Source organism: Enterococcus sp. 9E7_DIV0242, assembly GCF_002140975.2.
Lineage (GTDB): Bacteria > Bacillota > Bacilli > Lactobacillales > Enterococcaceae > Enterococcus_L > Enterococcus_L clewellii.
The window spans coordinates 2,893,358-3,008,700 of record NZ_CP147247.1; the positions used below are offsets into that span (position 1 = coordinate 2,893,358).

The following is a 115,343-nucleotide window of genomic DNA, read 5'->3' on the forward strand; positions in this document are numbered from 1 at the left end:
GACGATCAGTGGGTATTGCATATTCGGTGGCATGGGTGTACTTGATCCGGCTGTGATTCGAACAATGAAAATCGATTTTGTTTTCATCGAAGAATGGATGGCAACGAGAGAGAACTTAATGGAGTTCCGCAGAGCTTGGCTGCCTGTCTATGTTTGGACGGTCAATCAACAGGAAAGCATGAGACAGCTGCTTGATTTAGGTGTTCTGGGGCTGGTCACGGATTATCCGCAGTGGGGAACGGAGGCTGTGACAGACTTTCAAAAGGAAACGAATCGGGTATATATGGAAGAGGGCGAGTGGCAAAGGAATTAAGTACAGAAGGGCTGTTACTTGTCGGCAAAAGATGAGAAAAAAATGCAGAGAATTTATTGATTTGCTATAGCTTTTTTAGATGCTGCTGGAGTGTATTCAGCGCACCATTTATTTTCTAATCAAGGTAAGGGAGACTGAAATGATTCCTTTGTATCTTGATTTTTTATTGTAACGATCGACCCGTGTGGTAAACTGAAAAAGACGTAGTTGAGTATGAGACAAAGGAGAAACAACGAATGAAGAAAATATTTATTGTAGAGGATGACAGCCGAATCGTCGAAACAGTAGCGGCTTTTTTAGAAAAATGGAATTTTGAAGTACAGGCCGCTACTGACTTTCAGCATGTATTAGCAGCTTTTGATGCATTTCAGCCAGATTTGGTGATTTTAGATATTTCGCTGCCATTTTACAACGGCTATCACTGGTGTAATGAAATCCGCAAGCAATCAGAGGTTCCGATTGTGTTTCTTTCTTCTGCCAGTGACAACATGAATATCGTGATGGCAATGAACATGGGAGGGGATGATTTTATTCCGAAACCCTTTGACCTAGAAGTACTTGTCGCAAAAATTCAAGCGATTTTGAGAAGAAACCCAGGATTCACGGATAAGCGGACATTGAGCTATGGAGATTATCTCTTGGATTTGGAAGCCTTCGAGGTGTGTCGACTAGACCAGTGTATTCCAGTGACGATGAATGAAACAAAAATATTGGGATTGCTTTTTCAACAGCCGGAAAAGGTCGTTGCTAAGGAGCTGATTATGGAGAAGCTCTGGGAAAATGAAGCGTTTGTAGATGGCAACACATTGTCAGTCAATATGGCACGATTAAGGAAAAAAGTCAGCGAGATTGGTTTAGATGAATACATCCAAACCAAAAAAGGGACAGGGTATCGTTTAGGAAAGGAAGAGTAGGATGCGGCTATTTTTTCGCTATTTGAAGGATAGAAAATACACGGTTATTACTTATATCGGCATGGTTTCGTTGTTCGTCAGTACTTTTTTTCTTTACGATGTACCCGTGGATGTTTATGCAGATGCCCTGCTTTTTTCTGGTTTCTTTCTCTTAATCATGATGAGCATTCAGTACTATCGGTATCGCAGACAGCATTTTTCACTTGAGAATGGTAAAAAAGCCGTTCGGTTATATGTGCAAAGTCGCCAACAAAGACAGCTGTTGATTGAAGAGGACTACGAGGAGCTTTTAGAAATATTGGATCGAGAATGCCGAGAGGACGTCAGCGAATCGAAGCAAGCCAACTACCGTTTGATGGATTACTACAGCATGTGGAGCCATCAAATCAAGACGCCATTAGCTGTGTTGAATTTGAAAATGCAGGAAAATCAGCTGGATCATACAGTGTTGAAGCAAGAATTATTCAAGATCGACCAATATTTGGATATGATGCTGCAATATTTGCGCTTGAATCACACAGAGACAGATTTTGTTTTTGAAGAGGTCGATATTGACCGACTCATCAAAGAAACGGTCAAAAAGTATGCGACATTCTTTATTTATCAGGAACTGTCCTTTTCATTGGAGGAAACGGGACAGACTGTCATTAGTGACAAAAAATGGCTGGGCTTCGTTTTGGAGCAGATTCTTCTGAATGCAATCAAATATACCCGTCAAGGCGGCATCCGAATCTATAGCAATCCTAATCGGCCAAAGGAAATCGTGATCGAGGATACAGGAATCGGTATTTTGCAAGAGGACATCGATCGAGTATTTGAAAAGGGCTACACAGGGTACAACGGCCACAATCATCAAAAAGCGACGGGTCTGGGACTTTATATGAGCCGTGAGATCATGAGGAAGCTGGGACATCAGATCCATTTGACCTCTGAAGTAGGGAGTGGGACAAAGGTTTGGCTGAATGTGAGTCAGCATCGCTATAAAATGGAATGAACCTTACAGCAATGTAAGTGCAGCAGCCGAAGTGTAAGTAGCTATCGACTGCTGTTTTGTTTACTATAAAAGAGAGGAAAGCAGCAGACTGTGAAGCGGCTGATGCAAATCTAATAGTAGTTCTTCAGGCCATTCAATTGAATAAGGCTGTGATGATACATTCCAAGGAGGAATAAAAATGACGATGCTGGAAGTAACACATATACAAAAAGTTTATCAAACCCGTTTTGGTGGCAACCAAGTAACCGCACTAAAGGATATTTCTTTTCTAGTGGAAGAAGGTGAATATATCGCTATTATGGGGGAGTCAGGCTCAGGAAAAAGTACCCTGTTGAATATTTTAGCGACACTGGATATGCCGACACAGGGCTCTGTACTGCTTAAAGGGAAGAACATCACGGAGATACCTGAAGGAAAACTGGCAGCTTTTCGAAGAGAAAATCTCGGTTTTGTTTTTCAGGATTTCAATTTGTTGGATAATTTTTCAGTAAAGGATAATATCTTCCTACCATTGGTGCTGTCAAAAACATCGGTCAGCGAAATGACACAAAGACTGCAGCCGTTGGCAGAAATTCTAGGAATTGGTGAGCTTTTAGAGAAATACCCATATGAGATTTCGGGAGGACAAAAGCAGCGTGTTGCAGTTGCGAGGGCACTGATTACAAATCCTCAGATTGTTTTGGCAGATGAGCCGACAGGCGCATTGGATTCAAAAAGTGCAGAGAATTTACTGACCTTGTTTCAGGAAATCAATCATCAAAATCAGACGATTCTGATGGTGACCCATAGCGCATTAGCTGCGAGTAGAGCCAATCGTATTTTGTTTATCAAGGATGGACAGGTTTTCCACCAGCTATACAGAGGACAACGAAGCAATGAACAGCTCTTTGAAGAAATTTCAAAAACAATGACAACATTGCTGGCGAAGGGGTGAGAGAGCATGCTGTATTCGCGTTTAGCCTATAATAATTTGAAGAAAAATCGTACGGTCTATATTCCTTTTGGTTTGGCAACGATTTTTACGGTCGTGCTGAACATCATCATGCAGGTCATGCTGCATAATGATGGGATGAATTCTCTTCCACAGGCCATGTCTGTCAAGGCAATGTTTAGCTTTGGAAGTATTGTCATCGTGATTTTCTCGGTTGTCTTTACGTTTTATACCCATAGCTTCCTAATCAAACGTAGGAAAAAAGAGCTGGGATTGTATAATATTTTAGGGATGGATAAACGAAACCTGACAATTATGATGTTATTTGAAAATCTATATGTTTTTCTCATCGTGATGGTTGGCGGGATTATCTCGGGTGTAATTTTTTCCAAGCTGATGTTTTTGGTATTGAAAAAGCTGACAGGCTTAGGCAATGATTTTGTTTTTGATTTAACTTTGTCTTCGTTGCTTGGGGTAATAGGGCTATTTGGGGCTATTTTTCTAGTCACTTTCCTGTATGATATGTGGGAAGTTCGTAAGTCTAAGCCTATTGAGCTGTTGGGGCAGTCGAAATCGGGTGAAAAAGAACCAAAAGCGAAATGGCTTTTTGCGGTTGTTGGGATCGGTTGTCTTAGTGTCGGGTACGGGATTTCTTTGACGATCCAATCACCTGTAGAAGCATTGACCTTGTTCTTTGTCGCAGTTGTTTTAGTAATTATCGGCACCTATAGTCTATTTGTTGCAGGTAGTATTACGCTGTTGAAATTTTTGAAAAATAGAGAGCGTTTCTACTATAAACCTTCGAACTTCATTTCCATTTCGAGCATGATTTTCAGAATGAAGCAAAACGGGGCTGGCCTGGCAACAATTTGTATTTTATGTACAATGGCGTTGGTGACAATCTCCACCACTGTTTCTCTGTATGTAGGGCGAGAAGACATGATCAAGAATCGGAATCCATTCCAGACATCAGTCAATGCCAATCTACCGGTGGAAGAGGTAAAAGGGTCAATAGAAGCAGCGGCAAGTAGTCAGGAAATCAAGGTTAATGATTTGCAGTACATCACATCATCTTCGAATGTTGTTACAGTGAAAGAAAAGGCAGGTGTTTATACTCCAAGTGAGGAATCTCTTGGTAATTACAGCACGGTGAACGGTTTTCAATTCATTAAATTAAGTGAGTATAATCGTGTGGAACAGAAAAATGAGGTGCTTGCTGAAAATGAAGTCATCCTTTATCCGGTATATGGTGGGTATGAGGAACCAACGATAACGATCGCTTCACAGCAGTTTGTAGTAAAAGATGTACCGGCTGAGTTCGTTCTATCACCTAAGAAAGAAGATGAAACGCTAAAGGCTTTCTTGGTTTTTGTTCCGGATGCGCAGTTTGAGCATATACTGACAACTGTTGCACAGGATTTCAAAGAAGGGGTCTTTACTTTCAATCCAGAACTTGAAAGTAGCATAATGTTTGAGCTGGATGGCTCAATAGAGAAAAGATTAGCTGTTGTGGAAGCCTTGCGAAGTGAGTTTAACACACGTGCGCAACAGCCTGGAATGGAGGAGCTAGATGTTTCGGTGTCTTCTATTGATGAAGACCGAGAGTCTAACCAAATAATGATGGGCGGGTTCCTGTTTATCGGCGTGATCTTTGGCTTGAGCTTCATTATTGCTACAACTCTGATTATCTTTTATAAGCAGATTTCTGAAGGGAACGATGACCATGACCGCTTTGAAATCATGCAGAAGGTCGGCTTGAGTCATAAAGAGGTACACAAAACAATCCAGCATCAGATTCTATTGGTCTTCTTCCTGCCAATCATTGTGGCAGTGATGCACTTGTCCTTTGCCTTTCCAATCATCAAGAAGCTATTAGTCCTCTTTGGATTAATAAATGGGTCATTGTTGTTATCGACTACCGCGGTTTGCGTGGGCATCTTCGTTCTATGCTACTTCCTTATCTATTGGCGAACATCAAAAGTGTATTACCGTTTAGTAGAGAGATAAAATGTAATTTATGGGTTTCTGAAAATAGCTGTAGAAAGCGATTTTCGGAAACTCTTTTTATTTGGTTGTGAAGAAATAAGTATCATTTTTCTGAAAGGTTCAATAAGCGTTTCTGTGGTTCTTTATTCTTGCTTATTAAATGATTTATTTTATCTTGACATGGGATGGTTCCCACAAATTATAATCAAGAAAAATAACAAATAGAGGAGCGATTGCATGAAAATCATTATTGAAAGCGATTTCGGATCGATGAGTGAAACAGCAAAAAATATTTTATTAGGACACATGACAGAAGCGAAACGAGTGAATCTGTCAATCACTGGAGGAAATACACCAGTAAAGGTTTACGAAAAAATGGTAACCGCAGTCAAGGATAGCCCGAATTATGATAATGTTCATTATTATAATTTTGATGAGATTCCAGTAGAAGGTCAAAAAGAAGGGATCACTATCAGTGATTTAAGAAGATTGTATCTAACACCTGCAGGGATCAGCGAAGAGAATATTCACCCGTTGACTCCTGAGAATTATGCAGAACAAGATGTATCATTAGAAGCAGTTGGCGGATTAGATGCAATGCTGATTGGACTAGGAAAAGACGGACATTTTTGCGGAAATATGCCTGGAACAACGGCGTTTAACAAACTAACTTACAAAGTGACTGTGACAGGGGAAGAATCGTGGTTTGTCCCTGAGATGATGGAAAAAGGGATGTCCTTTGTGACAATGGGGCCGGTCAGTGTGATGCGTGTGAAGCATCTGATATTAATTGTTAACGGATCAGAGAAGGCTGAAATGGTTAGAAGGGTTCTGACTGGACCGGTCAGCGAGGATGTTCCGGCATCTATCTTACAGCTGCATCCCAATTTGACTGTGATTTTGGATAAAGAGGCTGCAGCAGCTTTGGATAAATAGAAGCTGATAATAATAGTAGAATAATGAGAAAAAGCTACCTGTGATGAATCTATCATCACAGGTAGCTTTTTATTAATGAATTGAGTCGGTTTCACTCACTAAAGCTAGTTGAAAAAACCACGCGTACGGCGCGTGGTTAGTTACTTCATAAGTAAACAATTAATTTGTATTAGATATTTTTTATAATAAATATATTGAAAACCAAATGGTCGGTAATTATATTTAATATATTGACGAAATCTTGTTTTTGGTAAAAACAAGAAAGTGATATAATTATTATATAATATATGAATTGTTTTAAAAATGGTGTTTTTCCGAATTAATATTCGATTATTATACGATATATATATCGATGGATTTATTATACACTATTATTTTTCTTTATATTTCTCATATTTTTACAAAAAAACGTAAAAATATGAGAAATATATGATTATTCTTGTATTTGCCGTCATGTCAGCCGTCAAAAAATGTGGAAAAGAGGGAGTTTTTATGGCTCGTAGAGGAGAAAATATCTATAAACGTAAAGATGGTCGCTGGGAGGGGCGCTACATTCAAGGGAGGAAGTTGGATGGAAAAATCTGTTATGGGTATGTTTATGCTCGCTCTTATAAGGAAGTAAGGCAAAAGCTCATAGAACAAAAAATTAGTTTGAAGATGAATGACCCTGCACAAGTAGATTTTGAGGGAACGGTTACGATTTGGATTGATTATTGGCTGGATGAGATCAGTGATACGGTAAAAGTAAGCACATATAGCAGCTATAAAAATAAGCTGGAACGTTATGTAAAACCATATATCGGACATTTACCTCTAAGAAAGCTATCATCGTATCAAATCAATCAAATGATTAAAGAACAATCTAACCTTTTAGCACCCTCATCTATCCGTACGGTGTATCAAATCGTAAAAAGTTGTTTGAAGGAGGCTGAAAAACGACATTTTATTGGAAGCTACCTATTTGAAGATATCCAACTGCCTAAAGTAATAAAGCAAAGGATTCGAACACTTTCTCTGAAAGAGCGTCAACTCGTTACTAAACTAGCAAAGCAGGATATTCATGGGTTTCCAATCATTCTTTCTTTGGAAACGGGTCTTCGTATTGGAGAAATTTCTGGTTTAAAGTGGCAAGATATCGATTTTGAATTAGAGACACTAACTGTATCAAGAACATTGCAACGGCTTCAGACTTTTTCGACAGAAGGAAAAAAAACAACCTTGTTAGAGGGGAGCCCTAAGACACAGATGTCAAGAAGGGAATTACCGTTATCGAAAAAAATGATAGAGAATCTAAAGAAAATGAAGCAGGGATCAACGAGTGAATATGTTATTGCTATTCAAGGCAAACCGATGGAACCTCGAACGATCACGAACCATTTTAAACGAATTGTTGCAGGTACCACATTAGCATCTATCAGCTTTCACTCATTGAGGCATTCATTTGCTACGCGCTGTTTGGAATGCGGAATAAGCGCTGCAACCATTTCGTCCCTTTTAGGGCATACTTCTGTCAAGCTGACATTAGATATTTATACAAATGCAACCTTGAGTGAGGAACGACGAGCGGTGGAAATTCTGGCATACTAAAAAAGAAATGAAGCATGGGGGGGACACCCCTTATGCTTCATTTCTTTTTAGACCGTCATTTAAACCGTCAAGATAATTTTTTTTGTTGCTGTAATGGTTCTTTTATTGGCTTTCTTGTTTTTACCAAAAACAAGAAAGTGTGTAATACGTGTGTTTGAAAGTCCGTATCACAGGAAGTAATTGTCTTTTTCATCTACTAAGAAGTGATTATCTGAATTTTTGTCCTCATCTAATAAATTATAAAGAAGTCCAATGGAAAGGAGAAGTATTATGCATACGATTGGTGTGTTAAACATAGCAGGTAAACTGCGGCAAGAGTACATAGATAGTTTGAAAAAAGAAGAATATCAGGTTGTATCGATTGAACCAGAGCAAAAACTGGATGAAAAAATCCAACAAGTAGATGGGATTATTATTTTTGATGAAAATCAGGAGAATGTTGGTGGTGTTTGTAATCTGATTTTATCGATCAAAAAAGAATCACAGGCGTTGGTCTGGACAGCTTCGAAAGATATCCCCAGTGTGAATCGATTGGTTTATCTACAATTGGGTGTTTCAGGGAATATTGAACAGGAATGCGATCCGGAAGAATTGCGTCTGATTATTCGCAACTCATTAGCAAGTGAGCGTAAAGAGAAAAAAGATACAACAGAGGAAGAAAGAGATATACCGACACTTCAGCTGAATGATGCGAATCAAAGTGTTTCTATCGAAGGTGGAAGAGAAGTGGATTTGACTAGGCTGGAATTCCAAATTCTTAGTGTTCTATATAAGAATTGTGGGAAGGCGATGAGCTATGCAGAGCTTCATGCTGCAATTTGGGGAGAAAAACAAACACCTTCTAAAGCACGTATAGCAAATCTGATTTTTCATCTAAGAAAGAAAATCGAGAAGGATATGATGAATCTTCAGTATATAAAAACGGTTCGATCAAAAGGCTACATGCTGAATGTATCAGTGTAAGACGTGGATAGAAAGAAGACAGTCAGAGCTTCCATATACTATTCAGTGATTGACGACTCAGTCATTTATAAAGTCAGGAGGCAAGAAGATTGACCATAGAGGAACAGAAGTTGGACCGATCAAAAAAGAAGGTCAACAATCAAAAAAAACGATCTGTGGAATCCAATAAACTCAAGAGTAAAAAAAGAAAAAAGCGTGTCTCTGATTTAAAAGCTGGAGATACTGTACCAAATAAAAGAAGAAAACCTTCTAATAATAAGAATGCAAGTAAAAAAAAGAAAACAAAGAAAAATCAACCTTCCAACCAGAAAAATAGAAAGAAAAACACCGATAAGAAGAAGCAACGAAAGTCAAGCAAGGTTGTTACTGCTGTGTTCGATCTATTGTTTTTCCTCTTTATCTTTTTGATGCTTGGTGGAGCAGCCATTTTCACGATTAGTGAAAAAAATGATAAGTCTTTTTATGGGTATCGTTTTTATGAAGTGTACACCAATTCAATGAGAAAAACCCAAGAGGATCAAAAAGGAAATTTTGTTGCCGGAGACATGATCATTGTCAAAATTGAAGATCCGGAAAAAATCAAAGTTGGAGATATTATCACATTTGTGCCGAATCAACAATCACCCGATACTTATCTGACACATAGGGTCATTGCGAAAGAAGAACCGGAGAAAACGGAACAGGAGATTGTTGATGGTGAGGTTCAAATAAGTGAACACTATCCAGTCTTTACTACACAAGGAGATGCTAACAATAAGTCAGATCCACCGGTTCGAGGAGATAGAGTGATTGGGGTCGTCCAATTTTCAATCCCCAAGGCTGGAACGGGACTGAAATTTATTAGAGAAAATACGATTCCTGTGCTTGTGATGGTGGTGTCTTTTTTCTTATTAGTTATTTTACTGCGCCAATATTTTGCACCGGAAAAAGAAGACGCAAGTGAACCAAAGAAACGGTATGATTCTTTGTCTACTTCAAAAAGAAGAAGCAAAGATTTATATAAATAAATTTTTTTAGGAGGAAACACAAGAATGAAGAATCTAAGAAAGAACAAAAAGTTTGTTACAGGTGCGTCGGCTGCCTTAACAGTATTGATGCTGGCTGCAGGAACTTTTGCATGGTATTCTGCCCAACATAGCGTAGAAAACAAATTCAAAACAGACGGTATGCCAGACGGATCAGTAAAGGTTTGGGAAATTTTTGACGAAGAAGGCGGTAAAGAAGCAAAACCAGGAGAAAAAATCCAGAAGGATGTCGGTGTGACAAACTTGGGTGACAATCCTGTATTTGTTCGTGCGTCATTTGAAGAAATGGTTCATAAATATGATGCAGATGGTTTGAACTTGGCTGTAGAAAAATCAACAACGATCAAAGCGGATACAGATTTAGAAGCAAATGGCGGTTCATTCTTACCAGTTCCAGTTATCGACACAACATCATGGAGTGACCCAGCAACATTTGGTTTCACCGTAGATGCTAGCGTTCCAGCAGGTGTTACAGTGAAAATGAAGGAATTGACTACTTCTTCTACAAGCAATTCTTATGAAGTGATTGCTTATTCAACACAAAATGGTCAAGTTGGCGGAGAATGGAAGATCGACAGTGATGCAAAAACAATCTCTGTAACAGACATGACGTACAACTATTACAAACGTACTAGTACTGAAGCAACATTCAATTGGACAGTAGATACATTAACTGCGACTGCACCAGGTCAATTCCAATTAGATGAAAAAATCAATCTGCATTACCATACTGCAAATGTAGACAATACTGCACCAACAGCGAATAAATGGTACTTTAACGCTGCTGATGGCTGGTTCTACTATATTGGTTTAGTTGATTCAGGTAATGTGACACCATTACTATTGAATGCAGTAGAAATCGATGGTTCTGCTGGAAACAACTATATGTACATGGATTACACATTGACTGTAAAAGCTGAAGCTTTGCAAGGATACCAAGAAGCATTGTCTGACTGGTCAGGCGTGACAGGAGCACTTAAAACAGCATTGGAAGCTGTAGCACCTGCTGCACCATAAGCTGAGATAAAGAGTATCATCTCCTCAAAAGCAGATGACTTTAAGGAGGATTAACAATGAATCGAATAAGAAAATTGTTAGCTGTGCTGACAATGATATTCTTTTGTCTGGCTGCTCCTGCACTAGTCGATGCAGAAGAAATCAATATTCCTGACGGCTTTGTTATCGGAGACGATCAGGGACTTAGTGTGACAGAAAACGGTGGTTATTTCTTCAACCTTAGTGGTCTGATGCCTGGAGATATTATAACTCGAAATTTGGTTATCCAAAATAATCGATCGGATGATTATCGATTAAAAATGATTATTGCGCCGAAGTCTCATGAAGGGCCGGTCAATTTGATTGAGAGTATGAGCATGGTGTTTATGCTTAACAACAAGACCATTTATGATGGAAACCTTTCAAGTAATGAGCAAGGTGAAACTGTAGAGTCAAGAGAAATCGATTTTGGCGTTATTTCAGCTGGGTCAAAGCAGACGATGGACATAGAGCTGAAGGTGCTGCGGAATATTCCTTTCGATGAATTTATGTCTGGTCCTAGTGAGGCAATTGTCACATGGACATTCATAGCAGAAAGAGACGAGCCGTTGCCTTCAAATTCAACGGAACCGACAGAATCAACAGAACCCTCAGTGACTCAGCCAACGACACCATCGACCACTCTGCCGTCTACGACCAAGCCTTCAGGGAGTTACCCGAGTACAGGTGAAACGGTTTCCAAGATCCTGCTTACTTTGGGAGGTATCTTTCTGATCGCAACAGTCATCTTAGTATATCTTTTCTATATCAGAAAAGATAAAGATCAGGCGGCTCACTGATTTTCAGTGTGAGAATGAATAATCAAGGATAATACATGAGAGGTCGGGACAGGAGTATCAAGCTCTGGGGATCAAGAAGGACTATCAGAAAAATGTGTGAAGCATTTTTGAGATGGTACCTCTTATTTCGAAAGCTGTGCTTCTGTCCCGACATTTGTTCGGATTTAAGAAGTTATGCAGCCATTTGATGATCGGTTGCGTAGACTCTCGTTACTAAAAAGTGAGGTGTGATTATGCAGAAAAAATTAAAGATGCTGTTTCAAAATAAACCAACTGTAGGAATCATCGCATCTATTTGTACAATCCTCTTCGTTCTTGCGTCCACCTTTGCTTGGTTTTCCGGGACAGCTGCACGGGATAATGAGTTTAAGACTGACTTCGATTTTGATGTTGAATTAGTCGATGAATTCGAGAAACAGGAAACGGTTGTACCCGATCAGCTTGTTCCGAAAAAAGTAGGTGTCTTTAATCCAGAAGAGCTTGCAGCATTTGTTCGAGTTATGGTTTTTCCAGTTGCCTATCAGACAACAGATGATGGTCAGGTACCATTGCCAATTACAGATGGGGTAGAACTTGTTTATGATGATGCCAACACAACAACGACCTTTGAAGAAAACAAATGGCAGTTGGGTGATGACGGGTATTATTATTACCTAAGTAAGTTGGCTCCTGGACAGACAAAGGAACAGATCGATAATGGCGAATTAGACAGTCAACTCCTGTTTAAGGGTGTCACGATCAAATTTAAAGATGATGAAACAAAAGAAACCTATCGAGATGCATCATTCCAAATTGTGGTTAAATCTGAAGCTGTAGATGCTAGAAACAGTGAGTACCGAGTTTCCTGGTGGAATACGGATAAGGATACCGCACAAGTGAATGATCCATTGAAAACAATTGATAGTGTATTGCAGACACTGGCCAATTAGGAAGGAGCTAGACAATGCTGAAAAGAATCAAGAAGCATAAATTGATTGCTTCGATTGTGACAATCGTATCATTACTAGCCCTTTTGGCTGGTGTAGGGTATGCAAGACAAGGAACGAAAATTCAAGCAAATGAAAGCAGTGGAGAAAATCCAACTGTATTACTTGACCCGATTCAAGCTCTTTCCGTTGGAGTGCCGACAGATTATGATAAGACCAATGATGGCTATCAGGGTGTCGGCGCTTGGGATGCACCAACTATTGGGATTTTATCAGCAGTGAAGTTTACCAAAGCAGCTGCAGGTTATCTAGGTGGAGCATCGCTGGATTCAGCAGGTAAAGTTTGGACATGGGGCGATAACCGATTTGGACAATTAGGAAACGGTAAACTATTTGCTACAACAACCGCATCTACAAGCACTCGAGTTGCTTATGCCGGCGGGATCGTCCGTGTTCCCTATTTTGTTGACAACAATATTAACGTTATTGAAATCGCAGCTGGATTTTATAGTTATTATGCGCTGGATGATCAAGGGAATGTCTATGCGTGGGGGGATAACAGAAGCCAGCAGTTAGGTTTTGTTGGCGGAAATATGACTACAGGTGCAGCGATCAATAATTCTCAAAATACACCTGTCAAAGTAGCGGGACTCCCTAAAATCAAGTCGATCTCAGGAACGAATGGGTACGACACTTATATGGCAGCCGCTGCAATTGGGGAAGACGGCTCACTTTGGGTGTGGGGTGCCAATAACTATGGCGCACATGGCCAAGGGAACAATACAAGTACGAACGCTTATCAAGCAACTCCCCATAAAGTAACATTTAGTGAGAATGTTGATATTGTCAAGGTTTCTATTGCTTCTTACGCTTATGGACCATATATCCATGTTATTGATAGTAATGGGGATCGTTGGGCATGGGGAACAAATAATGGCAATGTGTTAGGAATTAGCGGTATGGGTTCCGGCGCACAATATGCATCAACACCTGTAAAAATTGCAGCAGGTACTACTTCCGGTATGGGCAAGCTTGTTGATATTAGTAGCAGCTACCGCTGGAATATTGCTTTAGATGAAAACGGCCGAGTTTGGCAATGGGGTACGATTTACGGTGTGAGTGGTGGAACAGCCACGACAACAAGCTATGCAACGCCTGTTGAAGTCAAATTCAGCGCGGCGGAAATAGCTAAAGTTGGCTATACGCCTATCCCTAAAGCAGTGAGTGCCGGTGAAAGCGTCAGCTATATCATCGATCAATATGGACGATCGTGGGCATTGGGAAGCGGCCGATATTTCGGTTTTGGTCGTGAAGGTGGTTATGAAGATGCCAACGATCAGATGGAGGCTGAAGCGGTTCAATATCCTAAGGTGATTGGTGATGGTGATACACAGATTTATGATACCAGTCCAAAAGATCCGGCAGAAGGACGAACGGCTGGAGCCTACGGCGTATACTCATTTAACCAATTGCATCCAACCATCTATGATAAAAAATATACCGATCCTTCGGAAGATAAATGGAAGAATCTAGCTTTTTCACCAATTCCTAAAATTTCTGCTATCTTTAGTCAACGTTCGTCAACAATGTTTATTGATGAAGATGGAAATCTCTTCCGTTGGGGAAATGATGGTTCAGGTTCAATAGCTTGGGGCTGGGATTACCAAAGTCAATATGATCAAAATGGTGACTTGGTCAATGGATTATATGACCGTTACACCTATGAAGTCATGTGGATGCGGGGATCGCCAAGTATTGACAACATTGGACTAAGCATTAAATCTGATCCGAAAAAGATTTATAAGTCAACAGGAGAAGAAACGCCTGTATCAGTGGAAACGTCATTTCCGGCATCCTTCCATGATGCGAACATGAACTTCGATATGCAAGCTATTTTGAAGGATTTGAAATATGTTTATTTACCATACGATACAACGGATGAAAACTTTAGCAAATCATCTTTGACAAAAGATGAATTTTTAGACTTGTATAATCGTGCAGATGCAGCAGATAAGGGCGATTTGGTCGATACAGCAATAGCATCGGATGATGAAGCGAAAACAGTAGCTTTTGATTTGCCTGCTGCCAAAGATAATGGCAAACTGTGGGTCATGATCGAAGATGAAGCCTATGGCCGTACGACATACACGTTACAAGCCTACACATTTGATAATTTCTACACAGAGCTTGCTTTAGATCATATAGGTGTAGACCATAATGATGTAAGTAAAGAAGTATATGGCTCAAATACCGAAAATATTGTAAAAGTCACACAAGATGGCATTGCTGATCTTGTTGGTTTCCCATTAGACACGAACGGAAACATCATAGGAACAATGACCAAGCAACCAACCTTTGGCTATGACGAAGTAGCAGTAAGCAACCTGTCTGATGATCAACTGGAAGCAATCGACCCCAATTTGACGAAATATTGGATATGGTATAGCCCACAGGCGAGTAGCAAAACGTATACGTTGAATGGTGTGGACGCTTCGAATAGTGCGGATATCACTGCAGTAACAGGTCAACTAGCGGTAACAGATGCGTATACACATGTCTTTCATTATGACGTCAATCCGAATGCGTTAGTTAATCTGCATTATATTGGTGTAGATGCCGCTGGTAATCGGATCAGTGAGTTTTCAATGACGCCAAATCCCGAGAATGAGCTATTCAAGGAGATGGAGTATACTCGAACACCACCGACGCTTTCCGAAGCTAGCGGATACAAGATCAAAGGGTACAGGGTTGTCTATACAACACCTCCTGCAGATCCAGTCAATGTAACTGGTTTGATAGATGTAAATTTAGATGGGGACATGGTTTTCACTATTCCTTGGGATACATCTGTGACAGATGCAACTGTGATAGTGGTCTATGAGCAAGCACCAATGGCTTATTTCATTAGTGCAGATAGAGGGGTTTCTCCATATACAGGTGTTGCTGATTTCGTGGATGAAAATCTACGCACATCCAAAGATACAGTATTTACCCATGAACCGAATGACGCAGCTATCGATACTGAATACGCGATTGTTGGTTATAAGATTTTCAATGGGAAAATCACTGATGTATCTGCGTTGGACTTGACTACTGCTACTCAAAGTCTGAATAGCGACGGGAAATCAGAATATACTCCGCCAAGTGGACAGGATGAATATACGGTTGTCTACATCTATGAAAAAGCGCCGTTGGTCCATTACGTAGCTGCGGATAAAGGTGCAACATCAAGTAACCTGTTGACAGATTTTTCTATGAACTCTGAACGGTTGGCAAAGGATACAACGCATTCGAAAACCCCTATTTATGCTAATGATGATTATGTCATGGTGGGCTACAAGGTAATTAGTGGGAAGCTGGCTGATGGTACAACGAATACGGATATTTCCGGTTATACCGCTACAACTAGTGGTACAGCCTCCTTCAAACCGAGTGATTATGGGTATGAATTAACTGTAATTTTTGTTTATGAGAAAAAGACACTTGTTCATTTTGTAGGAATCAATGGTCAGGACCCGGACAATCTAGTGTTTATGGAGAATTGGGATATTGATTCCAGAAAAGAAGTAAAGGGCAGTACGAATACACAAACACCAAAGGATTATACAAATCCAGATGGTTACAAGGCAATAGGTTATTATGTTGTCAATGGCAAAGTTACTGATCCGACTACTGTTGATTTGAGTCAGGTAGGTACGTTAACTACTTCTGGTGATGCTTCGTATACAGTACCGACAGATCAGGATGAAATAACGATCATTTTTGTGTATGAGATTCCTCCTTCTGTGGCGCAGTTCCATGTTCGTCAGGTTATCGTTGATAGTAATTCAAATGTGAAGGTTCCAACAACAGGCTTTATGACCTTGACCCAAGGGCATCCAGGTAGCAGTTGGACATTTACGGCGAAAGAGCTGAATATTACAACGACTTCCAGAAAAGAAAGTCAAGCAGCCAAATATTCTGATTATGTATTACCGATTTCCAAAGAATATATGGGGTATGGCTTGACATGGATCACACCACAGTATTATGAATACAAGGGATACAAGATTTCTTCAATTGACGGCGATTACGATTCATCAGGTATAAATACCTCAAAAGAAATCCATATTGATTTCACGGATGATAAAGAGTATTGGGTGACAGTTTATCTGACACCAACAACAGAACATCCGGGAAATTATAGTTGGAAAGATGCCCTCAATGATTTTGGGAAGATATTGATTCCTTAGCTTCAAGAAGAGAAGGAGCTTTTTCAGATAGTACAACTGTCTGGAAAAGCTCTTTTTACGTTATATCTACCCATTCTAGGATATGATATCTTGTTATTTTTAGGAAGTTATCTTCATCAAGATAAATTAAGTATATACATTTTTTGAGCTTACTAAATATAACGTTTAAATTACTTTTTAGCGTTGTGTTTAGCTATTTGAAGGACTATAATTATTGTTATAAAACATCATTTAGGAGGCGGAATATGAAGACAAAAAGTATGTTTAGCTATTTGGTTGTTGTGGGTGCTGTGTTTGGTGGAGCTCTTGGTTTTGGTAATGAGCAAGCTGAGGCAAAGATGATCATTGAAGGAAATGAAGAAACGAGGTTGCAATTTATTCCAACAATTCAACAAGATGGAAATCTGTCGATTACACGAACGGCTGAGGGATCTGTTTGGGAGAAATGGTCTCTCGGAATGAAGCGAGACCTTGGTGATTTTTGGGGTGGAGAACCAGGAAGACCGCAAGTAGCATATGTGACTGGCGGAATGGTGACCGAGTTTGACGGATTCAATGAAGTAAATGGCATATTCAGAGTGGATTCATCCTTACTGAAGGAGTTAGATGAAACTGTAGATGATACAGGGTATTACATTTTTGACTCTCAAAACACCAATCAGGTGAATATTGGTTATACACGAACGGAACAGCGTACACAGTATTTTGAAGGCTCAGAAGAAACGTATGAAAATTCAAAATCCGGTGTGCTGTTTTCGGAAGCACATTCTTTGGCTGTAGCAGTTGATTTGCTGAAAAGCAGCTATGTGGAACAAGGAATAATCTCTGTTCATCCGGTGCTAAGATTCGAAGCTGCTTTAGTTCAGGGAGACTCAACAGCGCAATTTGCCGTTGGCAATAATGTTAACTATAACTATTTCAACTATGGGACAACGCCCGTGTACGGTGGAAGTGAGAGTTCTTTCGTCTATTCTTACCATGGAAGTGACTACCAAGAGTTTTATCTTCCTTTCGCTGAGGGCTTCTCTGGCCCAACCAAAATGTTTATTGATGTAGATGCAAAAACCATCGGTCAACAAACTGAATATAGTTTCCGCAATTTCCAAGTCGTGCTGGAGCGCTATGTCCCTATCACGATGGCGAGCTATGAAGAATTATTGCTACTTGATGGCATTGGGACAACCTTGGCGCAAAGAATCATTGATTACAGAGAAACTACAGGATTTAATAGCTTAGATGACCTGCAAAATGTCAAAGGGATCGGGCCTGCAACGATAGCCAAAATTAAGGCGCAAGGCTTGGCAAGAGTGGATAGTTATTTCAATTAATCCGAATAAGAAAAAAGCATTTGACCAACAACAGACTCTCTATGTTGGTTAAATGCTTTTTTTAGCTAGTATTCCAGCTCTTTAAGTGCAATCGTCTGCTTGGTTTCTTCTACCTCTAAGCCAGTCATCGCTTCCCACCATTGTTTCATTTCTTTTTCATAGGTAACAGGGAAATCATTGACAAGGTCGATAACCTTCCGACCGTTGAGTTTTGAGTAAGGATAATTCAAGATCAAGTTATATTTAAGCTCAGTCAGTAGGCTGTAATATTGGAACATCATATAGTAAAGGGGTTCTTCGTTTTCTTCGAGGAGAATTTCCGGCGCACCATCTAACATAAACCCAAAACTACGCATCATAAAGGTTAAGGCGTCACCATGTTCTGCTTCAAACTCTTCAACATCCTTCAATAATCGGATATGCGTTGTCAGCGCTTGTGCCAATTCCCTTTTTAGTACCTCTTGTTCGATCATGTCATTCCCTCCTAATTTTGAGCGTACTTGACGTAGCCAAGTATCATCGAGTTATCCAAGCCCCTTCTAATGAAATAAACTTTTCCAAAAGCTTTCTTTTTCAACAGGCTTTGGTTCGGGCGTAGCCGGATACTTTTTGTCGATATCTACTTCTGATATATCTACCGCGTGATCAGCAGCTAAAACCAAGCCTAATGCATCAGGCTCACTGCTTTGTGCCTCATTGACAACTGTAAAACGACCGCCTTGTGCATTAATCATTTTAATGTAGGCCGATTGTAAGGTCATGTCCATTTTTCCATTCAGTAAAACAGTCCCTTGTGGGTGGGCTGCCAACTCTTTCAAAAAATTCTTTTTATCTCTCTCTGATTTCATCTGTGCGATGGTCATTGTGACATAACAACGTTCTCTAAAGGTCCCCATATATTTTCGTTGTTCATCTGGCTTGAGCTTCGGTGCGCCATAGAGCGAACTATCTAAATGCTTCTGTAATTCATCTTTTGCCATTGTACCCTCCTTTTATTTCTGTGGAAAACTTTTTTTAGTATCTGATTTCTGTTTCCTTTTATTCTAGTGGCCTACTATCTGAACAGTCAAGAAATCATCTCTGATGACGCTATTCTTAAGCATCGGAAAGAGTAGCTCTCTTTCTTGATTTTGTGAAATTGTGTAAATTGATGCTGTGTCGTTTTGACATAGCTACTGCAGGAGTCCAGTGCTTCATTTGTGGCGTACGAAACGCTAAAATACACTGATAGCAAACCTACCCCTCCTTGTTCAGTTACCTTGATTATACCATATTCTACAGAAATATTTTGAATAATGAAAAGTATATCTATCATGGGCTTGAGTATGAATTGGTAAAATATTTCACAAAAAAAGTTGCTTTTGCAACAGCTTTCGCATAAACTATAAATAAGAATGAAAATCATTCTCAATTAGAAAAGGAGCAGCTACATGAAAAAAATAGGCCTATTTTTGTTCTTACTCCTTTTGGCTTTCATATCGATATTCGTTGGAGTAAAAGATATTTCTTTTACCCAGCTTTTTCAATGGAATTCTGAGCAACAGCTAGTTTTGTTGACTACAAGAGTACCAAGGACAGTGAGTTTAATGATTGCCGGCAGCACGATCAGCATTTCCGGTTTGATCATGCAGCATTTGACGCAGAACAAGTTTGTTTCACCGGGGACTGCAGGAACAATGGATAGTGCGCGTTTGGGGATCTTGGTCGTTATGATCTTTTTCCCAACAGCCCCATTGCTATTTCGGTCGTTCATCGCTTTTTTATTTGCATTGGCAGGGACATTGATTTTTCTTTCTTTGACTCGTTTTCTACCGGCAAAAAATCAAGTGATGGTCCCTTTGATCGGTGTGATGTTTGGAAACATCATTGGCTCGATCGCGACGTTTTTTGCGTATCAATTTCAACTAGTACAGAATATGTCTTCCTGGCTGCAGGGGAATTTCTCGACAGTGATGAAGGGCAGCTATGAACTGCTTTACCTAACATTGCCGTTGTTGGCTTTGATTTATTTATTTGCTTATCGTTTTACGATTGCTGGTATGGGCGAAGATTTGGCGACAAATGTTGGGCTAAATTATCGACGCACACAATTTCTCGGCTTGAGCATTGTTGCTTTATCTAGTGCAGTTGTACTGATCATGGTGGGAAGCATCCCGTTTTTAGGTGTGATTGTTCCCAACTTGGTTGCGATGTATTATGGGGATCATATGAAAAACACCTTAAGTGTTACAGCTATTGGCGGCAGTGTTTTTCTGCTGATTTGCGATATTTTAGCACGTGTGGTGATTGCACCTTATGAAATCCCGGTCAGCGTTGTAGTCGGTGTATTAGGAAGTGTGATCTTTATTGCTCTCCTGTTAAGGAGGCGAACGGCATGAAGAATAGAATGAAGCATCCACTGACAAAGATTTTTCTGTTGCTGTGTGGTGTAGTACTGGTCAGCTTTCTCTATTTGACGTACAAAACCTATGGCAATTGGTCCTTTGCTTTAGCACTGAGGGGAAAGAAGCTGGCGGCGTTTGTATTGGTTGGAATCGGTGCGGCCTTTTCTACGATCAGCTTTCAGACAGTGACCCAAAATCATTTTCTAACACCTAATATTCTAGGGTTAGATGCGCTATACGTATTTATTCAAACCGTTTTGTTCTTTTTTATGGGTGGACAGGTGATTTTAGGGCAGGAATCCATTCCACAATTTTTAGGCAATATCGTTCTTATGATGGGTGTCAGCATCTTGCTTTCTAAGTTTTTGTTAGGAAAAGGAAAAAACGATTTATTCTTATTGTTGATGATCGGGATGATACTGGGCACGTTTTTCAATAGTATCAGCACATTTTTGCAAGTGGTCATGGACCCAAATGAATATGATTTGCTGCAAGGAAAATTATTTGCCAGCTTTGGCAATGTCAACAGTCATTATCTCGTACTTGCAGCAATTTTGATGCTGATTTTTACTGCATTTCTTTGGAGTCAAAGCCATTCTTTGGACGTGCTTCATTTGGGGCATGATCAGGCTATGAATTTGGGGATCGAAGTTTCAAGGTTTCAGTTGATGCTTTTAATCGTGATCAGCGGTATCGTTGGACTTTCTACCGCCTTGGTAGGTCCCGTTACGTTTTTAGGCTTTATTGTCGCGAACATGAGCTATCAGCTAATGGGCACCTATCGCCATCGTGAGCTATTTATCGGTGGAAGTCTGTTGGCCATCTTGTTACTTGTTCTCGGGCAGTTTTTAGTTGAGCAGGTATTCGCGTTGAATACGACATTGAGTATTGTGATCGAGTTTGGCGGCGGCATTTATTTTGTTGGAAAAATAATCAGTGAAAGGAAGCAGCAGAAATGATCGAAATCAACAATGTATCCAAGAAATATGGAGACAAGCGGGTTGTATCAGAAGTCCAGTTACCGGTTGCGGAGCAGAAGCTGACCGCTTTTATCGGACCGAATGGCGCTGGAAAAAGTACGCTGCTTTCCATGATGAGCCGACTGATTCCAAAGGACACAGGAGAAATCTATCTTGATCACAATGAAGTAAAAACCTGGAAGCAAAATGAGCTGTCGAAAAAACTGTCGATCCTCAAACAGGCAAACAATATCAGTTTGAAGTTGACAGTCAGAGAACTGGTCAGCTTTGGTCGCTTTCCTTACTCAAAAGGGCGCATGACTAAGACAGATCTTGAAAAAGTAGAGGAAGCATTGGCGCACCTTGGGTTGACTGAACTGGCAGAGACATTGATTGATACGCTATCCGGTGGGCAGTTACAACGGGCATACATTGCGATGGTCATTGCGCAAGACACAGATTATATTTTGTTGGATGAGCCCTTGAATAATTTAGATATGAACTATGCGGTTCAAATGATGCAGATTCTGCGTCGCTTAGTGGACGAACTTGGTAAAACCGTGGTTATTGTTTTGCATGATATTAATTTTGCGGCGAGCTACGCCGATGAAATTGTGGCAATGAAAGACGGAAAATTATTTGCTCATGGTAGTACGGACGAAATTATTCAGTCGAAAACCTTGAATCGTTTATATGATATGAACATTCGCATTTGCGAAATCGAAGGAAAAAGATTCTGTATGTACTTTAGTTAGAGTATATCTATAGTTAGTGAGTTTTACTAAAAACAATCAAATTTTGGAGGGAAACAATGAAGAAGAACGTTTTAGCATTTGTAGCATTTTCAACAGTAGCATTATTGGCATTAGGTGCTTGTGGTAATAGTGGAGACAAAGCAGAATCTGCAGATTCATCCACAGCAAGCAGTGAAGAGGCAACGACGATCACTGTAGAGGATTCTGAAGGATCCGTGGAAGTACCAAAAAATCCGAAGAAGGTCGTTGTATTTGATAATGGTTCATTAGATACATTGGATGCGTTAGGTGTTGGTGATACAGTCATCGGTGCGCCAACAGCTAATCTGCCGGAATACCTGAGTGATTATGCAGATGTTGAATCAGCAGGCGGCATCAAGGAACCTGACTTAGAAAAAATCAATGAGCTGCAACCGGAATTAATCATCATCTCTGGGCGTCAACAAGACTTCAAAGAAGACTTAAGCAATATTGCGCCAACGATTTATTTGTCTGTAGATGCTTCAGATACATGGAATTCTACGAAGAAAAACATTGAAACGCTAGCTGAGATTTTCGACAAGCAAGACGAAGCAGAAGAAAAAATCAGTACGCTGGAAGATGAAATCACAGAGGTGAAGGAAAAAGCAGAGGCTACAGATGAGAAAGCGTTGGTTGTGTTGTTGAACGAAGGACAACTGTCAGCATACGGAGAAGGCTCACGTTTTGGTATCATCCATGATACCTTCGGTTTTAAGCAAGCAGATGAAAACATCGAAGCTTCAACACATGGTCAAAGTGTTTCATTCGAATATGTGTTGGAAAAAAATCCAGATATTTTGTTTGTAGTAGATCGGACACAAGCAATCGGTGGCGATACTACAAATGATAACATTACCGATAACGAACTGATCAAACAGACAAATGCTGGGAAAAATGGTAAAGTGATCACGCTGCAGCCGGATGTATGGTATTTAAGCGGTGGTGGTCTGGAGTCTGTTCATTTAATGATCGAAGATGTAACAAAAGCATTGGATTAAAAAAAGATAATAAAATGAATTGACTATAAAAAAAATATCTGTTAGAATTCTCATTAACATATTATTTATGAAAATGTGAAGAGAAGGAAAGTACTTTTCAGAATAACTCCAAGAGAGTCTCGCGTGGTGGGAAGAGACAGTGACGCTGAAGAAGAAAATGGCCTTTGAACAGATTGGTTGACTAGTTTAAACCAGTACAGGAGCGCCTGTTATAGCGCCACAGTATGTTTGTACTGGTAGAGTGGACTTTATATAGTCAATTAAAGGTGGTACCGCGATAGCTCAAGCTCTCGTCCTTTTTAAGGATGAGGGCTTTTTTTGTGTCTTTGAGATCGATTGAGACACCCGTGCCACACACATTCATGAGTTTGTAGATAGTATATGTAAATGAGGAGGAAAAAAGTATGAAGAAAAAAGTGATCGCAACAGGACTTGTAGTAGTGGGCTTGTTATTGACGGCCTGCGGGGGTGGAGCAGCAGAAACATCCAAGAGCAGTGAGAAGGAGACAGTAGTAGAACAAAAAATAGCAATTAGTTCACCAGCGCCTATCTCAACACTGGATACAACACAAGCGATGGATAAAAATACGTTTACGATGATTCAACACTTATTTGAAGGCTTAAGCCGCTTTGACGATGATAGCAAGCCAATTCCGGGGTTGGCTGAAACGATCGATGTCAGCGAGGATGGCTTGACTTATACATTTACCTTACGTGACGATATTAAATGGAGTAATGGCGAGCCGATCACCGCGAAGGATTTTGAATTTTCATGGAAGCGACTCGTCGAACCTGCAACGATTGGACCAAATGCATATCTATTGGATAATGTTAAAAATAGCAAGGCGATCCGAACAGGAGAAAAACCAGTTGCAGAGCTGGGGATTGAAGCAAAGGATAATCAATTTATCGTGACGTTGGATCAGGCACAACCATCGTTTTTAGCTGTTGTAGCAATCGGTTGGTTGGCACCCCAAAATGAAGCTTATGTGACTGAGCAGGGTGAGGCTTATGGCTCAGATAGTGAGCATTTGATTTATAGTGGCCCGTATACATTGGCGGATTGGAATGCGTCTTCTGATACATGGACATTGAAAAAGAATCCTGAATATTATGCAGCAGACGAAGTGAAGCTGGAAGAGGTTGCTGTCAGCACAGTTAAAGAAGAGAATACAGGGATCAACTTATACCAGTCGGATGAATTGGATTTAACACGTATCAGCGGTCAATATGTACAGCAATACAGCAATGATCCTGGCTATATCACCCATTCAGACGTCGCAAACAATTACCTGGATTTCAATAAAAAAGCAGGAACACCTTTAGCCAATGTCAACCTTCGTAAAGCAATCGCTCAGGCAATCGATAAAGATGCTTTGACTACGAGTGTATTGAATGACGGTTCTAAGCCGTTAAATGGTCTAATTCCTGCAAACCTTTATACGAATCCGGAAACTTCAGAAGACTTCAGAGCCTATAGTGGTGATCGTTTGGTATATGACGTTGAGCTAGCTCAAGCAGAATGGAAAAAGGCGCAAAAGGAATTGGGAGATAAAGTCAAACTGACGTTACTTGCCTCTGATGATGACCAAGGGAAGAAAGTAGCTGAGTATATTCAAAGCCAATTGCAGGATAATCTGGAAGGACTGGAAATCGTGATTTCTGCCCAGCCGAAAAACAATGTGACTCAATCTCGTAAGGATAAAAACTATGAATTGTCTCTATCAGGTTGGATCGCAGGAAGTAGTGATTTGGATTCATACTTTAACTTGTATGTAGGTAATTCTTCTTATAACTATGGCGGTTATGAAAATGCCGCATACGACAAGCTAGTGAATGATGCAAAGACAGTAGATGCCAATACACCGGACAAACAGTTTGAAGACTATAAAAAAGCAGAAGATATTCTGTTGAACGAAGATGCGGCACAAGTACCAATCTACCAAAGTGCATCAAACTATCTGATCAATCCAAAGCTTAAAGGAATCAGTTATCACCTATATGGCGATTATTTTAATCTAAGAACAGCGTATGTGGAAGAATAGGAGCACGTATGACATGAGCAAATTATTGGAACGCTTTATCCGCTATGTAAAAGTGAATACTCGATCTGATGCGACGAGTCAGACTGTACCAACAACAGCGGGGCAAGTAGAGTTAGCGAAAATAATTGAAGCGGAGCTTCATGAGATAGGGTTGTCAGATATTAATTACAATGAGGGAAATGGGTTCTTGTCCGCACGTCTTCCTAAAAATACAGATCGTGAGATTCCGGCAATTGGATTTATCGCACATCTGGACACCGCTGATTTCAATGCAGAGGGAATCGATCCTCAGCTATTTCCAGCCTATGATGGAAAGGATGTTGTGCTGAATCCAGCGCTCGGGATTACTATGGAAGTATCAGAATTTCCTAATTTGAAGGATTATGTCGGGCAGACGCTGATTACGACTGACGGCACAACATTACTTGGAGCAGATGATAAAGCGGGGATCGTAGAAATTCTTGGCGCAGTAGACTATTTGATAGCTTACCCTGAGATCGTTCGCGGCGATATCTGGATTGCGTTTGGACCAGACGAGGAAATCGGTCAAGGGGCAGACCGCTTCGATGTAGCAAGCTTCCCTGCGCAGTTTGCTTATACTGTAGATAGTGGTAGGGTCGGTAGTTTTGAATATGAAACCTTTAATGCTGCACAGGCAGTGATCGAAATCGAAGGTACCAGTGTGCATCCGGGAACAGCCTACGGTATGATGGTCAATGCGATAAAGGTTGGTGAGCAATTAGATGCATTATTGCCTGTCGAGGAAGTCCCAGAGAAGACACAAGGGGATGAAGGTTTTTATCTATTGAATAAGTTTTCAGGAACGATCGATCATGCTGAGCTAGTTTATATTATTCGTGATCATGATAAACAGTTATTTGAGCAACGAAAAGTATTTCTACAGGAATCAGTTCAACGAATGAATGCAGAGCTGGATCGGCCAAGATGCACGATTACTATTCAGGATCAGTATTACAATATGAAAGAGATTATCGAAAAAGACATGCGCCCTGTAGAGTTAGCTGTACAGGCGATGAAAAATCTTGAAATAGAGCCGAAAATTGCGCCATTTCGTGGTGGAACAGATGGGTCAAAAATTTCCTATCTTGGCTTACCGACACCGAACCTCTTTACAGGTGGGGAGAATTTTCATGGACAATATGAGTTTATTACTCTGGAAGCTATGGAACAAGCTCTCCTTACGATTGTTGAAATCATTAAAGAGAATGTGAAAGAATAGATGAGCGACAAATAGAAAGAGATGTGAGCAGCCTGATTTAGGTATACTACCCTTATCTAGGACAGAGAAATAATTAAATCCTAGATAGGGGTATTTGTTATGAGAAAAAGAAGGACGAAGCCCAGTCCGGAATAGTGTATAAGAATTGTCGAAAGTTATCTTAGACATGAAACTAGTTTGATGAGTGCGGCTAAAGAAGTGCAGGTTGGCAAGACTATTATCAAAGGTTGCTAACTCTGAGGAAATGCTCTTAGAAACGGACGTTTTTGAGATAAGAAAAAGGCTCTCTCAAAACTGAGACAGCCAAAAAGGAGTATTACTCTAAAGAGTAATATGAAAAATAAAAAGGTTGTTGTTGGTAAGTAATATAGTAAATTATAATTATTATAATGTCAATATTAATATTATCTAAAGCTTTCACCATCGGTTACCAGAGTTAGGCAGCTGGACCGGTAACATGTCAGTGTGATCCGGGATCAAAAAGGAGCATAACTGCATTTCTGTTTCTATGTAAGTAGTGCGACATTATCCTTTTCGATATATTTCACCTTTCCATATTGGCTGTTGTAAACATCTTGCGCCATATTTCCAGATATTTTCTTAACTCGCATTATCGCCCTGAGCCGCAAAGTCGTATTATGCTTATCATGTATGGATAGAAAAATTTTTACCATCCCATTTAATAGTAATAATATCAACATTTTTGATTTTAGGTTTTTTTCGCAACATTTCTTTTGAGAACAAATACATCAATGTTTTAATAGTAAAAGCATGAGTAACAATCAGGACGTTTGGATTATTCAAGTGAATAAAATTATCACCTGTATCTTTGAGAAAACTTTCCAATCTATCCATAATCATATGAAACGGTTCAACCATACCTGTTATGTCGGATTTATAAATAATCTCATGAACTTCCGGCAGACGGAAATTAAGTTCTGAAAAATCATTTTGTATCTGTAATTCATTCATCATACTAGAAATAAACTTATCATTATTTTCTGCTTCCCAACAGCCCAAACACCACTCACGGAGCCTTTTATCAGTAATAACTGGCAGTTCATTTTGTCCCTGTGCAGTCAATATGGTTTTTCCAGTCTGTAAAGCTCTGGATGTATCACTGGAAAATGCAGACGAAAATTGAATATTTTTCAGTTGTAGTCCTAGTTGTGAGGCTGTTTGGATTCCTCTTTCAGTTAATGGGGAATCTACCCAACCTTGTGCTTTATGTAAATGGTTAAGTAATGTTTCTCCATGTCGAGTAACATAGAAAGTAACTGTTGAATTCATGTTTTATCCTCCGAAATAATCCTATGTAATCGCTTCACCTATCAGCAATAGTCGAACCAAGAAATTACTAACATTGTATCAGAGCCACCCACTCAAAACAACGCTAAAGTAAAAGGGTTCGGTGGATACAGTTGGTTTACTGATTACGATGAGCATGAGGACTCGGACACATTTTTAGTTACACCAGGTGGAGGATTTCTCTATGGTGGTGGATCGATTGTTGAGACTGGAGATAAGATTTGACTAATAAAGAAGTTCAAATATGCTATACTACTAAGTGTAGAAAAGTTTATGGCGGTGGCTACTTCTGGAGGAGGTGGTGCTTATGTATGTAAGTGCTAAATCTATGAAAGGAGAAAGCCGTTTTGTCAGCATTAGAGACAATCCAGTTACTAATCAGCTTTAGCATGTTTGTTATTGCGTTAGTACACTTGGTTGTTGACTTGCTAAAAAAAGACAAAAGAAATAACCGCAGATAAACTTTAGCCAGTTTTGCGGTTATTTCTTTACTGTATTAAACTATGCTACCGTCTTAAGCGGTTCTACATCGAGGGATATGTTGACGCATATCTCTCTTCATTGGCATTATAACATAAAATTGACCAATTTTGCATAAACAACAGACGTAAAGGCTATGTTTTAAAGGGAAACTCTTTATAATAAAAATATTTCTGGCACATCTTTTATGATTTCAAGAAAAACTTGTTGACAAAATGAGAGTTTTCTAATAATATAGTTAACAATATCAAAGCTTTGAGAAAGAGGAGTAGCAATTTCCGTACTTTACAGCGAGCTGATGGCGGTGGAAATCAGTAGGGAAGGAATTGTGAATGGACTTTCGAGCGAAATACTGAATCATAGTAGGTAATTCCGGGAACTCCCGTTATAGAGAAAGGTCGTTGTTAGACGACTGATAAAGAGGAAAGATGTATTCTTTCGATATTGAGGTGGCACCGTGAACTTTCACCCTCAAACCATAGTTTTTTATGGTTTGGGGGTTTTTTGTTTTTTTCGGGTCATCGGATTGATCGAAGCTATATTTTTTCAATGAGGTGGTACCGTGGATAAACTGATTATTCGCCCTCAGAAAACAACTGGTTTGTTTTCTGAGGGCTTTTTGTTTGGCTTTATAGAGCAGAAAAAATGAGATGGAGGGAAAGAATGATGCAGAGAACGAAGGAGCTACAAGCAGATTATTTAACAGCAGTTTCCGCATTTTTGAGAATTAACGGTAAAAATAAATGTCTGTTGGAAAGTATACCCAGAGATAAAGGGCAAGGAAGATACACGATCATTGCGTGGAATCCGGTGAAGGAGATTACTGTAGAAGGGAAACTGTTCAAGATTTCCGGCACGCCGCCGTATCAGGTCGCTGATCCTTTAAAGGAACTAGAAAAGCAGATACTCGTCTCAGAATCACCTGTAGAGGGACTCCCATTTCAAGGCGGTGGAATTGGCTATGTCGGCTATGATGTCATCGCCAGCTATGAACAGCTAGGACAAATACCTACAGACGAGCTTGGGGTACCAGATATTCATTTTTACTTATTCGATTCGTATTTGGTTTTTGACCATATCAAAGAACAGATATTACTAGTGGAATCAGACAGTTACTCGGGACGATCAGAAGAAGAGTTGGAAGCAGCACTAGAACAAACAGCATTAGAGTTGCAACGAGTATCAGAAGCAGAGATGAAAAAAGTAACATTGAAAAAAATGAGCTATACTAGCAATTTTTCTAAAGCAGATTTTCAACACACTGTTCAGAAAATCAAGCAGTATATTACCGCAGGAGACATGTTTCAAATGGTCCCCTCGCAACGATTGACAGCAGAGTGTCTTAATGAGCCATTTGATTATTACCGCCGATTACGTGTAGAAAATCCTTCTTCTTATCTTTATTTTATCGATTTTACAGAGACGTTTATTATCGGTTCTTCGCCGGAGCGTCTCGTCAGTGTAAAGGATGGAATCGTGACAACCAACCCGATTGCGGGCACCAGAAAACGAGGTGAGACGGCTGAGGAGGATCATCGGTTGGAGACGGAGCTGCTACAGGATGAAAAAGAACGAGCAGAGCATTTGATGCTGATCGATTTAGGGCGAAATGACATTGGAAAAATCAGTGTGATTGGGACGGTAGAAGTGCCGACCTATATGATCATTGAGAAATATCGTTTCGTGATGCACATTGTTTCCGTTGTGACAGGGAAATTGAAAAAGGATCACACGGCAATGGATGCCTTGAAAGCTACCTTACCTGCCGGAACAGTTAGTGGAGCGCCGAAAATTCGAGCGATGCAGCGAATCTATGAGCTTGAACCAGTGAAAAGAGGAATCTACGCCGGAGCGGTCGGCTATTTATCTAAAAATGATCAGTCAGATTTTGCTATAGCAATTCGGACGATGGTCATTCATAAAGGAAAAGCGTATGTCCAAGCTGGAGCCGGTATCGTTTATGATTCTGACCCTGAGAAGGAATACGAGGAAACATTACAAAAAGCCAAGGCATTATTGGAGGTGGGAGAATGATTTTGTTGATCGATAATTATGATTCTTTTACGTATAATCTAGCGCAATTGGTCGGAGAGTCTGTCGAACTGATTGTTGTCAGAAACGATGTGTCGGAGCTAATGGATTTAGCAAGCGAAGCGAATGGAATCATCATTTCTCCCGGTCCGGGCACACCACAGGAGGTCGATTCTGTTCTTCAAGTAATCCGTCGTTTTTACAAAGAAAAACCGATTTTAGGTATTTGCTTGGGGCATCAGGCTATCGGACACGCTTTTGGAGAAACAATCCAACAGGCAGAGCAAATCTATCATGGAAAATCATCGATGGTCAGGCAGAAAAAAGGGCGCTTGTTCAATGGGATCGATGAGAGCTTTCCGGTTATTCGTTACCATTCGCTAGTGATCGATAGAGACGCAGAGCTGACGGACTTTCATGTCGTTGCGCAATCAGAAGAAGACCAGGAAATCATGGCTATTGAACATAACAATTACCCGCTATTTGGCATTCAATTTCATCCCGAATCGATTGGGACAGCTGTGGGAGAAAAAATAATCAAGAACTTTATTCAATGTTGTGGAGGGAAAATCAATGAATGAACTATTTGAAAAAATTTATCAAAAAGAGCATCTGTCTAAAGAAGAGACAAAACAGATTGCCGAAGAAATATTTGAAGGTCGTTTGACGGACAGTCAGCTCTCTTCTTTTCTAACAGCGATGAAATGCAAAGGTGAAACGGCGGAGGAAATGGCCGGGATTGCTGAAACGATTCAAAGCAAAGCGATGAAAATCAATTGTCAGAGAGAAAATATCATGGACAATTGCGGCACAGGCGGTGATCGCTCCAATAGCTTCAATATCAGCACAACCGCAGCTTTTGTACTAGCTTCCGGCGAAGTAACAGTGGCCAAGCATGGCAATCGAAGTATTTCTAGCCGTTCAGGTAGTGCAGATATTTTCGAGCATTTAGGTGTTGAAATGACACTTTCAGCAGAAAAGCTGGAAGTACTGTTGAATGAGGTAGGACTGGCTTTCTTGTTTGCACCACATATGCATCCGAATATGCGTCATGTCATGAAGGTGCGCAAAGAGCTGGGAACCCCGACGATTTTGAATTTGATTGGACCTTTAACCAACCCTATCGCGTTAAGCTCGCAGCTGATGGGCACCTATCGCTTGGACTTACTAGAGGAAACAGCTAAGACTTTAGGCGAGCTTGGGCGAGAACGAGCAGTGGTGGTCAATGGTGGTGGTCATTTGGACGAAGCCTCATTAACAGGAACGACCCATTACGCATTATTAGAAAACGGTAAAATTAGTAGGGTCAGTATTGAGCCGGAGGAAGTTGGCTTTGAACGGATTTCCTTAGAGGCAATTCGCGGGGGAAATGCTGAACAAAATACATCGATTTTATATTCAGTATTAAAGAATGAGCAAAGTCCGTATTTGGATACAGTTTTATTTAATGCCGGTCTTGGTTTTTTCAGTAATGGTAGAACCACTTCTGTTGAAGAAGGTATTTTACTTGCTCGTCAATGTGTAAAAGACGGAGCTGCGATGGATAAGCTGCAGGAGTTTCTTACTGTACAAAGGGAGGTCGCTTAGTATGGATTTTTTAGAGAAGATATTGTTGAAGAAGGTATCTGAGGTTGAGGCGATGCCGCTCGAGAATCTACAACCGTTAAGAAAGACTGACTCTTTTTGTGAACGTGTAAAAAATCAGCCAAGTCGCATACATCTCATTGGGGAAATCAAGCGTGCTTCCCCATCAAAAGGAACAATCAATTTAGCTGTAGACAGTGTTAAACAAGCAAAAATATATGAAAAAGCGGGCGTCTCAGCTATCTCAGTGCTGACAGACGAACAATTTTTCAATGGCTCGATTGAAACGCTGAGAGAAGTTGCGGCAGCTGTAGCTATTCCGGTACTGTGCAAGGATTTTATCATTGATGACAAGCAGCTGATCCGAGCAAGAAATGCCGGTGCAACGATGGTGCTTCTGATAGTAGCAGCTTTGTCAAAGCGGCGCTTAAGTATGTTGTATAAGCAGGCCCAAGAGTTGGGCTTGGAAGTTTTGATGGAAGTACACGATCAAAAGGAGCAGGAAATAGCAGAGAAGCTGGGCGCTCCGTTGATTGGTGTAAACAATCGGAACCTGAAAACCTTTGAGGTGTCGCTGGAAACGAGTATTGAGCTAGGGAAGCTGCAAAAAACAGATGCAGTCTATATCAGTGAATCTGGTTTTGAAACCGCAGATCAGGTCGCGCAGGTTTGTACCAACTATCAAGGGATTTTAGTCGGTGAGACCTTGATGCGAGCAGCCTCACCGTTGGAAAAAGTCAAAGAATTGCAGGTGGCACGATGAAGGTCAAAATTTGTGGATTAAAAACGAAGGAAGCTGTAGACACAGCTGTTACGAATGGGGCAGATTTTATCGGTTTTGTGTTTGCGAAGAGTAAACGAAAAATCCTGCCGGAATTGGTGAGAGAAATTACGGCAGATGTTCCATCGGAAGTGAAAAAAGTCGGCGTGTTTGTCTCCCCATCGTTAGAAGAAGTAGAGCGGATTATTGAAATAGCCGGTCTGGATATCGTCCAGATTCATGGAAAGCAATTGGATAAAAAGCCATCTGTTCCACTTATTTCAGCAATTTCAGTTAATGGCGACTTATCGGAAACGATCATTTCTGAGTCTACGGCAGATTATGTACTCTTTGATGCACCGCCACAGCAATATGCAGGTGGAAATGGCGAGACGTTTGATTGGGAGCAGCTGACTAGAGAGAAGCTTGGGGAAAAGAAGGTCTTTATTGCCGGAGGATTGACGATCGAAAATGTGCAACAGGCGAAAGCGGTGTTCGCGCCTTATGCAGTTGATGTATCCAGTGGCGTGGAAACAAATGGAGAAAAGGATCTTGAAAAAATCAGTGCGTTTTTGAAGAAAGCAAAGGGGGATATTTGATGTATAAACAACCAACAAAAGAGGGATTCTACGGGAAATACGGCGGTCAATTTGTTCCCGAAACCTTGATGTATGCAATGAAAGAATTGGAAGAAGTATATGAAGCATCTAAAACGGATGAAGCATTTCAAGAAGAACTAAGTTATTATCTAAAGCAATATGTGGGGCGAGAGAATCCCCTGTATTACGCACAACGCCTGAGTGAGCAAATCGGCGGAGCGAAAATTTATTTGAAACGGGAAGATTTAAACCATACAGGAGCGCATAAAATCAACAACACGATCGGCCAAATTTTATTAGCGAAGAAAATGGGGAAAACCAAGGTAGTTGCAGAAACAGGTGCCGGGCAGCATGGTGTAGCTACGGCGACAGTCGCTGCATTGTTTGGTATGGAATGTACAGTTTTCATGGGGGCGGTCGATGTCGCTCGTCAATCATTGAATGTCTTTCGAATGGAGTTGTTGGGTGCAAAGGTCGAGAGTGTCGAATCTGGCAGTAAGACGTTGAAGGATGCGGTGAATGAGGCGTTACGCTATTGGGTTGCCAATGTAGAAGATACCCATTATGTGATGGGGTCTGTTTTAGGACCGCATCCATTTCCTGAGATCGTTCGTGATTATCAGAGTATCATTGGAACGGAAGCCCGCCGACAGTTTTTAGCAGCGGAAGGTGAGTTGCCGGATGCAGTGGTGGCCTGTGTCGGCGGCGGAAGCAATGCAATGGGTATCTTTTACCCGTTTATCAATGATGACGTTGCATTGATCGGTGTAGAAGCTGCAGGGATGGGATTAGAAACAGGGGCTCATGCGGCTTCAGTCAATAAAGGGCGGACTGGGATTTTACATGGTGCGATGATGAAACTTTTGCAGGATGAAGCTGGGCAAGTACAGGAAGCTTTTTCCATTTCAGCTGGGCTTGATTATCCTGGACTTGGTCCGGAACACTGCCATTTAAATGACACAGGTCGAGCGAGTTACGCGTTTGCGACAGATGATGAGGCATTAGAAGCCTTTCAATTGCTCTGCCGAACAGAAGGAATCATTCCTGCGTTGGAGAGTGCTCATGCAATCAGTCATGCGGTCAAAGTAGCGAAAGAGCTTGGTTCCGATAAAAAGATCATTGTCTGTCTGTCAGGGAGAGGCGATAAAGATGTGCAGCAAATCAAAGAACTTTTGGCGAAGGGGGCAGAGGAATGAAAACATTGGATAAACGGTTAAAAGAAAAACAAGAGCAGGGCCAGACAATCATTGTTCCATATATCATGGCAGGTGCACAGGGATTAGAGCATTTAGCAGACGAAATTCATTTATTGGAAAAAGCTGGTGCAAGTGCTATCGAACTGGGGATTCCTTTTTCAGATCCGGTTGCCGATGGTCCAGTCATTCAAGCGGCCGGACTTGAGGCGTTGAATCGAAAAGTGACTTTAGAGAAAATCATTGCTGTTCTTCAATCCATTGAGACAGAGATACCACTGATTTTTATGAGTTATCTTAACCCGCTATTTTCTTTTGGTCTGGAACGCTTAGTCACAGAATTAGAAAAGACACCTGTGAAAGGACTGATCATTCCAGATATGCCTTATGAGCACAAAGGATACTTGGAACCACTGCTGGAACAGACAGATATTTCGTTGATACCGCTAGTAGCATTGACCACGCCGAGAGAACGAATAAAACAACTAGTAGAAGAAGGAGAGGGGTTCATCTATGCTGTAGCAGTGAATGGTGTGACGGGAACCGGTCGTGATTATCAAGAGGAGCTGGATGAGCACCTGAAATTTATTCAACAAGTAAGCGATAAGCCAGTACTCGCAGGATTCGGCGTAGCTACTATCGATCATGTCAATCGCTTCAGGAAGAGCTGTGCCGGTGTAGTTGTTGGTAGTAAGATTGTTCAGCTGTTGAAGGAAGGCGATGGCGAGGCGGTCGCAAGCTTTGTTGAGCAAGCTTCTTCAGTCTAGAAAAATAGTAGCCACCTGAATAAGACCTATTGTTTACTATCAGCTTGAAAGCTGTTATTTTTACACAGGATAAAATAATTACTGTTCACTGCATAAAAGTCTTTTAATTCTTTCTTTTAGAATGTATAATATAACTAGTTGAACAACTGGATAATGGTTATATGAAACAAGTTAAACCGAATGATGGAGGTTTCTTTTGGAAATCAACATCCTTGGTTTTTCTTTTTTTGTGAAAAGCTGTTAGACATCTGCATTCATTATCCAGTATTTTGACAAATTTTATGAACAGGGGACTAAAAATGAACAGAAAGAAATTAGTGATGGGATTGGTGACAGTATTGCTTTTAGCAGGGTGTACTGGGGGAGCAGACAAAGCAAAAACTGCAGCAGAACGTACGAAAACGGAGAACAATGAGGTAACGATTTATTTTGCCAGACATGGAGAGACGATGATGAACGCAGTCGAACGTGCGCAAGGCTGGACGGATGCCCCTCTGACACCGGAGGGCATCAAAGGTGCGGAAGCGCTGGGGAAAGGCTTGAAAGCCGCGGATATCACGTTTGATAAAGTCTATACCAGCACGAGTGGTCGGACACAAGAGACAGCCGAGCTAATTTTGAAGAATAATGGGCAAAAAGGCATGAATTATACGAAGGATAAACGCCTGCGGGAATACAACTTTGGAACATATGAGGGCATGTTGAACAAGGAGATGTTGACAGCGGTGGCTGAAGTTGATGGCGAGAGCTATGAAACATTTGTAGGTGACTTGCGAAAAAATGGCTATTACCCTAAAGTACTGCATTTGGCAGATGTCCTCTCAGAGCTGGACAAAGAGAAGGTCGAAGAAGGAACGAACTGGGCAGCAGAAGATAGTCAGACGATTTTGGATCGATTGTTTGCAGCACTAGATGCTATCGTTGCAGAGGCAGAGAAAGAAGGTCAGGAGAACGTTCTCGTCGTTTCTCATGGGATGAGCATCATCACGATTTTGGGGGAGCTTGACACCGAAGAAGAGTATGAACTGACCAGTATGAAAAATGCCAGTATTTCTACTATCACATACAAAGCGGGTGACTATCGAGTGACTTCCGCAAATGATGTCAGCTATGTAGAAAATGGCGGACAGGAATAGCAAAGGTATTTCTGTTTTGCTCAAGAATCAATTGTTCTTTTTTATAATACAAAAGTAATAAATATTATAGGAAAGGGTTTTCAATTGTTCTTTTTGCTTGTATACTATAGCTAGTTGAATAGTGGATAGTGATTGCTTCAGGCAAGCTAAACCGAATTATGCGGATTCGTTTTGAGAATCGGCATAGTTGGGTTTTTTCTTTTTTTATGGAGGGGACGACCATTCGAATCACTATCGGCAGTCAACAAATAATATGTAGAGGAGCTTGAAAATGAACATGAAGAAATTAGTGTTAGGGATGGCAGCAGCATTGTTATTGACTGGTTGTGCGAGGGGCGCAAGCAAGACAGAAAATACTGCGGAGAGTAAAACTCAGGAAAATAGTGAGGTAACGATCTATTTTGCTCGTCATGGGAAAACGATGCTGAATACTGTGGATCGTTCACAGGGCTGGATCGATGCGCCATTAACGCCAGCTGGTATCGAGGTAGCAGAGTTTCTAGGAAAAGGATTGAAGAAAGCAGATATCACTTTTGATAAGGTCTATACGAGCAGCAGTGGTCGGACACAAGAGACAGCTGAGCTGATTTTAGAAAATAATGGACAAAAAGAGATGGATTATACAAAAGATAAACGTTTGCGTGAGTACAATTTTGGTACGTACGAAGGAATGATGAATGAAGACATGCAAGCGGCCGTTGCCGAAGCGGATGGAAAAACTTACGAAGAATACATGGAAAACATGCAAAAAGACGGTTTTTACAAATCGATTTTACATTTCGCCGATGTCTTAGCAGAATTGGATAAAGAGAATGTTGAAGAAGGTGTTAACTGGGCAGCGGAAGACAGTCAGACAATCGTTGACCGTTTGACAGCAGCATTAGATGATATTGTCGCAGATGCCGAAAAAGAAGGACATAAAAATGTCTTAGTCGTCTCTCATGGCATGAGCATCATCACGCTATTAGGCGAGCTGGACAGTGAAGCAGAACTACCGCCAACAGGTCTGAAAAATGCCAGCATCTCAACCGTTGTCTATAAGGATGGCAAATACAGCGTAGACGCTGTGAACGACATGACTTACGTGGAGAACGGGGAGAAGGAATAAAGCAATAAGTAAAAAAGTTCCGTTCTATTGAAATGTCAGAACGGAACTTTTTCTATTGAAATCAAGAAGCAATATACTCTTTAATCCCTTCCAATAACGCGTCAGCGACTTGTTGTTGATAATAGTTCGTCACGAAGGTAGCTAAATCATAATCATTGTTCATGTAGCCCAGCTCTAAGAGCAGAGCTGGTCGAGTATTCTGACGCAGCACTTGAAAGTTTCCGACTTCAACGCCACGATTTTCTAAAGGCAATGAATCAGCTAACGATTGATTGATTGTTTCTGCTAATGCTGCATATTTTTCATAATAATAGTAGGTCGTTGTTCCGGAAGCATCATTCATGTACTCTGTCGAATCATAATGCAGACTAAAGAAAAAATCCGCTTGATTGCTCATGCTGTCCTCACAAATATCATCTAGCGTTTCTGTTGTGTCGGTATCTCTGGTAAGAATGACGGTACAGCCAGCCGCTTCGAGTGTGTCTTGAATCACTTGAGCCGTTGCCAGCGTGATATCTTTTTCATAGTAATAATAGTCATTACTGAGCGCACCAGTGTCTTCTCCGCCATGTCCGGGATTCAACATGACAACTGTCTCCTCTAAGGAAACGGGGGTAACAGGCTCATCTACGTCTAAAAGTTCACTATATAAACTGGAAATGTAGCCCTCATATTCTCCGTTGACAACCACATGGTACCAATCGTAGCTTTCATCAATATATTCCACATACTCTCCACGAGTGATCGTTGTTATTTCCGAGCTGTCAGCATCGGGTTGGCTATACAAAGGAATATCTTCCTCGCCAATCTGAACGACTGTTGTTGACATGGTCTCCTTTTCAGACCTGGTATTTGCTTTGGCAACAGCTAGTGTTGTCTGAGTTGCCTCAGATGCATCAGTCTGGTCTGTTCTATTGCTGCCAGAGACTGGTAGGCGCAATTCAAAATAATAGAAGCTCGTCCCTATACCTAAAAATAATATGAAAAAGAACAGTAATCGCTGTCTATTTCGTTTTCTACTCCTCATACTTTTTTCTCCCCGTCATTCGTTATGATGCTCTAAAGATACATAGATAAGCTTAAAAACGACTTAAATAAAAAATAAATCTTGGATTTTGGGTTGAAGTTTGAGTGGTGGTTCGTTAAAGTAAAATAAAAAGCAGGTGAAGTGGATGGAAATGATGATCAATTACAGCTTAATATTGGCAAAAAATCAATACTTAACCACCGAGCGTTTGCGCCTTCGGCCGATAACATTGGCCGATGCTGAGGATATGTTTGATTACGCATCCGATGAGGAAACAGCAACCTATGTATTTCCTGTTCACTATAGAATCGAGGACACAGAAGCAGCGATTGCATCATACTTTGTCAAGGACCCGCTGGGTAAATACGGAATCGAACTAAAAGAAAATGGGAAGATGATCGGCTCGATCGATTTACGTGTGGATGAAGTCAATCGAAGTGCTGAAATCGGTTATACATTGAATAAAGCATACTGGGGTCAAGGAATTGTTGCCGAAGCCGGTCAGGCGTTGCTCCAGTTAGGCTTTGAAAAGCTGAATCTTGTGCGAATATTTGCGAAATACGATAGTGATAACCCGAATTCAGGAAAAGTAATGGATAAGCTAGGGATGAAAGAAGAAGGCGTTCTGCCAAATGCCCGTATCAATAAAGGGAAAATCGTAACGGACGTAATCAAAGGACTGACAATCAGAGATTGGGAAGAGCTGAACGGACGCTAGGAGGTGGAAGAAATGGAATGGAATGACAAATTTTCCAGAGAGAATCAACCGGAAATCGCAGATGTCACCGAGTATATCGGTACCAAAGAATGGGACAAACTTTATCATGAGCTAACAGAAGTGATTGGTGCGAAGCCTAAGCTGGAGCACAGTCGCTGTTCAATTCCCGGGTGGAACATGAAATTTAAGAAAAAGGGAAAGAATTTATGTACGGCTTACCCGCAGGCGGGGCAGGTTCAGGTATTGATCATTGCGAACCAACAGTATCAAACAGAAATCGAAGCGGTGATTGCGACCTCTGATGAGCGTATTCAGAAAGCATATGAAAAATATGATTTTTTCAATGGCGGAAAGTGGTTGATTTTTGATATCAACGATGAAGAGATATTGGCAGATGCCTTGAAGCTGATCCAATTTCGATTACTATAAGAAGGAACTTGGAAACAAACCGGCATTTTTCGGCGTTGTTTTCAAGCTTTTTTGTATGCACTAGTTTTAGGGTAGTTATTCCGTTCTGCAGAGAGAAGAACGGGACCTTGGATGGAGAAAGTTGTCGCCTATTGTCAGCCTCTGGCACGATGCAGTGTTCACCATTTTCCTATAGAATAAGGAGTATAAAAGGTGAGTTGGAGGGATGACAAATGAAACGGTTATCGAAAGCAGCTACAGTTCTGTTGTGGAGTGCAGGAATCATTTGTATCTTGGGCATGGCGGGCGTTGGACTACTGGAAATTAGGAGCACCCTATGTGAAGTGAAGAGCGAGATCGTCACAACAGTTGAAGAGATACATGAAGAAGGACAGGAACTGAAATACACGATTAAAGATGAGATACAAGGATTCAAAAATACGATCGAATCGTTTAGATAAAAGTGAAATCCAAAAGAATCAATGAGACGTCGTCTGGCGGTTCATTGATTTTTTTTCGTGACTTTTCCAATTGATTGCTACTTTAAAAAATTGCGGACTTCCTTCTCTGTCATAAATGACTGAAGGATAGTAGTAAGCTGCTCAACTGGGTCGGTAGTGCAAACAGTTTCTGGTGTATAAGCTTCCCAATTCTCAGCAACAGTATAAACAAAGGTCGACCAATTTGGATTAATGAACCGGCCATTCTGAATAGCAGTGATGTATCGCTCCTTCAATAGAAAATCAAAAGCTTTCTTATACTCACTCTGTTGCATAAAAGAAAAAGCTTTTAACTCACTTGTTTCCATCGTATTATTTTTCAGAAGCTGATGAATCTCTTGGCTTTCTGCACTCATCGGCTTTTGTTTTTTGCATTGCTTCAAAAGATAATAGACCTCTGGGGACAAATAGGTCGTGCGATTTTTATAAGTTTTGCAGTAGAATAGTTCATGATTGTCGATCAAACGGGTAACATCCGACCAGTGAAAACCCAAGTCTGTAATGTTGGGTATCGTGGGTGTGGAGTTGCAAGTCAGTATGCCATAATGGATCAGATATTCTTTAAGCGTTTTGTCCGTCATACCGCAGAACCCCCTTTTGAATTTATTATATCATGAAGGATCGATAGAAAAATTAGGCACTTGCAATAAATGAACTGAAAATAATTTCATGAAAAGTAAAGAAAAAGGCTTGAAAATCATTGACTTTATGCGAGATAGAAGGTATTATGTTAAATGGTATTGTTTGCCCCACAAGAGCCCCGGAAACTCAAGTGTAAGTCAAACATCGAATCGAAAATTGGAGGAAAAAAACGTGCGTACAACATATATGGCCAAAGCTGGCGAAGTAGAACGTAAATGGTACGTAGTAGATGCAACTGATGTTCCTTTGGGACGCCTTTCAACAGTTGTAGCATCTGTACTACGTGGAAAAAATAAACCAACATTCACACCTCATGTGGATACTGGAGATTTTGTAATTGTAATCAATGCTGACAAAGTGAAATTAACTGGTAAAAAAGCGACTGACAAGATTTACTACCGTCACAGCCAATACCCAGGTGGTTTGAAATCTGTTACTGCTGGTGAACTACGTGAGAAAAACTCTCGTCGTCTAATCGAAAATTCTGTAAAGGGTATGCTTCCTAAGAACACTTTAGGCCGTAAACAACTTACTAAATTGAACGTATATGGTGAAGCTGAGCATCCACATACTGCACAACAACCAGAAGTTCTAGATATCACAAACCTAATTTAAGGAGGAAAATTCATTGGCTCAAGTACAATATATCGGCACTGGCCGTCGTAAAAATGCAGTTGCCCGCGTACGTTTAGTACCAGGAACTGGTAAAATTACTGTAAACAAAAAAGATGTTGAAGAATATATCCCTCACGCTGACTTGCGTGAAGTAATCAATCAGCCTTTCGGCGTGACTGAAACAAAAGGCGCTTACGATGTTTTAGTAAACGTTAATGGTGGTGGCTACGCAGGACAATCAGGAGCTATCCGTCACGGAATCGCTCGTGCATTGTTACAAGTAGATCCAGATTTCCGTTCAGCACTAAAACGCGCTGGGTTACTTACTCGTGACGCACGTATGGTTGAACGTAAGAAACCAGGTCTTAAGAAAGCCCGTAAAGCTTCACAGTTTTCAAAACGTTAGAAAGAACGTTGCTATATCAACGTTTATATACGTTTCTTGGTGTCAGTTGGTGTCAACTATCAATCTGACAACGAACTCAATAGATTTAAAGCATCGGCATCTTGCTGATGCTTTTTTTCTGGCATTAATTCAAGGTAATAGTTTTGTGTCGTCAGCACGCTGTTGTGTCCTAAACGCCTCGAAACATAATCAAGACTGATATCTTGAGAAAACAAGAAAGAAGCATGAGTATCGCGTAAGCCATGAAATGTGGTAGTTGAAACACCCGCTTTTTTTAAGACCCTCTTTAGCTTTGCCGATTGACGAAAGTTATCATTATCAAAAATATATCCATTAGACTTAACAGGAATAGCAACAAGCAAATCATACACTTCTTTATTAATCGAGATATCTCGTTTAGAATGCTTTGTTTTAAGAGAAGTATCGTCAGTTGTTGGACTGATAGAACGACATATTTTAACACCGTACTCATATAAATCCACTGGACGCAACCCTAGCAGTTCGCCACGTCGGCAACCTGTTTCAAGAGCAAGAAGAGCCAGTACATTAAACTCAGTGTAGTTATTGAGTAAGTATTTTCTCAGCTTTTTTAGTTCAGTTATTGAAAGAGCGCAATTTCTTTTATCTGCTTCCTTACCTCTCGTTTTAACTAGATTTGCAAAATCTGTAGAGAGTAGCCCCCGCCCATAAGCGTATCTCAAAGACGTTCTAATTTTTAACAAAACCTCAGTCGTTGTCTTTCTTGAATGAGTTTTTCCGTATTCATCAATTTTTGATTGAACAACGATATCATCAAGATTTTTTAACGGAATGTCTTTAAAGAGCCTTTCAACAATCGTGATTGTTCTTGTATAGTTCTGAAAAGTTGCTTCTCTCACATCGTTCTTTTTCACGAGATAAACCCAATTTTTAAAGAAGACAGCGAAAGGAGTAGAACGTTTTGCTAAATCATGACCTTTTCCCTTTTCCAACTCCTTTTCAAGCGCCCACTGCTCCACAATACTCTTGTCTTCATCTGTCTTAGTGATTCGTGTATATTTTCCATTTTTATACAAGGAGACAGTAGCCCTGTACGATTTTCCTCTTTTTTCTATACTTGCCATATCGATTTTCCTTTCAAAAAAATTGATAACTGGCAAATGAATACTATCTAACGATAATTCATTTTATTCCAATTATCAACTTACTAAATGTGTTTCGATGAATTTTATTAATTCTGATTTTAAATAGCGTTCTCGTTTTCCAACCATAAACCTTTTTAAATCGTCGTTGTTTCGAATATATTTATCAAAAGTAGCTGGATCAACACCTAGAAACTTTGAAGCCTGTTCCCTATTAAGAAGCAGCGGCATATTATCAGTTTCATTCATTTTTTTTACCTCCACAAAAAAAGAAACTTCCGAAGAAGTTTCTTGATATTTTATCTCATGTTATAGTCATCTTTGTCTATAAGTTCAATGTTATTTTCCTCATAAACCGTTTGTTCATTGTCATCTAAATAGCTCATGATTTGTGATCTATCAGCAGGCGAAGAACTCCATTTATCATTGGATTTACTGATTTTATACCCATCGCCACGTACTAAATCGCCATATACCGAATCAGACTCATTTTTTCTGAAATAGACATAATAATTATTTTTGTCTTCCCATACCATGATATTACTTTTTTCTTTTTCAAAAAGAGCCTCGCTATCCCAATCGTATTCTTTGACCATTTCAGAATTACCTTTAAGAGCTATGTCAATCACTTTTGAATAATCTTTAGCCTCAGAGCTAGAGCAACCAGTGAAAACCAATAGCAGCAACAGGACAACAACAGCAAACATTTTTTTCATTATTCATTCTCTCCTTGTTTGTTTCTTAATTAGTATTTTATCACAAAGTAAGAAATACAAAAAGAGTATGTAACGCTAGAGCGGCGAACCGCTCAGGCTCATTGTGCTAAGTTCGTTAATACTTGTGTATCAATTTGAAACACTCCACTTGTATTCCTTTCTGCTGTACACTCTATTAGTTGTTCGTAACTATTTGGCGCAAACTCTCCGACGCGCGTTTCTATCTCAATCTTTCCAATCAAGATAGCCGTATCGTCCGTTTGTTCAGCCTTGTATATCTCAATGGATTTGACTTTACTTTGAAACGAGACATCCGTCTCCGCTTCTCCAGCCTTGTCTGTTAAAATTGTATACAAAGGCGCTGTCGTGAGTTCTGACAGAGCCTCATTGTCCTGTTCAAACTCAGCATGAATAAAATCTTGGAACAGACCTTCTAGGTCTTCTGATTCCATTTCAGGATCAGAAGAAGTAGAGGTTTGAGCGGAAGACGTTTCTTTTCTAGCTTGCAACACTGATTCAAGCTGATTCTTTTCATAAGTTAATGTTTCTATTTGTTGTTGCTGCTCTTCAATTGTTTTTTGTTGATCGTTAGATTCAGAAGCACAAGCAGACAAAAGAAGAAGCGCAGCAGCAGACAAGAAAATAAATCTTTTTTTCATCATCTTAACTCCTTGATAGAAAATTTGTCGCCCTCAAGTTTTTTAAGTGTTAGCTCGTAAAACATTTCATGTATCATTTGTGTGTCGTTATCCTTGTACGTAACTGTACAAGTCGCCTCAACGCTATCACTATTTTCGTACATTTGAGGATTATTGATTTCCAAGAATGAAAGATTTTCTTGAATCGGTTGTAAGTCATTGCCATAATACAGCAATTCCTTTTTATCCGCTTTAGGATAGACAGCGAAAAACGTTTCAAGGAAGCCTTCGACATTCTCGCGTGTCGTTGTTTCAATTGCTGACGTTGGCAGCTCTTTAGAACTTATGACAACAGCTTTTTCAGGAAGAGACGAAAGGACAGGCAATTTTACAATTGCGAATTGTTGATCTTTAGCATACACTTCTACAGCATATGCACGATCATATAATTCACTCGAAGATTCAATCGATAATTTAAACGACACACTATAGATATTGTCCCGAACCTTATCGATTTTCCAAATATCTATATTTTGAACTGCTGTTTCTTCTTTCAATTCTTTATAGAGAAGCGAGGACGCATTTAAATCATCCGCCAGATAATTTACTAGCTTTTCCTGTCTGTCTCCTTGATCTTTACTGTTAGGCGAGATAGTAAAGAAAGTTTTGACAAAATCAGTCGTAAAACTTTCTATTCCAGTCGTATCGGTCAATTTCTCTTTGATCGTTTCGACTTCATGAACCGTATGTGTCGATGTAGCAGTGACATTATTATAGACACCAAAACAGATACCACCAATGACTAGCGACCACCCTAGACCCACAATAAAGCGTGGAACACGTCCGCTGTATTGTTTTTTACTTTTCTGTTTGAGTTCTTTAGTATGCTTTGCACGCTGTTTCTTCCTTTTTCCCATAACTTTCTTTCTCTCCTTTACGGTATTTTCTTATTTGCATCATTCAACCTCACTTCTTTTAAAACTGCTATTTCCGAACATTAGTAAAGACCAGCAGCTGCTATTTTAGATCCAAACCCGAACTATTTCTTACGCACAACACTTGAAAACGAAGGAACCCAAGGACGCTCATAGATTGCCGCAATTCGGCCTTTTTCCGCATTTTGCTCATAGGTGGTTATTTTTCCAGTTTCTTTATTTACCGATTTTACCACCCCTGTATGACCATAAATCGTTGGCGCATAAATCGGGTCTTGACTCCAATTAATCACATCGCCCGCATTTATTTGATCGATTTTAGGTCGCAAAATCACTGTCCACCCATAAGACGCCCAATCATAATCAGTTCCTATGGCAGAAGCGCTCATGAAACCAGACCCCATCATGGTTGGACCGCCAAGCTTTTGAACATAGTAAGCGGTCAGCCCATAACATTCGCCGTTATTCACACGTTGACCTAGCACTGAATCAAGAATCGCAATCGTGACGTTAGGATCAGAACCAGAACTCAAAAATTGTTTTACAAGGTTTACATAGAAAAAATTCCCACCATTCCAGTAAAGATAGTTTCCGTAATTATCAGCTACAGGATTTGGATAATGATATTTTTCGCCTGTTGTATTACCAAGCGAAGGCGCAACAACATCACGAGAAAATTTCTCCGCAATTTCAATCGTGTGTTTCTTGCCATTTTTTATAACAAAATCCAGATAACCACCGCCGAAATTGTAACAGGCGATCGCTACATCATCATCACAATCAGCAGCACGAGCAGAACGAAGAAGCGAAGCGTAATACTTCACTCCTTGTTGAATACTCGCTATTGGTTGAAGAGAATTGACAGGTAAACCTAGACTTTCTGACGATTGCATAACGTCATTACCACGTCCACCGCTTTCTACTGCCATAATTGCTAGCAGAACGGGGACTTTATCAGAAATATTGTGCTTCTTTGCTTCGTTTTTAACGATTTCTTCATACTGAAGAACCTCTTCAGGAAGACCAACTGTTACCACGTTTTCTGTTGTGTTATCGTTCGTTTCAGTCTTTCCGCCTCCACCAGTCATAAACATAAACATACTAAGGAAAACAAGAGCAGCGCCAAACAACGAGAACTTTCTTATCATCGTTTACCGCCCCGTTTCATCATCGTTTGTCGATGTTTTACGAATTGCTCGACACGTGGTCGTTCTTTAATACCCAAGTTACCCGCTTGTCGTTTTAATCGTCTTTCTTGTTGATTTTGATTAAAACGCTCAGCCTTTTCTTTACCTACAGGATCATTTTCAAAGTACACAGGAACACGAGGATTTCTATTACTTACTGCCGAATGTCCAGAAACTTTATAAGAAGCTTTCGCGGTGTCTTTATACTCTCGTTGCTCTTTTGCATTCGTATACGGCACTTTTTTAGCAACAGATTTATCAAAACTAGCTTTTGCTACAGGAACAGAAACGCGATGTTTTCCGTCAGATTGACTTCTCGTTGATCTTAATGCGTTTTGCTCTTTTTTAAGTCGTGAAGCATCAACTGATTGAAGTGCAGCGGAAGACATTTGATTTCTAGCAAGATTTTGTTTCCTTTGTTGCGAAGCACGCAACGCATTATTACGTTGTTGTTGTGCGTTCTTACGTGCTGTTTGACGATTTGAACGACTTTCATTATTCTTGATTTCTTGGTTCATTCGTCCATCAGTGTAGTTATCACGAGCTTCTAATGCCTTATGCTTCGCATTTTGAGGCGCGTTCTTCACGCTGTCCTTAATATTGTTTGCTTTCTCAACAACATTGTTCGGCATATCTTGAATATTCGATAATTTTTGACCGATAGATTTTGAGAAAGACTGCTTGGACTGTTGTTTCCTTTGTTGCTTCTGCTGTTGTCTCCGTTCTTCACTTTGTCTGTTTTGCTGTTGGTTAGCGCGTGGATTTGTCGCACGTTTCATTAAGCCACGAGCAGTCCCAGCCATAAGAAGCCCTTTCGCCATACGTCCAAGACGTCCAGCGGGTTTCGTTTCAGCATTGCCTAGTTTCATAAATGACAACAGCTCATTGACTCTATTTTTTACAGTTAGCCATACAGCAATTTGTAAGAAGACAACCCATATATACCCTTTATCTTTTGATAGAGAATAGAACGAGTGACTAAGAGAAAAAGTAACTGCAAGAATCAATGTGATTCCCATTTTCGTTAGTAGATTTTGAACTATTTTTTGCATAGCAGAAAATAGAATCTTATTTGAATTAGGAAATAGAGAGAAGACCATTGCGACCGGAAGCATTGCACAGAAAAGCAAGAACAAGACTTGAGAAAAGATCATTATTATCGTTAATGTAAGAACGCTCATACCAATAACAAGATTGGTTCCAATGACTAAAATCGTCATACCGAAGCGAAGAAATGCACCTTTGACTGACATGTTCATGTTGTCCAATTTGTTCACTTCATTTTCAACGTTCTTATTTCTTTCGCTTTCAGTAAACTGAGACTCATTCAATAATTTATCGATTCGATCCTTTCCAATTTCTTTTTCACTGCTTTCGCCATACTGCAAGAGCATATAAGGCGTATAGACTTGAAGCTCGAAGAGATTTTCACGAATGGCATTTGTTGCTGCTTTCGTTCGTTGCTCTTGTTCTGTTCCAGATGTGGGCGTTGTTTCGATTGTAGTTGTAGAAGCCGACGGGATAATATCTTTCGCAATCGTCAGCATTTCCGTATTGATTTCTTTTTGAGCGTTATTAATCGATGTTAGATAGCTATTTGCATTCATTAGAAACACACCAGAAGCAATAAACGTAAAAGCGAAAACAAGAGTATGTTGTATCGCCCTTGTTGCTTGTTGCTTGATTGCACCGACATATGCAATATAGCAGCCAAAAACAACGATAATCAGAACCCCATAAGAAGGAAACAGCCCCGTTGCACGTAGTCCATTTCCATCGATACCACCGATTTTTTGCATATTGGTTGCAAGGCTAGAGACTAGACTAGTGATAAAATCCAAGTCAAAGGCTTCTTGTACCAAATACCCTAAGAAATAACAGACATAGACATTGAGAATCCAAACGACGTTAGTTATTGCATAAAGACCATAAATAACCGCGTCGCCGATACCTTCGCCCCATTTCCAAGGTAGCCAATTCCAAGACGTATCAACATAAAAATCCAAGGAATAATTATCAAGCGGGTACTTCTCGAAATTGAATACCGCCCCATCTTGACCAACAGCCTCAGTAACCCACCCCGCACCCTCAGCAATCGAAGGAGCAGCAGCGAAGAACAAGAAAAAAAGGAAGACCAACAGCCCCCCTAGGTAATATTTTCTTCTCATATTTACACCTCGATTTCTTCCATCGGAGGTCGTGTATCAAAGGCATTGAATAAATCATCAAACCAATAATAGACGTAGATTACACCAACATTTCCATAAATGTCGGCAAAAAGGCATTCTCCATTTTGAAGCCCCATGATACGAGAAACGTTATCCTCAGTTGCTTCGAGATTGCAGAATGCAAGAGCTTTTTCAATTTCATCGCGATCGTTTGAGCGAAAAATGAATTTCATACCAATATTATTTTTCATTTTTTCATCGCCCAAATCATCAGTATTTTGAGTTGAGAAGTCGATACCCGCATTCATGGAACGACCCGCACGTACGAGCTTATTCCCAAGGATTTTACCTTGTGCTACATTGAGCCACGCCCAACTTTCATCAAGTCCGATGGATTTAAACACCGAACGATTCAGCTTGATAAAATCAAGTGAATAAGTAGCAAGAATCATCATAATAGATACGCTTAGAATTTCGCTTGTGTTGTAATCATCGGGATCGGTGTCAGAATCAGGCAACGTTAAATCTTGTACTAAGGCAATATTTAATGCTGCTGACATATCAAGCCCTTTTTCTCTTTGACCGTCTCCAAACAACAGACCCGCAACTGACAGCTTTTTGAAACTTTCTATATGATTCGCTAACTTATCCGCAACACTATTTTTTTGCTCTCTCAGTTCATCAATAACAAAAAGCAAGCCTTTATGTTCTGTTCGTGCTGCTACATTTTCAACAGCTTGTTGAAGACACGGGAAACGTTCTTCATCACGTACGCTAACACCCGTAATGTATGTGAGTACATCAAGAGCCAAGGCTTCTTGATCCTTTTCACTTTCCATAATTAAGAACGGATCAAGCAAACCGATATTTTCGGAATCATTTGTGATATTAACCACTTTTAAATAATTAGAGAAGTAAGGGAGATTGTCTTTCCAGTTTGTACGTTCGCCTTTAGGATCAATCATAAAGGCCAAAGCTCCAAAAAGAACAGACCAGAACTCAATAAGATTTTCTGTTAATGATTTTCCGCCACCTAAGCTTCCCAGTAAGCTTTTAGCAAGAGCGTTCGTATTACTTCCGTCTACTCCTTGAGCTGCAAGCCAAGGTTGTATATAGACCGTTTTTCCTGTATCAACATTAAAGCCTAACGGAATACCTTCCGTTTCTCCAAGTTGTTGAGTAGCACCAAACCCAATCGAAGCGAGAAAATCAGCTTCTACATATTGAACATAGTCATTTATTGTACGTTTCCCACTTGGGAAACATTCGTAATGTAGTAGCAATTGATCGAACATGGACGACTCAAGTTTCATCTTGTAATCATCATAGAAGCTTTTCACATCGCTTTCCCGCTTCTCAAGTTCATCCTCGCTATCAGCCGACACGCGAACCACAAGAGACATTTTATAAATGTCGTCTTTGGTGTCCTCTAGCTCAGCTTCTAGGTCACTTGCCATTTGTCGAGCTTCAAAAATGTTGCTCGTTACATCATGTCCAGATTCAAGCCCACTTTCATCAATATCTTTTAAATCCATTTTCTTTGCTCGGATTTTCGAAAGAGCAGCTTTATTTTCGAGAACTTCAATATCTATCGACGTGTCAACAGGAAAGTCAAACGTTGATTGTCCATAGTATAGAAATTCAGAACCAAACGGAAAATACGTATCGCCTGTCACATGAGACAAAGCCAGATAGGAGACATATTGCTTTTTGTTATCCTGTTGGATTTCAAGTCGATTTCCAGATTCTTCAATCAACGAAGAAGCAAGCTTCAACGTATCATAGCGAAGAACATAGGTGTCTTTTTCATCTTTAAATGATTGATTAAAGTAATCTGTTTCTTGTATAGATTGATTCTTTTTTCCATTTAAGTGTTCAACGATATACGCGATATCACTTGGTTCTGTCTGCCTTATTCGAAAATGCCGAGCAATTCTATTGTGCAGCAAGCTTTCTAATCGTTGATATCGTTCAATCTCTTTGTTTGGAATTTTTTCATAATCTCCAAACAAAACCGCGCGGGATTGACTCGTAAATTTTTGAACACCCGTTACAATATCATCTAAGAAACGACCTTTCTTTTGTTCATCATCAAGAGACAACTGGAAACCAAGAAAAAAGCGAGTAGACAGTTCATACTCGCCTTTCATTTCTTCTAAAATTTCTTTTACACCGTCGAGGTGCTGAAACGCTAGTTCTTTCAGTCCGTCCTTACTCTTTACAAGCTTTTTCGAGCGTTCTATCGTGCTATCAATTCGATCCTCAGATGAACAGATATACAAGCGGAAATGTTTACTCTTCGCTTGTCTAAACAGCCGTAAGAGGTTATTTCTAATCTGAAAAGCTTTGTCTTGACCCACAAAACCATAGCTATAAGGAGAAAGTTCATAATAAGCATAGACAGTGCCATCATGATTAAATACTAGATTACTTTCTAGATATTTAAGTGGAAATTTAGGCAATGTATCAATGTTCAGCATATTCGATAACCTTCCTTTCTCTAATCAGTACCTCATGTTCAAACGCCTGATAATCATTTCTCGTTTTTTTCCGTCCTAAACGTGTAACTTTAGAACGAAAAAGATAGAGAAGGGCAGAGAGCAAATAATTGTAAGGCTTCTTTCCTTGAAACGTTTTTTTATTCATGATAAAGGCAATCAGAAATGGAATGCCTAAGTGATTAAGGGACGCACTAGAAAATGAAAAAGGGAAGATACCTTTCATTTTGAACGAAAGAAAAAGCCCTATGACAAACCAGATAAGAAAGGTCTGGGACATAGGACGCGGTAGAGATATTTCGTCGGTAATCTTATAGAATACTCGTTCAATTTTCCAAATTTTTGACCAGTTTTTAACCTGATTTTGCATATTAACGCCCCCATGTGGTCATACGATCCAAAAGCCATTGGAACACGCCAGCAGTATCGCCGACGAACCAAACAGCCAAAGCGATCGCACCCACTATAGGTACGGCTTTACTAACTTTCCGCTCATATGCTAAATAAGCAGCAGCAACTAAAATCGCAAGCATGACAAGATATTTTGCATCGCCGACAAAGTCGTTAAATACATTTTGAAACAAGTTCATACGTTTCACTCCTTAAGTAAGTTTTTCCAAAAAGCTATATGACTGGACGCTTTACCGAACGCCGTTGTCACATGTACGTTGTCACAATACACTTTATAACCATAGGACACCCCCGTTTCTTTGTTAAATTTCATAGAGTAAAAACTATACTGATATTCTCCAGATTTTTCGTTGTAGACCCCCTCAATGACTAAAGAGGTTCTAGGGAGGAATATCAGTGACAAACAATTGATATTTGCCATTGGACATAACAACAAAGCCCAATGACTTCATGCGATCAGCAAATGTGATAAACATTTTATTCACTCCTTTTCGATATATTTATCATTGATCCATTCATCGCCAATTGACGTATTATCATATGTTTGACGATCAACGGAAATCCATTTTGTTCCTTGTTCGCCTGTTGTCCGTTCGCCCTCGATCTGTAATTTATATGATTCTGGATGATGATTTGTTTGAGGGTACATAAAATCGCCTATAATCACTATATCCGTCGTCGAATATGCGTCTTTATAGCTCTTATCAACTACAACCCCTGATAACAAGTCCTCACTCATAGAATAAAAGTAACCAAAGAAGCATACCGCGATCAAACCGACAGCAATTAGAAAGTCTCTCATTTTCTATTCCTCCATCTAATTAAATTTAAAATGCGTCTTTACTGTTCCAGTTGGCACAACAAACGTACAACGTCGCTCTTTGGTAGACAGAACAAGGTCAAAAAAAGAAGAACTGGTAAAAACAGACTCAAAACGTTCGTCCTCATAACCATAGACTTCAAGAATCAAACTTGGAGTCGAATCATCATTCTCCTTTAAAAATATTTCATCTTTGGAAAAACTCCATTCGTCAGATAAAGAACGCATTTGATAACCGTAGTCCGTTTTAACAACATATTGATAATCAATAGAATTAGAAGAAGAAACTTGATACAGAAAGAAAGAGCCGGAATGTTCAATATCCTGTTTTCCCTCAGTGTCTAAAGAAACTAGCTGTTCCTTTGATTCCTCTTTCCAGACAAGTGGAACATTTGCTTTATAGTCCCTATAAATAACCCCTTTTTCACTTCTGCTTAACACGAACGAAAAAATGGTAAAAACAATAGCAAAAACAAAAAACAAAGATACAGCATTCTCAAAAAAAGAGTTAAAACTGTACTCTCTTTTACTGCTATACATAAAGATAGCCATAGTAATCAAGCAAACAAAAAGGATAATAACGGTAAGTGACAAATGATCAAAAAAAACAGCCCCAAAAGAAGCCGCGTCCATTTCTGACTGATAATTTTCATAGGTATACATATATTTCCTCCTTAGTAAGTAACAAGACCGCACCCTTTGAAAAGGGCACACCCCAAACGTTCATAAAAGACCATTAAAAACATTAAAAATTCATAGCGATTTTCCCGTTCTTCACGTGTGTTCTGTTCTGTTTAATTTCCCTCGAGGCGCTGTTATACTCAGCGTTTTTGCTTATACATCTAAAATGTTAAACGCAACTGAAAAAGGGGCCACTGGATGATTCAAAAAGGGGCCAAAAATTAGTTTAGCCATTTCTTTGTATCTTCTACACGAAAAGATGGACCACTGAGATCCAACACATGAGCCCGATGGGCCAAACGGTCCACCATTGCTGCTGTAAGCATTGGATCTTTAAAGGTTTCTTCCCAGCGATCGAAGGACAGGTTCGTCGTGATGATCATCGAGCCGGCAGTCGTTCGATTCGAGAGAAGATTAAAGAGAATCTCGCTTCCTATTTGATCAAATGACACATAACCTAATTCATCTAGAATAACTAAGTCGTATTTGCCAAACCGGCGCTTATAAAAATTCAACTGGTTCGCACTCATGGATTCTTTTAGTTCGATGACCAAGTTAGGGATATTCGTAAAGAGGACACTTTTTCCGGAAAGACAGGCTTCCATTCCGAGAACAGTTGCTAAATGGGTTTTCCCAACGCCAGGATTGCCCATTAAAATAAGATTCTCTTTTTGATCGATGAATCGTAATGTTTTCAACTCTTTGATTTGTTTCTTCATTTTCACTTCTAAATGACTGTCCATGTAGTCATCGAACGTCACTTTACTTGGCAATTTTGATTGACGAATCAGTGTTTGAATCCGATTGTTTTGCCGCTGTTCAATCTCTAACGTAAGCAGCTGTGTAAGAAACTCCTCAAAATTTTGATCCAGGTCGATCGCTTGCTGGAGTAAAGTGGAATAGTTTTTCTTCAGATAAGGTAATTTTAATTGCTTGGCATATGCTTCGATCATTTATTGGCCGCCTTTCTCACTTGGTGGATCAGATTATATTCCTGCAGTTGGTTTCTCGCTTCATTTACCGCTCGACTAGGTGGTGTTTTAGAGACCTTATGGTCTTTCAACGCTTCTTCTTCTAACTGGATGATCAATTGATCCAAAGAGATACTTAAATGATTTTCAATAAATTGAAGAAATCTACGCGGGGTCTTTTGATAATACTGAAGAAAACAATGCCGCAACTTAGGTGTCTTCTTCAAAACAAGCGAGTGTTCCAATGACTTAGGCTTCCGTAAAAAAGTCGTTAAATAATGACGAATATCGATCGAGTATTGCTTTTCTCCCTTCTGAATAAGGTGTGTCGCGATAATCTGGCTGGAACCGACAATTTTCAGTTCATTGAGATAACGTTTCACGATGACTTTCTGACCAACCAGATAATCTGGAACGGAATAGTAGTTGCCATTCACATGGACAAAACTATATTTATCTACGGTTTGCTTTGTAGTGATACCGTAGTCATAAAATCCTCGGAGCGGCTGTAATTGTGCCTGTTCCACAGCGATCGTCGAGTCTAAGTTTAATTCAAGTATAGCTTGATCTAAATGTTTTTGGGCATGTCCAATCGATTCAAACTCATACTGTTTTGTGAACGCTTTTCGGCGTAAAACCTGCACACTTTTCTCTACGTGTCCCTTTTCATGGCCGCTGAAGGGATTGGTCACCACTGGCTCAAAGCGATAATAAAGAGCCATTTTCACTAACTCGTCATTGAGTTCCTTCTCATGTCGGCCGACAAAGCGTTTCACTACGTTTCGCATATTGTCATAAACAACCGTAGAGTAAACACCCTGAAGCTGTTCAAAGAAACAAATATGGGCATCCAAGAAAACCTGTTGGTTGGCAGATTCATAGAGCTTTCCCCAGCGGTAACCAGAAGCTGGGCAAGAGAATACCGCGATCGTCAATGTTCTCTTTTGTTGGTTGATCAGACATTTTACTTCACCAAAATCAAACTCGGTTCGATAACCCAATGGGTAAAGCTGCTTGATATACGCCTCTTTTTTTGCTTGAAGTTTTTCTCGAATATATGGACGTAATGTACTCTGTCCAATATCAAACCCTTCTGATACCAACATTTCGTGAATCGCTACAGTGGTCAATCGTTGTTTATGAGGACCAAGCTGTTTGGCTTTTAATTGATCAAATGCGAGAATTTCTTCGACCCGTTGGTCGATTTCAGGTGTATATTTTCTAGGTTGCCTATTCTCTGTTTGATAAGTTGGTGGAGCCGTTAACTGCTCTTTTTTTATCGGATTGGCAGGATCTTGTTCCAATGATCGTTGTGCTGCTTGATACTGCCGCCAGTAACGACCAACAGTTTTTCGATTGAGACCCAGTTCTTTCGCAACAGAACGTTGAGAACGGCCACCTTCCAGCAGACGAATGATTGTTAATTTATCCATAAAAGTTATCACTCCAAGACCTCCAATAAGTAAATTGATTCTTTACTTATTGTGAGTTAGTAGTGGTCCCTTTTTCAACCATCGTTTCTATGAAAAGTGGCCCCTTTTTAAACTAGCATAAACATAAAATGCTGAAAAAGAAAGGGGCGTAAAAAAATATTTATGGGCAATTTTCAATATAAATATTTTTTTACTACAGCATTCCCTTTCTTTTTCATCATTCCAGATGTGAGACATAAGCACGCCGAGGATAACAGCCGAGAGAAATGAAACATAACCAGTTCAAACACAAAGCAAAGAGTAAGAACGTGAAAATTGAATTTTTTTAAAGATTTTCACCGAAAAAAAACGCCATGAAAAATGAATTGGTAAAAACAAAAAATTAAAAAAAGAAAAGGAATGGTAATCATGACAACAAGACTAGAGCAAGCACAAACAAAATTGGAGCGTATCAAAGCAGAACAGACGGAAGTCGGAAAGCAAATCCGCGAAGAAAGTGCAATGATACCGTTGGGACAACCGAACATCATAGGACGACGAGACATTTACAAAGATATCAACCGCAAGCACGCTAAATCGTTCCGTTTACTAGAAGAACAGGAAAAACAAGAACGTCGAATCGAAATGCTTGAAAAGGTCGAAGACTTTAAACAAGAAAACGAGCTGTTAAAAGATGTTCACGTCGTTGGTCGTTCTGGTTATGCAAATGTTGGAGCGAGAACCAGCGTAAATAATTTAGACTATTTCAGAAATAAGCTTGCCGAAATGGAACAGGCAAACGAAGAAGCGAAAGCCTATAATAAGACAAAGCCAGCGTATAAAAAGAAGACGCTAGGCGCTGAGATTACAAAGCTAAAACGGAAGATCGCCAACCTTGAAGAAATGCAAGAGAAAGACGCGACCAAGACCGTAAGCACCAAGACACAAGCCCTAATTGATAACGAAGCCGTCAAGCAATGGAACAAGAAACCTATCTATTATTTTGTAAAAGGATTGAGAAAGGTTGCTTTAGAGATTGACGAAAATGGCGAGTTCTTCATTTCCTCAAGATACCCAGCATGGAGCGAAGAAGATGAAAAATTTGTTGCTGAACTACTAGCCAATTGAATAAACTAAAAAAGCTATATCGCTGTTAACCCTGTACAGTGATATAGCTTTTCAAATCCGAAAACAATGTTATTGTGCTTTTGTTCAAAATCGCAAATATAAATCACTTCAACGATGATAGATTCTCCAGAATATTCTTTTGTTTCCCTGTTATATTCTTCAAGAATCACGATATCGCCTTTGCAAAAATCACGATCATTCGAACGGATTTCAAACTTTTTTACACCTCTTCTTGCATCTTTGAACCATTCAGGATCAGTTTTTAATTGATGAACACGTCTTTCGCCTAATTTTTTAGTCAAGCTCATAACTCTTCATTCTCCATTCCTTTTAAATTCTCGTGCGCGTCCGTCAGGACACTGAATAATAGTTGTGTAACTTCGTAAGCAGGAAAGTCAAAACTCTCTAAAAATGGATAATAGAGGTCTACATGGCTACCAATCAGACAGTCAGCAAGTAAAAAGTATTCCTCTTCAAATTCTCGATACAGGACAAGTCGCGGCGATCCATTAATTTGTAAACATACAAAGCGACCATCTAAAACATTCGAATAGACTTCAATATAACCATTTTCGAATTGATATTGTACAGATACATTCTTTTCAGGATATTTAGTAATGTAAGTCATTACTATGTTTCTCATTGCTATAATATGCGATGAAGACATTTCTTCATCAAATGATTTTTCGAACACTTTTTCAGTCATATCAAACCACCCCGTTATGTTCCCAAACATACCGATCCTCTTTTTGATCTGAAAATATCGGTTTTAATTCAGGATTGATTTTCTTTAAAAAATGAAATTCCTGTACAATAGAGAAGACTGTCATATTTAAATTTAGTCGCTCTTCTCGATCAGGAACAATAAAAAAGTTCCATTTCATTCGTTGACCTCCTTTTATTCGTACGATTCAAGCTTATTTTCTTTTTCTCGTTTCTCACGCCTTCTATAGAAAGCCTTACGCTGCATATCCTCAGTGTAATCAATAACCATCTGTTTATGCTTGTCGGTTATAGCAGCATTATCTATTAATGATTTCAGTTGATCTGTACCACAAATTCGATCAATTTCACGAATAACCCAAAGCGACGGAGCAACAGCTTTAGCAAGCCATACAAGCAGTTTTTCAAGCGTCTTACGCTTAGGTTCGATAGATAGCTTTAGCTTCTTTGTATCTTTCATAAACCACGCCCAAGGCGTCCATAAAGGCCAACGGCGTTTATCCTTATCCTCCTTGTCTTCAAAAGGAACAACGAAGCGTATAGACTCATTCAAAATCGAAAAAGCTACCTCGTCAATTTTTCGAGACGTAATCAGTTCTTTCATAGCAGCAACAGCTTTTTCTTGTCTGAAACGAATTTCGTATCTATTCCACTTCGGTAAAGGTTCCTCAGTATCAAGCCCAAGTTTAGCAGCCTGTTCGTAATTTTTTTCATAAAAAACCATGAAAATCTTTCCAGATCGCGAACCAATATTAAGAGTTTCGCCTTTCGTTTCGCCGTCTTTTAAAGCAAAAGAGCCGTCTTCTCTACCAACACGAAGACGCCCCACCGTATTACCATTTTTAGCCATTTTTTTCAGTGTAGCAATTTTAAAATATGTCTTATAATCATCTATAGCCAAATCAAGACGGGGAACATTAGAGCAATAGATTAAGCAGCGCTCGAAGAAATCGAACCACGTTTCGCCGTTTGCTTCTAAGAACATTTCATAATTCCGACAACCTTGACCCGACATTAACAATTGAATGCCGTTCTCAGCATTCACACCACTAGATTCAAGAATGCGTATATCATCATAGCAATAGGAAGCATGATACCCCTTGATACCCTTACGGTTATCATCGCGAAAAAGATCAAACGGAATATTTAACAATTCATGGCAAATCGTACGAACATCATACTCTTTGATTGTTAATTGACACCAGTCAATCAAAACGTGAAGGTATTCTTCTTTTGCGCACGTAACCCCCCTATTAGTAGAGGGGGTGTTATTCGCTTCGCTCATAACCTGAAACCTCCTGATAAATAACTTCCCTTACTTCGTAATCGCCGCTAGGCGGCTCATGGTCGTCTTTCGCCTGCGAATCGATTTTGCCGCTCCGCTCCAAATCGTCCGCGTCGACGCCGACCAGCTCAGCCATGCTTTTAATGTAGTCATATCCTTCGGGAACAAACGGGCTGTAAAATTCCCTTACTAAAAAATTCCCTGTCATATGAATATACCCACGACCTTTTTCTTCTTTGTTCGTAAGCTCTTGAGAAATTTTACCGAATGCCATTTTGTACCCATCGTCGCCCAGCGCCCCTAACGAAACACGTAGCCCCAATTGATCGCGAATATCGCCTTTTAGATATTCTGCGTCGGGTCTTTGTGTAGCAAATACACCGATCACGCCGACAGCTCGACCTTTGAGAATAATTTGTCTTAGATCATTAATGATCGCGTCACGTTCTTTTTTCGTTGCAAAATCAGTTAACCACGCGACATATTCATCAATGAGCACGATAATAGGCTTTAAGTTGTAATAGGTAAAGTCTTCGCCTGACTTATAGTTCGGTAAAGTTCGTAAATACTTATAACGATCATTCATTTCCTGAACTGTTGCTTTTACCATGTCTGCAATGTCTTGCGGATCGCCATAAACGTTCGGAAAGAATTTTTCCATGTCTAAAATGCTGCTAAATTTTGCATCTCCAATTCGTACCTCAGCACCCATTTTTACAAAGGCACGTAATAGAATCTGTAAGAATACCGATTTTCCGCCACCAGTACCACCTACAATGAGAGCATGAGGCACTTTTGCAATGTCCCAGACAATACCTTTCATTAATTCAATTGTATAACCAACAGGGGAAACATCATCGATAAGTAGACGATTCTTCTTATTGTCTGCTTCAAAAGAATAAGTAAAGAATCCTTTTCTTTGACCCATACCAACCAGATCAACAGCAAGCAACTCCTCAAGAACTGTTGCTAATTCTTTGAATTTTCCAGCCTGATGGAATTGACTTCCATCAAGTCGTATTGTAATTTGAATTTGTTTACCCTGAAGCTTTGAATAGAATTTAGGAAAATATACAATATCTTTCTTCATACGCTTTTTGTCGCTTTTCATCATGTTCGGAGTTTCAAAATCATTAACCATGTAAAACTTAGATGAATAGATCATATTACATAGACGCTGTAACATGACTAACCGTCGAAAGAACGGTTTTGATAGAAGAAAAACAAAACCGACCAAACAAAGAGCAAACGGCACACCTAACGCGAGCAGTTTCAATGCCGGAATCAAGTCAAAGGTTTCCCACCGAAACAGCGTATTTCGCCACAGAAGTAACGCAACATAAGAGAAATAGAATAGGTAAAAAAGAGTCGAAAGACCGTTCGAGATCAGCTTTCTATGCCATTTTCGCACCCTTAACCCTTTATATGTAAGATCAATAAAAAACAAAGATACCACCTCAATTTTTAACAGCCACCCAACTATAAAAGAGGGCAGCTGTCATTATTACTGTTACAATCATTTTGTCATTAATTGATTGATATTATTTACCTGTAGCAGCACGTTTGGCTTTCTCGTTCAGAATTTCATCTGTTGTTGGACTAACATTTGGTTCTCCGTTTGCATCAGCCTTTTTATCAGCAGCGGTCAAAGGTTCAATACGAACAGCCTTAAAACGATCATTAATACTTCCGTAAGAACGTTGACGTCCTGTATTACGATCCTCAAATGAATTAGCCGAAGCCGAAGGAGAATAAACTAGTCCAGCAATTCGAACTCTACCCCACACTTTAACGTTTGGAATCTCTTTTTCTTCAAGCTGTACCGTGATACTATCATTCGCATTTGTACAAGCCAGATTCACTGTAATAGAATCAATAACAGCCTCGTTGTATTCGCGCGTCGCTTCATTATACGGGTGTCTAACATTCATTCCTAACAACATTACTTCGCCTAAATTCTCTTTCTGACAACTTTCATTCATAATAATTTCCATTTGTATTCCTACTTTCATCATTTTGTTGTAATAAAAAAAGATGGAGCATAGCCCCACCTAATTATTCTTTGTTTTCAGTTTCGCTGTTTTCTTCTTGCTCTTCTTGAGCCTGTTTCTTTTTCAATAGAACCATTCCACCGACTACACCAACCACAAGACATAAACCAATAATCGTTGTAAGTTTTTTCACAGTTTCACCCGTTTGTGGGAACATTCCAGAGGGCTTTTCTACTGGTTCATTTGATTCTTTTGTTGGTTCCTCAGTCGATTCAATTACAACCTCAATCACTGGTGGTGTCAAAGTAACCATATTCGAAGGTTTTTCAACATCGTTCACAGTCAAAAGCATTTGATTTTCAAACGTTTTTCCTTTGTGGCTTTCATCATAGTTGTATACCGTTTCGACGAACCAATCCAATGACGATCTGTTAAGTGTAGAAGCATAGTCTTCTTTTACAGTAACCTCAATCTTTTGTTCGTTGACAGCATAATCAACTTGTTTTGTTACATCATTGCCGTTGATATCCAGAACTTTCATAGATTGGAATTCAAAGCCATCGGGCAACACGTCAGAGAAGACAATACTTTCGATTTTTTCATGATCTCCGATATAAATTTGACCTTTAAATTCAATCGTTTTGCCGTCTTCAAGAATATCGTAATGGTTCAAAAGTTCGCCATTTTCGTTGATGAACTTGGTAATAGAATCCTCATGGATCAGCAAGTTTTTAATAGGCGTTAACTCGATTTCAAGTTCAGAATCCTCAGACTCTACACTATCCTTTTCTTTCGTTTCAACGTCTTCTTGATCTGTTTCTTCTGTCGGAACCTCATATTCTTTGATTACATCATTTTCAACATAACCATTTTCATAAAATTCGACAACATGAACGGCTTCGTTCGAATCAGGTTTATACGTGAAATAGTATTTTGTTGTATTCAATTGATAGCCTTCGATGGTAGAAGTTTCTTGTAGATAATAGGTTTGATTTGGAATCAAAACATCTTGATACGTTCCTTTACCGTCCTTGATTTCTACAGACCCCATAAGCGTATCAGCAGAAATAAGCGTATCAGCATTAATCACATGTTCTTGTGAATGGAAGATACCAAATACAGCACCAGAGCCACTCTCAAAGTCGCCAGATTCATTTTCAAAGGCTTTATTTACAATAAACTGAACTTCTTGAAGCAAGTCTTCTTGTTCAGCCGTAGCAGCCAGTTTGCCATCTTCTCCAGCAGCCAAGTCAACAACAATCGGCGTGGGATCAATTTGAATACCTAGCGGCGCGCTTTGTTCAACAAGTACATATTGACCTCCATACAAATCGTTTACAGTTGCTTGACCTGTTTTATCTGTTGTAGCAGTTCCATAATCAGAACCAGCCTCAGCGACTATCTCGTTATTAGGAAGGACAATATCTTGATTTGCGTTGACTTGATAAGACACACCTTCTTGAGGTAATTTCTCATAGATCAACTCGCCCGTCAGAATATCAATATCAACAAGTTGACGTGTGATTTTGTTGATTTTAATTGAACCTTTCGGCAATTTTGTTGTATTTTCAACTTCATTTGTGTTTTTCTTGTTGCTATTGATAGAAGAAGAAGCCGTATTTTTAATTGGTTCTTTATCTCCAATCGCTTCAATAACTTGCATTTTGTTTCTCAATGTATAAGTTTCATTGTTCATTTCCATTTCTTTTAAGAAAACAGAATCAGCCTCAAAAACAACTGTATGAGTTTTTTCATCATAGCTGATTACTTTTACATCTTTCATTTCTACGCCGTTTTTCAAGACTGTAGAAGAAAGATATTTTGTTTGAGCTGGAAACGGATCGCTAATACTAAATTGCGTGTATTTTGTTGCGATATCAACATTCAAAGTGTTTACTTGTTGGTCAATGTCATAATAAATGATATCGCCAGCTTCAACAGATTTTTCGTTGATATCCTCTAAGTTTTCGTTCAACACTCGTTTAGAAGGAGCAACAAAGACAGGTTCCTTTACAGGGGTTTCAACTTCATTTGTTTTTTGTTCAGTATCATTAATAGTTGTTCCCGCCACATTTTTAATCACAGTACCGTTTTTAACATTTGCTTTCACTTGTGCTTTCGTTTTAAGCGAATAAGTTTCGTTGTTCATTTCCATTTCTTTTAGGAAAGCCGCATCAGCAGTGAACGTCACTGTATGAGTTTTCTCATCATAGACAATTCCTTTTACACCCTTGATTTCTACATCATTTTTTAGTAGGGTAGCAGAAATGTAATTGACATACTCTGGTAACGGATCACTAATAACGAACTTGCTGTATTTCGTTAAAATATCTTTGTTCAATGTGTTTACTTGTTGATTTTTCTTATAGTACAAGATTGAACTCGGCATTACTGACTGTTCATTGATATTTTTTCCAGTTTCATCAAGAACAAATTTCACAGGCGCTGGAAGAACCGTATCTTTCACAAGATTAGAAACAGTATTAGAATCTTTAGTTGTTGAGTTTACAACTAAAGAGGCTGTATTCTTAATTACATTCGCACTCGTAGCGTTAGCATTAACTTTTACTTGTACGTACGCTGTATATGATTCAGCATTGTATTTAATTACTGATTCTCTGAAATTCTTAGAAGTCGTCAGCGTTACTTTATGACTATCTTTGTCATAATTTGCAGCGGCAGATGAGTCTTCTGGAAGCCACATTTTTTCGTAAGTTACATACTCTGATAATTTATCAACGACTTGAAGCTTACTGTATTTTTCAAGCAAATCGACACCCAACGTGTGTACTTTGAACTCAACAGGATAGATCAATGTTTGTCCCGCAAAAACTTCTTTTCCGTTGACTGAGGCACCACCTACAGAAAGAGCAACATCTTTTTTAGGCGCTTCTGGTTCTGTATTGAAAAGTGTTGCTGATGACAAGCTATTCCAAACAGTAGAAATTTCACTGTCTATACCAACTCGAAAATTCAATTCGTTTCCTGAGATTTGAAAACTCGCTGTGTTTTTTTTGAAAGTTTGGGAGCCTAAAACGTCCTCAAAGTCATTGCTAGCGCCTATCATCACTTTTTCACTAGAATTAAAAGGATTGTTTCCCTCAATGACATTCGAATCATTCGTGATATACGTATTTAAATCAGCAGATTGATTCAAATATGAAGCAAACTCCCCTTTATTCAAGGAGTTGAAAGAAATAAACGCATCTTTATTGAAGCTTACTTGATTATTTTGTTCATCAAAGAACTTTACACTAATATCCATTTGTATCACATGGTCGTACCAGTAGCCGCTGAAAAGATGGTCTGATAGAATCAGAAATGGACGTTCTCCAGTATCGTCTCTTTTAAAGTTACTATACTCAATCACAGACGAGATTTTTTTCCCTTTGTATGTCCCGATTGAGGATTGCTTTACAGTCACTTTTTCCGTTCCTGTCACATTCCCGAAAGTAATTTTTGTAGCACCGTACCCTTTTTGGAAAACATTGATCGGTTCAACGTCAGCAGAATCCGTAAAGTATTCGATTGTCGCATCGCCAGTCGCCTTAACATCAGCCTTCGAAACTGTTACATCTTTGTCGATGATTAAATTGTTTGTAGCGCTGATGGGATTCTCTCTATCTACTGTCACAATTTCTGCATTTGCTTTTTCTCCACTTAAAAACACCAACAAAGATAGAGACACCCCAAGAACGGTTTTTAATAATTTATATTTCTTGCTTCTCATTTATTTACCTCTTTTCTTTATTTCTTAAGATCAACGTTTTTTGACCACAAAGAGCAGCTAAGAGGAATCAAAATAATTCTTTGAGCCTTTTTTCATAAAAACCACCTCCAGATAAAATAAAAAAGACAGCTAAGAAGCTGCCTTAAGACAATTTGTCTTATTGAAACACTCGTTAAAATGTAGGAGGAGGGGAACCATTAGAACAAGTGTTTCAATAAAACAAGTTGGTATTCTATCATTAGTTTACAAAGTCTAATATTTTGCAAGGCTACATTCTCAACCTTGATAGGATGGTATTTCTCACATTTAATAACATGTGTTATAATTCGTATAGGCGGGGGACTGAAAATAACCCTATTTAACAACCTTTCAAACACCTAAAACTTTGCGAATAAATAGCATCCCCCGCCTATATACTACAGTTTTACTACTTAACCCACTCGCCAAACGCTATTGCCAACTCTCTTACCATGCAAACAACATAGAGAAAAGAAGCGAAAGGAACCAGTAATCTGAAAATAAATACTATGACTGAAAACATATCACTCACCTCGTTTCATTTACAGCCTACCTTAAACGAAACGATATTTCAACAAGCCTAGAAACCGTGTATTTTCAGTGATAGAATTTTTCATTTTTGTTTTCTAACAGGATAGAATAGTCTTTCTTCTTAAACCATGTTGCTTCCATTTTTTTCTCAGTTTCAAAGAAAAAAATATTTTTTTAACGATCCTTAAAAATGACTAAAAAAAAGACCCCAACGTTTTAACATCCGAGTTTTAGCAATACATTTCCATCATAATCTAGTATACCTCGATCATTTGAGTGAAAATGTTCGCATTCATCTTTACCAACTGCATCATATATTAGAGCCTCACAACAAGGACAGCGGGCATTTTTAACCCATTCGCTTCTTGCTGTTGTTTGTTCGCAGTTTGGGCAATGTTGTAGATTATCATTACTCAAATAATTGTCAGCAAACTCACTGAACGGACTCATTTTCTTTGTCCTCCTTTTTTAGTTCCTCGTTAGCCAACTGAATAAAATCATTCAAATGACCTAGACGGGTTTGTTTACTCTCATAAGCCTTTTTAGCTTCTTTATATGAAAATTCTAAATAAGGAAGAACTTTCTTGATACGTTCTTGTTCAGCAACGCTTTTTTTCACTTCTTTGGTCAAATTACCCTTGTATTCATACGTGTAGCCACCGTTTTGTTTCTTTATTACTCTCATTCTTCGCGCCTCGCTTCTAGTTGTTCGTCCATTTCAATTATTAAGTTAAGAATACAATAGACAATAATAGCAACGTTAACGATTATTGGTACATCTATAAAGCTCAGATAAAACGCAGTAGCTACCAGCACCAACGAACGACACATCTTTAAAATATCAATAAACACGTGATTCCTCCTTACATATATTTTTCTAACAACACGAAGCGGAATCGAACCACAATGAATAACCATACGCGTCAAATAAAATAAAAAATCCAGACCACATGACCTTTTTTAATTAGTCACGCCATACAGTTCTAATTCAACTTGCAAAATTTGACTGTCAAAGCGATTGTGGGAAGAACAGTGATAAAGGGAACGAATTTACCTTAAAAACTCAGTTAACAAATCCAGTAAATTCTTATTCAGCCCTGTACGCTATAATAAGCGCCTATGGTATTTTAGTTACATGTAGGTATTACGCAAGTTTTCTCTCATGTGATCGTATGAACCTGTAAAATACACATGTGGGAATCTCATATCTTTTTCTTATCACTTCGTTAGGCAAGTTCCTGTTTCGTAATTCCTTATACTTGCCGAACGTGAAGCGCTTGGTTTTCCCATCGTAGTATTTTTCAAACTCTTTGAACTTTTTGAATGAGAGCTTCAAGCGGGAACGAATCTGGTTTTTCGATAGTCCACTTTGTCGATATTCACAATACCGATCATACTTACTAACTGTTTGATGATTAATCTGTTCAAACCAACAGATTGTAATGCGTTGTGTATGCTGCAACATTTTGGCAGCTTGTTTTTTTGCTACATCGAACAGCTTGTTTTTATCTGCACCTTCGACCTTAACCACAAGATCGAGTTTCTGATTTTGATTTTCTTGTATTGCGATCGCTTCGACATAGTAACTATAGATTTTCAAATTCGTTTCCTCCTGATTTTATTTAAGGCATTCAGCCTTATTGGAATACCTATCTTTACATAACATAATAGATAGGTACTCTATAAAGCTAACGTCTAGGTAGTTTAAACTTTTAAACCATTTCAGAAGCACCATTTTGGTGCTTGGTAGGTAAAAAAATATAGTGAATACTTAAACCTGTTTTTTTATAGAGAAGAAGCATTTCATCTTGGGTAAATTCGCACAATCCGCGTTCTTTTCTACTATATGAATGCGGAGATATTCCAAGCATTTCAGCAACTTCCTTTTGAGTCATTCCCAAATAATTCTTTCTTATTTTGGACAAGCGTGATTGCATTTTTAACACCTCACTTTTTAGCACCGTTTTGGTTACAAATTAATAATAGCACCGAAACGGTTATTTGTAAATATGTTTTTTACATTTTTTTTAAAAAGTTCCAATTTGGTAATTTCCATGTTATTATAAACGAAGATTAAAGATGTTATGAGGTGGGAGTTTTGAATTTAAGTAAGTACATAGGCAATAAAATCAAGTACTATAGGGAACAAAGGAATTTGACACAAGATGATTTAAGCGAGTTGTTAAACACCACTAGGCAATCAATCAGTAGGTATGAAACGGGAGAACGAAAAGCGAACCAAGATATTTTGTTCGAGTTGGCTGAAATTTTCAAAGTCAAGGTCGATGATTTTTTTCCTATAAGATATCCAGATGAAGAAAAAAACACCTTAATGCTTAACGAAGAGTCAGAACCATATGTTGTTTCAAAAATGTATAATTTTAAAGACGATGAACAAGAACTGCTTGATAGGTATAGAAATCTTTCTAAAAGTTCTAAAGATGCTGTTTTGAGGTTCGTAATCGACTTGGAGATACAAGGATTTGTTTCAGGAATTAAAACAGATGATTATCTAGGACTAGCAAAAGAATTGTCAAAGAGTAGCATTGTATCGATAAGAGAACTAGCACAATATGCAGTACGAAATCTTGAAGAAAACGGCAAAGTTAGAAAAGCCATCAAAGACTTATTACTCGATTGTAAAATCTTTGTAGATGAAAATAGAACCAATACAGCGGAATTCATAAATATTAAGAGAAAGATTTATGAAACGTTACTGCCTTTAAGCATGTTTTCAGTTGCCTACGATCAAAAAATTTCTATTATAGGAGATTTCGCGGATCATTTTAGACTTTCGGAAGAATTCACAATCGAAGCACTAAATTATTATGCTGCTACAAAAGGCACAGTATTTGAGTATATTAGTAGTCTAAGCGAATATATAATAGATGTAAGTAACATTCCACTTGAGTATATAAATGAAGATTCTGGTAATGCAGAGATCATTATTAAAGAAAAAGAAAAGAACTAGACAATTTGCCTAGTTCGAGCCGAAGACGTCTTCTACAGTAGATTCTAAAGCGATAGCTAAGAGAATAGCTAAATCCAACGAAGGTATGTATTTTCCATTTTCAATAGCTACTACTGTTTTCCAGTACAACGTCACTTTTGTATTGTATTTATTTCGTGCAATCATTTCGACCTTTTCAGCAAGACCTTTTTGACTCAAATTTAATTGTTCTCTGAACTCCTCGACATTGTTTGAAGTTGTGAATTGTTTTTTCTTTTTGAACATGACGTACTCCTTAATTATTGAAAACTATGTAATTTACACGTAGTTTTCATTTTAATTAAAGACGTACGTTTTTTAAATATCTTTATAAGTAACATTAGAAAGAATTAATTCGACTATTTACCTAGCGTTTCAATTTCCTATCTTGTTGATATAAAACCAAAACAAAGGACGTTATCATTATTTTTGATAGCGCCCTTTGCTTTAACTTTGTATCGTATTCATTTACCAGTCTTGGTGTTAATTGGTGTCAGTTATTTCTATTTTAATCCTCTTTTATCTTTTCCTATGTTTTTTAGTGGTATAAGAAATATTGATAGAAAGGGATTTAGCATGATAGAAACATTATAAAATATATGCGTTTCGTTTTCAAAACGTTAAAAACATTATTATATCAATGTTTCAAGACACTTTCCGTCTTTTCGGAGAGTGTCTTTTTTTGTTGAAACATCGAAATATGTTGTATAAATGTTGTATCGTTATTCATATCTCCATAAACTTTGCGAAATCGTTCATAGTCTTTTTAGATTTTGTTTCTGTGACGTGGGTATAGATATTCATTGTAGTTTGCATATCTGAATGGCCGAGTTTCGCTTGTACGTCTTTCAAACTTGCTCCACTTTCGAATAGCAAGGATGCATGAGTATGTCTCATTTGGTGTATTGTAATCCTGTGAAATTCGGGATGATGGAGATAGAAGTTATAGTTCATCACATTGTTTAAGTGAGATAGAGGGAAGTATTTTCCGTCTGGTTCGCTAAATACTGGCGGATCGTTTTCCCATAGTTTTCTATTTCCAAAAGCAAAATATTCTTCTTTCAACTGCTGCCGCCATTCCTCCAAAGCTGATAGTGTTTCTTTATCTAATATGATGATCCTTTTTGATGATGCTGTTTTCGGTTTCTGTAGAATGTATTTTCCGTCGATTTCTGATAAAGTTTTTGCTATAATAACTTCTCCATTCATAAAATTTATATCCGACCAATGTAATGCCTGCAGTTCCCCTTTTCTCAATCCAGAAAATAACAGGATTCTAAACATGACATAATCAAAATATTTGAGTTCGCTTTTAGCCAGTTTTAAGAAAGATATTACTTCATCCTTTAACCAGTATTTTCTTTCAGTAGTTTTATCTGCCTCTGTATAAAGAAAGTCATTACTAACTTTTGGTATTTCTACATACTCCATCGGGTTTTTAACGATATATTCTTGCTTTAAGCAATACTTAAAAATGATGCTGGCGTATAATTTGAAGTTTTGTATTGTAGATCGCTTATATAGTTCAGTAGCGACTAAATCATTAATCATCCTCTGGCATCGATCGTGGTTGATCTTTTTCAATTTATAGTGAGCTAGATAGGGGTAATACAGCTTTCATTTTACTTTCTACTGATTCGACAGTGGTTAGTTTGACGGCATTCTTATATGTAGAGAACCATTCGTTATAGGCCATTCGGAAAGTTATGTCGGACTTCTTTATGATTTTTCCGTTGTTTCTATCTACAGTTAGCTGGTCAACAGCTTCTTTTGCTTTAGTATATGTATCTTTTGTGATTTGTGTATATTTAGGCTTTCCAGTTGCTGGGTTGATACCTAAGTATACTGTTGATCTATAAACCGTTTTACCGCTCTTTAGTTTTTCTTCTCTAATTTTAGCCATTTGTATCACCTCGTAGATTATTTTGATTGAAATACAAATTTAGCGTGATTCTTTTCATATATAGCATGAACATTCTAACATTTTCGGATATTTACAAAAAAATGCGAACTTACGTTCTTTTTAGAAGTAAATGAAAAGCCTATTTAGGCTTTTCGATGTGTTTTAATTTTTGTATTCCTGCTCTGTTTTTTAGGAAAGTCTCCATTTGTCTTCGTGCCATATCGTTGAGCTTCGCTGTTCTCTCAAAATCTGGTGTCTTATCCCTGATCATTTCGGCATTCATACTTTCCAAATTAGTTAAAACTAATAATTGTTCAGTAGTAGCAAAATCTCTTATGTTACCCGACTTGCTAGGGTTCATTTCTCTCCATTGTTTTGCAGTAATACCAAATAGAGCAATGTTAATTCTGTCAGCTTCATTAGCATATTTGAATCCCTGTTGCTGTTTTGAAAGGGTCGGAGGTAACAGATTCTCTTTAATAGCATCTGTATGTACTTTATAATTTAGCTTAGACAATGTACGATTCAAGTTCCATTCGATGCTAAGTCTATTATTTTCAGCAGCTTTTAATGTCTGATAGTCTTTAATCAAATAGAGCTTAAACTCCGGAGAAATCCATGATGCGAATTCAAAAGCAATATCTGAGTGCGCATATGTTCCTCCATATCTTCCAGGTTGCGAAGTAATCCCAATAGCGTTTGTACCTTGAATCCATCTTTTTGGAGTCATTACAAAAGAGTTTAAGCCAGCCTCATTTCTCGCAGATTCAAAAAACTGCAAATTGAAATTAGGGTTGTTCATTTGTTCCCATAAACCTAAGTATTCTAACGTATTTCTGTTTCGAAGCCAATTTCTGATTACATCGTTTGGTTCAGCCAGTTCACGATATTTAGCTATATCAGTTAAACTGATATAGTCATAATCAGTTCCATTGTTAAAGATATTCACTTCTACACCATTAGTATTTATTGTTTCTCTTGGTGACATGATTATACCTCCTGTTTTAAACCCGTCGAATTCGACGGGTTTAGAAATATTATCCACACCCTGTGGATAACTAGTAAACTTTCTCGTTAATTTTGAAAGAAAAACCTGAGGCTATTCTTTCTTATTCAGTAGTTTCAACGATACGTTCAAATTTTCCAGTTTCCATGAAATCCATCATTTTAACTGGTGATCCTGGATATAGAATGTCAAAGCCTACAACAGCATCTACTGTAGCGCCAGATTTGACATCTGTGTCACCCATTTGTACTAGCTCTGGCTTGTAATCAGCAGGGAACTGACCGTTAGCGCCAGAAAGAAGCTCCTCGGTTACATCTGTTTCTTGAATTCCTTTTATCGATGTAGCGAAGGCCATCCATGGACTTGTAGCGTCAGCACCTTTATTAGTGTATTCGATTTCTATAGCAAGTATTTTCTTCTCTGGAAACATTGTGTTGCTAAGCTCTTCAGTTCCTTTAATCACAAACTTATAGTTATCATTTTCGAATGTAGTGTCATCTGCTACGCTTTCAGCTGCTTTTGACTCCTCACTTACTTGTGCTACCGGAACAGAACTAGAAGAAGTAGCAGTATCTTTTTTGTCATCCCCACTTCCACAAGCAGCTAGTAGAAATACGCTTGAGAATAATAAACCCAAACCAAATATTTTTTTCATAATGTTCTCCAATCTGTTATAATGTGTTTGTTTAAGTTTCATGATAGGAGTTAGTCGATGCAGCAACATCGATTAACTCATTTTTTTTATGTACAAAGTATCTGCAGTACCAAATTTAAATAAATAACCTTTGTAGATGAATCGTATTCCATATTCTTCTTTATACAACCTGAGGGCCTGTCTTAAGTGTTCAACAGTAACACCTAAAAACTCAGCAGTTTCCCACTCACTTCGACATCCATCTTTTTTAGCGAGAATCAAGCTATCTGGCGTCACTGTCAATTCTGATCCGAATAACCTTGCTTTTCGTTCTTGCTTTCTAGTCTCTACTGCTTTTTGATTCCGGATAATTCCAGAGCTAGTGTAGTGATGGCCGATCTCTTCTGAAATAACGCCATAAAGTTCTTTCTGATTTTGCCTTGGATTTAAGTAGACAACATTATCTACATAAAGGCCTTTTTGAACCTCAGGCATTCTAGGATCAAAAACAAAATTAATGTTGGGGAAGCTAGACATTAAAAACGCTGCATTATTCATCTAAACACCTCTATTTAATTTTTCCTTCTTTTCTTTGAGAAATAATGAAGTCGATGTAATTATCAACGTTTTCTTGTTCTTCTTCTGTTAAATCAGGATTAACATGAGCCGCAACGGTGTCAGGTTCTTGTTCATCATCAAAATATGAAATAGAAACCCCCAATGCTTTTGATAGTTTTTTAACAGTTTCAAAGGTAGGATCTTTTCTTTCGCCTTTTTCAAGTCTTGAAATGTTTGAAGCATTCACAGCAGACTTTAAAGCTAGTTGATTAACACCCAATCCCTTTTTTTCTCTCAAATGTCTCAATTTTTCTCCAAAGTCCATGATTAGCTCCTTTCTATGCTCTTATAATATAGCCATATGGCAATAAAATCAAAATAAAATTGCGAAATGGCAACAAAAGCGTTGCCAAATGACAATGGGCGTTGTATAGTATTGTCATAAGGCAATGGAGGCGGGAAAATGAAGACAGTTTTGAATCAAGATGAAATTAGAAAATTGATGGAGCAGAATGAAGACGACGTGTACACGCTGGCAAACAGAATGGAAGTCGCGCCATCAACAATCTATCGGATATTGAATGGCGACAGAGGCGTAGGTAGCGATTTGTTAGCCAATTTGATTTGACTAATTTTTTTCAAGATGTTAGAGTAACCTCTGAGGAAGGTGTTATCAATGAATACATTATTTATTTCGACTACTAGCTCCCTACAACTTAGTTTTGATGAAGTGTTGTATGGAGCTTAATCGAGAAGTGTGTACTTCTCCTATTCATCAGTAGAAGGCGAATCTAAAAAAATAGCAAGATTCTTGCTATGATTTTGGTGTGCGTTTTTTACTGAAGAATATATAGATTAAAAGGCCCAAGACATTTTGGCTCATTGTCAAATTGGACTGATGAGTAGAAATAAGGAGGTTGGTTATTGAAAGAGAAAATCTTTTGATAACCAACTTCTTTGTTATGTCATTTTTATCAGATCGTTCATAAGAAAAATTCGTGTTTTCATATTTTGAAAGGATTTAAACCCATAAGAGACACGCTTTAGTGCTTTTATATGAGTATTCATTGCTTCTATTTTTCCATTCGAATAAGGATAAATCATGGCGTTTCGGATTCCTTCTTCATAGGTTAATAAGTTGGTGATTGATTGACGAAATACTTCATCTAATTCTTCTGGAAGGGTCCGTAGTTGTTCAAAGAATTGTTCATGATCTTTCCTTCGGAAAGCCTCGGTTAATTCATGAAATACTTGATACGTAAAACGCAGTGCCGGAGAAAACTCAAGGAGTCGATCAATCATCATGGCTTCTGTCAGATAAGGAAACTTAGGGGCTCTAAAGCTGCGCCAAGTTTTGTAGGTCGAATGATTAACATGGGCTCGATTTTTCAATAAAAAGCGCCAATTACTTTTTAATTTATTCGCTAAAGGATGTTTATTTTCCTGTCTCAATCGCGCAACCTCTTTGATACGAAAGGCATTAAAGGCCCGATTAAGGTGTTGAACAACATGAAATCGGTCAACGACCAACTTTGCTTGAGGGAATACACGGGGAATCAATTGAAAATAAGCGGCATTCATATCTGTGACTAGAAATTGTACCTTCTCCGGATTTGAACATTTTTGAAAGTAATGAACCAAATGGTTCAATTTTCTAGAAGGAAGAATATCAATCAGTTCACCTGTTTCTCCATCAGCACAAATAAAACTCATCTTATCTTCAATAGACGTATGAGAACGGAATTCATCAACCATTAAAACAGAAGGCAGATAGGTTCGTTTTCGTGTAGGAAGATAGGCTTCTGTTGTCTTAAGTACACGAATGACTGTCGTAATAGAGACATGGCACAGAGAGGCAATCAGGCGAAGAGATATCTTCTCTTTTAGTAGTGCAAGAATTTTAATCTGTAACTGTTTGGCAATAAAGCAATGTGGTGCAACGAAATAAGACTGAGCCGTCCAGTGGCGAGAACAGGAACGACAAAAGTAGCGTTGTTTCGCTAATTTCATGGCTAGGGGCAAGTATTGATAGGAATCAAAACGAATCATTGTCGCTTTTGTTCCATTTTTAACCACTGCTTGTTTCCCCGTGAGGGGAACTTTTGAAGAAGAGCAGTAGGGACAATGAGCCATACAGGGAGAAAGCTTGGCGTGAACGATAAGTGTCTGCGTTCCTTTGATTTTTTGTTCTGAGACTTCTGAAATAGTTAGGTTTTTGTCTATTATTCGTAGCATTTTTTTGATAGTATTAGTCATAGCATATCGTTCCTTCCGATTAGATTTGGTTGTGGTGACTTAATCCTATCAGAGAACGATATGTTTTTTTAGATAAAAATAAACATGGGACTGAAAAAAGTATTTCTACTTTCATCAGTCCCATTTATTATAGAGCCGACATTTTGTCTGTGGGTCTTTTTTGTCGTCTAGCTTTACGAGCTAACTTTCGTTAATGATATGTCGAGTCCGTGTTATAGCAAAGAGTATCCTGTACCGGCCGGTTTTATTGTTTGAGAACCGCGTGTGCTTGTTTAGCTAGTCTAATATGTTCTTTAGTAAATAATAAGAGAGGCGATAGGAAAGAAGGAAATGAGATGGAATTATTACAGGTTAAAGGATTAACTTATGAAGTCCCGGATAAACTGCTCTATGAAGACAGTTCATTTACATTAAGAAGTAAAGAACATATGGGGATTGTTGGTAAAAATGGTGCAGGGAAAAGTACCTTGCTAAAGATATTGCTAGGTCAGGTATTACCTGATAAAGGTGAGGTCTCATGGAATCGTGCAGCTACATTGGGATATGTGGATCAATATATGGATATGGATTTATCACTGACGGTTAATGAGTTTTTGAGGTCAGCCTATCAAACGCTGTTTACTAAGGAAATAGAAATGATTCAGTTTTATGAGGAATATAGTGAAACAGGTAATGAACAGCTTTTGACAAGGGCATCACTGTATCAAGAGCAGCTTGAGAGCCAAGGCTTCTATCTTGTGGAAAGTGACATCAGTAAAATGATTCAAGGATTGGGAATCAGTAGTGATGACGCCACTCAGAGAATGGGTGCGCTAAATCGAGGAGACCGAATCAAAGTCATTTTAGCAAAGTTATTGTTGGAAAAGCCTTCTGTTCTAATTTTAGATGAGCCGACAAACTATTTAGATCAGGAGCATATCGAGTGGCTGATTGAGCATTTAACAGCTTTTGAGAATGCGTTTATTATTGTATCTCATGATACCAAATTTTTGAGTAGCATAGCCACATGTATCTGCGATATTGATTTTGGCTCAATAAAAAAATATCATAGCGGCTACACAGATTTTCTGAAGCAAAAGGCTCATTTGTCGGCAGCGTATCAAAGTAGATATGCTGCGCAACAACGGAAAATCAAGGAAATTGAAGCGTTTATTCAAAAGAATATTGCAGGGATCAAAACAAAAATGGCACAAGGAAGAAGAAAGCACTTAGAAAAAATGGATAAGCTGAAAGAACCAGAAAAGAAAAGCAGAGCGAATTTTTCCTTTAAACTATTGCCTCATAGCTCACCAAAGGTCCTAACTATTGAGGCGGTGACTGTCGGCAGTAAAAATCCCATACTTATAGCTCATGACATAGAGATGAAGAAAGGGCAAAAGTTAGTGATAACTGGAGCAGATGGTACAGGGAAATCTACGTTTATAAAGACTCTTATGGGAACGATACCTACTATATCTGGAAAGTTTCATGTTGCTCCTCAGGCAGTTATTGGTTATCATGCACAGGAGATTGACTTGGGAAATAGAAAATTGACACCTATCGAAGCTTTAGCAAACAAGCATCCGAAGCTGACCTATGAAGAGATTCGTAGAGAGCTTGCTAAATGTGGGGTAAAGAGAGAGCTTGCTTCTAAGCAAATAAGTATGTTGAGTGGAGGCGAGCAATCCAAAGTCAAGCTCTGTGATTTAACTTTACAGCCAAGTAATCTCTTGATTTTAGACGAGCCAACGAACCATTTAGATATTGATACCAAAAAAGCTTTGCAAGAAGCACTAAAAGCCTATCGCGGCAGTCTGTTGTTAGTTTCGAATGATGAACCGTTCTATTCAGAGATAACCGATTGTATTTATGTTGTTGCTGATAAATATTTGAAAAGAATAGGGCAATAAGATTTTGTGTCTGAAGACATTCTCCAGTATTTTTTGTATGATGCTCAGTTTTGTAGTGATCAGGGATAATAGGTGAACGAACTTTTGGCTTACGCTCTAACTATGAATAAATGGCGGTCCGATTTTTGGGACCGCCATTTTTATTTAAGCTATTTTTTCTATAGTGTAAAGGCTAAGTCAAAATACTCCTTCGACAGCTACAGAATGTTCCCTTACTTCAACCCATTCTCTACAATTTCGCGTTGAATATACTCGTCAAAACTAGTTGGTTCTCTTTCAAGTAACCAAGTCAAGACGTTCGCATTACCGGCGATGCCATATTCGCCGTAGGTTTGTGCGAGGTTTTTGAAGGTTTGTACAAAGTAGCTATCGTATTGGGCATTACCGAAAAAGGGAAGGATCGCTTCAACAGGAACTTGGTTACAGACGGCAGTTCTGCCGGTCAGCTGGTTGAATTTTTCGATCATGTCGTCTGGTGATAAGAAGTCGTGACCTACCAATTCATAGGTTGCATTTTGGTGCCCGTCTTCTATTAGAACTTTGGCAGCGACTTCGGCCACGTCGTTTACATCTACATAACTAAGCTTCGTTGTCTTTGTATAGAAGCAGTTGTAGCTATTGGTTTCCCAAACAGATGGAATTAGAAAATTATGCATATAGTGCATCGGCTGTAAGATCGTATAGTTCAATTGGTCGGATAAGCCTTTGTAAACTAAATATTCTTCGGCCTTCAATTTTTGTGTATGTTGGTTTAATGTAGACATGTTAGGGTGTGTCACGCTCATCATAACAAACTGGCGAACATTTTGCTTTACAGCTTCATCGATGCAGCGTCTTGCGATGTCGGCTTCATCATAGACAAACATTGGTGGCAAGTAAAGAATTTGATCGCAGCCATTCACTGCTTTTGCCAAATCCTCGTCAGAACGTGCATCACCTTGCATCGTTTCAACGCCTAAGCTGGCTAGCTTATCTACCTCGGGGCTAATATCAAACGCTCTGACTTTCAGCCCTTTGTTTGCTAACACCTTTACTACACGTGTTCCTACACCACCAGCGGCACAAGTTACTAGAATCATCAAACATTCCTCCTAAATTTTCAATTTATGCAGGAGCAGGTAACAAGCCTTTTCATTTTACCGTAATTGACCTATACTTGATTGTGTAAAATTTCACTTGTCTCTCGTTGCTCTCTATTCAGTATACTCGCTCAACGAAGGAATTAGTCATCGAGATTGTGAATGTATCTATTCAGAAGCTGCATAGATCCATAGTGGAAAAGGGAAGTAGAATCGGAGGAAGACAGATGAAGTTAGAATATATCCAGTCGTTCGTCACATTATCGAATACGTTGAACTACACTAAGGCGGCGGAGAGTCTTTATATTACGCAACCGACGTTAAGTCGTCATATCCAGTTTCTCGAAGCTGATCTAGGGTGTGTCCTTGTAGAGCGAAATACACGCCAAGTCCAGTTGACTGCAGAAGGAAAATTATTTCTAGACTATGCAGTAAATATGATTTTTGATTATAATCGCGTGGCGATGCAAATGAAAAATGTGAATCAGTACCAGGAGCAACAACTGTCTATTGGCTTTTTACGTGGCGGCACGGCGTCCTATTTACTTCCGTTATTACAAGAGTTTACCCCAAAATACCCGACTATTGATTTAAATTTGTATGATGGCAATCATGAGGAATTGGTCGCTGATCTGCTTGCGGGGAAACATGATATCTGTATGTCAATGTCCAGTACGCTGACTGGGCTGGCGCAGGTTGTGCTTGAGCCTATCACAGATTTAGCAGTGGTTTTGGCAGTACCAGATTCGCATGTATTAGCTAATCGAGATGTCGTGGCATTTGACGATTTTGCGAAAGAGACATATTTATGTGTGCAAAAGCAAGAGACGAAGGCATGGTACGATTATGTCATCAGTCTATTTTTGAGTCATGGCTATGTCCCGCTGGTCAAGGACACTTGTCCGAGTGTTAAGACCCTACTGATGCAGGTTGCTTTAGGAAAAGGGATCACTATTTTAACAGAAGGCTGTCGTAGCTCGGTGCCGGAAAATGTACGATTGATTCCGATTGAACAGACCCCTGCGGTGCAAATGGTTTGTGGGTATCGTAAGGATAATGAAAATCCGAGTTTGAGCATCTTTCGAGAATGGTTGGCGCGATCAAAAAATTCTAAATAGAAGGCGTTCAAACTTTTTATGTTTGACATGTGCTTCATTCCGGAGATACCGTCTTCCTACAGCTAGAGAAATGCTATAATAAACGTAATATTATACATAGTTTTGGGACCATAAAATAAAAGACCATTATTTTCAAAAAGTGAGGTGTGTGCATGGAAGCGAAGAAGAGTAAAGAGCTCGTTCCAAAAGTAAAGAAGTCCGCTTTACCGGTGAAGGCTGAGTCCGGATTGCCACCGGAGCTTGCCGATCGTTTTGCGCTTTATCCGGAAAATAGCCGACGGCCTGTTAATAAAACCCTGTTTAGAAATGAGTATTTTCAGTTGACCTGTAACATGAGAGACCATTCTTTGGCGATTTCATCTAAGGGAGATATCGTTTATTCGGCGATTCCGTATGATACTGCGAGGAACTATATTCAACGTGCGGCGATTCAATACCTGCTTCATCCAGAAGCGGTCCGTGGTTACCTAGAGAGGCATAAGACAAATATCGAGCAGTATTTAGTGCTTAGTATCTTTCAAGTAACAAACAAGCGGGTAGGCAAAGACTCGCCGGAAGTAGCACAAGCCTATAACGCTATCCTTCAAAATCCATTACTCGAGATTCAAATTTTAGGTCGCTTGCTGCAGCACGATGAAACAGGTCCGCTTTCAGCCAATCTTGCCGGAAAGTTTCTATTTAGTGAAAATATCAAAACGGGCATCGCCGGTTATGTTTCTGAGTACCTCAACTTTGTTGTCCAACTTACACAAGCTTTACCACTGACAACGGATGGGAAAAATATTCAGCTGTTGGAACGAACTGAACTGGAAACGCCTCTAGAAGACAAAGAGATGTATAAGCAGTTAATGTTCGATTCGGACATCACACCGGCTTTGGCTCTGCTACCTCAAGAGATCAAGCAAAACCTTGAACGGTCACTCATCCAGACAACTCAGCCAGTACTTACCAACAACCAACCACTTTTACGTTCAGAGTTTGGGAAAGAGTTATCTGATGTACGGAAAAATTATGTGGCACATAGTGTTGATCCTCAAGAATTGAAGCAATACTTTGAGAATGTGCTGCCAACGGAGAGTACCAACTTGGTCAATGTCGTTTCAGATTTACATATCACCGACGGGAATTTTCCTTTCAGTAATGCCCATTTCAATATTTTGGCGGGGGATGTCATGGATTCAGATGTAAGCAACAAAAAGATTCGTGGGGTCTATGTATTAGGCAATCATGAACTGGCAGCAGTCTTGCCGGATAATCCTGACATGAGCGATAAAGTGTGGGAAAAGTGGCAACCATTTTTTAACTATGAATGGTTCAAGCTGATCAAAGAAGATCCGGATGAAGCATGGCCCTTACTGCCTGTTGGCGATCATGCTTATTATGAAGTGGTAAAGGATGAGGTTGAAAAACACTTTCCTAATATGCAGGTGCTGAATAATACTAGTGTTGTTCATGAGGGCATTCGCTATATAGGTCTTACGATACCTGTTGCCTTAGCTAAAAGAAAGAAAGCACTACAACAATTTATCCTAAAGCACTTGGAAAAGCTGCTTGAGGGAGATCCGGAAATACCGACAGTCATCGTTTCCCATGCCCCATTATTCAATGAACTAAGCAGGCTTTCACCGAGAAGCAAATCCTATAACAAGGACTATATTTGTTCAGAGCCGGGCATCGAAAAGCTATTTGAAGAATACAACATCATCGGTGTCATTCATGGGCACCACCATATACCGGCGGCTTTTGGGCGCTATAAAGAAGTAGTATTTGCCGGGAAAGAGCGATTTGTGGTTTGTTCCATTTATTCAGATATGAACACCGGATTTGAATTAATGAGCTTGATCGATCCGACGCAAGAGTGAGTCGTGAAATAGCGAGAGTATCAGAGACGTTTCGTGAGTTGCTTTACGAAGCGTCTTTCTTGTTCTGTAGTGGAAAGTGGCTTTTGATTATTTGAGAAGTACCAGATAATAACAACACTCTGGGTACTAAGAATCACTGGATAAAGTAAAGTTGTAAAATCATTTTTTTCTCCGTATACTTATTAAAGGTGTGTTGATAATCAGTAGTTGTTCCGAGGCTTGTTCTTACAAATGATAACAGTCGCTATTTATAGAAAGAATAGTGTTTTTTATCAGAACCATACATAATAAAAACTATAGAGAAGAGGAGGGGACATATGAAGGATAAGAATAATATTTTGCGCCCCTTGGGTTCAGGGCTGGCAATGGCAGTGCCTTTATTGATAGGTATTCTGACAAAGGATCTGCAGATAAGCTCAGTCGGGGCGATGGGGGCTTTTTCCTATTTGGCGTTTCAGCATCGTTCGTTAACTTATAATATGAAGGCCATTTCTATTCACGGTCTGGCTTTACTGGTGGCTTTTATGCTGGGTGCCGGTACGGCGATGATTTCTTGGAGTGCGCCATTTATTATCAGTGTATTGTCCTTTGTGGCATTTATCGCTTCAAAGGTTTTCCGCATTCCGAAGCCGGATTATTTTTTTGTGCTCATGCTTTACGCAACAGGCTTCAATTTTCAAGCAGCATCATTTGTTGAAATTTTACATCATAGTACATACCTACTGTACGGGTTAGGTGGTTCGCTGTTGTCGGGTTTCTTGATTTCCCTACTGGAAAAATTACCGTATCGACTACCGAAGGATCGTTATCAACAGCTGTCTGCCAAAGACAAGTATTACCTGACAATTTATGAGCAGCCCAATACGTTGTTGAAAGCATTGCATTTCTCAATGGTGTTGTTCGTTGCAACATATATTGCGTATCTATTGAGAGACAGTAATGGCTACTGGGTGTTGATTTCTGCAGCAGCAGTATTGGCTGGAGAGCATATGGATCGAATCAAGGATCGAACGATTGGTCGGGTAGTAGGCGGTGTGGTCGGGATCATGCTGGGATTCTTCATTGTATCGTTAGGCTTGCCATTGGAGCTGAAGGCTTTGATACTGATTGGACTTAATATTTTGACGGAGTTCTTTATGCCCGTGAATTATATGGTGGCGAATTTCTTTACCAATCCACAGGTTTTGATACTGATGACTATTGGTAGTAATTTTACACCGTTAGGGCTAATTCCGATGCGTTTATCAGGAGCCTTGATTGGCAGTTTACTGGCGCTGGTGTTGATTTATGTGACAGAATATTGCTTACAACAACTACAATTGGATAAAATTTCATCAGGTGAAGGATAAAATGATTTCTTCTACCTCCACGAAGGGCCCTGGCCTTTCTAAAAATAGAAGGATTTTTTTTGAAGATATAGCTGGACAACCAAAGAAGCGTCTGAGTTTCTCCGATAGCAAGGGAGAAGGCTCAGAACGCTTTTTTCATTTACCGTTTATAATTAGGAGTTTCTAATGCTATAGGAGTTGGGTTTAACAGTACCCACTGTACAGCCAGCTCGCTTAATCGGGCTAATCCATCATCGCTATTTCCTTTGGCAATCGCCTTTGTGAGGTGTGTGGTTTCTTGCAATTGTTCCTCAGACAGAGAACTGCCAATTTTAAATGACTCGTTCAATGATCGAACCATCTTCCGATAATCACCGTCCCAATTTCCGCCTCCGTTACGGAAAATCTCATCGGAGACTTTTCCGGTGATGCGGATCACCTCACCTTGCAATGTCTGGCATGGACCGCTACCGGGAACAAGTAGCTCCCAGAGCTCTTGGTGCTGCTTTTGCCAAGTCGTACTGTTCAGTGTGATTGGAGAAATCCCGTCATGAACGTTTCTTTTAGCTATTGGTGTCACAGCAAAGCATTCATATAATTGGTGCAAGGCTTTATCTGTTTCTTCAAGACTCTCCGGATTGAAATCATTACGATAGAATTCGAAGGTTTCACCGATTTTCTTGACATAACCCACCATCTTGTCTGTTTTTTCAGCACCTGCATCTAAGAGTAAATCGACAACTTTTACCGTCTCAGTCAAACTGGCATTTGTGCATTGGGCCAAACATATTTCTAAGGGAGTCAATCCCATGTTGTTTTTTTGATCAACCGGTGCAGAATAGGTGAGTAAGGCTGCCACGGCTGCTACTCTGGAAGCACTAGCTGCTATGTGCAAGGGAGTGTTGCCTTGCGTATCGACCATCAGTACAGAAGCGCCATTGTTCAACAATGCGTCAATACTAGATTTCCAATAGACAGCGTGGTGATGCAGCGCTGTTTTTTTGTAAGTGTCTTGTGCATTGATGTCAGCTCCTTGTTCCTTTAGCCAGATGATGAAGCTTTCTGGAATACCAAAACAGCTGTAAGCAGTAGACTTACTATATCCAGTGTATGCCTCAAGATCACATCGTTGATAGACTGCAATTAGCTCAGTGAGATCCTCTCTTTTGCATATTTCTTCAAAATCTTTAGGCAACGTTTTTCTTTTTTTCCCCAATTGACAACCCCCTTGAATTATTTAAATCCGAATAAGATGTCCGCTAAACATTCGCAGGCTCTAAATTGTGACAATCCCAAGTGAGAACGCAGCAGTGGTAAACTACTGTATTTCAAGACTCTTCGACAATAAGCTTAACACTTGGCTCAATCTCTTATCCTCATCAGTCATTTCTATTCTTAATTATAATATACAGCTAACAGGAAATATAGCTCAGATCGAGCGATAGGCAGTGTGTTACATGAAAAGAACAAAACAAGAGAATAGAGGCAACTATATTAAACCTAAGGTTAGGATTGACTATAGCTAATTTTATAAGAGAGATAAAAAGTATGAATGTGTAATAGAATTTCCATCTTCTGATGAAGTTTTTAGATGTTATTTTATTTTTCGTCTCTTTCTCTTTTTTTCCTCTCTTTTTCTGTTTTTAATTCTAACACGTTCAATTATTTGAAAGTGGAACAAGGGTTTCAGACAAAGGAATAAGCAGTCATTAAGCAATGCGTTTTTTCATATAAATGAATAAATAAAAAAATCTCGAAAGAATATACTTCGAGAAAAGTTTTGTTTTTTATCTAAAATTCATTTTAAATCAATCTATAATGGAAGTCTATAGCTATTTTTATCATTTTTTTATCTAAAAATGGATATTTTTGAGAAAAAACAAAAACAGTTGGCAAGAACACAAGAGGCTATATTATAGGGTTTTGACCAGTCGGAGTGGCATCCGGCGGGGGCACAACCGTCAAATAAACCGTCATTAAAATGATTTATTTCATTTATACATAGTGGAAATAAAAGAGAGAACCATTAGAAACGCTGCTTTTATGAATCGTCAAATAAGCCGTCTTAATTTTAAGATAGCTTGTTTGGCGTGCATAAAAATACCTTTTTCTCGAAGTATATTCATTTGCGAAATGATAATTACAACAATTACAGAACTTTCACATAATAAGAAGGAAAGAAAAAAAGAAAATCAAAGAAGGAGGACCAATTCATGAATTTAGGTGTTATTAATTTATCAGTAGAATTTGGAAAGTCCTATTCAGAAGCATTTCTAAAAAATGGTATCACCCTAACAACGTTGAGTATAGAAGAGTTTGAAGAAAAGATACCAACTCTTGATGGGATGATCATTTGTGAAGATGGAAAACAGGATACAGCTCGTACGTGCAGTATTCTTTTGAACCTCAAGGAAAATGCGAGTACATATGTGTGGGTGTTCTCTTCTAATCTTCAAAAAATCATGCGAACGGTATACCTACAATTAGGTGCTTCTGGGGTCGTTTCTGAAGATTATGAACCAGAGGAGCTTCGTTTGACTATCTCGAATAATCTGACGAAAAGTAAGGTTCGTAACTGTTGCAGCACGGATCAGTCGAAGATGACAGGGCAGGAAAAAGCCGAGGGTGAGGAAATGGAACTGATCCCAAGAAACCATAGTGTGAAAATCAATGGTAGAAAAGAAATCCCTTTGACTCGTTTGGAATATAAAACCATGGAGCTTCTTTATCAGCACAAAAACAAAACGGTGGCCTATAAAGAATTGTTTGAAGCTATCTGGGGAGAGGGATTCAATAATCAGAACTATCGAGTCGCTAATTTGATTTTTCATTTGCGTGAAAAGATTGAAGAGGATTCAATAAGCCCGGTACTTATTCGAACAGTTCGTTCAAAAGGCTATATGTTAAGTCTGGAGACATAGCATGATTGGTCTCCAAATGGACAACTGCTACGTCGTACCTATCACATCAGTTGTAGGGATATTAAGAGACGAGAGAATATGACGATAGCGGCTAGGGAGGGGGGATGGAGAAAAAGGCAATCGATTAATTATAGTAAGGAGGCAAAGTGAATGAAATGAAGAGGACAAAAAAGATAAGACTGTTTTGGGTCAATATACTGATGGTCACTGTTCTCTGTGGGGCTGTGTTTGCACAATTGTATGGTAATGTATCGACATTATTTGCTAAAACACCACTTTCGATCACACGAGTTGATTCAGTTGATGTGTCAGAGAATCAGACATTCGTTGTGGAATTATCTGATACAAGAGATGTCAAGGAGCTTGGAACGACGATCGAAAGCGATCCACGAGAAATCGTGACATTTGATAGTTCTTCCAAGACGGAAGACTTAGAGACTGACACGACAGTTGAAATGAAAAGGGAATGGAAGGTAACCATCCCGGAAGGTTTGAGCTTTGATGAAGAAGCAGAGCGAGCGATGCTTTTAGAAGCGGATAAAGATGCTGAGCTGCCACTTTTTAATTGGAATGAAAAGGCTCGGACATTGAATATTACCGCAATCAGCAGTCAAACAACGTTAGATTTGCTGCTGAAAGCTGAAAAGGCTGGGGATTACAAGCTGAATTATAGCAGCGCGGATGAAGTGGAACGTGCAACAGAACTGGCTATCACTATTGCCAAGGCTGATTCGTCCAGTTCAGAAGTGGAGTCTCCTGCACCGGTTGCTGCACAGACAAGAAGTTTGCGAGCAGCAGGGACGGCAGATGTGACCGATTGGGAGAGTTTTGTACGAGCATTGGCTGATACAAGCATCACAACGATTTCGTTGCAAAATGATATTACATTATCGGGAACACTGCAAAACTATGATGGATTATTCAGTACAGCTTCCGTTGATATGACAAGTGCAGATAATGTTTACCTGTTTATCAACAAAGCAGCAAGTTCACGCAGCATTACCATTGAAGGAAATAGCCATACGTTTGATTTTGGTAATCTTGCAATCGGACTATTGAATGCATCAACTACAGGAAGCACACAAGCGTTTTGGGTATTTGATTTTGTTAATATTGATGTGATTTCCAGAAATTTTTCTGGTCCGATTTACAAGTCATCCCATACCGCAGCAAGTGCTACAACCAATGGGCTGACGGGAACTGCTAGGACCAACACACAGATCAATTTTGGTAACGGTGCGACACATACCCGCCAAGTGACGACAATGCTTGGCTATCTGGTCGCTTTAAATGATTATAACGTTCCGAATATTGAAGTGATGACTGATTTGTGGACGACTTCAGGAACGATGGTTCAAAGCTACTTCTTGTATAGTCCCAATTCAAATGCATCTACTCAAGTGTTTGGTACGACTTCAGCTACAAACAACAGTGGTGGAATGGTCCATATTTACTTTACTGCGATGAATGGAAATGCCAGAGCAGTAAATGTTGAAGGAAATGGGTATACCTTAGACTTCGGGGCACTTGTGTATCATTTCATGTCCAATAATAACAATGGCGGCGTGTCTTGGGATATCTCATTCAACAACATGACCGTCTACCACGGGAACTATTGGGGAGCAATCATCTATAATGCCGGTGGAAAAATGACCATGAACAACTATACAGGATATGGTGCTCAGTTCATGGAGGCAGATACGACGAACTTAGTCCTTGCAGGAAAAACACATCTGGAGCAGGTAGCGAGCTACACGTCCCTTGCAAAAGATGGTTCGACTATTCGGACATGGTCAGTCAATAACGAGCGGCAGTCATCCCTGTCCGTTTCGACAGCTACAGTAGCAGACAATGCGGATCTATATCTCGGTTCTCGAGGTAGTAATGTTTTGGAAGTCAGCGGCGGGATGTTCGATATAGGAGATAACGCTAAGGTAACTTTGGAAAGAGGAGCAGCTGTTCTTACTTCTGAAGGTGGGAATGCCAACCTGACGATCCGGAACTCGGGCGCGTTCAACGTCGGAAAAGGTTCGATAGTGGACATGGTCAACCATCATGCCTCGAATGCGACAGTTGTCAATCTTCAAGGTGCCGGCGCAACCTTCCATATCGAGGAAGAAGCAGTCGTAAATATCAGGACAGATGCCTATGCAGTTACTTCAGCAAACAACTCAAGCCCGGGAACAGGTACGGGAAGCTCCGGTAACGTTGTTTACATCGGTGGAGGTTCCATGACAGTTGCAGGGACATTGAATGTTAAAACTGAAAATATGGCAGCAGCAAGTAGTGCAGTTATTTATGCAGGAGCTGCAGCAGTATTTACAGTCAACGCAAAAGGTAGCATGGATATACAAAGTGATAGTAACAGCTACAACCAAAATCTGATTTATATGGCCGGTGCTGCTGCAAGTACGACTTTCCAATTTAGTGATGCGGAAAGAGTGAATTTACAGCGAACAGTTGCTTTAAGCACGGGAACAAATAACGCAAACAGTGGATTGATTCGATCAGCAGGGAATCTAAATGTTTCTGTCCAAAATGTTTATCAATGGAATCTTGGGAACTACAATGGTGGCGGCGACGGTGACAGCAACTATAACTATGATTATGTGCCAATGAGTAATATGACACTTGCTTATGGTGGGAATGCTCAACCAGCAATCACTACTGCGAATGCGATGACCAGTGCAACATTGGCAAGTTTTAAAGCGAATTTTACAACGCAAACGCAACGTGTGCTGTTTACTCGGATTCCTGATCCGAATGTGGCGATCCACAGTATATCAACGGATAACCATGCGGACAGTAGTTCTACAACAGTCTACGGTTATGCTATTCCAAACACCTATATTCGTATTTGGGATGAAACGTTGAATGCATCAATTGATGCTGCTTTTGATCCTTCCACAGACAGTATTCCTTCACCGGTAGACGATACAACGACGCCGGAAGCGTACCGTAAGAATTTTTCAACACAAGCAGACGCTAATGGTGATTGGTCGATCACTGTGCCAAGTGGGAATTATTTCACTGCGCATAGCACGATTCGAGTCTATGCCTTTGCTAACTTGAAAGCAGAAGAAAGATCGCAAGTTGTCTTGGATAGAACACCGCCAACAGGAGATCCTGTGGAGTATCATTCAGCAGTGGGTGAAACAGCACCGGGACCTGAGAAATTTGTGGTGAATCCGGCAGACACGAATCCAATTACACCGACCTTTGGCTATGAGTTTGCGGAAGAGAATACTGCAGCTCAAGTGGCAGCAATGATGAATACACAGGGAGAATATCCGATTTATGTCTATTTATCTGATAATGCAGTAGATGCTGATGGGAATGCAACACCAAATAAAACGAAAATTCAGGCAAAACTGATCGTCCATGACACCCTTAACTTCATTGAAGCTGAGGATACAACCGGGAAAGCTTCTGATATCAATTCATTGACAGAGGCAGAGCTGAAAGCATGGATCATCAATAAAAGTAATGCCGCGGCAGCTAAAATTGTTGATGGTGCGCAATCCAGTCTGACGGATAAGATTCAGGTAACGAATCTTGGCGGACTGACACCTGCAACGACAGAGGGTGCGTTCAATGTGGTACTTACTGTCAAAGCCTCTGATTCAGGATTATCAGCAGATTTGACTACGACGATCCAAGTCTATATCTATGATGATAATACGGTCATTTCGACAGACGAAGACTATGCGTTGAAAGGAGCAAACTTTACTGTTGCTTCTAAGGATTATCCAACAACAGCAGCTGGCATCGTCGATATGATTCGCTCGGATGGTCAATTGAAGCTGACGCAAATTCAACCGGTTCCGGCAACAGATTTGCCGGTAACGGATATTGTGATCGATACAAGTAATCTTCCGCCAGCCAGAACAACAGGTGTGGTTACGCCGGCAGGCAACTACGATGTACCTATTTCTTACGGCACGGGAGATTCCAGAGTAGAGAAAATAATCGTTGTGACGATCTCTCAGAGTGAAGCGAAGCTGCATGTTCGTTTTGTTGATGAAAACGATCAGGATATCGTCCCTCAATTAGAGATCGATGTCATGTCCGGTGAACTGTATGATCTGACCGGCAATCCGCAGGTTTCGCAAAAAATCGAGGCTGCTAAAGGGGAGTACTATGATCTTGCTACACGCCCTGCCAGTGAGAATGCCTTCTTGATCGATCAAACGATCACAACGGCTGTCTATAAATTTACCGGAAAATTAGTCATTTCTTCTGTTCCGTCTATGCTGGACTTTGGCTTAGAAGAATCTACTTCGAAAAAAATTCGTGTAGAGAATGCTGAGTTGAATGGCGATAAGTTTACGATCACGGATACACGTCCAGTGAGAAAAGAATGGAAGCTGACAGCAAAATTGTTACAGGAGTTCACCTTGTTGAATGATACGAATACCACACTTACAGGTATTCTTCGCTATAACGATGGCGGAACCAATGAAAAAACCTTTGCCTTGAATGCGGCAGAGGATATCGTGCAACACACCAACGCAGATAAAGAGTATGTCCTAAGCGATATTTGGCAGGAAAAAGGTCCTGGATTCAAACTGGAAATCACAAACGGCGCAGTGAAAAAACTGGGTGAATATCAAGCGGTCATTGAATACCAGCTTGCGGATACCCCGTAGTAATGGAGGAGAATAAATAATGAAAAACAAGCACGTGTTTCTTTATATGTTTTCCTCAGTGTTTCTCACCATGCTGATGTTTTTGTCAGCACCTGTCAGCTTTGCACAGGAAGGTGCAGTTCAAACCAAAGGGGAAGTCATACTCTGGGAAGAGAGCAGTGACTCATCAGAACCACCGACGTCTTCCACAGAACCCAGTGAATCTACTGTGCCCAGTGAATCCGTTGTATCTAGCGAATCAAGTCAAGGAGCGACTATCAGCAAGCCTGCCGGGAAATATCCCTCAACAGGTGAGCTGGTCAAATCCAGCTTGACGATCACAGGTATCGCACTGCTTCTTATCATGCTGGTCCTGTTTTTCTTGAAAAAGAAGAAGGAACGAGAAATCGGGGAAGGGAGTTAAAGCAACATGAAACGTAAAATAATCTGTTCCATGGCTTTTGCAGCTTGCCTGACCGGAGGAATGTTCCATACACAGACAGTTTCAGCAGAAAGTGATCAGGTGTCAGGAGATGCAAATGTCACTGTTCAAAAGGACAAAACCGGTGTATCGATGATTCAAGACCCGGAAAACCCGGAGTCGGAAGTCGATCCGGGAGATAGTCCACGAACAGACGGTGATTTGAGGATCGACTTTGTTCCTCAATTGAACTTTAGTACAGCCAAATTGAGCGACAATGGATTGGTATTACCGGCAAATGCTCAGTTGTTTCATAGCGATACGACCCCCAGAGGGAACTTTATCCAAGTAACAGATGAGCGCGATGAGCCGACTGGCTGGACCTTACAGGTCCGGCAAGAGAAGCAGTTTACGCATAATGAAAAAGAAGGCGTTCAGTTAAAAGGCGCAGTTATTTCTTTGGATAAAGCGTGGACGAACTCTGTAGTAGCCAATAAGTTTTCGCCAACCGTACAAAAAGAAGTGATTCAGATGTTGGCAGTAGGAGAAACCTACAACCTTGCGAAGGCAGAGTACGAAAAAGGGATGGGTACTTGGAGTATCGCCTTTGGGGCCTCAGCTGAGAATCAAAACGGGCAAGCTGCAACAGTGGAAGCCAGAAAAGATGAGCAGGGGAATGCCGTAATGGACACGCTATTCAACAAGCCAAGCTATTTAAATAGTGCGGTGACCTTAACGATCCCGGGAGATAGTAATAATCAAGCGGGAGCCTATTCAACGGTGCTAACTTGGACTTTAGCCGAGTTACCATAAATAAAACACACACAATACTAGGAGGAAACACAAATGAAATTAACACACAAATTATGTGGCGCTGCATTAGTAGCAGTAGTCGGAATTGCAGTAGCAGGACCAGGAGTAAGTATCACAAAAGCAGCAGAAGATACAACCGATGGACCAGGTAAAATCGTCTTCACGGATGAAGATTACACAACAAACACTGATGGTGGGAAAATTCCTGATACAACAGAAACTGACCCAACATTACCATCTAAAAATGGAGAATTTGTTATCCGTAGTGTTTCTCCATTAGACTTCGGTACAGCAGAAGCAACTGTTGGTAAAACTGTTGTAGCTTTCGCGGCACCTCACCAATCTACTGGTAATGCAGCAGCGGCATCAGCAAACTTCGTTCGTTTCAAAGATAACCGTAAAAACGACGACAACCGTTACCAAGTAACAGCAAATCTTACAACTCAATTTACAAGCACTGCTGGTAAAGAGTTGACTGGTGCAACAATTGAGTACACAAATCTTCGCTTGTTGGATGCTGCTGAAAACGGCGCATTGAAACCAGCTGAATCAGGATTAGCTGCAAGTGTTGCATTGGCTTACAATACAGAAGCTCCTGTTTACACAAATGCTGACGCAACTAAAGGACGTGGAGACTACTTCGTAGCATTCGGTCAATTAGGTGATGCTGTAGCACCTGCTGACGAGTCTGTTAAACTTACTATCCCTTCAGATACTGCATTATACAATGGTGAATACAATGCAGCGATCACTTGGACAATCTCTGATGTTCCAATGACAGGTTCTTGGTAAAAAAACGCACTAAAAATTGTATAAATAAATGAGGGGTTCACCGGTTTCGTTTGGAGCCGGTGAGCTCTTTCATAAAAGAAAGGTATTATCCGAAATGAAACTAAGAAAGTTATTTTATGTTTTACCTATACTTTACATAGCTTCCTTCTTCTTAGGAACGACTCCTGTTTTCGCGACAGAAGAAATGAACCCATATACCTACGAAGTTGTTAAACCTGAGAATCAAGTCGATGATGTTGGTTACTTCAATCTGCGTATGCAGCCAGATCAAGAACAAACGGTTCAAATCAAGCTGAAAAACCAGACAGATCAAGAAGTAACAGTAGCGATTGGATTGAATGGTGCCAAAACAAATTCTAACGGGGTAATTGAATTTGGCCCAAGTGTGCTAGAAAATGATGCATCACTAAAATATGACTTCAAAGAGATCGTCACAGGTCCGGAAACAACGGTCATTCCGGCAAATGGAGAGACGACAGTTGATATCACAATCAAGATGCCGTCTGCTACGATCGATGGCTTGATCGTTGGTGGTATCCATATGAAAAAAGTTCCGACAGCGGAAGAGGAAGAAGAACGAAAAAAGCAGACGGGTGTTCTCAATGAATATGCCTATTTAGTTGGAATGGTATTGAGCGAAGCAGACATGATTCCTCAAGCCGATTTGGCGCTGAATAAAGTCTATGCAGGGTTGGCTAATTACAGAAATGCTGTATTTATCAACTTTTCAAACGTGCAGCCTAATTTCCTGGATGATATGGGTGTTGAAGCGCAAATCATGCAAGCCGGTGCATCTGAAGTACTTTATGATACGAAGAAGCTGAATATGCGGATGGCGCCCAATTCCATGATTGATTTTCCTGTGCTGATGGATGGGGACCGAATGGAGGCTGGCGACTATACTGCACACATTCTGGTAACTAGCGGCGACCGTAAGTGGGAATGGGACCATGACTTTACGATCACCGAAGAAGAAGCTGATAAATATAATGCCCAGGATGTCAGTCTTGTGCAGGAGCGTGGGATTGATTGGACCTTGATCGCGATGATCGTTGGCGGAGTATTCGCAGCGTTCTTAGTAATATTCTTTATTGTTCGTGCCATTCGAAAAAAAGGGAATAAAGGAAAGAACAAGAAGAAAAATAAAGCGAAAAAAGGAAAGAAAAGCAAAGGATAGTAGAGGAGGCAGAAACACATGACAATATTGGATCGCCTGTTCATTGGGTTATTATCCTTTGGCTTTTTATGCCTGCTTTTTACAGTATTTTTCATTTTCTCGTTTTTTTCAAATAAGCGGAAAACAAAACAGCTGGAGAAAAGACGTCGTCCGAAAAATAAAAAGAAACGTATTCGGCTGAAAAAAGAGCTTCGTTTACTGAAAAAAACGCAGAAAAAGTTATTAGTTTGGAGTGTTTTAGTGTTTCTTTTATCAGCTGGTGCAATTGGTGGTGGAGTCTATGCACGTTATTATCAACTGACGAATTTGACAAAAGAAGATTCAAACACGATTGTTCAAAGCTATTTTCTGACAGAAGAAATACAAGAAAACTTCAACCAATTGGAAAATGGCGGCAATACAGAAAAAATTCAATCCGTACTGCGGGATAGAAGTGCATTGCTTGTAAGCTACGGGAATAGAAATATCTCTATTGGAATGTCTGAGGAAGGGACAAAGCTTTTAGTGAAGTACACGAGTATGATGCGAGAATCTGGAACAAATCTGTATTCAGCATCGGTTGCCCAATTGGATAATCCAGAGCTGCGTGAGGGTTATAAGAGTGATATGGAAAAGCTTGTAAAGCAGCAACAGAAAGTATTTGATTATTTTAAAATCAGCGAGTCATCGATAAAAAAGAAATAAGCTGAGGTGTTTCTAATGGGAAAGACAAATCGTTCTAAAACCGCCCGACGGAAAACGAACACCGAAAAAACAGTTGAATCGACAACTCCTAAAACACGTCAGAAAAAACGAACGGATACGGCGGTCGAAAAGAAATCGGCGAAAGTCAAAAGAACACAGAGCAAAAGAGGAAGCCAGAACATCAAACATAGAACAGCGCGAAAGAAAATGACGAAGCGAAAGCAAAAAAGGAAGCGTCGCATGGATTTCCTGAGAGAAATAGGGGTAACCTTTTTGATTGTTGGTCTGTTGTTTTTTCTTGCAAGAACCTTTGTTTTTGCACTTCCGCGTATGGAGGGTTATGCAATGTCGATGACTCTTGGAGATAGTGACCGTCTCTTTGTAAATCGTCTATCGGAGGCTAAGAGGTTTGATCTTATCTATTTTCGCCATCCTACTACGGGAGAACTTCTGATTCGACGAGTCATTGGATTATCCGGAGAAGAAATTCGCTATAAAGAAGATACCTTGTATGTGAATGGCGAAATCAAAGTGGAACGTTTTCTGGGAACGATGATTGCGCAGGCGGAACAAGAAAATCATCTTTATACAGAGGACTTTACGCTGAAAGAGGTGACGGGTGCGGCGCTAGTTCCAAAGGACGGTTATTTTGTCCTGGGAGATAATCGAATGTACTCTGTGGATAGCCGTACATTTGGTTTTATCAACAAAAGTGACATAGTTGGTGTAGTAAAAATGAAATTTCTACCCCTTCATGAAATGGAAAGATTTTGATAAGAAAGATGGCGAGAAGAGTGAAGAAGCAGTTGCCTGAGAAAAAGAAGCGGAAGGGATTACGTCTTGACCGAGAGACGATTTTGATAGTTGTTCTTTTCTTTGCGGTTCTGCTTTTCTTTGTATTTATACAGACACATCGTGTAGATGGCGAATCAATGGAACCAACACTTTCACAAAATGATCGATACATTATTTTAAAAACAAAAACGATTTCCAGATATGATATCGTGACGTTTTCAGAGAAAAAGGCAGAAAATCCAGAGGAATATGTGAAGCGTGTACTGGGGATTCCAGGAGACAGACTATGGACGACGGAAACCAATCTATTTATTCGCCCGAAGGAAGCAGGCGAAATCGATCTCAGTAAAGAAGCCGTAGGAACTTGGGATAGCACCCTTTCAGTAAAGGTTTCATCAGAGGTCATTCAGAAATTAGAAGGAATGACAGAGATTCCTGAAGGGTACTTTTTTGTTTTAGGAGATAACCGACAGGTATCAAGAGATAGTCGTGCCATGGGATTGATCAGCATGAAAGAAATAGAGGGAAAGGCAATATACCGCTATTTTCCATTTAATCGACTGGGGTTTTTAAATTAGAAGACGGAGGAACATAGTACATATGATGAAGAAAAAACGATGGAGTTGGCTGAAAGAAAACAGGCTGTTTTTCTTTCTAAGCATAGTCATTCCACTCATTATCATGGCGATTGCCTATTATTCGATAGGCGTGTATTGGGGCAGTGATAAGACGATTCTAGCCAGTGATTCCTATTCGCAAATCGCCAATTTTTATGCAGGCTTCAATGATATGCTTCATGGCAAGCAAAGTATTTTTTATTCTTGGTATGGGTCGTTAGGGCTTAATTATTGGGCGTTGATGGCCTACTACTTAAATGGAATTTTTACATTTATTGTCTATTTTTTTGACAACAGTATGATACCAGATGCCGTCTATTTGATTATTTTGCTGAAATTTGGCGCGATGGGCGGCTCTTTTGGGGTTATGAGTCAGCAGCTGTTTCGTATTCCAAAATGGGCAATGCTAGGTTTCAGTACATTTTATGCGATATCAGGTTTTGCGTTGATTGCAACGCCGATGGTTATGTGGTTGGATGCGCTGATTTACTTGCCATTGGTTATACTGGGCATTCATCGACTGCTAGAGCAGGGAAAAGCTAAACTATTGTTTTTCAGTTATCTGCTCTTGTTTATTTCAAATTTCTATATGGCTTTTATGGTAGGGGTCTTTTCTTTTCTATATGCAGTAGGATTGGTGATTTTAAAGCCCGAATATCTTAAGAAGGGCTTTCCTTTATATCTATTCACATCTTTGTGTGCCGGCGGGGCCTCGATGGTTACGATTCTACCGACGATTCTCGATTTGATCAATAATGGGGAAGGCTTAACGGGCGTTACTTCATTTTTTACACCAGATACAGGTGCTTGGGATCTGATCGTAAAGAGCATGGTAGGTGTTTATGATACAACGGGATATGAAAGCGCACCGTTTATCTATTTCGGTCTGTTTGCTTTGCCTTTTCTCTTCTTTTACTTTCGAACAGCGGAAATTGCGCTGAAAAGAAAGCTGGTTTCAGGAGGGATGTTCCTTTTACTGATTGCCAGTGTTTATATTTATCCGCTTAATCTTTTCTGGCATGGCTTCCATGCACCAAACATGTTTTTGTTTCGTTTTTCGTTTTTGATTACCTTTTTTGCCCTGTTTGTTTCTGCGAGAGCGATGGAACATTTAACGGTTCAAACGATGGAACAGGTGATAAATGGTGGGATCTTATGGGTGGCTCTTTTTTCAGCAGCCGTCTTTTTTTCCAATAAAAAGCGATATGATTTTGTTTCAAGGACATCCTTGATTTTGACGATCATTTTTATAGGAATGTATCTGGGGCTGCTTTTTTTCTACACACGAGAAAATAGAAAGCCAAGAAAAAAGCTATTTGTGTTCTTGTTTCTCGCACTGTTCTCAGTTGAGGGAGTGGTGCAGGCGAATAGTCTTTTACAAGGGATCGTCAAGGATTGGGGCTATGCTTCACGGAGTTTGTATGAAGAGGGGTTTAGCGACATAAGAACATTGGTGACGGCTGCCGAGGAGGATAATACCGAGTTTCAACGGATGGAATTATTTGATTTTTCTTCCAGAAATCAAAGTTTTAAATACGGCTATAGTGGAATACAAATGTTTTCATCTATTAGAAACAGACGATCCTCTCAATATCTGAATCAGCTGGGCTTTAGATCCAGAGGTTCGAATTTGACGATCTCTTATAAGCACAACACAGTAGTAATGGATGCTTTATTTGGGGTGGCGCACAATATTACCAAACATGAGCCGCTGAAATATGGTTTTTCTCTGAAACAGACAGAGAATGCGTATCAACTTTATGAAAATGAGTACAGCTTGCCATTAGGGATACTGACAGACGATAACATTTTCAGTGATGAGGTATCCCAATCTCAGGAAGCGCTCCTGCAGCAACTTTCGGGAGAAGATGAGACATTGTTTTATCTCACGGAGCCAAAAATTGTGGACGCGGATCAAATCACGATCATTGAAGAGGATCAGAATGTGATTTACAGTGAAAAAGCAGTTGGAGAAACGCGGAGAATCACTTATTCAGTGGATGTGCCGGCCAATTCCCAGGCTTATTTGATGCTATATGGCGATAGTCAATACTTAATGAAGGGCGCAAAAGTAAGGTTTACGATCGATGGTGTCCAACGTAGCGGAGATCTGATCAAGGATGGTCAGTATTACAACTTGGGTTACTATTCAGAAGCTAAGACAGTAGAAGTAGAGCTGGAATTCTTTGGCAACTCCCAAACGACCTTGCGTAAGCCGATGGCGCTTATTCTCGATACAGAGGCATTCAGTTATGCTGTTGAAAAAGCGAAAGAGAACGGGGCAGATCTTACAGTGGACGGCCGCGTTGTTGAAGGAACCGTTTTAGCAGAGAAGGATCAGGTGTTGTTTACATCCATCCCCTATGATAATGGTTGGGAAGTCTATGTCGATGGTGAAAAACAGAAGATCAACGCGTTACAAGACTCCTTTCTGACTGTTGCTATTCCCGAAGGAGAGCATAAAGTGAAATTTGTGTACCTCCCCCAAGGAATCAAGGCTGGGTTTTCCTTATTTGTTGGTTGTACGGTCCTTTTCCTTGGTTATGAAGGACTTAGAAAGCGCAAAGCGCGACAGGAAGAAAAAAGAAAGCAGGAACAGCAATGAAGAAAAAAATAGTATGGCTAAGCACCATTCTACTCATGTTTTTATTAGTAGGCTGTACAGGAAAGCTGGCGAATGAGGCGGATGAGTTTTCTGACGGTTCGATAGAGTACTCTGTTCAGCTGCCTCAGACATGGACGGTGAGCAAACAGCCTAAGGAACAGTTCAATGCAGAAGCTGTTTTTGGTGCAGAAGACAGCAAAACAAATTCTTATTTATTTGTTTTGACAAAGGATAAAGCGGAGATAGAGCTGGCTGGACTTGGCGAACGGACTAGAGAAGAATTGAAGGATCGTTACAGCTTGAATTCAGCAGAAGATGTGCCTATGGAGGAATTCAAAGTAGCAGACCGTCCGGCGTATAAATATACGCTGGAAACTATTTATGAAGAAAAACAGGTCTGGCTGTATTTCTATTATGTAGAGACAGAGCATTGCTTGGTTCAATTTGTAGTATATTCTGCTGTCGATAATCAGACGGAGTCCAGAAGTGAACTGATCGATCAATCTGTGAAAACACTGAAGGAAACTGGAAGAGAAGAATCAACGGAGCGCGCGGATGAACAGATCGTCATTAAAAATGAGGAGCTGGAATTTGATATCAATGGCATTTTAGCTTTGGAAGAAGACGGGAAATCGTTTGTTGCTGTTCGATATAAGCTAACGAATAAGGCCGATTCAGAGACGATCACGCCTGCGAAATGGGATGAGTTGATCAAGGTAAGTCAAGGAGAGCAGCAACTAACCTTAGCTGAGAACCCGGCAGATGCGAAACGACTGGATTTTACGGAACTAGTAGCTAATCGAGAACGTGTAGTGAAAACGGGTGAAGCGCTAGAGAGTGTTGTCTTCTACGAATTGAAGGACGAAAGTGATCTTTTGATTCAACCGGATGCAACTGTCTTTCCTGATAGCGGAGACCTTTCTCTGGTATTGCCGTAAAAACGAAAGAAAGTATGGTGAACAATGAATAGATATAAAAATAGCTCGCTTTTTTTAGTGCTGCTCGCTGCTCTGTTAGTGTTGAGCGCCTGTCAAAAGGAGCAGAAAGTAAAGAACGTCCCTGCGCAATTACAAGAGTTTGTTTGGTACGATGAACGGGAAAAACCATTTGGTATATTTGAGTACGATGAACTGACCAAAGCTGAGGCAGAGGAATTACTGGAACAAAAATTTTCTTTACAAGAAGCAGTCCTTACTGAAGAATTTGAAAAATGTTTAGATGAAGGGATAACAGATGAGACCATCAAAGCTGGAGAACCTATCTACTCACTTGCTGCTCAGGAAACGAGTTTGAAGGTCCGAGGATATTATACGTACTATAAAGAGGAAGACTTGGTTGCATTTGCTTATATCGATACAGAATATCAGTATGATTCTGAAAGTAAAGAGGTGAGGTTATTGGATCAAACCTTGTCGCTGGCAAAGCATGGTTCAGGTAGCACGTTCCCGCAGAATAATGGTGAAGAACTGATACAACAACTGGGTGAGATACTTAAAATCGATGATTTGGACGCTGCTATGGCGCAATTTAAGGAGAAGTATCCGGAATCAAGTAAGTCGGAGATTACTGTCAGTGACAACGGAACGGAAGCTTATGATAACCACGGGATTCGCAAGGCGTTGATTACACGTGTAACGAATAAGGAGATTGTAGAGATTTATGCTCGTCTGGTTGATTATACGGAGTGATAGAGCGTCCTCCTGCAGTTAAGAAATCAGCGAAAAGGTTGGAATAGAAGTGTTCGGCTTATTGCCGAGGAAGCTACTTCTGTCTTGCCGTTTATTCGGTTTTAGGGGGACTGAGGCATAGGGATGTCCAGTCCCTTCTTTGCGTGTGTCTATTTCTGAACAAGTAGTAGGAAGAATGTGTTGTTTTTCAAACAGTTATTTTATCTTTTGTTTTCTTGGTAATTGTTGACACATCTGTCAAATTAACTTGACTATTACGGTGTTTCTCTTTAAAATAAAGCATGTAATAGTAGTGTAAATCAAAATAAAAAGGCACTTTGCTTCATGGCGCCAACCATGAAACAAAGCCCTGTAAGGATAGTGTGACCTATCGATACAAGTTGCCTTAATCAGCCAACGCGAGCGTTGACCTGTATTTATTTTACTCAATTTCATTAGAAATATCCACCCTTTTTATTTTTCTGTATATGAGTATGCAGTGAAATAGAATGGGAGAGGACGAAGAAAAATGATTGTTTCGGATTGGCTTTTGAGAAGAAGCTGAACGGAATCGAGAAATAAATGACAGGGCTATAAATTTGTTGATTAAGTAGTATTGAGAGTAGTCATCCATACCCTCAATACTACTTTTTTTGGTTTACCTACTATTATTTTATGATGAAAAGCTTTAAGCGGGAAGCTTTTCATTCGTACTGTCAGTGCGACACACCTGTAAAAAACGAGAATATATTTAAACCTAGACCTAGCGACAAACGATTTAGATAAACACTACCCACAAGACATCTAAAGTCACTGACAGTATGTGGAAACAGGCCGGAGAAATCTGGTCTTTTTTCATTTTCTTTCAAATCCGATCAAAGAATAAAAATCTGCATATTAAAGGAATGAACATGTGCGAACTTGCTGGACTGGAAAACAGATTCATCTGTATAAATAAAAATAGGTATTCCTTCTTCGCATATAGCGTAGGAATACCTGTTTGATAGTTGGTTCGTTGATGTAGCTTAGGCGTTGGAGTCTATCCTACGCTCTGGTATAGCTATATTTATTTTTTTATGAATAGTCGATCAACAGACCATTCATTTATCTATTCAAGATTTTCCAAAACATATTGGAATTCACTGAAAGCAACCTCGTCAATACCGCCATTCATTTGTAGTAAAACTAGCTTCGTTTCATTCACTGCTGTCCAAGATTTGTATTGCTCGTTTTCAGCAGTCAAATTATCATAGAATGCTTTGGCCTCCTGTAAGTCTGCCAGATTTGTGTAAGTAGTTAGTCTGCCATTTAGATATGAAGCAGAATAATCTGAGTAGTACACGCCGAATATGATACCTGAAGCAGCCTTCATTGGTGCCAATCCATAATCTGTTTCAGTCATGTCACGTTCTTCGTAGACGGCTAAACCAGAATCTTTAAATTTTTGAACGACTTCTTGTGCAGTGATGAGGGGTTGTGCAGGAGCTTCACTGGAAACAGTTGTACTGCTGGCTGTTGTTTTCGAACTGTCGGATGTTGTTGGTTTTTCGTTATTATTGCAAGCAGCCATCATAACAGAACACAAGCCCAATAAAACAAAAGCAATCCCTTTTTTCATACTTCTCCTCCTTATACGCCAAAAGAACGAATAATTATGTATTTTCCTCTCTATTCTACCATGTTTTTTAAAGCCAAAGCTATAAGATTAATTAAAAATATGTTTCTGTTCTTTTTTTAGAATAAAAAAACCTCGTGTTTGATTTCACAGCCTGTCATCAAGTAAAATCTAGAAGAAGATAGAAGGAATGAGTAACTTATGAAACAGGCTTGGTTCATGAGTGTAAGTGAAGGTAGAGGACAAAATATGAAAGGTATAGTTGAGGCTGTTTTAAGTAAAACAAGAGGCCTCGGAATACTTTTGTGTGAAAATTTCTGTGTGTTAAAATAGAAGTATGTTTTTTTACGTAGATTAAGTGAGAAGAGGAAAATCATGAAAGCAGAAATTATCGCTGTCGGAACAGAGCTTTTGCTCGGACAGGTTGTGAACACAAATGCAACGTTTCTATCAGAGGAACTGGCAGATCTAGGGATAGAGGTTTACTATCATACGGTAGTTGGAGATAACCTTCAACGGCTGCTTGATGTATTGAATGAAGCCGAGCAGAGAAGTGACTTGATTGTCTTGTGTGGCGGATTAGGACCGACAGAGGATGATCTGACCAAAGATGGTGTGGCCTTGCATATTCAAAAAGAATTGGTTCAAGATCCGGACGGCATGGAAAAACTACAGGAATTTTTCCGTTTTTCTAAGCGCAAAATGACACCTAATAACCTGCAGCAGGCACTGATAATTGAGGGGGGAATAAGTATTCCGAATCCTACGGGTCTTGCGGTAGGGACGCTTGTGACTGCACGTGACACTAGCTATCTATTACTTCCCGGACCACCAAGTGAACTGAAGCCGATGGTGTTTCAGCACGTACGACCATTACTTAAAGAACTCTTTCCAACAAAAGAACAGCTGATGTCCCGTGTTTTGCGTTTTTATGGGATTGGAGAATCTCAATTAGTAACGGACTTGAAGGAACTGATCGATCAGCAGACGAATCCAACGCTAGCGCCGTATGCCAAGCCGAACGAAGTGACCTTGCGTCTGACAGCAAAAGTTTCATCTGAGGCCACAGGAGAGGCGATGCTGCAGCAGTTAGAGGATCAAGTGTTGGCACTTGTCGGAGAATTTTTCTACGGTTATGGTGATGAGAACACGCTAGAAGAAACAACCGTTAAGCTGCTGACAGAGCATGGCAAAACATTGGCAGCTGCGGAAAGTCTGACTGCCGGACTTTTCCAAAGCATGATAGGGAATGTATCTGGTGCTTCTAAAGTACTTAAAGGAGGTGTTGTCACCTATTCAGCAGAAATGAAGACGGCGCTTCTGGGCGTTCCTGAACGCTTGATTAAAGAGCACGGCACAGTTAGCGAAGCCTGCGCTATAGCTATGGCTGACGGTACCTTGAAGCTCACAGATGCTGATCTGGCGGTTTCTTTTACCGGTGCGGCAGGACCAGATGAACTGGAAGGCCATCCACCGGGCACAGTTTGGATAGGTCTGGCACAAAAAGGGCAGCCGACAATTGCCGAACAGTATCATTTTAATCGTGACCGGCAGTACGTTCGATACAGTGCAGCGATGAAAGGCTTGGATTTAATTCGACGTGCAGTTTTAAAAGAAAAATAAATGCGAATGTTTGTTCGTTTTTTTCTTGATTTTTATTTATAAAACAGGTAAGATATAATCACTGGAAATAAAACTATGTTTATATATAAGGAGGATTATCAATTGGCTGATGATCGTAAAGTAGCATTAGATGCTGCGTTGAAAAAAATAGAAAAGAACTTCGGTAAAGGCTCAATCATGAAGCTGGGTGAAAAAGTTGATCAGCAGATATCTACAATTCCAAGTGGTTCATTAGCACTGGATGTTGCTTTAGGTGTTGGCGGATATCCTCGCGGCAGAATCGTTGAAGTATACGGACCTGAAAGTTCCGGTAAAACAACGGTTGCGCTTCATGCGATTGCAGAAGTGCAAAAACAAGGCGGAACAGCTGCCTTTATCGATGCTGAGCATGCGTTAGATCCGCAATATGCTCAAAAACTAGGTGTAAATATTGACGAATTGCTACTGTCACAACCTGATACAGGGGAGCAAGGCTTGGAAATTGCTGATGCATTGGTTTCAAGTGGTGCGATTGATATCGTAGTTATTGACTCGGTTGCAGCTTTGGTTCCTCGTGCGGAAATCGATGGGGAAATGGGTGCTAGTCACGTTGGGTTGCAAGCGCGTTTGATGTCTCAAGCGTTACGTAAATTATCAGGTTCTATCAATAAGACGAAAACAATTGCAATCTTCATCAACCAAATTCGTGAAAAAGTCGGCGTAATGTTCGGAAATCCAGAAACAACACCTGGTGGACGTGCGTTGAAATTCTACGCAACCGTTCGTTTGGAAGTACGTCGTGCGGAGCAATTGAAGCAAGGAACAGATATCGTCGGAAACCGTACCAAAATCAAAGTAGTAAAAAATAAAGTAGCCCCACCATTCAAGGTAGCCGAGGTTGATGTGATGTACGGCCTAGGTATTTCTCAAGAAGGTGAATTGCTGGATATGGCTGTAGAAAAGGATCTTGTTGAGAAAAGTGGTGCTTGGTATAGCTATAACGGCGAACGTATCGGTCAGGGACGTGAAAATGTGAAAGCATATATGATCGAACACCCTGAAATGATCGCTGAGCTTTCTCCTAAGGTCCGTGCAGCATACGGAATCGGCGATGGGTCAATCGTTGTTGAAGAAGTAGAAGAAGGGCAGGAAGAACTGCCGTTAGACGAATAAACAAATGATTTGAAAAGCGTTAATTAAAAAAGCTGAAGTTACAAGCCATTATCTATTGGCTGTACCTTCGGCTTTTTTGATTGGCTGATTATTTTGGTTTGATTTTTACAAAAGGTAAGGCGCCATCTGTATAGATAGCATCTCCACCCCCATTCAATCCGTGATAGCTAGTGGTGAAATGTTCAATCGTATGGATTTCTAAAGGTAAATCGGTTTCTTGGAAGGTGTCCAAAACAAAATCTCGTTCTTCATCGACATCAGAGCTGATTTTATGTGTGACTTGTCCTGTGAATAGAGAGAACCCTACCTTGCGATCATAGGTGGCTGCGGCTAGCCAATCCGCAGTTTTCCCACCAGGAAGATACCAGTTTTCCGGTGTCTTCCAAACTCGTACATGATGACGTCTTCGAGGGTTATGATCCATTTCTTTTTCAAAGGCCATGGTTTGCTTTTGATTGAATAGGAGTAACGTGCTGACAGGAGCACTGGGATAGGAGCGGCCTAAGATACTGGCAATCGTCATATGAATACCAGTAGTGAGAGTTAATGGCTCAGCAAGTGTCCAGCCGCTGGTAGAAAACAGATGAATGATTTCTTCTTTTGTACCAATAAAGGCTAAATTGATGGGATCGCCCAAAAGGCCATCTGTTGTTCGCGATCGTCCGATGAAATAATCCGGTACGTATCGATGTGTCATGGTTTTATTGATTACAGGAAGAGCCAGATAGGAGCTAAAAAGCCACAAAACTATATAGGCGAAAATATGAATTTTTTCTGTCAAGATATCTGCGAGCAGTGCTTTGTAGACTAGGTAACCAATTAAGAGAATGAGTGCAAAACGGATGGTTCTAAAGATACGGTTCCCTATCTTTTGTTTTTTCATAATAAACTCCTTTCCGTTGCTGGTGATCTAATGCAACAAGTATGCTAAAACAGGTGGTGTTCAAAAAGGTAGACCATGAAGTAGCTGTACACACCGATAGACCAAGGCTTCAAAAGTAGGATGATTCTCAAAAATTTCTTGAATGGAAGATCCGTCATTCCTGCAACAAGACAGACGATGTCATCTGGAGCAAAAGGAATGATCAGTGTCCAAACTAACAGTTTTTGGATTTTTTTATCGTCGTTGGAACGAACTAAATCTGTAAATTCTCCATATTTTTTAGGCGACAAAAGGGCTTTAACAAATCCTTTGCCATAATGTCGAACCAGCATAAAAGCAAGAATCTCCCCAATCACTAAACCAATGTAGCTATAGAGCAATCCATAGATATTACCAAACATCAACATCCCCGCAACTGAAGAAATACCACCAGGTAATATGGGAATGATCACCTGAACGATTTGAAGAAGAATAAAGACAATGATGGCCCATTGACCAAACTGGTGGATAAAATTTTTCAAGAGCATGGGTGATTTGAAAATACCTAAATGCAGACCATAGAGAACAAGGCCGAAAAGAACAAGTAGACCTAAAAAGGGCAACAGACGAATGAATTTTTGTAGGCGTGTCAAAGTGATCTCCTCCGGTTTTCTATCAAGTGTAGATACTTATGAAATAATGGCAATCAGTACACGAACAACAAGTGAATTGTGAGTCTCTCAGTCAATTCTTGATGTCTCTTTGATTATATAGCCTTTTTTTCAAATGAAACAATTATTCGCCTTTTAGCTGTTTAGTAAAAGAGTCGATTTTAATGATAGGAGTCTTGGGTAATTGAGATAGAATGGTGGAACTCTAAAAAACGCGTGCAACTAGAAAAAAAATTTTCGCTGTGTTATTTTTTATCAAATCTATAGCTAGAAACACGTACTTTCGGTATTCGCCATTATTCGGTCCAGAACAGGTGTTTCAATTGCTTGCCGTGTGGATGATAATAGCTATTTTAAGTTGACACACTGATAGACAACAATTAGAATAAAGTTGTGTGCATTTTCTGTACACACATCATTGATGTATTGATAATGACAATCATTTTTTGTCAATAAAACTACATGAATATTGAAGTGAATAGATAGTATGGAGGTGGAAACAATGGGTTTATTAATTCCCCTTGCTATCGTCGCATTAATTGTCGGTCTTGGAGGAGGGTTTTTCATTGCAAAATCCCGTCATGAAAAGGCAGTGGATGGAGCGAAAAACTCCGCTGTCGGTATTATTGAAGATGCCCGCAAAGAAGCAGAGACTCTGAAAAAAGAATTTTTGCTGGAAGCCAAGGAAGAAAACCAGAAGTATCGATCAGAGGTTGAAAGTGAGTTAAAAGAGAGTAAGTTAGAGTTAAAATCACAGGAGAATCGTCTTTTACAAAGAGAACAAACGTTGGATCGTAAAGATGACGTTCTTGAAAAACGTGAGAGCTCACTGGAAAGCAAAGAAGAAAAGCTGGTCGCAAAGCGGCAATTAATTGATGAGCGGGAAAAAGAAGTAGAACAGCTGGTAGAGAAGCAGCAGCAAGAAATAGAACGTGTTGCATCCCTATCTAAAGATCAAGCGAAAGAAATCATCATGAAAACAACGGAACAAGAATTGAACCATGAACTTGCTGTATTAGTTAAAGAATCAGAAGAACGTGCGAAGGAAGAAGCAGACCGTAAAGCGAAAAATCTGCTTTCTCTGGCAATTCAACGTTGTGCAGCAGATTCGATTTCTGAAACAACTGTTTCTGTTGTTAGCTTGCCGAATGATGAGATGAAAGGTCGAATCATCGGACGTGAAGGCCGAAATATTCGTACATTGGAAACATTAACTGGGATCGATTTGATTATTGATGATACACCGGAAGCAGTAGTACTTTCCGGATTTGATCCAATTCGAAGAGAGATCGCGCGCATGACTCTGGAACGTTTGATTCAAGATGGACGTATCCATCCGGCTCGAATTGAAGAGACTGTCGAAAAATCTCGGAAGGAAATGGATGAACGTATTCGTGAATATGGAGAGCAGGCCGCTTTTGAAGTAGGCGCTCATACCTTACATCCAGACTTAATCAAGATTTTGGGACGTTTACGTTTCCGTACAAGTTATGGTCAAAATGTTTTAAATCACTCGATTGAAGTAGCTAAACTGACAGGTGTGCTTGCAGCTGAGCTGGGAGAAGATGTTCAGTTGGCTAAACGAGCAGGATTGCTTCATGATATTGGGAAGGCCTTGGATCATGAGATTGAAGGGTCCCATGTGGAGATCGGTGCAGAATTAGCTGCGAAGTATAAGGAAAATGCTACGGTAATCAATGCAATTGCTTCTCACCATGGTGATATTGAAGCAACATCCGTTATTTCCGTACTGGTTGCAGCAGCAGATGCGTTATCAGCTGCAAGACCGGGAGCTCGTAGTGAATCTCTGGAAAACTATATCCGTCGTTTAGAAAATCTAGAGAACATTTCTAATGGGTTTGCCGGAGTAGAATCAAGCTTTGCTGTACAAGCAGGACGTGAGATTCGTGTAATGGTAAAACCGGAAGAAGTTTCAGATTTAGAAGCGGTTCGCTTAGTGCGTGATATTCGTAAGAAAATTGAAGACGATCTGGATTATCCGGGACACATCAAAGTTACAGTTGTCCGTGAAACCAGAGCCGTTGATTATGCTAAATAAAAAAGAAAGCTGTCTTTTATCTTTAATGATAAGAGGCAGTTTTTTATTTGAGTAAATTATCACTTAGGATTCAGCCTATGGATAAAAGAAAATATTTATTTAAATGAATCAATAGATATTTCTATTATAATTTCTATAAAATTCGGAAATCGTTGAACTTCCAGTCAATTTCTCAATAAATGAGAGAATACTGAGTATTTTACTGTTTCATCAATAAAAAGATAAACCAGAAGTTTAGAGTTAGATATATTGCAATAGAAAGAGAAATTACTGAAAAACAAGTTTTTTCTCATGTGATTCTCTGCGAAAATTTACTATTTGTTTAAATTAGTAGGGGGTTATATCATTGCGATATTAGGATTTCTTTGATATATTTCTAATAGGTCTAATTAAACATAGGAGGTTTTCTAATGGGGATCAAGAAAAAAACAGCTTTAGGGCTTATTACAACCGTTTGTACGTTAACTTTGGTTGCATGTGGAACAACTACTGGAGGAGATACTTCTGACAGTGCTGGCGGATCAGGTGGATCAGCGAGTGGAGAGCAAGTATTAAGATACATCGAAAGACAGGAAATGCCAAGTGCAGATCCATCTTTAGCAACAGACGAAGTAAGTTTTATTGCGTTAAACAATGTATACGAAGGTATCTATCGCATGGATAAAGACAATCACCCACAACCGGCAGGTGCTGCTGAGATGGCTGAAGTCAGCGACGATAGCTTGACTTACAAAATCAAATTAAGAGAAGATGCAGTGTGGTCAGACGGCGAACCTGTAACAGCAGATGACTATGTCTACGCTTGGCAGAGAACTGTAGATCCTGATACAGCATCAGAATATTCATATATGTTTGCTCCTGTGAAGAATGCTGAGAAAATTACAGCAGGTGAAATGGACAAAGAAGAATTAGGAATCAAGGCAGTTAGTGATTATGAATTGGAAATTACTTTGGAAAAGGTAACACCATATTTTGATTACTTATTGGCATTCCCATCATTCTTACCACAACGCCAAGATATCGTTGAAAAATATGGCAAAGATTACACAACTACAAGCGATAATGCAGTATACAATGGTCCATTTACATTAACAGATTTCGATGGTCCGGGTACTGATACAGCTTGGTCTTACACTAAGAATGATACTTACTGGGATAAAGATACAGTAAAATTAGATAAAGTTGTTGTAGACGTAGTAAAAGAAGCACCGACTTCTCTAAACTTGTATCAAGATGGTCAGACAGATGATACACCATTGACTGGTGAATTGGCTCTTCAAATGAAGGACGATCCCGATTATCTAGTTCTTGAAGATGCATCTACTTTCTATTTGGAAATGAACCAAAGAGATGCAGATTCCCCTTACCATAATATCAATTTGCGTAAAGCATTGGCATATGCTGTTGATCGTGAATCATTAGTGACTCAAATTCTGGCAAACGGTTCGACAGTTGCTGAAGGTCTAGTACCAAAAGGATTGTCAAACAACCCTGATTCAAACGAAGACTTTGCAGAAGAAGCGGGTAATCCGATTTCCTTCGATGAAGACAAAGCAAAAGAATATTGGGAAAAAGCGAAAAAAGAACTGAAAATCGACTCTTTGACTATGGATCTTTTAGTTGACGATACAGATGGTTCTAAGAAAATGGCTGAATTCTTGCAAGGTTCACTTGGAGACACATTGGACGGCTTGAAAGTAACAGTTAGTCCGGTACCATTCTCTGTACGTTTGGATCGCACAAGTAAAGGCGATTTTGAAGTAGCAGTCGGTGGTTGGGGTGCAGATTACGCGGACCCAAGTAGCTTCCTTGATTTATTCGTAACTGGGAACTCTTATAACCGTGGACGTTACTCAAATAAAGAATACGACAAGCTGATCGAAAGTGCATCTTCAACAAATGCAAACGATCCAGAAGCACGTTGGCAAGATCTGTTGGATGCTGAAAAAATCATCATGGATGATATGGGTATCGTTCCAATCTACCAAAAAGCAGAAGCTCATTTACGTTCGCCAAAAATCAAAGACATGTTCTATCACTCTACTGGAGCGAAATATGACTTCAAATGGGCGTACATGGCAGAATAGGTTCTATATAGTTTAAATAAGAGAAGAAGTGGGAAACTGCTTCTTCTTTTTTGTTGTAAGTGGGTTCGAACTTATTGATCGGAGTTCTCAGACTGTCTCACTTTTTTCTTTCAAACAACAAATCTTTTCATTCTGAGCGAAAACCTCTATAATATAACAGTAAGACTAAGAGAGAAGAGGAAGAGTGTTTGCGTATATTATTTATTGGAGATGTTGTGGGTTCGCTTGGAAGAGAAACGATCACAGAATATTTGCCAAAGTTAAAAAAGAAGTACCAGCCGCAGGTGACGATTGCTAATGGTGAGAATGCAGCAGCTGGCAGAGGAATCACGGGGAAAATATATAAAAAATTTCTACAGGACGGTGTCGATGTTGTTACCTTGGGCAATCACACTTGGGACAATCGAGAGATTTTCGAATTTATCGATGATGCGAAAAAGATGGTCAGACCGGCCAATTTTCCTGAGGGAACACCTGGACAAGGAATTGTTTATGTTAAGGTAAATCAGCTTGAACTGGCGGTCATCAACTTGCAGGCACGTGCATTCATGGTAGATTTGGATGATCCGTTTAGAAAAGCAGAACAGCTAGTTGAGGAAGCAAGAAAGCGGACACCGTTGATCTTTGTGGATTTTCATGGCGAGACGACAAGTGAGAAGCAAGCGATGGGCTGGTTTTTGGATGGAAAGGTCAGTGCTGTAATTGGTACACATACGCATGTTCAAACAAACGACCGGAGAATCCTGCCGCAAGGAACAGCGTATCTGTCTGATGTTGGTATGACAGGTCCCTACGATGGGATTTTAGGAATGAAAAGAGAAGCGATCATTGAAAAATTCTGGACAGCTTTGCCGCAACGATTTGAGGTTGTTGAGAAGGGTCGTAGCATTTTATCTGCCTGCTTTATTGAGTTGGACGACCAAACCGGTCATGCAAAAGACATTCAATTGATTCAAATCAATGAGGATCGCCCTTTTCAGGAGTAATAAAAAAAGTTGAGGCAGGTACTCGTTTAGCGATCTGCTTCAACTTTTTTGTTGTGATGTGTCGGACTAGTCCAGTTCATTGACGATTACAGTGGCATTGTAGCCAATATAAATATTGGTTTTCAGACCAGTTTCAGCATCGATGTACTCGATACGTCCGTCGCCATAATTGATATCGAATTTTCCGGTTTTTTCATAGATGATAGAGCCATCAGCGTTATAAACGAGAATTTCACGGTTCAGCCCATTATTAACACTGGACTGTAGATTTTTCTGCCAGCGTTTCCCACCTGCTGTGCCAAAGATGATGAACAAAATCAAAGCAGCGACCAGAGCGACAGCAATCAAAGTTCCGGTTAGCATTTTTTTCTTTTGTGAAGCAGTCATTTTCTTTTCCATACATACCCTCCTATATTCGTGTTAATACAAGTATATCAGAAAAGCGGTCCAGGCTTAATGCTTTGTCACGAGAATCGAAGACTCGCAGAGACACCCAAAGAAGCAATGCTTTGTCTCGAGAATCAAAGACTCGCAGAGACACTCAAAGAAGCAATGCTTTGTCACGAGAATCGAAGACTCGCAGAGACACCCAAAGAAGCAATGCTTTGTCACGAGAATCGAAACGCAGTAAGACTCGCAGAGAAACAATTACAAAATAATGCTTTGTCTTAATAATTGAAATTTTATAGTGGGAACTTTAGTGTTTCTCATGTACCCTAAAAACGGTGTTTCCTTTCTATTTGGACGCAAATAAATCATTCCTTACACAGAAAGTGGCTTTTGCAAAGAAAAAATAGGTGAAGTAAAATAGAATTTGGCAAAAAATCGGAATGTGTTAAAATAAACATACATATTTTGAAAGAAAATCAATGACTGAAGGTGTGAAGTATGGATCATTCCATTGAAGATAAAAAGATTGAAGCTGAGCTGGAGAAGCTACTTCAACTACTCGAACAAAATGAAACAATCAAGCGCTATAAAGAGATTGAGCAACGAGTAAATAACAACGAAAAGCTGACACAGCTTGTGGAAGCAATTAAAGCGGCCCAGAAAGATGCTGTTCAGTTTGCTCATTATGGGAAACCCGAGGCTGAGAAGGAAGCGATTAAGCATGCGGACGAGCTGACTGCGCAATTTGATGAGCATCCCTTAGTTGTAGCTTACCGGGAGCAATTAGCAGAAGCCAATGATCTTCTGCAGCACATCACTACGATGATCCAACGTGGGATCAATGATCAATTAGAGAAAGAAGGGTTATGATTTGCCTCAAAAAACAAAGCACACACCAATGATGGAACAATACCTGACGATAAAGGGGCAATATCCAGATGCCTTTCTTTTTTATCGTTTGGGTGACTTCTACGAGATGTTTAATGAAGACGCAGAGAAAGCGGCACAATTATTGGAATTGACATTGACGAGTAGAAATAAAAACGCGGACGAGCCGATTCCGATGTGTGGAGTTCCTCATCATGCGGCACAAGGCTATATCGATACGTTAGTCGAGATGGGGTATAAAGTAGCGATTTGTGAACAGGTGGAAGACCCTAAGACAACAAAAGGAATGGTCAAGCGAGAGGTTGTTCAGCTCGTCACTCCGGGAACGGTAATGGAGAGTAAAGGGCTGGAAGCGAAGGATAATAACTATTTGACTGCGATTGTGGAAAGCGACGGGCGTTATGGTCTGGCATATGCCGATTTATCCACTGGGGAATTGAAGAGCACGACTTTGACGGAAGAAGAGCATGTCGTAAATGAAGCCGCGGCGTTACAGACTAGGGAAATCGTTTTGGGAAGCTCAATTCCGGAGTCGTTAGTGACTATTTTAGAGCAGCGTTTGACGGTTGTTTTTTCAGAGCAGTTCGAGGCGCAGGAAAATGCGGAATTTAGTTTTTTGACTAGTACCTTGTCACAGGAAATCGAGATCGATGTGACACAAAAGCTGTTGACATATTTGGCGGTGACGCAAAAACGAAGCTTGGGTCATATTCAGCAAGCAGTGGAGTACCAACCAAATCATTATTTGAAGATGGACTACTATTCTAAGTTTAATTTGGAGCTGACTCGCTCGATCCGTTCTGGAAAAAAACAAGGGACCTTGTTGTGGCTCTTGGATGAAACGAAAACCGCGATGGGTGGACGTCTGTTGAAGCAATGGCTGGATCGTCCGCTAATACAGGAGAAGCAGATCGTTAAACGTCAGGAAATGGTGCAGTCCTTATTGAATGCGTACTTTGAACGTGTAGATTTACAGGCAGGATTTGCCAAAGTTTATGACTTAGAACGTTTGGCTGGGCGCGTGGCCTTTGGCAGTATCAATGGCCGAGATTTGATTCAGCTGAAAACCTCTCTGGAACAAGTACCGATGATTCGTGAGCTGATTATTGGCATCAATCAAGGAGAATGGAATGATTTATTAGTAGAGCTGAATCCGATCGAAGATATTGTTGAACTGATCGATGAAGCTATCATGGAGGAAGCGCCGCTTCAAATTACTGAAGGAAATGTCATCAAGGATGGCTATAATGATACATTGGATGAGTACCGTGATGCTATGCGTAATGGGAAAAAATGGCTGGCTGAGCTGGAAGCACGTGAGCGTCAGGAAACAGGGATCAAAACGTTAAAGGTCGGCTTCAATCGTGTGTTTGGATATTATATTGAAGTAACGAAAGCGAACTTACCAAACCTTGAAGAAGGGAAGTATGATCGCAAGCAGATGCTGGCGAATGCGGAACGTTTCATCACTCCTGAGCTGAAGGAGTTGGAAAAGCTGATTCTTGAAGCAGAGGAAAAATCTGTGGACTTGGAGTATCAGCTATTTCTTGAAGTGCGGGAGCAGGTCAAAGGCAGTATCGATCGTTTGCAGCGTTTGGCAAAATCGCTAAGTACAGTCGATGTCTTGCAAGCTTTTGCGACCGTGAGTGAGCGGTATCAATATATCCGTCCGACCTTGAAGGCGGGCAATGGCGATCTGCATATTATTGAAGGACGTCATCCTGTTGTAGAAAAAGTGTTGGGCCATCAAGAGTATATTCCAAACAGTATCCGTATGAACAAAGAAGACTTGATATTATTGATTACTGGGCCGAATATGTCCGGTAAAAGTACGTATATGCGTCAGTTGGCATTGACCGTTGTCATGGCACAGGTAGGCTGCTTTGTACCTGCCGAGTCAGCAGAGCTGCCGATTTTTGACCAAATCTTTACCCGTATCGGGGCTTCAGATGACCTAATCGCCGGTCAAAGTACCTTTATGGTGGAAATGATGGAAGCCAATCAGGCACTTCGTCACGCTACACCGAACAGCTTGGTGTTATTTGATGAGCTGGGACGTGGAACAGCAACCTATGATGGTATGGCGTTGGCACAGGCGATTATTGAATACATTCAGAAAAATGTGAAGGCTAAAACCTTATTCTCTACGCATTATCACGAGTTGACAGTTCTGGATGAAACCTTGAAAGGGTTGAAAAATATTCATGTAGGAGCCGTGGAGAAGAATGGAGAAGTCGTCTTTCTTCATAAGATCATGGAAGGACCTGCAGATAAAAGTTACGGCATTCACGTAGCCAAAATCGCCGGTCTGCCGACAGTGCTTCTGGAACGGGCAGCAACGATCCTTTCCGCGTTGGAATCACAGGAAATCGGGCATGCGCCAGTTAGTAATGACGCATCGATCATTAATGAAGAAAATGAACAACTGTCACTATTTAAAGAAGTGTCGACCGACGAGCTAAGCGTGATTGACACATTGAAGAAGATGAACCTGTTAGAGATGACACCAATGGATGCGCTAAATGTTTTATATGATCTGCAAAAACGAATTTAGAACTCCATAAGAGGAGGAAAATCGATGGGAAAAATCAAAGAATTATCGGAGCAGTTAGCGAACCAGATTGCGGCTGGTGAGGTTGTCGAACGACCGGCATCAGTTGTTAAAGAGCTGGTAGAGAATGCTATTGATGCTGGCAGTACACAAATCGATATTTTTATAGAGGAAGCTGGGCTGAAAACGATTCAAGTCATCGATAATGGCGATGGAATTGCTAAAGATGATGTATTGAATGCGTTCAAGCGGCATGCGACCAGTAAGATCCATACAAGAGATGACTTGTTTCGAATTCGTAGCCTGGGGTTTCGTGGCGAGGCTTTGCCCAGTATTACATCCGTTTCAGAGGTAACCTTGGAAACAGCCGTGGCAGATGAAACAGAAGGCAGTTATGCGAAGCTGACTGGTGGTAAGGTGGATGAGCATCGACCAGGTGCCTTACGTAAAGGAACGAAGATCACTGTTGAAAATTTATTTTTCAATACACCTGCTCGGTTGAAATATGTAAAAACGATTCAGACAGAACTGGCAACAGTCGGTGATATCGTGAATCGGCTGGCACTAAGTCATCCGACTATTGCGTTTCGATTGGTACATGATGGAAACAAAATGATGAGTACGACAGGCAGCGGTGATCTGAAACAGACGATCGCAGGGATTTATGGAATAAGTACGGCGAAAAAGATGCTGGAAATCAAGGCAAAGGATTTGGATTTTGAAATCAACGGCTATGTGTCACTCCCGGAAGTGACACGTGCCAGTCGCAATTACCTGTCAACGATCGTTAACGGACGTTATATCAAGAACTTCATGTTGAACAAGGCAATCATCAGTGGTTATGGCTCAAAATTGATGGTAGGTCGTTTCCCGATTGCTGTTTTAGAAGTAAAAATGGACCCTTTGCTCGTCGATGTCAATGTTCATCCAACAAAGCAGGAAGTCCGATTGAGTAAAGAAAAAGAATTGATGGCTTTGATTACCAAAGCTATTGAAGAGGCACTGAGCCAGGAACAGCTGATTCCTAATGCGGCAGCTAATCTTCAGTTCAAGAAGAAAGTGGAGAAGCAAGTATCTGTAGAACAAATGGAAATTCCATTGGCTGAAGAGAGACCGGAAAAGCGCGAAGCGGCGGATGAGGGTATCCGTAAACCGGGAAGCTTGAGCTATGATTCTGAGAGTGGTCGCTTCTTTGTTGAAGGGCAGACGCAGAAAGTAGAGCCAGAATCAGCTACTACAAGCCTTGCTGCTTCTGAACCGCCTGTTGCAGAACGCATTGAAGAGGAACCGGCTGCTGATTACGCGACGAAATCACCTGTTGCGTATGCGTCTATCGAAGTGCCTGATCCTATTCAAAAAACAGATATAGAGTACTCGGATAGGAGCGAGGGAAACCACTTACCGCAGGAGGAGATAGAGCAAGACATTGCCAAGGCTAGGGTAGAACAATCGCAAGAAACTGAGAGCACAGAAACAGAGCTGCCGTTTCCGTCTGCGGAAGAGGAAGCACGCAATCATCCGGTTTTTGATATGACTAGTAAGGAGACGGTTAGAGAGTTAAATCGGACGGTCGATCGCTTAGAGCACGAGAAGAGACCAGAGCGTTTCCCGGTGTTGGAATATTTTGGTCAGATGCACGGGACCTATTTGTTTGCTCAAAGCAAAGAAGGGCTGTACATCATCGATCAGCATGCGGCACAAGAACGTATCAAATATGAATATTTCCGTGAGAAAATCGGTGAGGTGTCGAATGATTTACAGGAACTGCTTGTACCGATCGTATTAGATTATCCAAACAGTGACGTAATAAAAATCAATGAACAAAAAGAAAAATTGGAAAGTGTTGGTATCTATTTGGAAGGCTTCGGACAGAATAGCTTTATTGTTAGAGCCCATCCTACATGGTATCCAGGTGGCGAAGAGGAAGAGATCATTCGAGGCATGATCGATATGTTATTGGTGACCGGTCAAGTCAGTGTAAAGAAATTTCGGGAAGCTACAGCCATCATGATGAGTTGTAAGCGATCGATAAAAGCTAATCATTATTTGAATGAGCAGCAGGCAAGAATCTTACTAAATGATTTGGCAGAGTGCGCCAA

The 115,343-nt window shown here is 39.9% G+C and carries 106 protein-coding genes and 2 other annotated features (2 of these 108 running past the window's edge); of the genes, 62 read left to right on the forward strand and 44 right to left on the reverse strand.

Features of this window, described 5'->3' with window-relative positions; genetic code table 11:
* The 14 genes from A5888_RS13765 to A5888_RS13830 all read left to right on the forward strand — a co-directional run.
* Nucleotides 1–313, forward strand: partial view of a glycerophosphoryl diester phosphodiesterase membrane domain-containing protein gene (locus A5888_RS13765; RefSeq protein ID WP_086348604.1) — the 3' end only. 1,517 nt of this gene lie to the left of the window's left edge; only the last 313 of its 1,830 coding nucleotides appear in the window; its start codon lies off the left edge, out of view; the stop codon is at nt 311–313.
* Between the two features lie 236 nt (nt 314–549).
* Nucleotides 550–1,227, forward strand: a complete 678-nt coding sequence (locus A5888_RS13770) for a response regulator transcription factor (RefSeq protein ID WP_086348605.1) — start codon at nt 550–552, stop codon at nt 1,225–1,227.
* Nucleotide 1,228: 1 nt separating this feature from the next.
* On the forward strand, nt 1,229–2,221 hold the full coding sequence (locus tag A5888_RS13775; protein ID WP_086348606.1) for a sensor histidine kinase: 993 nt from the start codon (nt 1,229–1,231) through the stop codon (nt 2,219–2,221).
* Between the two features lie 178 nt (nt 2,222–2,399).
* On the forward strand, nt 2,400–3,155 hold the full coding sequence (locus A5888_RS13780; protein ID WP_086348607.1) for an ABC transporter ATP-binding protein: 756 nt from the start codon (nt 2,400–2,402) through the stop codon (nt 3,153–3,155).
* A 6-nt stretch (nt 3,156–3,161) separates the two neighbouring features.
* The gene (locus A5888_RS13785; RefSeq protein WP_086348608.1) at nt 3,162–5,159 is read left to right on the forward strand and encodes an ABC transporter permease; all 1,998 of its coding nucleotides are present in this window, start codon (nt 3,162–3,164) and stop codon (nt 5,157–5,159) included.
* Between the two features lie 216 nt (nt 5,160–5,375).
* A complete protein-coding gene (locus tag A5888_RS13790; protein ID WP_086348609.1) occupies nt 5,376–6,074 on the forward strand; it encodes a glucosamine-6-phosphate deaminase in 699 nt (232 codons plus the stop codon).
* A gap of 492 nt (nt 6,075–6,566) precedes the next feature.
* Entirely contained in the window at nt 6,567–7,661 is a 1,095-nt protein-coding gene (locus tag A5888_RS13795) for a tyrosine-type recombinase/integrase (RefSeq protein WP_170924738.1), read from the forward strand.
* Nucleotides 7,662–7,931: 270 nt separating this feature from the next.
* Nucleotides 7,932–8,624 carry a winged helix-turn-helix domain-containing protein gene (locus A5888_RS13800; protein WP_170924739.1) on the forward strand — a complete coding sequence of 231 codons (693 nt, stop codon included), beginning with the start codon at nt 7,932–7,934 and terminating at the stop codon, nt 8,622–8,624.
* A gap of 89 nt (nt 8,625–8,713) precedes the next feature.
* Complete coding sequence (locus A5888_RS13805; protein ID WP_086348612.1) at nt 8,714–9,631, forward strand: signal peptidase I; 918 nt, start codon at nt 8,714–8,716, stop codon at nt 9,629–9,631.
* 24 nt (nt 9,632–9,655) lie between these two features.
* Nucleotides 9,656–10,666 (forward strand): TasA family protein, encoded by a 1,011-nt coding sequence (locus A5888_RS13810; RefSeq protein ID WP_086348613.1) that lies wholly within the window; start codon nt 9,656–9,658, stop codon nt 10,664–10,666.
* Nucleotides 10,667–10,722: 56 nt separating this feature from the next.
* Nucleotides 10,723–11,484, forward strand: a complete 762-nt coding sequence (locus A5888_RS13815) for an LPXTG cell wall anchor domain-containing protein (RefSeq protein ID WP_086348614.1) — start codon at nt 10,723–10,725, stop codon at nt 11,482–11,484.
* 233 nt (nt 11,485–11,717) lie between these two features.
* On the forward strand, nt 11,718–12,413 hold the full coding sequence (locus A5888_RS13820; RefSeq protein WP_086348615.1) for a hypothetical protein: 696 nt from the start codon (nt 11,718–11,720) through the stop codon (nt 12,411–12,413).
* Between the two features lie 14 nt (nt 12,414–12,427).
* Nucleotides 12,428–16,642, forward strand: a complete 4,215-nt coding sequence (locus A5888_RS13825) for an RCC1 domain-containing protein (RefSeq protein ID WP_086348616.1) — start codon at nt 12,428–12,430, stop codon at nt 16,640–16,642.
* Nucleotides 16,643–16,887: 245 nt separating this feature from the next.
* Entirely contained in the window at nt 16,888–17,970 is a 1,083-nt protein-coding gene (locus A5888_RS13830) for a ComEA family DNA-binding protein (protein ID WP_212647189.1), read from the forward strand.
* Between the two features lie 65 nt (nt 17,971–18,035).
* Here A5888_RS13830 and A5888_RS13835 read toward each other — a convergent pair whose 3' ends face one another.
* Complete coding sequence (locus A5888_RS13835) at nt 18,036–18,443, reverse strand: hypothetical protein (protein ID WP_086348617.1); 408 nt, start codon at nt 18,441–18,443, stop codon at nt 18,036–18,038.
* Between the two features lie 66 nt (nt 18,444–18,509).
* Nucleotides 18,510–18,950, reverse strand: coding sequence for a YueI family protein (locus A5888_RS13840; protein WP_086348618.1), 441 nt, complete (start codon nt 18,948–18,950; stop codon nt 18,510–18,512).
* Nucleotides 18,951–19,400: 450 nt separating this feature from the next.
* Here A5888_RS13840 and A5888_RS13845 point away from each other — a divergent pair, with 450 nt between their 5' ends.
* The 6 genes from A5888_RS13845 to pepT all read left to right on the forward strand — a co-directional run bounded on the left by A5888_RS13845 (nt 19,401) and on the right by pepT (nt 26,372).
* On the forward strand, nt 19,401–20,348 hold the full coding sequence (locus tag A5888_RS13845; protein WP_086348619.1) for an ABC transporter permease: 948 nt from the start codon (nt 19,401–19,403) through the stop codon (nt 20,346–20,348).
* 8 nt (nt 20,349–20,356) lie between these two features.
* The gene (locus A5888_RS13850; RefSeq protein ID WP_086348919.1) at nt 20,357–21,313 is read left to right on the forward strand and encodes an iron chelate uptake ABC transporter family permease subunit; all 957 of its coding nucleotides are present in this window, start codon (nt 20,357–20,359) and stop codon (nt 21,311–21,313) included.
* Nucleotides 21,310–22,068: an ABC transporter ATP-binding protein gene (locus A5888_RS13855; protein ID WP_086348620.1), complete on the forward strand. Its 759-nt coding sequence runs from the start codon at nt 21,310–21,312 to the stop codon at nt 22,066–22,068. The genes A5888_RS13850 and A5888_RS13855 overlap by 4 nt, the downstream gene beginning before the upstream one ends.
* Nucleotides 22,069–22,124: 56 nt before the next feature.
* Nucleotides 22,125–23,087, forward strand: a complete 963-nt coding sequence (locus tag A5888_RS13860) for a siderophore ABC transporter substrate-binding protein (protein ID WP_086348621.1) — start codon at nt 22,125–22,127, stop codon at nt 23,085–23,087.
* Nucleotides 23,088–23,156: 69 nt separating this feature from the next.
* Nucleotides 23,157–23,388 (forward strand) — a binding site (T-box leader).
* Nucleotides 23,389–23,491: 103 nt separating this feature from the next.
* On the forward strand, nt 23,492–25,132 hold the full coding sequence (locus A5888_RS13865; RefSeq protein ID WP_086348622.1) for a peptide ABC transporter substrate-binding protein: 1,641 nt from the start codon (nt 23,492–23,494) through the stop codon (nt 25,130–25,132).
* A 13-nt stretch (nt 25,133–25,145) separates the two neighbouring features.
* Complete coding sequence (pepT, locus tag A5888_RS13870) at nt 25,146–26,372, forward strand: peptidase T (RefSeq protein ID WP_086348623.1); 1,227 nt, start codon at nt 25,146–25,148, stop codon at nt 26,370–26,372.
* A gap of 645 nt (nt 26,373–27,017) precedes the next feature.
* Here the strand turns inward: pepT and A5888_RS13875 are convergent.
* Entirely contained in the window at nt 27,018–27,662 is a 645-nt protein-coding gene (locus tag A5888_RS13875) for a histidine phosphatase family protein (RefSeq protein WP_086348624.1), read from the reverse strand.
* A 365-nt stretch (nt 27,663–28,027) separates the two neighbouring features.
* On the opposite strand from A5888_RS13875, the gene A5888_RS13880 reads away from it, so the two are divergent.
* The 10 genes from A5888_RS13880 (at nt 28,028) to A5888_RS13925 (ending at nt 37,338) form a co-directional block, all read left to right on the forward strand.
* Nucleotides 28,028–28,141, forward strand: coding sequence for a putative holin-like toxin (locus A5888_RS13880; protein ID WP_139843835.1), 114 nt, complete (start codon nt 28,028–28,030; stop codon nt 28,139–28,141).
* 265 nt (nt 28,142–28,406) lie between these two features.
* Nucleotides 28,407–28,636 (forward strand) — a binding site (T-box leader).
* Between the two features lie 190 nt (nt 28,637–28,826).
* On the forward strand, nt 28,827–30,194 hold the full coding sequence (gene trpE / locus A5888_RS13885) for an anthranilate synthase component I (RefSeq protein ID WP_086348920.1): 1,368 nt from the start codon (nt 28,827–28,829) through the stop codon (nt 30,192–30,194).
* A complete protein-coding gene (locus A5888_RS13890; protein ID WP_086348625.1) occupies nt 30,191–30,772 on the forward strand; it encodes an anthranilate synthase component II in 582 nt (193 codons plus the stop codon). The genes trpE and A5888_RS13890 overlap by 4 nt, the downstream gene beginning before the upstream one ends.
* Nucleotides 30,765–31,778 carry an anthranilate phosphoribosyltransferase gene (trpD, locus tag A5888_RS13895; RefSeq protein WP_086348626.1) on the forward strand — a complete coding sequence of 338 codons (1,014 nt, stop codon included), beginning with the start codon at nt 30,765–30,767 and terminating at the stop codon, nt 31,776–31,778. The genes A5888_RS13890 and trpD overlap by 8 nt, the downstream gene beginning before the upstream one ends.
* A 1-nt stretch (nt 31,779) precedes the next feature.
* Nucleotides 31,780–32,538 (forward strand): indole-3-glycerol phosphate synthase TrpC, encoded by a 759-nt coding sequence (gene trpC / locus A5888_RS13900; RefSeq protein ID WP_086348627.1) that lies wholly within the window; start codon nt 31,780–31,782, stop codon nt 32,536–32,538.
* Nucleotides 32,535–33,134, forward strand: coding sequence for a phosphoribosylanthranilate isomerase (locus tag A5888_RS13905; protein ID WP_086348628.1), 600 nt, complete (start codon nt 32,535–32,537; stop codon nt 33,132–33,134). Before trpC ends, A5888_RS13905 begins: the two co-directional genes overlap by 4 nt.
* Nucleotides 33,134–34,330, forward strand: coding sequence for a tryptophan synthase subunit beta (gene trpB, locus A5888_RS13910; protein WP_086348629.1), 1,197 nt, complete (start codon nt 33,134–33,136; stop codon nt 34,328–34,330). Before A5888_RS13905 ends, trpB begins: the two co-directional genes overlap by 1 nt.
* On the forward strand, nt 34,327–35,094 hold the full coding sequence (gene trpA / locus A5888_RS13915; RefSeq protein ID WP_086348630.1) for a tryptophan synthase subunit alpha: 768 nt from the start codon (nt 34,327–34,329) through the stop codon (nt 35,092–35,094). Before trpB ends, trpA begins: the two co-directional genes overlap by 4 nt.
* 299 nt (nt 35,095–35,393) lie before the next feature.
* On the forward strand, nt 35,394–36,230 hold the full coding sequence (locus A5888_RS13920) for a histidine phosphatase family protein (RefSeq protein WP_086348631.1): 837 nt from the start codon (nt 35,394–35,396) through the stop codon (nt 36,228–36,230).
* Between the two features lie 271 nt (nt 36,231–36,501).
* Nucleotides 36,502–37,338, forward strand: coding sequence for a histidine phosphatase family protein (locus tag A5888_RS13925; RefSeq protein WP_086348632.1), 837 nt, complete (start codon nt 36,502–36,504; stop codon nt 37,336–37,338).
* A 61-nt stretch (nt 37,339–37,399) separates the two neighbouring features.
* Here the strand turns inward: A5888_RS13925 and A5888_RS13930 are convergent, their stop codons facing one another.
* A complete protein-coding gene (locus A5888_RS13930; protein WP_086348633.1) occupies nt 37,400–38,365 on the reverse strand; it encodes an N-acetylmuramoyl-L-alanine amidase in 966 nt (321 codons plus the stop codon).
* Nucleotides 38,366–38,510: 145 nt separating this feature from the next.
* Here A5888_RS13930 and A5888_RS13935 point away from each other — a divergent pair, with 145 nt between their 5' ends.
* The 3 genes from A5888_RS13935 (at nt 38,511) to A5888_RS13945 (ending at nt 39,952) form a co-directional block, all read left to right on the forward strand.
* Nucleotides 38,511–39,083 carry a GNAT family N-acetyltransferase gene (locus A5888_RS13935; RefSeq protein ID WP_086348634.1) on the forward strand — a complete coding sequence of 191 codons (573 nt, stop codon included), beginning with the start codon at nt 38,511–38,513 and terminating at the stop codon, nt 39,081–39,083.
* 12 nt (nt 39,084–39,095) lie between these two features.
* A complete protein-coding gene (locus A5888_RS13940) occupies nt 39,096–39,512 on the forward strand; it encodes a DUF3788 domain-containing protein (RefSeq protein WP_086348635.1) in 417 nt (138 codons plus the stop codon).
* 212 nt (nt 39,513–39,724) lie between these two features.
* The gene (locus A5888_RS13945; protein WP_086348636.1) at nt 39,725–39,952 is read left to right on the forward strand and encodes a hypothetical protein; all 228 of its coding nucleotides are present in this window, start codon (nt 39,725–39,727) and stop codon (nt 39,950–39,952) included.
* A 77-nt stretch (nt 39,953–40,029) separates the two neighbouring features.
* Here the strand turns inward: A5888_RS13945 and A5888_RS13950 are convergent, their stop codons facing one another.
* A complete protein-coding gene (locus A5888_RS13950; protein WP_086348637.1) occupies nt 40,030–40,572 on the reverse strand; it encodes an AlkZ-related protein in 543 nt (180 codons plus the stop codon).
* A 247-nt stretch (nt 40,573–40,819) separates the two neighbouring features.
* On the opposite strand from A5888_RS13950, the gene rplM reads away from it, so the two are divergent.
* Nucleotides 40,820–41,248, forward strand: a complete 429-nt coding sequence (gene rplM / locus A5888_RS13955; RefSeq protein WP_339102082.1) for a 50S ribosomal protein L13 — start codon at nt 40,820–40,822, stop codon at nt 41,246–41,248.
* Between the two features lie 13 nt (nt 41,249–41,261).
* Nucleotides 41,262–41,654, forward strand: a complete 393-nt coding sequence (gene rpsI, locus A5888_RS13960) for a 30S ribosomal protein S9 (protein WP_086348639.1) — start codon at nt 41,262–41,264, stop codon at nt 41,652–41,654.
* Nucleotides 41,655–41,713: 59 nt separating this feature from the next.
* Here rpsI and A5888_RS13965 read toward each other — a convergent pair whose 3' ends face one another.
* From A5888_RS13965 to istA, 14 genes are all read right to left on the reverse strand, one after another.
* The gene (locus A5888_RS13965) at nt 41,714–42,757 is read right to left on the reverse strand and encodes a site-specific integrase (protein ID WP_086348640.1); all 1,044 of its coding nucleotides are present in this window, start codon (nt 42,755–42,757) and stop codon (nt 41,714–41,716) included.
* A 75-nt stretch (nt 42,758–42,832) separates the two neighbouring features.
* A complete protein-coding gene (locus tag A5888_RS13970; RefSeq protein WP_086348641.1) occupies nt 42,833–43,024 on the reverse strand; it encodes a helix-turn-helix domain-containing protein in 192 nt (63 codons plus the stop codon).
* Nucleotides 43,025–43,074: 50 nt separating this feature from the next.
* A complete protein-coding gene (locus A5888_RS13975) occupies nt 43,075–43,491 on the reverse strand; it encodes a hypothetical protein (RefSeq protein WP_086348642.1) in 417 nt (138 codons plus the stop codon).
* A gap of 98 nt (nt 43,492–43,589) precedes the next feature.
* Entirely contained in the window at nt 43,590–44,150 is a 561-nt protein-coding gene (locus tag A5888_RS13980) for a hypothetical protein (protein ID WP_086348643.1), read from the reverse strand.
* Nucleotides 44,150–45,046 carry a conjugal transfer protein gene (locus tag A5888_RS13985; protein ID WP_086348644.1) on the reverse strand — a complete coding sequence of 299 codons (897 nt, stop codon included), beginning with the start codon at nt 45,044–45,046 and terminating at the stop codon, nt 44,150–44,152. Before A5888_RS13985 ends, A5888_RS13980 begins: the two co-directional genes overlap by 1 nt.
* 122 nt (nt 45,047–45,168) lie before the next feature.
* A complete protein-coding gene (locus tag A5888_RS13990) occupies nt 45,169–46,212 on the reverse strand; it encodes a lysozyme family protein (RefSeq protein WP_086348645.1) in 1,044 nt (347 codons plus the stop codon).
* Complete coding sequence (locus tag A5888_RS13995) at nt 46,209–48,419, reverse strand: CD3337/EF1877 family mobilome membrane protein (protein WP_086348646.1); 2,211 nt, start codon at nt 48,417–48,419, stop codon at nt 46,209–46,211. Before A5888_RS13995 ends, A5888_RS13990 begins: the two co-directional genes overlap by 4 nt.
* A 2-nt stretch (nt 48,420–48,421) precedes the next feature.
* Nucleotides 48,422–50,899, reverse strand: a complete 2,478-nt coding sequence (locus A5888_RS14000; RefSeq protein WP_249274451.1) for an ATP-binding protein — start codon at nt 50,897–50,899, stop codon at nt 48,422–48,424.
* On the reverse strand, nt 50,886–51,287 hold the full coding sequence (locus tag A5888_RS14005; protein WP_086348647.1) for a conjugal transfer protein: 402 nt from the start codon (nt 51,285–51,287) through the stop codon (nt 50,886–50,888). Before A5888_RS14005 ends, A5888_RS14000 begins: the two co-directional genes overlap by 14 nt.
* Before the next feature lies 1 nt (nt 51,288).
* Entirely contained in the window at nt 51,289–51,507 is a 219-nt protein-coding gene (locus A5888_RS14010; protein WP_086348648.1) for a hypothetical protein, read from the reverse strand.
* Nucleotides 51,508–51,809: 302 nt separating this feature from the next.
* Nucleotides 51,810–52,130, reverse strand: coding sequence for a hypothetical protein (locus tag A5888_RS14015; protein WP_086348649.1), 321 nt, complete (start codon nt 52,128–52,130; stop codon nt 51,810–51,812).
* Nucleotides 52,131–52,145: 15 nt separating this feature from the next.
* The gene (locus A5888_RS14020; protein WP_086348650.1) at nt 52,146–52,811 is read right to left on the reverse strand and encodes a hypothetical protein; all 666 of its coding nucleotides are present in this window, start codon (nt 52,809–52,811) and stop codon (nt 52,146–52,148) included.
* Nucleotides 52,812–53,050: 239 nt separating this feature from the next.
* Entirely contained in the window at nt 53,051–53,782 is a 732-nt protein-coding gene (gene istB, locus A5888_RS14025; RefSeq protein WP_086347227.1) for an IS21-like element helper ATPase IstB, read from the reverse strand.
* Nucleotides 53,779–55,233, reverse strand: coding sequence for an IS21 family transposase (gene istA / locus A5888_RS14030; RefSeq protein ID WP_086348506.1), 1,455 nt, complete (start codon nt 55,231–55,233; stop codon nt 53,779–53,781). Before istA ends, istB begins: the two co-directional genes overlap by 4 nt.
* 408 nt (nt 55,234–55,641) lie before the next feature.
* On the opposite strand from istA, the gene A5888_RS14035 reads away from it, so the two are divergent.
* Nucleotides 55,642–56,340, forward strand: a complete 699-nt coding sequence (locus tag A5888_RS14035) for a hypothetical protein (protein WP_086348651.1) — start codon at nt 55,642–55,644, stop codon at nt 56,338–56,340.
* Between the two features lie 14 nt (nt 56,341–56,354).
* Here the strand turns inward: A5888_RS14035 and A5888_RS14040 are convergent, their stop codons facing one another.
* From A5888_RS14040 to A5888_RS14090, 11 genes are all read right to left on the reverse strand, one after another.
* Nucleotides 56,355–56,642: a DUF3850 domain-containing protein gene (locus A5888_RS14040; RefSeq protein ID WP_212647190.1), complete on the reverse strand. Its 288-nt coding sequence runs from the start codon at nt 56,640–56,642 to the stop codon at nt 56,355–56,357.
* Nucleotides 56,643–56,644: 2 nt separating this feature from the next.
* The gene (locus A5888_RS14045; RefSeq protein ID WP_339101659.1) at nt 56,645–57,076 is read right to left on the reverse strand and encodes a hypothetical protein; all 432 of its coding nucleotides are present in this window, start codon (nt 57,074–57,076) and stop codon (nt 56,645–56,647) included.
* Nucleotides 57,048–57,224 (reverse strand): hypothetical protein, encoded by a 177-nt coding sequence (locus tag A5888_RS14050; protein WP_170924740.1) that lies wholly within the window; start codon nt 57,222–57,224, stop codon nt 57,048–57,050. The genes A5888_RS14045 and A5888_RS14050 overlap by 29 nt, the downstream gene beginning before the upstream one ends.
* Nucleotides 57,225–57,238: 14 nt before the next feature.
* Nucleotides 57,239–58,348, reverse strand: coding sequence for a replication initiation factor domain-containing protein (locus A5888_RS14055; RefSeq protein WP_086348654.1), 1,110 nt, complete (start codon nt 58,346–58,348; stop codon nt 57,239–57,241).
* Nucleotides 58,332–59,795: an FtsK/SpoIIIE domain-containing protein gene (locus tag A5888_RS14060; protein WP_086348655.1), complete on the reverse strand. Its 1,464-nt coding sequence runs from the start codon at nt 59,793–59,795 to the stop codon at nt 58,332–58,334. The genes A5888_RS14055 and A5888_RS14060 overlap by 17 nt, the downstream gene beginning before the upstream one ends.
* A gap of 94 nt (nt 59,796–59,889) precedes the next feature.
* The gene (locus tag A5888_RS14065; protein ID WP_139843836.1) at nt 59,890–60,342 is read right to left on the reverse strand and encodes a hypothetical protein; all 453 of its coding nucleotides are present in this window, start codon (nt 60,340–60,342) and stop codon (nt 59,890–59,892) included.
* Nucleotides 60,343–60,403: 61 nt separating this feature from the next.
* Entirely contained in the window at nt 60,404–64,069 is a 3,666-nt protein-coding gene (locus A5888_RS14070) for an isopeptide-forming domain-containing fimbrial protein (protein ID WP_086348657.1), read from the reverse strand.
* A gap of 982 nt (nt 64,070–65,051) precedes the next feature.
* Entirely contained in the window at nt 65,052–65,303 is a 252-nt protein-coding gene (locus tag A5888_RS14075; RefSeq protein WP_086348659.1) for a hypothetical protein, read from the reverse strand.
* Nucleotides 65,300–65,470 (reverse strand): hypothetical protein, encoded by a 171-nt coding sequence (locus tag A5888_RS14080; protein WP_170924741.1) that lies wholly within the window; start codon nt 65,468–65,470, stop codon nt 65,300–65,302. The genes A5888_RS14075 and A5888_RS14080 overlap by 4 nt, the downstream gene beginning before the upstream one ends.
* Nucleotides 65,471–65,762: 292 nt before the next feature.
* The gene (locus A5888_RS14085) at nt 65,763–66,218 is read right to left on the reverse strand and encodes a hypothetical protein (RefSeq protein WP_086348660.1); all 456 of its coding nucleotides are present in this window, start codon (nt 66,216–66,218) and stop codon (nt 65,763–65,765) included.
* A gap of 112 nt (nt 66,219–66,330) precedes the next feature.
* Nucleotides 66,331–66,555 carry a helix-turn-helix transcriptional regulator gene (locus tag A5888_RS14090; RefSeq protein ID WP_086348661.1) on the reverse strand — a complete coding sequence of 75 codons (225 nt, stop codon included), beginning with the start codon at nt 66,553–66,555 and terminating at the stop codon, nt 66,331–66,333.
* Between the two features lie 161 nt (nt 66,556–66,716).
* Here A5888_RS14090 and A5888_RS14095 point away from each other — a divergent pair, with 161 nt between their 5' ends.
* Nucleotides 66,717–67,589 carry a helix-turn-helix transcriptional regulator gene (locus A5888_RS14095; protein WP_339101660.1) on the forward strand — a complete coding sequence of 291 codons (873 nt, stop codon included), beginning with the start codon at nt 66,717–66,719 and terminating at the stop codon, nt 67,587–67,589.
* Between the two features lie 9 nt (nt 67,590–67,598).
* On the opposite strand, the gene A5888_RS14100 is transcribed toward A5888_RS14095, so the two are convergent.
* The 7 genes from A5888_RS14100 to A5888_RS14130 all read right to left on the reverse strand — a co-directional run bounded on the left by A5888_RS14100 (nt 67,599) and on the right by A5888_RS14130 (nt 72,033).
* Nucleotides 67,599–67,853: a helix-turn-helix transcriptional regulator gene (locus A5888_RS14100; RefSeq protein ID WP_086348662.1), complete on the reverse strand. Its 255-nt coding sequence runs from the start codon at nt 67,851–67,853 to the stop codon at nt 67,599–67,601.
* Between the two features lie 480 nt (nt 67,854–68,333).
* Entirely contained in the window at nt 68,334–69,158 is an 825-nt protein-coding gene (locus tag A5888_RS14105) for a tyrosine-type recombinase/integrase (RefSeq protein WP_086348663.1), read from the reverse strand.
* 34 nt (nt 69,159–69,192) lie between these two features.
* The gene (locus A5888_RS14110) at nt 69,193–69,510 is read right to left on the reverse strand and encodes a hypothetical protein (RefSeq protein ID WP_086348664.1); all 318 of its coding nucleotides are present in this window, start codon (nt 69,508–69,510) and stop codon (nt 69,193–69,195) included.
* A gap of 139 nt (nt 69,511–69,649) precedes the next feature.
* Nucleotides 69,650–70,504, reverse strand: a complete 855-nt coding sequence (locus A5888_RS14115) for a KilA-N domain-containing protein (RefSeq protein WP_422389750.1) — start codon at nt 70,502–70,504, stop codon at nt 69,650–69,652.
* Nucleotides 70,505–70,619: 115 nt separating this feature from the next.
* On the reverse strand, nt 70,620–71,171 hold the full coding sequence (locus A5888_RS14120; protein ID WP_086348667.1) for a DUF5067 domain-containing protein: 552 nt from the start codon (nt 71,169–71,171) through the stop codon (nt 70,620–70,622).
* Between the two features lie 72 nt (nt 71,172–71,243).
* Nucleotides 71,244–71,708 carry an ImmA/IrrE family metallo-endopeptidase gene (locus tag A5888_RS14125; protein WP_086348668.1) on the reverse strand — a complete coding sequence of 155 codons (465 nt, stop codon included), beginning with the start codon at nt 71,706–71,708 and terminating at the stop codon, nt 71,244–71,246.
* A gap of 10 nt (nt 71,709–71,718) precedes the next feature.
* Nucleotides 71,719–72,033, reverse strand: a complete 315-nt coding sequence (locus A5888_RS14130) for a helix-turn-helix domain-containing protein (RefSeq protein ID WP_086348669.1) — start codon at nt 72,031–72,033, stop codon at nt 71,719–71,721.
* Between the two features lie 138 nt (nt 72,034–72,171).
* Between A5888_RS14130 and A5888_RS14135 the strand changes: the two genes are divergently transcribed.
* Nucleotides 72,172–72,336: a helix-turn-helix domain-containing protein gene (locus A5888_RS14135; RefSeq protein ID WP_086348670.1), complete on the forward strand. Its 165-nt coding sequence runs from the start codon at nt 72,172–72,174 to the stop codon at nt 72,334–72,336.
* A 332-nt stretch (nt 72,337–72,668) separates the two neighbouring features.
* On the opposite strand, the gene A5888_RS14140 is transcribed toward A5888_RS14135, so the two are convergent.
* The gene (locus tag A5888_RS14140) at nt 72,669–73,964 is read right to left on the reverse strand and encodes an ISL3 family transposase (protein WP_339101632.1); all 1,296 of its coding nucleotides are present in this window, start codon (nt 73,962–73,964) and stop codon (nt 72,669–72,671) included.
* A 335-nt stretch (nt 73,965–74,299) separates the two neighbouring features.
* Between A5888_RS14140 and A5888_RS14145 the strand changes: the two genes are divergently transcribed.
* Nucleotides 74,300–75,853 (forward strand): ABC-F family ATP-binding cassette domain-containing protein, encoded by a 1,554-nt coding sequence (locus A5888_RS14145; RefSeq protein ID WP_086348671.1) that lies wholly within the window; start codon nt 74,300–74,302, stop codon nt 75,851–75,853.
* A 212-nt stretch (nt 75,854–76,065) separates the two neighbouring features.
* Here A5888_RS14145 and A5888_RS14150 read toward each other — a convergent pair whose 3' ends face one another.
* Nucleotides 76,066–76,932, reverse strand: a complete 867-nt coding sequence (locus A5888_RS14150; RefSeq protein WP_086348672.1) for an NmrA family NAD(P)-binding protein — start codon at nt 76,930–76,932, stop codon at nt 76,066–76,068.
* A gap of 227 nt (nt 76,933–77,159) precedes the next feature.
* Here A5888_RS14150 and A5888_RS14155 point away from each other — a divergent pair, with 227 nt between their 5' ends.
* The 3 genes from A5888_RS14155 to A5888_RS14165 all read left to right on the forward strand — a co-directional run bounded on the left by A5888_RS14155 (nt 77,160) and on the right by A5888_RS14165 (nt 81,261).
* Complete coding sequence (locus tag A5888_RS14155) at nt 77,160–78,050, forward strand: LysR family transcriptional regulator (protein ID WP_086348673.1); 891 nt, start codon at nt 77,160–77,162, stop codon at nt 78,048–78,050.
* A 152-nt stretch (nt 78,051–78,202) separates the two neighbouring features.
* Nucleotides 78,203–79,912 (forward strand): metallophosphoesterase family protein, encoded by a 1,710-nt coding sequence (locus A5888_RS14160; RefSeq protein WP_086348674.1) that lies wholly within the window; start codon nt 78,203–78,205, stop codon nt 79,910–79,912.
* 317 nt (nt 79,913–80,229) lie between these two features.
* Complete coding sequence (locus tag A5888_RS14165) at nt 80,230–81,261, forward strand: FUSC family protein (protein WP_086348675.1); 1,032 nt, start codon at nt 80,230–80,232, stop codon at nt 81,259–81,261.
* Nucleotides 81,262–81,400: 139 nt separating this feature from the next.
* Here the strand turns inward: A5888_RS14165 and A5888_RS14170 are convergent, their stop codons facing one another.
* Complete coding sequence (locus A5888_RS14170; protein WP_086348676.1) at nt 81,401–82,456, reverse strand: ankyrin repeat domain-containing protein; 1,056 nt, start codon at nt 82,454–82,456, stop codon at nt 81,401–81,403.
* A 997-nt stretch (nt 82,457–83,453) separates the two neighbouring features.
* Between A5888_RS14170 and A5888_RS14175 the strand changes: the two genes are divergently transcribed.
* The 12 genes from A5888_RS14175 (at nt 83,454) to A5888_RS14230 (ending at nt 98,381) form a co-directional block, all read left to right on the forward strand.
* Complete coding sequence (locus A5888_RS14175) at nt 83,454–84,161, forward strand: winged helix-turn-helix domain-containing protein (RefSeq protein WP_086348677.1); 708 nt, start codon at nt 83,454–83,456, stop codon at nt 84,159–84,161.
* Between the two features lie 155 nt (nt 84,162–84,316).
* Entirely contained in the window at nt 84,317–88,810 is a 4,494-nt protein-coding gene (locus A5888_RS14180; protein ID WP_139843837.1) for a pectate lyase-like adhesive domain-containing protein, read from the forward strand.
* A 19-nt stretch (nt 88,811–88,829) separates the two neighbouring features.
* Entirely contained in the window at nt 88,830–89,213 is a 384-nt protein-coding gene (locus A5888_RS14185) for an LPXTG cell wall anchor domain-containing protein (RefSeq protein ID WP_086348679.1), read from the forward strand.
* Nucleotides 89,214–89,219: 6 nt separating this feature from the next.
* Nucleotides 89,220–90,023: a WxL domain-containing protein gene (locus A5888_RS14190; RefSeq protein WP_086348680.1), complete on the forward strand. Its 804-nt coding sequence runs from the start codon at nt 89,220–89,222 to the stop codon at nt 90,021–90,023.
* A gap of 33 nt (nt 90,024–90,056) precedes the next feature.
* Nucleotides 90,057–90,815 (forward strand): WxL domain-containing protein, encoded by a 759-nt coding sequence (locus A5888_RS14195; protein ID WP_086348681.1) that lies wholly within the window; start codon nt 90,057–90,059, stop codon nt 90,813–90,815.
* 94 nt (nt 90,816–90,909) lie between these two features.
* The gene (locus tag A5888_RS14200) at nt 90,910–91,992 is read left to right on the forward strand and encodes a DUF916 and DUF3324 domain-containing protein (protein WP_086348682.1); all 1,083 of its coding nucleotides are present in this window, start codon (nt 90,910–90,912) and stop codon (nt 91,990–91,992) included.
* A gap of 18 nt (nt 91,993–92,010) precedes the next feature.
* Complete coding sequence (locus A5888_RS14205; RefSeq protein ID WP_086348683.1) at nt 92,011–92,676, forward strand: hypothetical protein; 666 nt, start codon at nt 92,011–92,013, stop codon at nt 92,674–92,676.
* Between the two features lie 15 nt (nt 92,677–92,691).
* Nucleotides 92,692–93,450, forward strand: coding sequence for a signal peptidase I (gene lepB, locus A5888_RS14210; RefSeq protein ID WP_086348684.1), 759 nt, complete (start codon nt 92,692–92,694; stop codon nt 93,448–93,450).
* Nucleotides 93,451–93,470: 20 nt separating this feature from the next.
* On the forward strand, nt 93,471–94,049 hold the full coding sequence (gene lepB, locus A5888_RS14215; protein WP_170924742.1) for a signal peptidase I: 579 nt from the start codon (nt 93,471–93,473) through the stop codon (nt 94,047–94,049).
* A gap of 22 nt (nt 94,050–94,071) precedes the next feature.
* Nucleotides 94,072–96,693 (forward strand): YfhO family protein, encoded by a 2,622-nt coding sequence (locus A5888_RS14220; RefSeq protein WP_249274454.1) that lies wholly within the window; start codon nt 94,072–94,074, stop codon nt 96,691–96,693.
* Nucleotides 96,690–97,631, forward strand: a complete 942-nt coding sequence (locus tag A5888_RS14225; RefSeq protein ID WP_086348686.1) for a DUF5067 domain-containing protein — start codon at nt 96,690–96,692, stop codon at nt 97,629–97,631. The genes A5888_RS14220 and A5888_RS14225 overlap by 4 nt, the downstream gene beginning before the upstream one ends.
* Before the next feature lie 24 nt (nt 97,632–97,655).
* Entirely contained in the window at nt 97,656–98,381 is a 726-nt protein-coding gene (locus A5888_RS14230; RefSeq protein WP_086348687.1) for a hypothetical protein, read from the forward strand.
* Nucleotides 98,382–99,468: 1,087 nt separating this feature from the next.
* On the opposite strand, the gene A5888_RS14235 is transcribed toward A5888_RS14230, so the two are convergent.
* Nucleotides 99,469–99,978, reverse strand: coding sequence for a hypothetical protein (locus A5888_RS14235; RefSeq protein ID WP_086348688.1), 510 nt, complete (start codon nt 99,976–99,978; stop codon nt 99,469–99,471).
* 372 nt (nt 99,979–100,350) lie between these two features.
* Between A5888_RS14235 and A5888_RS14240 the strand changes: the two genes are divergently transcribed.
* Complete coding sequence (locus A5888_RS14240) at nt 100,351–101,598, forward strand: competence/damage-inducible protein A (protein WP_086348689.1); 1,248 nt, start codon at nt 100,351–100,353, stop codon at nt 101,596–101,598.
* 102 nt (nt 101,599–101,700) lie between these two features.
* Entirely contained in the window at nt 101,701–102,750 is a 1,050-nt protein-coding gene (recA, locus tag A5888_RS14245; RefSeq protein WP_086348690.1) for a recombinase RecA, read from the forward strand.
* 88 nt (nt 102,751–102,838) lie between these two features.
* Here recA and A5888_RS14250 read toward each other — a convergent pair whose 3' ends face one another.
* Together A5888_RS14250 and A5888_RS14255 are read right to left on the reverse strand one after the other, a co-directional pair.
* Nucleotides 102,839–103,633, reverse strand: coding sequence for an LssY C-terminal domain-containing protein (locus A5888_RS14250; RefSeq protein WP_086348691.1), 795 nt, complete (start codon nt 103,631–103,633; stop codon nt 102,839–102,841).
* Nucleotides 103,634–103,677: 44 nt separating this feature from the next.
* Nucleotides 103,678–104,265 (reverse strand): TVP38/TMEM64 family protein, encoded by a 588-nt coding sequence (locus A5888_RS14255; protein ID WP_249274456.1) that lies wholly within the window; start codon nt 104,263–104,265, stop codon nt 103,678–103,680.
* Nucleotides 104,266–104,785: 520 nt separating this feature from the next.
* On the opposite strand from A5888_RS14255, the gene rny reads away from it, so the two are divergent.
* From rny to A5888_RS14270, 3 genes are all read left to right on the forward strand, one after another.
* A complete protein-coding gene (rny, locus tag A5888_RS14260) occupies nt 104,786–106,342 on the forward strand; it encodes a ribonuclease Y (protein WP_086348693.1) in 1,557 nt (518 codons plus the stop codon).
* 410 nt (nt 106,343–106,752) lie between these two features.
* Complete coding sequence (locus A5888_RS14265) at nt 106,753–108,429, forward strand: peptide ABC transporter substrate-binding protein (protein ID WP_086348694.1); 1,677 nt, start codon at nt 106,753–106,755, stop codon at nt 108,427–108,429.
* Between the two features lie 188 nt (nt 108,430–108,617).
* Complete coding sequence (locus tag A5888_RS14270) at nt 108,618–109,415, forward strand: TIGR00282 family metallophosphoesterase (protein WP_086348695.1); 798 nt, start codon at nt 108,618–108,620, stop codon at nt 109,413–109,415.
* 66 nt (nt 109,416–109,481) lie between these two features.
* On the opposite strand, the gene A5888_RS14275 is transcribed toward A5888_RS14270, so the two are convergent.
* Nucleotides 109,482–109,814, reverse strand: coding sequence for a hypothetical protein (locus A5888_RS14275; protein ID WP_086348696.1), 333 nt, complete (start codon nt 109,812–109,814; stop codon nt 109,482–109,484).
* Between the two features lie 489 nt (nt 109,815–110,303).
* On the opposite strand from A5888_RS14275, the gene A5888_RS14280 reads away from it, so the two are divergent.
* The 3 genes in view from A5888_RS14280 to mutL are tightly spaced (at most 24 nt apart) and all read left to right on the forward strand, a layout consistent with a single transcriptional unit that may run on beyond the window.
* On the forward strand, nt 110,304–110,675 hold the full coding sequence (locus A5888_RS14280) for a YlbF family regulator (protein WP_086348697.1): 372 nt from the start codon (nt 110,304–110,306) through the stop codon (nt 110,673–110,675).
* Nucleotide 110,676: 1 nt separating this feature from the next.
* On the forward strand, nt 110,677–113,247 hold the full coding sequence (mutS, locus tag A5888_RS14285) for a DNA mismatch repair protein MutS (protein ID WP_086348698.1): 2,571 nt from the start codon (nt 110,677–110,679) through the stop codon (nt 113,245–113,247).
* A gap of 24 nt (nt 113,248–113,271) precedes the next feature.
* On the forward strand, nt 113,272–115,343 hold the 5' portion of the coding sequence (gene mutL, locus A5888_RS14290) for a DNA mismatch repair endonuclease MutL (protein ID WP_086348699.1). The gene runs 94 nt beyond the window's last position; 2,072 of the gene's 2,166 nt are visible here — the first part of the coding sequence; its start codon is at nt 113,272–113,274; its stop codon lies off the right edge, out of view.

Coding starts and splice junctions, on each gene's coding strand:
- A5888_RS14205 (WP_086348683.1), top strand. CDS start 92,011: ATGACAATATTGGATCGCCTGTTCATTGGGTTATTATCCTTTGGCTTT.
- trpC (WP_086348627.1), top strand. CDS start 31,780: ATGGATTTTTTAGAGAAGATATTGTTGAAGAAGGTATCTGAGGTTGAG.
- A5888_RS14190 (WP_086348680.1), top strand. CDS start 89,220: ATGAAACGTAAAATAATCTGTTCCATGGCTTTTGCAGCTTGCCTGACC.
- A5888_RS13930 (WP_086348633.1), bottom strand. CDS start 38,365: ATGAGGAGTAGAAAACGAAATAGACAGCGATTACTGTTCTTTTTCATA.
- A5888_RS13830 (WP_212647189.1), top strand. CDS start 16,888: ATGAAGACAAAAAGTATGTTTAGCTATTTGGTTGTTGTGGGTGCTGTG.
- A5888_RS14135 (WP_086348670.1), top strand. CDS start 72,172: ATGAAGACAGTTTTGAATCAAGATGAAATTAGAAAATTGATGGAGCAG.
- A5888_RS14130 (WP_086348669.1), bottom strand. CDS start 72,033: ATGGACTTTGGAGAAAAATTGAGACATTTGAGAGAAAAAAAGGGATTG.
- A5888_RS14225 (WP_086348686.1), top strand. CDS start 96,690: ATGAAGAAAAAAATAGTATGGCTAAGCACCATTCTACTCATGTTTTTA.
- A5888_RS13860 (WP_086348621.1), top strand. CDS start 22,125: ATGAAGAAGAACGTTTTAGCATTTGTAGCATTTTCAACAGTAGCATTA.
- A5888_RS14050 (WP_170924740.1), bottom strand. CDS start 57,224: ATGAAATGGAACTTTTTTATTGTTCCTGATCGAGAAGAGCGACTAAAT.
- A5888_RS13995 (WP_086348646.1), bottom strand. CDS start 48,419: ATGAGAAGAAAATATTACCTAGGGGGGCTGTTGGTCTTCCTTTTTTTC.
- A5888_RS13855 (WP_086348620.1), top strand. CDS start 21,310: ATGATCGAAATCAACAATGTATCCAAGAAATATGGAGACAAGCGGGTT.
- A5888_RS13840 (WP_086348618.1), bottom strand. CDS start 18,950: ATGGCAAAAGATGAATTACAGAAGCATTTAGATAGTTCGCTCTATGGC.
- A5888_RS14265 (WP_086348694.1), top strand. CDS start 106,753: ATGGGGATCAAGAAAAAAACAGCTTTAGGGCTTATTACAACCGTTTGT.
- A5888_RS14065 (WP_139843836.1), bottom strand. CDS start 60,342: ATGGAAATTATTATGAATGAAAGTTGTCAGAAAGAGAATTTAGGCGAA.
- A5888_RS13990 (WP_086348645.1), bottom strand. CDS start 46,212: ATGATAAGAAAGTTCTCGTTGTTTGGCGCTGCTCTTGTTTTCCTTAGT.
- lepB (WP_086348684.1), top strand. CDS start 92,692: ATGGGAAAGACAAATCGTTCTAAAACCGCCCGACGGAAAACGAACACC.
- A5888_RS13985 (WP_086348644.1), bottom strand. CDS start 45,046: ATGGGAAAAAGGAAGAAACAGCGTGCAAAGCATACTAAAGAACTCAAA.
- A5888_RS13890 (WP_086348625.1), top strand. CDS start 30,191: ATGATTTTGTTGATCGATAATTATGATTCTTTTACGTATAATCTAGCG.
- A5888_RS14185 (WP_086348679.1), top strand. CDS start 88,830: ATGAAAAACAAGCACGTGTTTCTTTATATGTTTTCCTCAGTGTTTCTC.
- A5888_RS13835 (WP_086348617.1), bottom strand. CDS start 18,443: ATGATCGAACAAGAGGTACTAAAAAGGGAATTGGCACAAGCGCTGACA.
- A5888_RS13810 (WP_086348613.1), top strand. CDS start 9,656: ATGAAGAATCTAAGAAAGAACAAAAAGTTTGTTACAGGTGCGTCGGCT.
- A5888_RS14200 (WP_086348682.1), top strand. CDS start 90,910: ATGAAACTAAGAAAGTTATTTTATGTTTTACCTATACTTTACATAGCT.
- trpE (WP_086348920.1), top strand. CDS start 28,827: ATGCAGAGAACGAAGGAGCTACAAGCAGATTATTTAACAGCAGTTTCC.
- A5888_RS13790 (WP_086348609.1), top strand. CDS start 5,376: ATGAAAATCATTATTGAAAGCGATTTCGGATCGATGAGTGAAACAGCA.
- A5888_RS14000 (WP_249274451.1), bottom strand. CDS start 50,899: ATGCTGAACATTGATACATTGCCTAAATTTCCACTTAAATATCTAGAA.
- A5888_RS13795 (WP_170924738.1), top strand. CDS start 6,567: ATGGCTCGTAGAGGAGAAAATATCTATAAACGTAAAGATGGTCGCTGG.
- A5888_RS13865 (WP_086348622.1), top strand. CDS start 23,492: ATGAAGAAAAAAGTGATCGCAACAGGACTTGTAGTAGTGGGCTTGTTA.
- A5888_RS14280 (WP_086348697.1), top strand. CDS start 110,304: ATGGATCATTCCATTGAAGATAAAAAGATTGAAGCTGAGCTGGAGAAG.
- A5888_RS14230 (WP_086348687.1), top strand. CDS start 97,656: ATGAATAGATATAAAAATAGCTCGCTTTTTTTAGTGCTGCTCGCTGCT.
- A5888_RS14125 (WP_086348668.1), bottom strand. CDS start 71,708: ATGAATAATGCAGCGTTTTTAATGTCTAGCTTCCCCAACATTAATTTT.
- A5888_RS14055 (WP_086348654.1), bottom strand. CDS start 58,348: ATGAGCGAAGCGAATAACACCCCCTCTACTAATAGGGGGGTTACGTGC.
- A5888_RS14220 (WP_249274454.1), top strand. CDS start 94,072: ATGATGAAGAAAAAACGATGGAGTTGGCTGAAAGAAAACAGGCTGTTT.
- A5888_RS14275 (WP_086348696.1), bottom strand. CDS start 109,814: ATGGAAAAGAAAATGACTGCTTCACAAAAGAAAAAAATGCTAACCGGA.
- A5888_RS13820 (WP_086348615.1), top strand. CDS start 11,718: ATGCAGAAAAAATTAAAGATGCTGTTTCAAAATAAACCAACTGTAGGA.
- A5888_RS14145 (WP_086348671.1), top strand. CDS start 74,300: ATGGAATTATTACAGGTTAAAGGATTAACTTATGAAGTCCCGGATAAA.
- A5888_RS13980 (WP_086348643.1), bottom strand. CDS start 44,150: ATGAAAAAAAGATTTATTTTCTTGTCTGCTGCTGCGCTTCTTCTTTTG.
- A5888_RS14015 (WP_086348649.1), bottom strand. CDS start 52,130: ATGAGAGACTTTCTAATTGCTGTCGGTTTGATCGCGGTATGCTTCTTT.
- A5888_RS13780 (WP_086348607.1), top strand. CDS start 2,400: ATGACGATGCTGGAAGTAACACATATACAAAAAGTTTATCAAACCCGT.
- A5888_RS14010 (WP_086348648.1), bottom strand. CDS start 51,507: ATGAACTTGTTTCAAAATGTATTTAACGACTTTGTCGGCGATGCAAAA.
- A5888_RS14075 (WP_086348659.1), bottom strand. CDS start 65,303: ATGAGAGTAATAAAGAAACAAAACGGTGGCTACACGTATGAATACAAG.
- A5888_RS13785 (WP_086348608.1), top strand. CDS start 3,162: ATGCTGTATTCGCGTTTAGCCTATAATAATTTGAAGAAAAATCGTACG.
- A5888_RS13950 (WP_086348637.1), bottom strand. CDS start 40,572: ATGACGGACAAAACGCTTAAAGAATATCTGATCCATTATGGCATACTG.
- A5888_RS14240 (WP_086348689.1), top strand. CDS start 100,351: ATGAAAGCAGAAATTATCGCTGTCGGAACAGAGCTTTTGCTCGGACAG.
- A5888_RS14175 (WP_086348677.1), top strand. CDS start 83,454: ATGAATTTAGGTGTTATTAATTTATCAGTAGAATTTGGAAAGTCCTAT.
- istB (WP_086347227.1), bottom strand. CDS start 53,782: ATGATCGAAGCATATGCCAAGCAATTAAAATTACCTTATCTGAAGAAA.
- pepT (WP_086348623.1), top strand. CDS start 25,146: ATGAGCAAATTATTGGAACGCTTTATCCGCTATGTAAAAGTGAATACT.
- A5888_RS14155 (WP_086348673.1), top strand. CDS start 77,160: ATGAAGTTAGAATATATCCAGTCGTTCGTCACATTATCGAATACGTTG.
- A5888_RS13845 (WP_086348619.1), top strand. CDS start 19,401: ATGAAAAAAATAGGCCTATTTTTGTTCTTACTCCTTTTGGCTTTCATA.
- trpB (WP_086348629.1), top strand. CDS start 33,134: ATGTATAAACAACCAACAAAAGAGGGATTCTACGGGAAATACGGCGGT.
- A5888_RS13875 (WP_086348624.1), bottom strand. CDS start 27,662: ATGAATTCAACAGTTACTTTCTATGTTACTCGACATGGAGAAACATTA.
- A5888_RS14070 (WP_086348657.1), bottom strand. CDS start 64,069: ATGAGAAGCAAGAAATATAAATTATTAAAAACCGTTCTTGGGGTGTCT.
- A5888_RS13925 (WP_086348632.1), top strand. CDS start 36,502: ATGAACATGAAGAAATTAGTGTTAGGGATGGCAGCAGCATTGTTATTG.
- A5888_RS13920 (WP_086348631.1), top strand. CDS start 35,394: ATGAACAGAAAGAAATTAGTGATGGGATTGGTGACAGTATTGCTTTTA.
- trpD (WP_086348626.1), top strand. CDS start 30,765: ATGAATGAACTATTTGAAAAAATTTATCAAAAAGAGCATCTGTCTAAA.
- A5888_RS14120 (WP_086348667.1), bottom strand. CDS start 71,171: ATGAAAAAAATATTTGGTTTGGGTTTATTATTCTCAAGCGTATTTCTA.
- A5888_RS14110 (WP_086348664.1), bottom strand. CDS start 69,510: ATGGCTAAAATTAGAGAAGAAAAACTAAAGAGCGGTAAAACGGTTTAT.
- A5888_RS13935 (WP_086348634.1), top strand. CDS start 38,511: ATGGAAATGATGATCAATTACAGCTTAATATTGGCAAAAAATCAATAC.
- A5888_RS13970 (WP_086348641.1), bottom strand. CDS start 43,024: ATGAATGAAACTGATAATATGCCGCTGCTTCTTAATAGGGAACAGGCT.
- A5888_RS13905 (WP_086348628.1), top strand. CDS start 32,535: ATGAAGGTCAAAATTTGTGGATTAAAAACGAAGGAAGCTGTAGACACA.
- A5888_RS14180 (WP_139843837.1), top strand. CDS start 84,317: ATGAAGAGGACAAAAAAGATAAGACTGTTTTGGGTCAATATACTGATG.
- A5888_RS13825 (WP_086348616.1), top strand. CDS start 12,428: ATGCTGAAAAGAATCAAGAAGCATAAATTGATTGCTTCGATTGTGACA.
- A5888_RS13815 (WP_086348614.1), top strand. CDS start 10,723: ATGAATCGAATAAGAAAATTGTTAGCTGTGCTGACAATGATATTCTTT.
- A5888_RS14100 (WP_086348662.1), bottom strand. CDS start 67,853: ATGTTCAAAAAGAAAAAACAATTCACAACTTCAAACAATGTCGAGGAG.
- A5888_RS14160 (WP_086348674.1), top strand. CDS start 78,203: ATGGAAGCGAAGAAGAGTAAAGAGCTCGTTCCAAAAGTAAAGAAGTCC.
- A5888_RS13800 (WP_170924739.1), top strand. CDS start 7,932: ATGCATACGATTGGTGTGTTAAACATAGCAGGTAAACTGCGGCAAGAG.
- A5888_RS14035 (WP_086348651.1), top strand. CDS start 55,642: ATGACAACAAGACTAGAGCAAGCACAAACAAAATTGGAGCGTATCAAA.
- A5888_RS14235 (WP_086348688.1), bottom strand. CDS start 99,978: ATGAAAAAAGGGATTGCTTTTGTTTTATTGGGCTTGTGTTCTGTTATG.
- A5888_RS13770 (WP_086348605.1), top strand. CDS start 550: ATGAAGAAAATATTTATTGTAGAGGATGACAGCCGAATCGTCGAAACA.
- A5888_RS14105 (WP_086348663.1), bottom strand. CDS start 69,158: ATGATTAATGATTTAGTCGCTACTGAACTATATAAGCGATCTACAATA.
- A5888_RS13965 (WP_086348640.1), bottom strand. CDS start 42,757: ATGGCAAGTATAGAAAAAAGAGGAAAATCGTACAGGGCTACTGTCTCC.
- A5888_RS14250 (WP_086348691.1), bottom strand. CDS start 103,633: ATGAAAAAACAAAAGATAGGGAACCGTATCTTTAGAACCATCCGTTTT.
- rplM (WP_339102082.1), top strand. CDS start 40,820: ATGGCCAAAGCTGGCGAAGTAGAACGTAAATGGTACGTAGTAGATGCA.
- A5888_RS13850 (WP_086348919.1), top strand. CDS start 20,357: ATGAAGCATCCACTGACAAAGATTTTTCTGTTGCTGTGTGGTGTAGTA.
- A5888_RS14165 (WP_086348675.1), top strand. CDS start 80,230: ATGAAGGATAAGAATAATATTTTGCGCCCCTTGGGTTCAGGGCTGGCA.
- rny (WP_086348693.1), top strand. CDS start 104,786: ATGGGTTTATTAATTCCCCTTGCTATCGTCGCATTAATTGTCGGTCTT.
- istA (WP_086348506.1), bottom strand. CDS start 55,233: ATGGATAAATTAACAATCATTCGTCTGCTGGAAGGTGGCCGTTCTCAA.
- A5888_RS13975 (WP_086348642.1), bottom strand. CDS start 43,491: ATGAAAAAAATGTTTGCTGTTGTTGTCCTGTTGCTGCTATTGGTTTTC.
- A5888_RS13940 (WP_086348635.1), top strand. CDS start 39,096: ATGGAATGGAATGACAAATTTTCCAGAGAGAATCAACCGGAAATCGCA.
- A5888_RS14150 (WP_086348672.1), bottom strand. CDS start 76,932: ATGATTCTAGTAACTTGTGCCGCTGGTGGTGTAGGAACACGTGTAGTA.
- A5888_RS14090 (WP_086348661.1), bottom strand. CDS start 66,555: ATGCAATCACGCTTGTCCAAAATAAGAAAGAATTATTTGGGAATGACT.
- A5888_RS14045 (WP_339101659.1), bottom strand. CDS start 57,076: ATGTTTGGGAACATAACGGGGTGGTTTGATATGACTGAAAAAGTGTTC.
- A5888_RS14140 (WP_339101632.1), bottom strand. CDS start 73,964: ATGACTAATACTATCAAAAAAATGCTACGAATAATAGACAAAAACCTA.
- A5888_RS13945 (WP_086348636.1), top strand. CDS start 39,725: ATGAAACGGTTATCGAAAGCAGCTACAGTTCTGTTGTGGAGTGCAGGA.
- A5888_RS14005 (WP_086348647.1), bottom strand. CDS start 51,287: ATGCAAAATCAGGTTAAAAACTGGTCAAAAATTTGGAAAATTGAACGA.
- trpA (WP_086348630.1), top strand. CDS start 34,327: ATGAAAACATTGGATAAACGGTTAAAAGAAAAACAAGAGCAGGGCCAG.
- A5888_RS14020 (WP_086348650.1), bottom strand. CDS start 52,811: ATGTATACCTATGAAAATTATCAGTCAGAAATGGACGCGGCTTCTTTT.
- A5888_RS13775 (WP_086348606.1), top strand. CDS start 1,229: ATGCGGCTATTTTTTCGCTATTTGAAGGATAGAAAATACACGGTTATT.
- A5888_RS14195 (WP_086348681.1), top strand. CDS start 90,057: ATGAAATTAACACACAAATTATGTGGCGCTGCATTAGTAGCAGTAGTC.